Source organism: Blautia sp. MSK20_18 (genome assembly GCF_020553125.1).
Classification (GTDB): Bacteria; Bacillota; Clostridia; order Lachnospirales; family Lachnospiraceae; genus Blautia_A; species Blautia_A fusiformis.
Map to the genome: position 1 here is coordinate 1 of NZ_JAJCGR010000006.1, position 115,343 is coordinate 115,343.

Here is a 115,343-nt window from a genome sequence, read left to right on the forward strand (position 1 = left end):
GACGGAGAGTGCGGCTGTGGCCATGATCATGAAGAGCATGAGCATCACCATCACCACGACGGAGAGTGCGGCTGCGGCCATGATCATGAAGAGCATGAGCATCACCATCACCACGACGGAGAGTGTGGATGTGGACATGACCACCACCATCATCATGCAGATGAGGTCTTCACAAGCTGGGGCCGTGAGACTATTAAAAAATATACACGTGAGGGACTTGAGAAGATCCTTGAGGCACTTTCCGAGTCTGATAAATACGGTATCATCCTCCGTGCAAAGGGAATGCTTCCGGCAGAAGACGGAACATGGATCTATTTTGATATGGTTCCGGAAGAAACTGAGATTCGTGAGGGTGCACCGGAATATACAGGCCGTCTGTGCGTGATCGGTTCTAAGCTTGACGAGCATGCACTGGAGGAGCTTTTCGGGATCGCATAAAGCATATGATAAAATAAATGTCCGTTTTGACGCAAAGCCAAAGCGGAATACAGATATAGATTGTTACAGAAAGGAAACAGATACTGTACATTAAATCGTACAGTATCTGATAGGATGGATTTATGGAAGAGACCAGAGTACCCGTTTATCTGATCACAGGTTTTCTGGAAAGCGGCAAGACCTCTTTCCTGAGCTTTACCCTGCAGCAGGATTACTTTCAGATCGATGGAAAAACACTGCTGATCCTTTGCGAAGAGGGTGAGGAAGAATATGATGAGGAAGCACTGAAACAGTGCAATACCGTTGTGGAGAGCATTGACAGTGAGGAAGAGCTTACACCGGAACGACTTGCGGCAATGGAGATCCTGCATCAGCCGGAGCGGGTGATCATTGAGTATAATGGCATGTGGCTGGTAAGTAAATTCGAAGAAATGGAAAAAACGGAAGGCTGGGGCGTGGAGCAGCATATCACCTGTGTGGATGCAAGCACATTCCAGGTCTATATGGCGAATATGAAGTCCCTTTTTATGGACATGGTCCGCAATGCGGATATGGTTATCTTTAACCGCTGCCAGGAGAACGATCCGCTTCCTTCTTACAGAAGAAGCATCAAGGTGGTGAACCAGCGTGCAGAGATCATCTTTGAGGATGAAGAGGGCGAGCTTGGTGATCTTTTTGAGGATGAGATGCCATTTGATATTGATGCGCCGGTGATCGATATCCTTCCGGAGGATTATGGTATCTGGTTTGTGGATTCCATGGATCATCCGGACCGCTATGTCGGAAAAACCGTTCACTTTAAAGCACGTGCCCTGAAGCCGCGTGGAATGGGAAGCAAATTCTTTGTTCCCGGAAGAACAGCCATGACATGCTGTGCAGATGATACCACATTCCTTGGTTATATCTGCAAGAGCGCTTTTGCTCCGAAGATCGCAGAAGGCCAGTGGGTGGATGTTACTGCGAAGGTTGCGTTTGAGAAGAGAATGGAATATCAGGGAGAGGGAGTCGTACTTTACGCAGAGCATGTAGAAGTTTGTGAGCCACTTGCTGATGAGATGGTATATTTCAACTGATACGATCAGAGCATTTGTATGTCTTAAGGCATAAGAGGGCCTGGCGTTGAACCAGGTAAATTACAGCTGAGGAGTTTTTATGTATTTAATTGCAGGTTTGGGAAATCCGGGAAAGCAGTATGAGGCTACACGCCACAACATGGGCTTTGACACCGTTGACTGTCTTGTGGAGAAGCATAATATCCCGCAGGGCGGCGTAAAATTTAATGCCATGTATGGAAAAGGTATCATCGGCGGTGAAAAAGCTATTCTGATGAAACCGCTTTCCTATATGAATTTAAGCGGCGGTCCGATCCAGGAGATGTCCGGCTATTTCAAAATCGATCCAGAGACAGAGCTGATCGTGATCTACGATGATATCGATCTGGAGCCTGGGCAGCTTCGTATCCGCAAAAAGGGCAGTGCAGGCGGACATAACGGGATCAAGGATATCATCCGCCGCCTTGGAACTGAAAAATTTATCCGCATCCGTGTTGGTGTCGGTGCAAAACCGAAAGACTGGGATCTGGCAGATTTTGTGCTGGGTCATTTTTCGGACAGTGATCGCAAGCTTGTGGATGAAGGGATCAATGATGCGGCAGAGGCTGTGGAGATGATCCTGTCCGAGGGCGTAGATGCGGCGATGAATAAATATAACAGAAAAAAGCCTAAGAATTGAGGTTTGTATGGAAGCATTTTTGCATCCTCTGCAGGGTCTTGCAGAGTTTGGGGAAATAAAAAAGCGCTGTGGCGCAAACTGCGGAATTCTTAATGTTTCCGGATGCATGGAGTCCCAGAAGGTCCATCTGATGTATGGACTTTCCGGGCTTTTTCCATATCATCTGATCCTTGCGGATGATGAGCGCAACGCAAAGGAAATCTATGAGGATTACCGCTTCTATGACAAAAATGTATATTTTTATCCGGCAAAGGATCTTCTGTTTTTTCAGGCAGATATACACGGAAATCTTCTGATCCGGCAGCGGATGCGTGTGATCCGGGCACTTCTGGAACAGGAAGAAGTGACCGTTGTTACCAGCATTGACGGATGTATGGATTTCCTGATGCCGCTGGAAAAGATTAGAAGCAGACTTCTTCATTTTAAAAGTGACAGTGTGATCGATCTGGATCAGTTGAAGGAAGAGCTGGTAGAGCTGGGGTATGAACGCACCGGTCAGGTAGAGCTTCCGGGGCAGTTTTCTGTGCGTGGAGGAATCATTGATATCTATCCGCTGACAGAGGATAATCCTTGGCGTATCGAACTGTGGGATGATGAGGTGGATTCTATCCGGAGCTTTGATGCGGAAAGTCAGAGATCTCTGGAAAATGTAGATGAAATTACGATTTATCCGGCCGCAGAAAAGATGGACGGAGAAGATATGGTATCCTTTCTGGATTATTTTCCGGAAGAAAAAACACTGGTGTTTCTGGATGAACTGAACCACCTGGCAGAAAACGGCGAGGGTGTGGAGGAAGAGTACCGTCAGAGTCGTATGCACAGAGAGGAAAAAGGCGAGGCAAATCTTCCGGAGCAGTGGCTATGTGGCTTTCAGGAACTGCAGAAGAAGCTGAACAGACGGAATTGTGTGGCTGTATCCGCACTTTCTCCCAGACGTTCCGGATGGAAGATCAATGAGGAATTTGATCTTACGGTGAAGTCTGTAGATTCTTATAACAGCAGCTTTGAACTTCTGGTAAAGGATCTCCTTCAGTATAAGAGTCAGGGATACCGGATCGCATTGCTCTCCGGTTCCAGGACCAGGGCGGAGCGTCTGGCAAAGGATCTTTCAGAGGAAGGACTGAATGCTTTTTACAGCCAGGACATGGATCGTATCATCAGTCCCGGGGAGATCATGGTTGTCTATGGTCACGCAAGACGTGGCTTCCAGTATCCGCTAATCAAATTTGCAGTGATGACGGAAACCGATATTTTCGGCAAAGAGCAGAAAAAGCGTAAAAAAAAGAAAAAGTACAGCGGAAACAGGATCCAGGATTTTGCAGAGCTTTCCATTGGTGATCTTGTTGTTCATGAAAAGCACGGACTGGGTATTTACCGTGGAATCGAAAAGGTAGAGGTTGACCGTGTTGTGAAGGATTACATCAAGATCGAATACCGGGGCGGCAGTAATCTCTATATCCTGGCAACCCAGCTGGATGCTTTGCAGAAATATTCAGGATCCTCCGAAAATGCAAAAACGCCTAAGCTGAACAAGCTTGGCGGTCAGGAGTGGAATAAGACCAAGAGCCGTGTTAAGGGTGCGGTAAAAAATATCGCAAAAGAGCTGGTAGAGCTTTATGCAGTCCGCCAGGAGAAAGAGGGGTATGTCTGCGGACCGGATACCGTATGGCAGAAGGAATTTGAGGAGATGTTTCCCTATGAGGAGACAGAGGATCAGCTGGCAGCCATTGAGGATACCAAGAGAGATATGGAAAGCACTAGGATCATGGACCGTCTTGTGTGTGGTGACGTTGGTTACGGAAAGACGGAGGTGGCTTTAAGAGCTGCGTTTAAGGCAGTACAGGAAAGCCGGCAGGTGGTTTATCTGGTCCCTACTACCATTCTTGCCCAGCAGCATTACAATACCTTTGTACAGCGTATGAAAGAATTTCCGGTGAAGGTGGAGCTTCTCTGCCGTTTCCGGACATCTGCCCAGCAGAAAAAGACCATCGAAGGGATCAAAAAGGGGCAGGTAGATATTGTGATCGGCACCCACAGAGTTCTTTCAAAAGATGTGGAATTTAAAAATCTTGGACTTCTGATCATTGATGAGGAGCAGCGCTTTGGTGTTACTCACAAGGAGAAGATCAAGCAGATGAAAAAAGATGTGGATGTACTGACGCTGACGGCAACGCCGATTCCGAGAACTCTTCATATGAGTCTCATCGGTATCCGTGATATGAGCGTTCTGGAAGAGCCGCCGATGGATCGTGTGCCGATCCAGACATACGTTATGGAGTACGATGAGGAGACTGTTCGGGAAGCCATCCGCAGGGAGCTTCGCCGGGGGGGACAGGTGTATTACGTATATAATCGAGTCAATGACATTGCCGAAGTAGCCCTTCGGATATCCAGACTTGTGCCGGAGGCCAGAGTGGATTTTGCACATGGACAGATGAGTCAGAGGGAACTGGAGCAGGTAATGTATGATTTTATCAATGGAGATGTGGATGTACTGGTTTCCACCACTATTATTGAGACAGGACTGGATATTTCCAACGTAAACACTATGATCATCCATGATTCGGACAGATATGGCCTTTCCCAGCTTTATCAGCTCCGTGGGCGTGTAGGACGTTCCAACAGGACTGCTTATGCATTCCTGATGTATACCAAAAACAAGATGCTCCAGGAGACCGCGGAGAAACGGCTCAGCGCCATGCGGGAGTATTCAGACCTTGGAAGCGGTTTTAAGATAGCTATGAAGGATCTGGAGCTTCGTGGAGCAGGAAATCTTCTCGGTGCTCAGCAGCACGGGCATATGAACGCAGTTGGTTATGACCTTTACTGCAAGATGCTCAGTGAGGCTGTCAAGGAGGCAAAGGGAATCCGGACTATGGATGATTTTGAGACGACCATTGATCTCAATATTGATGCATTTATCCCGGATTCCTATATCGGCAACGAGTTCCAGAAGCTGGATATTTATAAGCGTATTGCCGGTATTGAAAGCCAGCAGGAATATGACGATATGCTGGAGGAGCTGATCGACCGTTTTGGCGAGCCGACAAAAGCTGTGCTGAATCTTCTTGCCATTGCAAGACTGAAGGCTCTTGCCCATCAGGGATATGTGACGGAGATCAAGCAGCTTGGAAAAGATGTCCGGATCACGCTCTATGAAAAGGCCAAGCTGGATCCCGCAGGTATCCCGGCTATTATGGCGCAGTACCGGAGAGGTTTGCAGTTTAAGGCTGATCATGAGCCGAAATTTATCCTGACACCACAGGGAAGGCTGATCGAAGAGCTGATGAAGTTTGCGGGGGAGCTGGCAAAACTGGCAGAGCCACTGGAGTAAAGGGAAGAATCAGCTAAGCTTAGGGTTATCCACGGGAAAAAACATCCGGTTTGTGGATACCGGATATTTTCCCGGAAAGACTTGTGGATAATTTGTGAAATGTCGTGTAAGTTCGTGAAATTCCTTGCTCTTAAAGGTGAAAACGTTTATAATCAAGTATTATGGAATAAGAGCCGGACCGTGATTCTTATGGACGGATAGATGGAGGATGAAATGAGAAATTCAGTAAAGAAAGCGGCAGTTACTGCTCTTGTCTGCGTTACAGCGGCAGGAATGATGGCAGGCTGCGGAAATAAAAAACTCGATGGTACAAAGATCGCAGTGACAGTCAATAAGCAGGAAATCCCGTTTGGCGTTGTAAGTCTGGCAGCACGTATGCAGCAGGCACAGGCTGAGGCAATGTACAAGATGTATCTTGGCGGTGGAAGCGATATGTCTATCTGGAGTACCAAAATGGATGATGATTCCGATGAGACTTACGGTGAAAATGCGGTAACAACTTCTGTTGAAACTGTTGAAAAGATGTGTCTGGAGAAAGAACACGCTTCCGAGTATGATGTTGAAATCACAGATGATGAGCAGAAGGCTCTTGAGGAAGCTGCCAAGAACTTTATGGCTGCCAATTCCGATGAGACAATTGCAGAGCTTGCGGTTGATGAAGATATGGTGAAGACTTTCCTCGAGCTTGAAACATACGATGTGAAGATGAAGGATGCCATTGAAGCCAAAGCGGACGTGAAGCTGGATGAGAAAGAATATCAGCAGATGTCTTTCAGCTATGCAAGTGCAAAGGTCAGCGGAGATGATCTTTCCGATGATGATATCAAGAAGAATAAAGAGAATCTTCAGAAGTTCTATGACAAGGTTAAAGAGGATCCGGCTGCAGATTTCAATACTCTTGGAGATGAGATCTCCAAGGATATGACCGCAACAACCGGAACATGCCCTACCTATGAGGAAGGTGATGACAGTGCTGCTAACGGAACTACTTATCCGGATGAGGTTCGTACCGCTTTAAGAAAGCTGGACGAGGGTGCACTGAACGAGGAGATCATAAAGACAGATTCCGTATGGTATGTTGTGAGACTGGATTCCAAGAATGATAAAACTGCAACGGAGAGTAAGAAAGAGTCTCTGACAAACACCAAGAAGGATGATTTTTATAATGATACAACAGATGGCTGGAAGAAGAAAGCTGATATCAAAGAAGAGAAAAAATTGATTAAGAAGATCAAGATCACAGATAATCATAGCTTTACGATCCAGACTCCAACTCCGACACCGGACCCGGATGTAACTGAGACACCGACAGCAGATTCTGCAAAGGCTGAGGCAACCGAGACACCGGCAGCTGAGGAGCAGACTGATGTGACCGAGACACCGGAGACAGAGGGAGATTCTGCAAAGGCTGATGAGGAGACTGCAGACAGTACAGAATCTGAGGCAGCTGCTACACCGGAAGCTGAGAAATAAGATACAATGTTTACAATGGAATGATAAGAGAAAAGACAACGAGCCGTGTACGGATTTATCGTACACGGCTCGTTTTTTGTAATACTCATGCCTGCTTTACGGATCATCAGATCAGATCGAGATGCTCCAGTGCGTGAAGAATCCCGTCCCTGTCGACTGCGCTTGTCTGGTATGTGCAGTGCTTTTCGATGCCTCCGTAAGCATTTCCCATAGCAACGCCGACTCCGGCAGCTTTCAGCATGGGAAGGTCGTTGGGACTGTCTCCGAATGCATAGCAGTTTTCCCTGGGGATGGAAAGGCGATCCAGGAGAAATTCCATGCCTGTGGCTTTGCTGGTACCCTTTTGTGTGACTTCCCAGATTCCGTCTCCGTGATCAAAATAGGTGTAATGATCATTACAGAAGCTGCGGAATTTTTCGACATCGGAATCCGGCAGCATATGTACCAGGAATTTGTCATAGGAGTAAGTGCAGGCATCCTCCCGATTGAATTTCGTGATGTCGACCATTGGAATTTCTTTTCGCATTTTGACTCCGAATTCGGACTGGGCCGGAGATGCGCCATCATACAGGATCTCAGTGTTGGATTCAAAAATTGCCTCGATCTTGCATTTGCGGAGAAGGTCTACGGTTTCCTTGCACAGAAGATTTGGGACTGTGCGGAAAAAAAGCAATTTGTTGTCCATGTAAATGTGGGTTCCACAGCCGTATATATAGCCATCGAAATGAAGCTCTGAGAGTGCAGAGGGCATCATTACTTTGGTGCGGCCGGTGTTGATGAAAAGAAGATGACCGTTTTCATGGGCTTTTGTGAGGGCGCGGCTGGTGCTCTCCGGAACCTTGAAGGGGTGAGGCGTAAGCAGTGTGCCGTCTATGTCGAAGAACAGGATTTTTTTATCGTTCATAAGGTCTCCTTTAAAATGGGATTTCTTCTTCGGTGTTACTGTTATCAATGTCAGTAATATCATTAACAGGAAGCGGTTCTGCGGATGTATCTTTAACAGAGTTCAGTGTGCTGACACGGATGCCGTTGAGTTCTATTTCACTTTCCATGGGGATCACAAGGCATTTTCGACCATCGATGATGCGGGTTTCTACCAGTTCTGCCCGGTCCGGTGCTACGTGGATCACCACGTCAGGGGTTTTGATCTCGAATTTCCGGGTGTTGGTGATGTTGGATGCTACCAGAGCTGATTTTTCTCCTGCGGCAAGCTCATACTGTTCATCGAAGTTCTGGAGCTTTTCGTCTTCTACGCCGCATTCTTCGAAGAGACGTTTGACTTCGGATTTGGTGAGGACAACAGGTTCCGGTTCGTCCTTCTGGGATTCGATGAGATCGTTGAGCTTTTCGTGGATCTCAAGGACTGTGTCGTAGGCACAGTCATCACCAAGGGTTTCTTCCACCAGAGCATTGAAGGAGTCACGCTGGGTTCCGGCAGATAGTGGTGTGGTGCAGCCGAAGACTTCTTCCATCATGGTGGAGCGGAGATTTTCGGCGTTTTTGGTGTAGTAGAGAAGTCCGTGGATATCGGTACTGCGGTCGTTGAACTGTGGGAAAAGGAAGCCCCAGTCAGGCATTTCTACCAGCCAGTCCCGGATACGGTCTTCAATATTGTTTGTCTCTGCATTGTAATGCAGGCCTGCTTTGGAGAGCTTGACCGGGCAGATACTGCAGAGGATGTGATCGTAGATCTCATCGGAAGCGTCGAACATTTCGGCACCGTCGGAGGATTTGCCGGGGATGTCGTAGACTGCGTGGATGAGGATGATGTAGTAGTTTTCACCGTAGTCGTAGTTTTCTATGATTCTGTCGTAGAAGGCTTCGGTGAGGGTGTCGTCGGTGAGTTTGCTTTTGCGGAGTTTCATGAGGAAGTTTTGGGTTCCGCCTTCGGTTTCCTGATCCAGAGGAAATTCCATGTTGATGAGGTTTTTTCCGATGGTGCCGGTGAGGGTTTTTCGGAAGATGTCGAAGTATTTGAAGGTTTCTTCCTCTGATAAGGATAAGAAGGCTTCTTTGAGTTCGGTTTTTTTGTTTTTTTCACCGTCTACGTAGCAGCCGCAGATGCGGGTGATGGAGCAGCGGTCAGGGGTGAATTGTTTTTTTATTTCTGCGATTTCTTTTTTGTTCATGTGTGGTTTACCTCGGTTTTTTAATTAGTTTGATTATAGCACAGGTGTTTGGTGTGGGCAAGATGACACGGACGGACGTGTGAGATTTGCAGCAGAAGTCCGGGTGCCGTCGTTTCGCCTGGTCATACTAAGCGTCTGAGGTGCCTCACGGAGCGGCCGGCCCATAACTCGCCATGTACGCTGATGCGTACCTGGCTCAGACAGATGGACCTTACCCTGCGGCTTGTGGCCGCCGGGTACCTCTCCGTGAACCACCTCAGACGCTAAGTATGGACCAAGGCTCACTCCAAAGCACCCGGACTTCTGCTGCAAACCTCACACTGTGCGGTCATGGTGGGAGGGGTAGAGTGGTCTGACGGGAGTTGGATGAGCCATCAGCGCTGCGCTGGATGGCTGGGAGGAAAGGCTGAGTTTCCATGTGGTTTGGAGGGAGGTTGTGAGCGTCGGCGCGTTGCTGGACGCTTGTAGTTTGGAAGGTTGAGATTCCATGTGGTTTGGAGGGAGGTTGTGAGCGTCGGCGCGTTGCTGGACGCTTGTAGTTTGGAAGGTTGAGATTCCATGTGGTTTGGAGGGAGGTTGTGAGCGTCGGCGCGTTGCTGGACGCCTGTAGTTTGGAAGGTTGAGATTCCATGTGGTTTGGAGGGAGGTTGTGAATGTCGGCGCGTTGCTGGACGCTGGAAGGTGGTGTCGAAATTTGGAGATGGGTTTTTGTGGTGTTGTGGTGGGATGTGTGGTATGATTTGTATATCTTATAAGATCTATCCATTTATTTGATTTCTTTTTTGCTTCAATGTCTGAAGCGTTTTTTCAAAAATATTTATAAAAACTGTATACAGGGTTTCTGAAGTGTTTGGTTGATGGTATAATTGTATATACCAGAAGGAGTATTGTTTGAGAGATAATACGATTTTTGATGATGTTTTTCGTACTATGATGGAGAAAATGACGTTTCTGGTCGTGCCTTTGATCAATGATGTTTTTCATACATCATACCCGGCTGATGTGGAGATTGTGCAACTGCGTAATGAGTATCAGCGGGTGGATGGTGAGATTATTACGGATTCGCGGCTGTTGATCGGAAACAGGATTTATCATATAGAATGTCAGAGTACGGATGACACGACAATGGCTGTACGGATGATAGAGTATGATTTTGCAACTGCTGTTGAGTTTGCCAGAAAGCAGGGACGGAGGTATCGGATGGAGTTTCCACGTTCTTGTGTGTTGTATCTGAGGAATAGTAGGAATACGCCGGATTTTCTGGAAGTGGATGTGGTTTTTCCGGATGGGGGATGTCATTTGTACAGAGTGCCTGCCATTAAAGTAGAGAATTATACAAAAGATAAGATATTTGAAAAGAGTCTTCTTATGTTGCTTCCTTTTTATATCATGCGATATGAAAAAAGAGGGCATGAGATGAGTGAGAATCCACAACTTTTTCAGGAATTACTGAATGAATATGAAGTGATCCGGAGTAAACTGGAGGTAGAGATCACTGAATCTGGAAGGTCTGAACTGTTCAGTGATCTGATTGGACTGATAACTCGGATATCTGATCATATTTTCAGAAATGAGGAGAAAGTCCGGAAAGGAATAGGTGAGATTATGGGTGGACATGTTCTGGAACTGGAATCTGAGAAAAGGGCAAGACTGATGGCGGAAGCTAAGGAACAGGCTGAAGCACTGGGGCGAGAACAGGGAATGGCTCAGGGAATGGCTCAGGGAATGGCCCAGGGAATGGCTCAGGGAATAGCTCAGGGAATGGCCCAGGGGGAAGAACGACTTAGTGTTCTGATCAACAGGCTTATACTTGATGATCGTGGTAATGAGATCCAGAAGGTTGTTACAGATAAAGAAACGCGTGAAGCCATGTACAGAGAATATCAATTATAATAAGAAAAGATAAAGAGAATCCCCCACTGGTTTTGCTATCCATGGGGGATTCGTTGATTGATCTGAATCTTATAATACAGAATATCCGTAACTGCTGACAATAGCATCGATCTTCTGGCGGTTTTTGCACAGTGGGCAGTTGTCAGAGCGGTAGGAGTGATAGTCCGGGATGTCTCTGGCCTGAAAGATAGAGTGGACAGGGAGTGTGGCTACACTGTCTACACTGCTGTAGATGGCTGCCACGCCGCGGATCTTACCGCCATAGTACAGAACGCTTTCGATAGCTCGGTTCAATGTGGATCCGGTGGTGATGGAACCATTTAGGATGAGGATGTTTTTTCCATTGATCATTGGTTCATAGTTGTCGCGGAAGATCATCTGCCCGGTGCTGTTGAACTCAGGGGTGATGACGTAGATGGTCTGGTGTGCGTTCATGGAAAGGACGCCGGCTTTGGTCAGTTCTTCGGCGAGATAAGCACCGATCACTTCAAGTCCGTCCATGCAGACGATGGTGTCTACCGGAATGGATGCTTCGTAATTTGCTGCGAGAGCGGATGCAATACGCTGTGCTTCAGCGCATCTGGATTTCATAGTAGTGAGATCCAGGTAGTGTGTGATATGGGACTGGGATGTTACGAAGTGTCCCGGAATCATTTTAAGCTGTATGCGGTTGTCATTGCGTGCATAAATTTTTATGATGTTGTCCTGATCCATAATAAAAACCTCCTGTCGTGATCGTGTTTTACGTGGTTGTTCAGGAGAATTATCCTGAAGGATTACGAAACAGATTTATTTAACCGAATGCGGATTGCAAATATCCGATTAGCTGTGCATATTATACCATTAATTTCAAAAAAATGAAATAATATAATGCAAAATATATAAAAAATATTCAAAAAATCAAGCATATTTGTTAAAAAATATCCAATATCATGAAAACTTTGACAAAAGGATCATTACTATAGAGTGAAAGTACTTGTGAGTACGTAGTAAATTGGAAAGAGAGTGTCATATGTATTATTGCGTATAAAAAAGAGGAGGAGAATCCCTATGGATCCTCCCCCTGTGAGAGTGAGTCAATGTCAGCCTTCAATAGATACATATTTATCAGCTTCAATCTCTTCAGCTGCTTTTTTCGGAATAGAAAGTCTCAGAACACCGTTCTCAAATTTTGCATGGACATCTTCGTTTTTTACACCATTACCAACATAGAAGCTTCTGCTTGTGCTGCCGGCATAACGTTCACGGCGGATATAATTGCCTTTCTTGTCTTCCTCGTCTTTGTCAAGACCCTTGGCAGCGGAGATGGTAAGATAACCATCCTTCAGCTGTACCTGTACTTCATCTTTCTTAAATCCTGGAAGATCTACATCCAGCTCATAGCCTTTATCTGTTTCACGTACATCAGTTTTCATGATATTTTTTGCATGTTTGCCATAAAGAGGGTTCTTTCCGCTAAAGAAATTATCTCTGAATCCAAAATCATCCATCCAGTCATCAAATAAGTTTTCTCCAAATACACTCGGGAACATCATAAGTCATTTCTCCTTTCAAATTGAAAAGCCGTTCCGGTGGATCAAGAAATCCAACTGTTGCCGGTATATAGTTACCACTTCGGGTTATTCCGCAGTGGTGATCGTTTGGTTTTATTCTGAACATCTGGAAGTTCTTTTTTATCTCCTTCCTTGTTCTATATGTAATATAACACCTGTTGCTAGCAAAGTCAAGAGGTGAGTGCTAAAAAATTGTGAAGAATTTGTGTTCCGTAAAATGAAAAACTAATTTCCACCTTTAGCCCTTTATGTTCTTATATTAAAAAGCGAATCGGACAAGGTCTGAAAAGCTTATGCAGATTGAACATTCTGCAATGTTATAATAACTTTAAAGCATAGAAAAAACCAAAAAAATCAATATAATAAGGCATATAGACAAAATGTATTAAAAAAATTTTTCGTACATTCTTCTGAGTTGAACAGACGATAGAAAGACAGTATTCATGAGTATGTAGGTAAAGCAAAATGTAAATGAAAAAGTACAGGAGGAGAGAATAATGCAGAAAAAATATGCAGATTTTAAGCTTGGGGTACCGGATTATGTAACAGTGGAAACAGAAGAGGAGAGACTTGTGTGCCAGGGAGGGCAGACGACAGTAGCTGCCGGTGCAACTACTGTGGAATTTCAGGACGCAGGTGAACATGAGGATATATTTGTCACATCCGAGGATGCAGTGAGATGTGTGAAGCTGAGATGGAACTACAAGATCCCGAAATCCGCCAGATTTCTGGGAGATGCCTGGGAACGTACCTATGGTGATGCGGAATGGCATGGAATGAGCGGAAACCGTTATCTGCCGTGGTATTTTCTGGCGAAGCTTTCTGAGAAGGTTCTCTGCTTTGGCGTAAAGGTCCGTCCTTCTGCTATGTGCTGCTGGCAGGTGGATACCAAAGGAATTACTTTGTTTCTGGATGTTCGCTGCGGAAATACAGGAGTACAGCTGAAAGGAAGAAAGCTGTGTGCCGCACAGATCGTCTGCATGGAAGCAGAAGGAGCAGATACTTTTGAAACTGCACAGAAATTCTGTGAAAAAATGTGTACAGATCCGATCTTCCCGGAGTTTCCGGTATATGGAAGCAATAACTGGTACTATGCTTACGGTGACAGCTCCGAAGAGGAGATCTTAAGTGATACCGATTATATCCTGAAACTGACCGAAGGTGTAAAAAATCCTCCGTTCATGGTCATTGATGACTGTTGGCAGGAACATCACCGCCTGGATGAATACAACGGTGGACCATGGACAAAAGGCAATGACAGATTTCCGGATATGAAAGGTCTTGCAGACAAGCTGGAGAAAAAAGGTGTCCGCCCGGGTATCTGGGTCCGTCTGCTTCTTAATGAAGATGAGAATATCCCGGATGAGTGGAGAATTTCCTATAATGACTGTCTCGATCCGTCCCACCCGGATGCACTGGAATATATCCGTAAAGATATCGAGAGAATCTGTGATTGGGGATACACGCTGATCAAGCATGATTTTTCTACCTTTGATCTCTTTGGAAAATGGGGATTTGAGGCGAATTTAAGAGACAATTCCATGGAGAAATGGCATTTTTATGATCAGACCAAAACCAGCGCAGAAATCGTAAAAATGCTTTATCAGGAGATTTATGATGCTTCCCGGAGCAACAACGCAGTGATCATCGGCTGCAATACCATCGGACATCTCGGCGCAGGCCTGATGCATCTGAACCGGACCGGTGACGATACCAGCGGACGTATCTGGGAGCGTACCAGACGAATGGGCGTAAATACGCTGGCATTCCGTCTTCCGCAGCACAATACGTTTTACCATATTGATGCAGACTGTGTCGGTATTTTCGGAATGATCCCATGGGAGAAAAATCGTCAGTGGGCAGACGTTCTTGCAAAGAGCGGTACACCACTGTTTGTATCCGCAAAACCTGGAGTTTTGAATCCGGAGGAATTTGAGGAGCTGCATCAGATCATGCTGCGTGCATCAGAACAGGAAGAGCATTTTGTTCCGCTTGACTGGGAAGAAATCGACTGCCCGGAGGTATGGGGAGAAAACGGCGAAACTATCACTTATGACTGGTTTGACAACGAAGGTCCGACCATGGATGCTACGGTGGAATACTATAATGCCAAGGTAGTTGTTCCGTAAATCAGGAAAAGTGGTTCAGCAATCCAGAAGATCCTCGGCATGATGATATTTTTCCCGGTATTCCCGTGGCGTCATGCCGGTTTCTTTTTTGAAGGCGCGGGAAAAGGCAAATGGATTTTGATATCCGCAGGAGAACGCCACGCTGGAGACAGGGATATCCGTGACGGTCAGAAGCTCCCGGGCGTTGATGATCTTGGCTGAAGTTAGGAATGCTTGGGGTGTGGTTCCAAGATGTTTTTTAAAAAGTCCGTAAAGGTGGCTGCGGCTGATATGGAGATAGTCAGCAACATCTGTCACAGTGATATTCTGTAGCGGACTTTTTTTGATGTAATCAACAGCCTGTGTGATGTAAAAATTATCGTTGGATTCCATGGTGGTGTAGGAAGCATGAAATTCTTCCTCCAGCAGGGCAATGATCCGGTAAAGACCACTCTGGATATAGGCTTCACTGGAGGGCGTCAGCTGCGGGTGAGTCATCATTTCAAGAATGGTTTCCTGATAGGGAAGAACCGAATTTAGCTGCTGGACCGGAGTTTCTTCAGTAAGATGACAGTGTTCACAAAGTATGGGAGCATTTTCTCCATTGAAACAGATCCAGATATAAGTCCAGGGATCAGAAGGCTCTGCTTTGTAGAGAGAGCTGGTCACAGGAGGAATGAAAAAGCACTGTCCGGCTTTCAAGGTATATTTCCGGTTGTTCATATAGAAATATCCCTGTCCGCTCAGCACAAAATGGATGGTGTAATATCGCCGGACACCAGGGCCGTAGGACTGTTCCGGTGTACATTTTTCCCAGCCGCAGGAAATAAGATGAAGTTCTTTTGATGAAGTCTGGCGGTTCATGACCTGCTTGTTTTTCATGAGAGTTTTCTGCCTTTCGATATATGGTTATTATAAGTAATATCAGTTTAAAATATTTGATCTGAGGTGTAAAGAACAAAGATGAACTGATAGGACAAAAGACAGTTGCCGTGCGATAAACGTGTGGCAGCTGTTTTTCTGTTTTCTGCAAAAATTCAGACGTAATGCAGGCATTGTCTTGACACTTGTAAAAGAAAAAGGTTTACCACCAGGAAAAATATCGTTATAATAGGAGAAACGCAGTTTCTCTGCGGCAAAAATATAACGGTCCGGGAGATATCTGTGTCAGAAATATTGCTTATCCGGTGATATATCAGATGATATGAGGAATTTTCCGGTATGTAATAAGAAGGGAGAAAGATATGGCATATTTAGGTGAAGAGATCAAAAAACTTGGTTTTGGCCTTATGAGACTTCCGCAGAAATCAGAAGGTGTGATCGATGTGGAGCAGACCAAAGTCATGGTGGACAAATTTATGGAAGCCGGATTTACATATTTTGATACAGCATGGGCTTATGCAGGAAGCGAAGATGCTATCCGCGAAGCGCTGGTAGAGCGTTATCCGAGAGAAAAATATCAGTTAGCCACCAAGATGGCAGCCTGGATCAACTGCAAGACAAGAGATGAAGCTCTTGCACAGTTTAAAACATCTCTGGAGAGAACAAAGGCAGGATATTTCGACTTTTATCTTCTCCACAATCTTGGAGAGCACAGAACAAAATATTTTGATGAGTACGGTTTATGGGACTGGATCCATGAACAGAAGGAAGCCGGTCTGATCAGACATGCAGGATTTTCGTTCCACTCCACACCGGAGGAGCTGGATGCACTTCTCACTGCACATCCGGAAATGGAATTTGTACAGCTGCAGATCAATTACGCAGACTGGGAAAATCCGGTGATCCAGTCAAGAGCCTGCTACGAGGTAGCCAGAAAACATGGAAAACCGGTCATTATCATGGAACCTGTAAAAGGCGGCATGCTTGCAACTCCGCCGGAAGCAGTGGAAAAGCTTCTGAAGGAAGCAGAGCCGGAAGCATCCACAGCATCCTGGGCGATCCGTTTTGCGGCAAATCTGGAAGGCGTGATCACCGTACTTTCCGGAATGAGCAATGTTGCACAGATGGAGGATAACCTTTCCTTTATGAAGGATTTCAATGGCCTTACTGACAGCGAGAAGGAGACTCTTGATAAGGCAAGAGAGGCTATGAGCAAAATTCCTCTGATCCCATGTACAACCTGTAACTACTGTGCAAAGGTCTGTCCGATGGAAATTGGAATTTCCGGTTCTTTTACAGCAATGAATTATCTGACATTGTACGGAAATAAAGCCGCCGCAGCGCATCAGGAAGACTGGCTGGTAGTCAGTCATGGCAGAAAGCGTGCAGATGAATGTGTAAAATGCGGACAGTGTGAGGAAGTATGTCCGCAGCATATTTCCATCCGCGAGGAACTTGAGAAAGTAAGCGAGGCTTTTTGCAAATAAAGGAACTGATCCGGCAGGAAGCGGATCAGGGTAAGGAGAGAGTTTAAAAATGGAAAAATTCAAAGCATTTCTAAAACGGAAGGATATCGAGATCTCTCTGAAGAGATATGGTATCGATGCACTGGGAGCTATGGCACAGGGACTTTTCTGTTCCCTGCTGATCGGTACGATCATCAACACCATTGGCACACAGTTTCACATTCCGTTTCTGACTATGGCAGTTGCCACAGTCAATGATACCCAGTATACAGTAGGTTCTCTGGCATCTGCCATGAGCGGCCCTGCCATGGCAGTAGCCATCGGTTACGCCTTGCATTGCCCGCCGCTGGTATTGTTTTCGCTGATCACCGTTGGATTTGCCTCCAACGCACTTGGCGGAGCAGGCGGTCCTCTGGCTGTACTGTTTGTTGCCATTGTTGCAGCTGAGATCGGTAAGGCAGTTTCAAAGGAAACAAAGATCGATATCCTTGTAACGCCTCTTGTAACCATCGGTGTGGGCGTAGGTCTTTCCGCATGGTGGGCACCGGCTCTTGGAAAAGCTGCCATGAAGGTAGGAAGCGTGATCATGTGGGCAACAGATCTGCAGCCATTCTTTATGGGAATCTTGGTTTCTGTATTTGTTGGAATCGCACTGACGCTGCCAATCTCTTCTGCTGCGATCTGCGCGGCTCTGGGACTTACCGGACTGGCAGGCGGCGCTGCAGTAGCGGGCTGTTGTGCGCAGATGGTCGGTTTTGCGGTCATGTCCTTCAGGGAAAACAAATGGGGTGGTCTTGTCTCTCAGGGAATTGGAACTTCCATGCTCCAGATGGGTAATATTGTCAGAAATCCAAGGATCTGGATCGCTCCGATCGTAACATCTGCTATCACAGGACCTATTGCAACTTGCTTGTTCAGGCTTCAGATGAACGGAACTGCTGTATCCTCAGGAATGGGTACCTGCGGTTTTGTAGGTCAGATCGGTGTGTATACAGGATGGATGAATGATATTGCAGAAGGAACCAAGACAGCTGTTACAGCTATGGATTGGGCAGGACTTTTCCTGATCTCTTTTATTCTCCCGGCAGTTCTCTGCCCGTTGATCAATATGTTTGTACGTAAGCTCGGATGGGTGAAAGATGGAGATATGACGCTGTCATAAGCTATATCAGATCTTACTTTAAAATCAAAAAAGAGTATCACAGGAACTCATTGATAGTGATGAGCTTTGTGATACTCTTTTATTTTAACTTTTATGCTACATGTGATCCGGTGGCATTACTCCGTTCCAGTCCACAGGCCTTTGCATATTCATGGAGTTTCTCTTTTGCGGAATAATTCAGATTCTGAGGAACTTGGATCTGAATGGTTACATACTGATCACCGCGGACGGAAGGGTTCTTCATGGAAACAATGCCTTTTCCTCTCAGGCGGATCTTGGAACCGGACTGCATACCTTCCCTGATCTTACAGATAACATTTCCGTAAAGGGTGGGAACGGTGGCTTCACCGCCGAAAACAGCGGTTGTGTAAGGAATAGAAATGGTGGTATAAACATCCGATCCCTTTCGTTCATAGCCAGGACGTGTTCCTACGGTAACCTTCAGAAGAAGGTCACCAGGCTCACCGCCGCCGGTTCCGGGCATGCCTTTTCCTTTCAGACGGATACTCTTGCCGGTATCAATACCTGCCGGAATATGAATCTGAAGTGTCTGCGGTGCACCGGAGCTTCCGTCCGGACCGGACAGAGAGATCCTTTTATCTGCACCAAAAGCTGCCTCATCAAAGGTAACGTTGATGCTGGCCTTCACATCAGAGCCTTTTTGCGGAAAATCCTGTTGATGGAATCCGCCGAAGCCGTTGCCACTGTGAAAGCCACTTCCGCCAAATCCACTGTGAAAGCCGCCACCGTTACCGGTGAAATGCTCATATGTGCCATTGCTGCCGAAACCGCGGCTTTCGCCGTGACTGCCGTGGAACATATTTCCGAAGATATCACCAAAAATATCGTCCATATTTTCACCGTTAAAATGAAATTCCTGATAGCTGCCATTGCCGCCACCCTGGAATCCGCCGAATCCACCGGCACCTGCGCCGGCTCCAGGATCAGCTCCTGCTTCAAATGCGGCATGACCAAACTGATCATACATTTTTTTCTTCTTTGGATCACTTAAGACATCGTAGGCTTCGTTTACTTCTTTAAATTTATCTGCGGCATCTGCATTACCGGCGTTTGTATCCGGATGATATTTTTTGGCCAGTTTACGATATGCTTTTTTTATTGTTTTTTCATCTGCGTTCCGGTCAATGCCCAGAACATCGTAATAATCTCTTTTTACTGCCATGGTATTCACCTTCCCTTATATTATAGTCTGCAGCGTCCCGGATGATTGATCTGTCCTCTCAGAGGACAGATCTCCCGGACTGTCATATATTGAACGTATGCGTATAAAATTCCCCGGGAAAAATCCCGGGGGCATTACTTTTATATTGTTCTATATGTAATATAACACTACTAATTAAAAGTGTCAATACCTGCATTGTGGAAAAGAACATTTTGGACTGCAATGAGAGATATGATTCTTACAGCTATCAGCTGAAAATATGATATAATACTACCATAAATTCCGGTGCGGTCTGCTCAGTAAATAAAAAACAGAGAGAGCCGCAGATCAGAGAAAGATCCAAAAAAGAAAAGGAGGCGTATAATATGAGAAAAAGAACTCTTCTGTCCCATATAAAGGCAGTAAAAAGGCTGGTACTTCTGACACTTATACTGGCAGCAGCTTTTCCGGCGACGATCCGGGAGACAAAGGCAGCAGCAGGAACCACTTTTAAAGTCAAAGTCACAGATGGATACCTGGCTCTCCGGAGTGAGAAGGCTTTTGACAAAGGCAATGAGATCGGACAGCTGAATACAGGAGATCTTGTGGAAGTTACAAATCGGAAGGACGCTACCTACTGGTATGCATACGTGCCAAGACTGGATAAATCCGGATATCTGGACAAAAACTATATCCAGATAGCAGAGAACGCCACAGCTTCCAACGATTCCTGGACAGTAAAGGTAAAAAAAGGCTATCTGGCTCTTCGAAGTACCGCAGCTTACAATGACAGTAACGAGATCGGACGTCTGAATACCGGAGATGTCGTTCTTGTAAAGGACAGCAGTGATTCTACTTACTGGTACGTATATGTTCCGGGGCTTGATAAATCCGGATATGTGGATAACCGTTATATTTACAACAGTGGTCTGTGGACAGTTAAAGTAGAAACTGGTTATCTTGCCCTTCGCAACAAGGCAGCCTATAATGAAAGCAATGAGATCGGACAGCTGAATACCGGTGACACGGTTCAGGTGAAGGACACCAGCAACGATCAGTACTGGTATGTATATGTTCCGCAGTTGGATAAGACCGGTTATGTTGACAGGAACTATCTTACCGGAGGCTCAGGTACGACAACTCCATCCATGACTGTTAAAGTGGAAAGCGGATATCTGGCTCTGCGCAGTACAAAGGCGTATGACAAGGACAATGAGATCGCCCAGCTGAATAACGGAGATACGGTAGAAGTCATTGAGAAGAAAGACAGTACTTACTGGTATGTATATGTTCCGAAGATTGGAAAAGAAGGATATGTAGATAAGAACTACCTTAAATAAAAAGATAAAGGATGCTTGTTGCCGGATCTGCCTGAAGAGGAACAGAAAGCCGGAACAAGAAACGGGGAGGCAGAAAGATGACTCTGGCACAGCTCAGATATACCATAGCAATTGCAAAAGCCGGATCTATGAACGAGGCAGCAAAAAGCCTTTATATTTCTCAGCCCAGTCTTTCCACGGCAATCCGGGAGCTGGAAGCAGAAACCGGTGTTGAGATCTTCCGAAGAACGAACCGAGGAATCGCCGTAACGCCTGCAGGCGAAGAATTTCTGGGGTATGCAAGGCAGGTGGTGGAACAGTACGAACTGATGGAAGCCAAATATATTTCTAAGGAACAGTCACGCAAAAAATTCAGTGTTTCCATGCAGCATTATACCTTTGCAGTTAATGCCTTTGTGGAGCTGGTAAAGCAATTCGGCATGGATGAGTACGAATTTGCGGTCCACGAGACCAAGACGCATCAGGTCATCGAGGATGTCCGTAATTTCAAGAGTGAGATCGGGATCCTCTACGTAAATGATTTTAACCGTAAGGTACTTACAAAAATGTTTCACGAGTATGGTCTGGAGTTTCACGAACTTCTCAACTGTCGGATCTACGTTTATATGTGGAAGGGGCATCCTCTGGCGAAGCGTGAGAAGATCACGCTGGAAGAACTGAAGGAATATCCGTGTCTGTCCTTTGAACAGGGAGGAAATAACTCTTTTTATTTTGCTGAGGAGGTTTTGAGCACCTATGAATACAAACGGCTGATCAAAGCCGATGACAGGGCTACTATGCTGAACCTGATGGTAGGACTGAATGGATATACCTTATGCTCCGGTATTATCTGTGAGGATCTTAATGGTTCCGATTACTGTGCTGTGAAGCTGGATTCCGATGAGATCATGACAATCGGTTATGTTGCCAGAAAGGGTGTTAACATCAGTGCCCTTGGGAAAAAATATCTGGAGGAGATTTCTAGATATAAGGATAAAGCACTGAAATAAGAGAAAATAAAATCTGACAGATCACTGCCGGAGAAGACGGGAAAAGCTTCTGGTATTTATGATACCGGAGGGTTGTTTCCCTGTGTATTCTCAGATACGTAGCGATGCGTATCATGCAGGAATCTGTCAGATCTTTATTTACATTAAAAGTTTTTGGCAGTGGAAATTTTATTCTGCAAGCCGATCACACACGGATCACAAAACCATCTTTACGCGGTTTGGCTGTTGGATACTCACAGTCACGGTATCCAAGAACACAGTGGCCCACGCCGATATATTCCTCCGGAACACCCCACTGCTTCTTCAGCTCTTTTCCTTCCTCGGAGTCAAAAACTTCTCTTGCACGGTGAATCCAGCAGGAGTCCACGCCGAGAGCATGTGCGGCATTCATGAGATTTCCCATCACAAGACTTCCGTTTTCCACACAGGTGCCCATTTTGCTGTCGGAAAAGACAATGATCACAGTTGGGGCGCCGTAGAACGGATCTGAGGTGCTGCCCATAACAGCTGCGTTCATTTTGGAAAGCCTTGCAACCAGCTCCGGATCCTGTGTCACTACCATAAGAGTGCTCTGCTGTCCCATGCCGCTGGGGGAATATTCTCCCGCCTCCAGGATCGTATCCAGAGTTTCTTTCGGAACAAGCTCTTTTTTGTAGGCGCGGATGCTTCTGCGTTCTAACAGGTTTTTGATGCTTTCATTCATGATCATTACCTCCTGATGTTAAATTTTGTTGAAAATATTTTCTGCAAAAGAAAGTAAATTTCTTTTTATTCTGATAAAAACCATTATAACGCAGATGATTATAGTTTCCAATAGATAGAAGGATATAACTTTACAATTTATAAAGAAATATTATATAATCTGGTTATGATATTCCTGCGGCGGATGCGGGAGAATTTCGGGTGGAGATACAGAGACAGAATAGTTAAGACAGAAAATATGAGGTGCCAGATGGAAAAGATTCGGAAACATTTTTATTTTTCAGGAAGAGTACAGGGAGTAGGCTTTCGTTACCGCTCCTATTATATTGCACAGTCCATGGGACTGACCGGCTGGGTACGGAATCTCTGGGATGATCGTGTGGAAATGGAAGTACAGGGAACCAGAGAAGAAATCCGGGAGATGGTAGAACGCCTTTCTCAGCAGAGCTTTGTGGAGATCGAGGGGATTGAAGCAAGGGAAATCCCACTGGAGGAGGAGTTTGGCTTTCATGTGAGAGAATAGTGAAATAGCCGGTTCATTCCAGCTCCAGTGCCAGATACAACAGAACAGCGTCCCGGAATTTTCGGGGATTGAGACCACATTTTTTATAAATGTGGTTTAATTTATATTGAAGAGTATTTTTGTGGAGAAAAAGCTTCTCTGCGGCATCAGCCAGAGACATTTCCAGGGAAAAATAAGTTCACAGAAGGTTCTTTTCATCCGGGGACAGCTGATAACCAAACAGCAGAACAGTTATTTGGCTGCAGAGCTGCGCAGAAAATATCCGCCTGACACGTAAATGAACATTTCACGTTTCCGGTACACGGAATGATAGAACGGAGAGTACGGATATCAGCTTTACATAAAAATCATACAGGAGGAAAATAAAATGAAGGTAGTAACAGCGATCGATTCTTTTAAGGGCAGTATGACATCCATGGAGGCAGGCTTTGCAGCTGCTGAAGGTATCCATCGTGTGGATGCGGACGCAGAAGTTCAGGTAAGACCACTGGCAGACGGTGGAGAGGGAACCGTGGAAGCCCTTGTCGCAGGAATGAACGGAAAAACAGAGCACGTAAAGGTTACGGGGCCTCTTGGCGAGCCGGTGATCTGTGAGTATGGCATCATCGAAAGCACAAAGACCGCAGTGATCGAAATGGCTGGTGCAGCAGGGATCACGCAGGTGCCGGACGAAAAAAGAAATCCTCTTTATACCACAACCTACGGTGTCGGTGAGGTGATCAAGGACGCCATCGAAAAAGGCTGCCGCAGATTTATTGTGGGTATCGGCGGAAGCGCCACCAATGACGGTGGTGTGGGAATGCTTCAGGCACTTGGCTATGCATTTCTGGATAAAGACGGAAAGCAGGTCCTTCCGGGAGCAAGAGGCCTGAAAGACATCACAGAGATCACAGATGCCTATGTGATCCCGGAGCTTGCAGAATGTAAATTCCGTGTTGCCTGTGATGTCACAAATCCTCTTTGCGGAGAGCTTGGATGCAGTTCCATCTACGGACCGCAGAAGGGTGCTACGCCGGAGATGATCCAGGACATGGATCAGTGGCTGGGTGCTTACGCAGAGCTTGCTAAGGAGCGTTTTCCGAAAGCAGATCCAAAGTATCCGGGAACAGGTGCTGCCGGCGGAATGGGATTTGCATTCCTGACCTTTACCGATGCAGTCCTGGAATCCGGGATCAACATCGTGCTGGATGAGACAAAACTTGAGGACTACATCAAAGACGCGGATCTTGTGATCACAGGTGAGGGACGTATGGATGGACAGACAGCCATGGGAAAAGCGCCGGTAGGTGTTGCAAAGCTTGCAAAGAAATATGGCAAAAAAGTGATCGCCTTTGCAGGTGCCGTACAGCGTGACGCAAGAGCCTGCAACGATGCAGGGATCGATGCCTTTTTCCCGATCCTCCGCGGAGTGGTAACTCTGGAGGAGGCCATGAAAAATGAGAATGCCAAGCAGAATCTGGCAGATACTGCAGAGCAGGTTATCAGACTGATGAAATAAATAAAAGGCATATGATCCGTAAATTTCAGGATTCCTGCAGAAATACAGAGCGTGAGTGTCTGATCTGTTGTAAGAATAAATTTGGTGAAAGACGCTGCGAAGACATTGGATGATAATACAAAAAAGACAGGCCACCTCAGAAACCTGTCTTTTTTGTGGTTTATAATTTGTAAAAATAAGGGAGCTGTAACCGGATTAAATCAATTTATGTTATGGGGATTTCAGTCTTATCCTTCGATCGGCTCAAAATCCACAGCGCCATGCTTGCACAGCGGGCAGATGATATCTTCCGGAAGTTCATCGCCTTCATAGATGTATCCGCAGACTTTGCATACCCAGCCTTTTTTGCCCTCGGTCTGTGGCTTTGGCTTTACATGTTTCTGGTAGTAGGTGTAAGTCATGGTATCCTGATCGCTCATGACACGGGCCTCTGTGACGCTGCAGATGAACATTCCGTGAGTGCCGAGATCCACATAGTTTTCTACCTTCAGGGACATGAAAGCATTGATATATTTGTCCAGGAATACCAGGCCGTTGTCGGAGTGGTTTACTTTCTGTCCGGCAAATTTATCGGTGCTTCTGCCGGACTGGAAGCCGAACTGCTCAAAAACAGAGAACGGAGCATCTGTGGACAGGCAGTTTACGTTCATGATACCGGTCTGCTGGATCACGTGGTGAGAGTAGTTTGCCTTGTTGATGTTGACAGCCACGCGATATGGGTTGTCGGTAAGCTGTGTAACGGTATTGACGATCAGACCGTTGTCCTTTTTGCCATCGTTGGAGGTTACCACATAGAGGCCGTAACCGATGCGGAACAGAGCAGTCATATCATTCTTGTTGGCAAGATCATCGCTTTTTGCAATGTATTCCTGGCAGAGCTCATCAGCCATAGCTTCCATCTGCCTGCGGTTTTCTTCATTTACTGCAGACATGATCTTAACTGTGGTATTCAGCCAGCTGATCTTTTTGCATTTGGAAAGCATTTCTTTCATAACCTTCGCTGCCAGCGGTGCCCAGGTTCCGTTTTCAATCAGTCCTACCGTGCGGTTCTGGAAGTTGTGCTCTGTCAGACGGGTAATAAAGTCGTTCATAAACGGATAGATGCCTGCATTATATGTGGTGGTTGCGAGAACCAGCTTGGAGTAACGGAAAGCATCGCTCAGTGCCTGGGACATATCGTCTCTTGCAAGATCATAGACAACAACGTTTGGACATCCTTTGCTGCGGAATTTATCGGCCAACTGCTGAACGGCCATTTTTGTATGACCGTATACAGAAGTGTAGGCGATCACGATTCCGTCATCCTCCGGTGTGTAGGAAGACCAGGTATCATAGAGGCTGATATAATGTCCAAGATCTTCAGTAAGAACCGGTCCGTGGAGCGGGCAGATGGTCTGGATATCCAGAGCTGCGGCTACTTTCAGAAGGTTCTGCACCTGCACACCATATTTTCCAACGATGCCGATATAGTATCTTCTTGCCTCATCGTCCCATGGTTCCTCTGCATCCAGGGCGCCGAATTTTCCGAAGCCGTCTGCGGAAAAAAGAACCTTTTCTGTGCTGTCATAAGTGACCATAACCTCCGGCCAGTGAACCATCGGTGCAAATACAAAAGTCAGATCGTGTTTTCCAAGGGAAAGGGTTCCGCCGTTATCTACGATGATCTGATGACCTTCCAGATCCAGGTCAAAGAAGTTCTGCATCATGGCGAAGGCTTTTTTGTTGGAAACAACGATGGTGTCCGGATAAGCCTTCAGGAAGTTTGCGATGTTGGCTGCGTGATCCGGTTCCATATGCTGTACGATCAGATAATCCGGTTTCCGGTCACCCAGAACTTTCTGGATATTATCAAGCCATTCGTGAGTAAAATTTGCATCTACCGTATCCATAACCGCAATTTTTTCGTCCAGGATCACATAGGAGTTGTAGGACATGCCGTTCGGAACTTTGTACTGGCCCTCAAAAAGGTCAACCTGATGATCATTAACGCCTACATATTTGATGGTATCTGTGATTTTCATGAGCGATTCCTCTTTTCTTTCTATGGTGGATTTATTTATATGCTTCAGTGATTTGTTTGTTTCTTAACTTTGATAAAAATATAACAGAAATTGATGGCAAAAACTGTTGCAAATACAACAAAACAGGAAAAATTTCCAGACTTTACATTTTTTTCGTGCTGGTATAAAATCAGAAACATGCAGCAAAATAAAATGCGGATAGTTGCTTTGAGAGTCCTCTTACATAGTCTTGTATACAAAGAGGAAAGTACAGATATGCGGAAGAGTATTTTGCCGGTGGGAGGAAAATTTATGGAGCATATCACTTTATTTACGGATATTTTGCCCGAAGAACAGGAAAGAATGCGTGTCTGCTTTAAAGTCCGGGAGAAAGTTTTTCAGAATGGAGAAACCATCATGGAATATTCCAGCTCCATGAAAAAGATCGGTCTGATCCAGGAGGGAAGAGCAGTTCTCTACTGCTGTGACGAGGATGGAAATGAGTATGTCATCGATGAACTGAATAGGGACAGTGTATTTGGCGAACCGTTTCTGCTTCCGTCAGATTCCCAGCATTATTATGTATGTGCTACTACCGTGACGAAGGTGCTGTTTATTGATTATGAGCATGTGATCAAGCGCTGTGAAAATGCCTGTCATCATCACAGCCAGATGGTCAGTAATCTTCTGCAGATGACAGCCCTACGTTCCAGGCAGCAGACGGATCGGATATACATGCTTTCACGATCCTCCACCAGGAAGAAGCTGATAGCTTATCTGCATTCTCTGGCTGCGGAAAAAAATGCCGGGAAATTCAAGCTGCCCATGTCCTATACCGCACTGGCCCAGTACTTAAGTGTGGACCGTAGTGCCATGATGCGGGAGATCAAAAATCTTTCGGATGAGGGTGTGATCCGAAGAAATGGACGGAATGTGGAGCTGCTTAAATAGAGGAGAAGATCATCATGAATGTTACAGTAAGAAAATACGAAGAAAAAGATCTTCCGGATCTGATCCGGATATGGAATGAGGTTGTAGAAGACGGTGTGGCTTTTCCACAGGAAGAATGCCTTAACGAAGAGACAGGAAAAGCTTTTTTTTCAGAACAGACCTATACAGCTGCAGCAGTAGATGCGGAAAGCGGAAAAGTTTACGGACTTTACATTCTTCATCCGAATAATATCGGAAGATGCGGTCATATCTGTAACGCCAGCTATGCGGTAAGCAGAGATTCCAGAGGACTTCACATTGGAGAAAAGCTGGTATCCGACTGTCTGACCCGGGGAAAAGAGCATGGTTTTGGTGTCCTGCAGTTTAATGCGGTTGTGTCCTGCAATGTTCCTGCAAGACATCTTTATGAGAGACTTGGATTTACTCAGCTTGGCGTGATCCCGAAGGGGTTCCGTATGAAGGATGGACATTATGAGGATATCTGTCCGTATTATCATGAACTGTAAGAGAATTTTGAAAGGATTTTTAAATGAAAAATCTTCAGATCACTGCATACATGCAGCATTTTATACGGCAGCAGGTCATGCCGGGAGACATCTGTATCGATGCAACAATGGGAAATGGCAATGACACGGCTCTGTTAAGCCAGCTTGCAGGAAAAAGGGGACGGGTTCTGGCTTTTGACATTCAGAAGCAGGCACTGGAACATACGAAGGAGCGACTGAAAAGAGATAACTGTCCGGAAAATTATCAGCTTCTTCTGGAGTCTCATGAGAATATGGATATTTATGCAGAAGAAGAAACCGTGTCCTGCATCACCTTTAATCTGGGATATCTTCCCGGCGGAGACCATTCGGTGGCGACCAGAGCAGACAGCAGCAAAAGAGCGGTAGAAAGCGGACTTAAGCTTCTGAAAAAAGGCGGACTTATGACACTTTGCATTTACAGTGGCGGGGATACGGGATATCAGGAACGGGATGAGATGCTTGCGTTTATCCGTCAGCTGGATCCTCATAAATATCTGGTGATCCTGTCGGAATATGCAAACCGGCCTAATGATCCGCCCATACCGGTGCTGATCATCAAACTGCAATGAATACATAAATCGGTTACTGTCCGAAATACAGGACACAGAGCCCGGAGGGAGCTATCATGAATGATTACATATATTATTATCTGCTTGCAGTCAATATCCTGGCCTTTGTGCTTTTCGGAGTTGACAAGCAGAAAGCCCGTCGTAATAAATGGCGGATCCCGGAGAAGACCTTGATCTTAAGTGCTGTCATCGGTGGCAGCGTCGGGGCGATCATTGGCATGAGATTTTTTCACCACAAAACCCGAAAAGCCAGATTTGCAATTGGTGTACCGGTGATACTGCTGGTGCAGATTGGTGTGGTGTGCCTGGTACAGTGGGCGATGAAGTAAAATTATGAAGGCAATAACTATAAATGCAATAACCATAAATACAATACCTGTCTGAAAAAAATAAGACAGCTGTCACAGGACAGAGGAGAGACCAATACTCCACGCCTGGGGCAGCTGTTATTTTTTTCATAAAAGGATGCTCAAAAATTCCTTCTTGACAAATACTTTTATGATGATATAATTTGATAATCAAAATATTTTAAGATAAAAGATAATTCAGAGAACAGCAGTACAGATTTATACAGACTGATTTAAGACAGATATCATGGAGAAAAATATGACAGGTAAAATATGTGGAACCGGTTCGTGGGCACCGGACAGAGTGTGGGATAACAACGATCTGGCAAAGATGGTGGAAACCAGTGATCAGTGGATTCGGGAAAGAACCGGTGTGGTACAGAGACATATTGCAAAAGAGGACGAAGATACTGTGACGATGGCAGCGGGGGCAGCATTAAAAGCTCTGGAAGACGCAGAAATGAAGGCAGAAGAAATCGATCTGATCCTTGTGGCAACCATTTCTCCAACAGAGATCATGCCCTGTGTGGCATGTGGGGTGCAGGAGCGGCTCGGAGCGGAAAAGGCTACCTGTTTTGATCTGAACGGCGCCTGCACAGGATCTCTTCTGGCACTGAACACTGCGCAGGCATACCTGGCCCAGGGAATATATAGGAATGCCCTTGTGATCGGAGCGGAAAAACTGTCCGGTTTAACGGACTGGACAGATCGTAGCACCTGCATTCTTTTCGGGGATGGTGCGGGAGCAGTCGTGCTGAGAGCAGAAGAGGGTGGAAGCTATGCACAGGTAACCCATTCCATTGGAAAAAAAGGCGGTGCACTTACCTTACAGAGCAGAAATCAGATCCGTTATGAAAATGATCCGAAGGCAAAGGAAACCTACATACAGATGAACGGAAAGGAAGTGTTCAGCTTTGCCGTGAGCAAGGTACCGGAGGCTGTGAAGGAGCTTCTTTCCCGAGAGCAGGTTTCCTGTGAAGATATCAGTTATTATCTTCTCCACCAGGCAAATGAGAGGATCATCCGTTCCGCAGCAAGGCGGCTGGGCGAAGACATTTCCAAGTTCCCTATGAATATGGACAGATACGGCAATACTTCTTCCGCAAGTCTTCTTATCCTCCTGGATGAGATGAAAAAAAGCGGAAAACTGCAGCGGGGTGACAGAATGGTCCTTGCAGGCTTCGGCGGCGGACTGACGTACGGAGCAAGCCTGATCGAGTATTAAAGCCCTTGTTAATGAATTGTTAAAATAAGGCTACGTAGTGAATGCGGATGTTTTTATCCGCTTGATCCAAATAAACCGCGGATGCTTTTATTCGCTTGATTTAATTTTCCGGAGGTAAAAGATGAAAACAAGAGTTACAGAATTACTTGGTATTGAATATCCCATCATCCAGGGCGGTATGGCCTGGGTGGCAGATCATCACATTGCGGCAGCAGTATCCGAGGCAGGCGGCTTGGGACTGATCGCGGCGGCAAATGCACCGGCAGAGTGGGTGCGTGAGCAGATCCGTGAGGCGAAAAAACTGACAGATAAGACTTTTGGTGTAAACATCATGCTGATGAGTCCAAGTGCCGATGAGGTTGCGAAGATCGTAGTAGAAGAAGGGATCAAGGTAGTAACAACCGGTGCCGGAAGCCCGGAAAAATACATGGAAGCATGGAAAGCTGCCGGAGTAAAGGTAATCCCGGTTGTTGCATCTGTAGCTCTTGCAAGAAGAATGGAGCGCTGTGGCGCAGATGCAGTGGTAGCAGAGGGAACTGAGTCCGGCGGACATATCGGTGAGACAACCACTATGGCGCTGGTACCGCAGGTTGTGGATGCAGTAAAGATCCCGGTAATTGCAGCAGGTGGAATTGCAGACGGTCGTGGGATCGCGGCAGCCTTTATGCTAGGTGCAGAAGCCGTACAGATGGGAACCCGATTTGTGGCAACAGAGGAATGTCACGTACATGAGAATTACAAACAATTCCTTCTGAAAGCCAGGGATATCGACACAAGAGTAACCGGCCGTACTACAGGTCATCCGGTCCGTACCTTAAGAAACCCTATGACAAAGGAATATCTGGAGAAAGAAGCTGCAGGTGCATCCTTTGAAGAACTGGAAATGCTGACACTTGGTGGCCTCAGGAAGGCTGTTGTTGACGGCGATGTAAAAACCGGAAGCGTTATGTCCGGACAGATCGCAGGTATGGTAAAGGATGTACCGACCTGTAAGGAGCTGATGGCAAGACTGATCAGAGAGACAAAAGAGACTGTAAAGAAAAACAGTTTTCTTGTGGAGGAATAATAAATGGGAAAAACAGCATTCATCTTTCCGGGCCAGGGTGCACAGAAGGCCGGAATGGGAAAAGATTTTTATGAGAAATACGATACAGCAAAGGATGTTTTCGACTCTGCCGGTGAGTGGCTGGATCTGGATATGAAAGCACTTTGCTTTGAAGAAAATGACAGGCTTGACCTGACTGAATATACACAGGCTGCACTGGTCACTACCTGTCTTGCCATGGAGAAGGTGGTAGAGGAGATGGGACTTCATCCAGATGTAACTGCAGGATTAAGCCTTGGCGAGTACTGCGCTATTGAAGCTGCCGGCGGCATGGAGCTGAAGGATGCTGTTACTACCGTGAGAAAAAGGGGAATCCTTATGGAGCAGGCAGTTCCGGCAGGTAAGGGAAGCATGGCAGCAGTTATGGGAATGGAGACAGAGAAGATCGAGGAAGTGCTTGCAGACATTGCAGATGTAAGCATTGCAAACTACAACTGTCCCGGCCAGATCGTGATCACAGGCCTTGCGGAGGCAGTTGCGGAAGCCTCTGAAAAGCTGAAGGCAGCCGGAGGAAGAAGAGTGATCCCGTTAAATGTCAGCGGACCGTTCCACTCCGCAATGCTTGCCACTGCAGGAAAAGAACTGGGAAAGGTTCTGGAGGGTGTCACACTTCATGAACTTAAAATCCCGTATGTGACAAACGTGACCGCAGAGTATGTGGAAGATCCGGCGGAAACAAAAGCACTTCTGGAAAAACAGATTTCTTCTTCCGTGCGCTGGCAGCAGAGTGTGGAAAATATGATCCGTCAGGGAGTAGATACATTTGTTGAGATCGGACCGGGAAGAACCCTTGCCGGATTTATGAGAAAGATCGACAGAAATGTAAAAGTATATAGCATCCAGACCATAGAAGACATGGAAAAAGTCTGCCGGGAATTGGTATAAATATTGGAAAAAAAGATAAAGAATCAAAAATAAAGCAGGCATAGTGCAGCAGACAGAAATGCCAGGTAACAAATGCGGATCACGGATGACCGCATAACATCAGAAAGGAATTCATATGTCAGAGAAAAAAATCGCAGTTGTAACAGGCGGTGCACGTGGGATCGGGAAAGCCATCGCCCTGGAGCTTGCAAAAGCAGGAAACCTTGTAGTGATCAATTATAACGGCTCAGAAGAAAAAGCCCGGGAAACAAAAGCAGAGATCGAGGCAGCCGGCGGCCAGGCAGATATCCTGCAGTGCAATGTGGCAGATTTTGATGCATGTGAAGCTTTTTTCAAAGCTGTTGCAGAAAAATACGGACGTGTTGATATCCTGGTAAATAATGCCGGAGTTACGAAGGACGGACTTCTCATGAAAATGAGTGAGGCAGATTTTTCCAGAGTTGTTGACATCAATCTGAAAGGAACCTTCAACTGCATCCGTCATGTGTCCAGAATGATGCTGAAGCAGAGAAGCGGCCGGATCATCAGCCTTTCATCGGTGGTAGGCCTTCGTGGAAATGCAGGACAGGCCAATTATGCGGCATCCAAAGCCGGGATCATCGGTCTTACAAAATCCGCTGCAAAGGAGCTGGCATCCAGAGGGATCACGGTCAACGCCATTGCACCGGGATTTATCAAAACAGACATGACGGACGTGCTTTCTGACAAAGTAAAAGAAAATATTGCGGCATCTATCCCCATGGGAAGCATGGGAACAACAGAAGACGTGGCAAAGGCAGCTGCATTTCTGGCATCAGACGGTGCACGTTACATCACAGGACAGGTACTTCGCGTAGACGGCGGAATGGCAATGTAAAGAAGGCTCCCCGGAGTCAGGAGGATAGATTGATGAAAAGACGAGTAGTAGTAACAGGACTTGGAGCAGTAACACCGATCGGAAATGATGTGGAAAGCTTCTGGAACGGAGTAAAAGAAGGAAAGGTGGGGATCGGACCGATCACCCGTTTTGATACGACCGGATACAAGGCAACACTGGCAGCAGAGCTTAAAGATTTTGTGGCAAAGGATCGCATGGATCCGAGAACTGCAAGAAGAATGGAGCCTTTTTCCCAGTATGCGGTAGCAGCTGCACTGGAAGCAGTGGAAAATTCCGGGCTTAAGATGGAAGAGGAAGATCCGTACATGGTAGGCGTTATCATCGGCTCCGGTGTGGGAAGTCTTCAGGCTACCGAGACCAATGAGAAGAAGCTTATGGAAAAAGGTCCTTCAAGAGTGGATCCGCTTCTTGTTCCGAAGATGATCACAAATATGGCAGCCGGAAATGTTTCTATCGCTACCGGCGCAAAAGGAAAATGCACCAACGTGGTAACGGCATGTGCGACAGGAACACATTGTATCGGAGATGCTTTCCGTGCCATTCAGTATGGTGATGCAGATGTAATGCTTGCCGGTGGTACAGAGGGAGCTGTCTGCCCTATCGGTATCGCAGGCTTTGCAAGCCTTACTGCACTGAGCACAAGTGAGGATCCGCTGCGTGCATCCATTCCGTTTGATAAAGACAGAGGCGGTTTTGTTATGGGCGAGGGTGCAGGTGTGGTTGTTCTGGAAGAGCTTGAGCATGCCAAAAAGAGAAATGCCAATATCCTGGCAGAGGTTGTGGGATACGGTGCAACTGCAGATGCTTTCCATATCACATCTCCGGCCGAGGACGGAAGCGGCGCCGCACGTGCTATGGAAAATGCCATGAAGGAAGCAGGTGTTGCACCGGCGCAGGTAGATTATATCAATGCACACGGAACCGGAACACATCACAATGACCTGTTTGAAACAAGAGCTATCAAGCTTGCGTTTAAGGACGCTGCCAAGGATGTAAAGATCAATTCCACAAAATCCATGGTGGGCCATCTTCTTGGCGCAGCAGGAGCTGTTGAGTTTATCGTATGCGTAAAATCCATTCTGGACGGATTTATCCATCAGACAGTGGGAACAACAGAAACAGAGGAGGAGCTTGATCTGAACTATATGATCGGCGCTCCGGCAAAACAGGAAGTTCGTTATGCAATGAGCAATTCCCTTGGATTTGGAGGACACAACGGAACATTGCTTGTAAAGAAGTATGAGGAGGACTGAAGCTATGGAATTTAACCAGATCCTTGAACTGATTGATCACGTATCTGCATCAGAGCTTACTGCCTTTACATATGAGACAGCAGATCTGACCTTAAGTATGGAGCATGGAAAGCCACAGATCATCCAGGGGGTTATAGGAGAAACTGTGGAAAACATTCCGGCAGTAGGAATGACCGGTGGAAAAGTCCGCAGGGCAGTGAATACAGCACCGGTGGCAGGCAAAGATCCTGTGGTACCGGCTTCAACAGATGAAATGGCAGTGACAGTGACAGGAAAAACTGTGGCAGAAGCACAGGGAGTGAAAGGTACTGAGCAGTCGGAAAACGTACCACAGAGCGGGGAAGATCAGACAGGCAGCCTGGTAACATCTCCGCTGGTAGGAACCTTCTATGCTGCACCGTCACAGGATCTTCCGCCTTACGTTCAGGTGGGAGACAAGGTAAAAAAAGGACAGGTTCTTGCAATCGTGGAAGCTATGAAGCTGATGAATGAGATCGAAAGTGATTTTGACGGCGAGATCGCAGAGATCTATGTGGAGAACGGACAGCCGGTAGAATACGGTCAGAAGCTTTTCCGTATCCGATAAGTACCTTCAGATCAGAATCAGAGAATAAGAAAAATTATTGTTTCAGGAGGATAGAGAATGAAGCATCTTGATGTAAAACAGATCGAGGAGATCATTCCACACAGACATCCGTTTCTGCTTGTGGACTATATTGAAGATTATGAGCCGGGTGAATTTGCTGTCGGATATAAATGTGTGACCTTCCGCGAGGATTTTTTTCGGGGACATTTTCCCCAGGAGCCGGTAATGCCGGGTGTTCTGATGGTAGAAGCGCTGGCACAGGTGGGTGCGGTAGCCATTCTTTCCCTGGAGGACATGAAGGGAAAAACCGCTTATTTCGGAGGCATCAACAAGTGTAAATTCCGCAGAAAGGTAGCTCCGGGAGACAAGCTCCGTCTTGAAACAAAGATCATCCGCAGAAAGGGTCCTGTAGGCATTGGTTCTGCAGTGGCATCTGTGGATGGCGAGGTTGCCGTAGAGGCTGAGCTTACATTTATGATCGGGTAAGGTGATTGTATGATTCGAAAGTTACTGATCGCCAACAGAGGCGAGATCGCGGTGCGTATTATCCGTGCCTGCAGAGAAATGGGAATTGCCACAGTGGCGGTTTATTCTGAGGCAGATGAGGAAAGCCTTCACACACAGCTGGCGGACGAAGCAATCTGTATCGGACCGGGGCCATCTGCACAGAGTTATCTGAATATGGAACAGATCATCAGTGCAACCATGGTTTCCGGTGCGGATGCCATTCATCCGGGATTTGGCTTTCTTTCTGAAAATGCCAGATTTGCGGAGCTCTGTGAAAAATGCGGGATCACATTTGTGGGTCCTCCATCAAAGGTCATCCGTATGCTGGGCAACAAAAAAATTGCAAGAAGCACCATGATCGCAGCTGGTGTTCCGGTAGTTCCGGGCAGCGAAGGGGATGTGGAGGATATTGAAACCGGTCTTAAGGAAGCTGAGAGGATCGGTTATCCGGTGATTATCAAGGCAGCTCTTGGCGGCGGCGGAAAAGGCATGCGTGTGGCAAACACACCGGAGGAATTTCCGGAAGCCTATGCAACCGCCAGAAAAGAGTCTGAGATCGCTTTTGGCGACGGTACCATGTATATTGAACATTTCGTGGTAAATCCGAGACATATTGAGTTTCAGATCCTTGCGGACAGCTTCGGAAATGTGATCCATCTGGGAGAGCGTGACTGCTCCATCCAGAGAAATCATCAGAAGATGATCGAGGAATCTCCAAGTGCTGCAGTTTCTCCGGAATTAAGAGAAAAAATGGGTCATGCGGCGGTGACGGCGGCGAAAGCAGCCGGTTATGTAAATGCGGGAACGATCGAATTTCTTCTGGAACCGGATGGAAAATTCTGGTTTATGGAAATGAATACAAGGATCCAGGTGGAGCATCCGGTGACAGAGTGGGTAACAGGTATCGATCTTGTAAAGGAGCAGCTGAAGATCGCTTCCGGAATGTCTCTTGAGATCGCTCAGGAGGATGTCCGGATCCAGGGACACGCCATTGAGTGCAGGATCAATGCTGAAAATCCCCAGAAAAATTTCCGCCCTTCGCCGGGAACTATCCAGGGAGCGCATTTTCCGGGAGGAAACGGGATCCGTGTGGATACCTGTGTGTATAACGGCTGTAAGATCCCGCCATATTATGATTCCATGCTTGCGAAGCTGATCGTTCATGCAGGTAACCGGAAAGAAGCCATTGCAAAAATGCAGAGTGCTCTTGGTGAGGTGATCATTGACGGAATCGATACAAATATTGACTATCAGTACGAAATCCTGAAAGATGAGGATTATCAGTCCGGAAACTTTGACACTGGCTTTCTTGCCAGCCATATCATTGCGGGAGTGAAGATCAATGAGAATTAAGCACATGTTCAAAAAAACAGTCAGGGATATCCGGGGTGAGGAACAGGAAAACACTCCGGAGGTGCCGGATAACCTGATGCGTAAATGCAACGTCTGCAAAGCGGCGGTTTTTGTAGACGAGGTAAAGCAGAATCAATACATCTGTCCCCACTGCGGAAATTATTTCCATGTACCCGCTTATCGTCGGATCAAAATGATCGCAGATAGAAAGAGCTTTGTGGAGTGGGATGCTCACATGGAAGAACAGAATCCCCTTCAGTACAGAGGCTACGAAGAAAAGCTTCAGGGGCTTCGTGAAAAGACAGGGCTTGATGAGGCTGTAGTTACCGGAAAGTGTACTATAAAAGGGACATCTGTGGCACTTGGTGTCTGTGACTGTCGTTTCATGATGTCCAGTATGGGAGAAGTCGTGGGGGAAAAGATCACGCGGGCTTTTGAACGTGCCACAGAGGAGAAGCTGCCGGTAATCCTCTATATCTGTTCCGGCGGTGCCAGAATGCAGGAGGGCCTGGTTTCCCTGATGCAGATGGCAAAAACCAGTATGGCCATCCGGAAGCACAGCGATGCCGGACTTCTTTATGTGCCGGTTCTCACAGACCCGACAACAGGCGGCGTGACGGCAAGCTTTGCTATGCTGGGAGATATTATCCTGGCAGAGCCGAAAGCGCTGATCGGTTTTGCAGGTCCCAGAGTGATCGAACAGACCATCGGGCAAAAGCTTCCCAAAGGCTTCCAGAGAGCGGAATTTCTTCTGGAACACGGCTTTGTGGACAAGATCGTAAAGCGTGAGGAGCAGAGGATCGTATTGGCGGATATTCTGAGATTACATCAGGATAAAGTCCTAAATAATGTACAGTCCGATAATACGGACCTTAAAAATGGGTTCAAGTCTGACAATCAGGAATCGATGAAAACTGTTGAGGAAGATAATAGGATCTGGCCGGACTTCGTTCCATCCGGAGATTTCACTCCCTGGGAACATGTTCAGCTTGCCAGAGCCAAAACACGTCCTACAGGAAAGGACTACATCGAAGCGCTTTTTGACGATTTCATGGAATTTCACGGAGACCGTCACTGCGGGGATGATCCGGCAGTGATCGGTGGTGTGGCATTTTTCCACGGACAGCCGGTAACTGTCCTTGTACAGGAAAAAGGAGAGGGTACAAAGGAAAACATTACCCGGAATTTCGGAATGGTATCTCCGGAGGGGTACTGGAAATCCCTGCGCCTGATGCAGCAGGCAGAGAAATTTCACCGTCCGGTGATTTGCCTTGTAGATACACCAGGCGCATTCTGCGGGCTGGAAGCTGAGGAACGTGGACAGGGTGAAGCCATTGCAAAAAATCTCTATACACTGGCAGGTCTCACAGTGCCGGTGCTTTCCGTTGTGATCGGTGAAGGCGGAAGCGGAGGTGCCCTTGCCTTGGCGGTGGCAGATGAGGTATGGATGCTGGAGCATTCCGTTTATTCCATCCTGTCCCCGGAGGGCTTTGCCTCCATTCTCTGGAAAGACAGCAAAAAGGCAAAGGAAGCAGCAGCAGTGATGAAGCTCACAGCTGCAGACCTTTACCAGATGGGGATGATCGAGCATGTGATTCCGGAAGCAGAGCCTGTAAGCCGTGAGAACATAAATGATATTGCGGGTTATCTGGAAAACGGAATTGCGGATTTTCTTGAGAAATATGGCGAAGAAGAGCCGGAGAAGCTTCTGGAACATCGCTATGAACGTTTCCGGAAAATGTAGAAGCAATAAGTGCAGTGATTTTGTAGCCCGCAAAGTAAAAATCCAGTGGAAAAAATGCCATATTTATGTTACGATGGCTTCATAAACAGAGAACCGGAGAAGCCTTTTTGCTCCGGAGAAACAGGAGCGGGTAGAGTGGACAATCGGGAAGTTATAAATGACGTGCTGGTGAATCTGTTCAATGAGATCCTCCGACTGGAGGAGGAAGCCATCATCACAGATAAATATAAAGATATTTCCAACAATGATATGCACATTATCGAGGCTGTAGGCCTTGGAGGGGGGAACATGTCCTCCATTGCAGCCAAGCTTAAGATCACCGTAGGCTCCCTCACAACATCTATGAACAGTCTTGTAAAAAAAGGCTATGTGAAGAGAGAGCGAAGTGAGAAGGACCGGCGTGTGGTATTTATCCAGCTTACAAATAAGGGACGTATGGCATATCATCATCATGCGGAGTTTCATAGGCAGATGACAGAAGCGGTGATCGCAGAGCTGAATGAGAATGAGACAGAAGTGCTGGTAAAAGCACTGGACGGACTGCGTAAATTTTTCAGACAGTATCATGAACAATGAAGAAATGTATAATAAAAGCATCCGGATCGGTAATAAAGGACAATTACCGATCCGGATGCTTTTTGCATAACAGGCATTTTCGACACGGACATTTATTGAAAATGATATTAAATGTCGCCTTTGTTTTTGTGATACGAGAGTTTATTCGTCCCAGCCATCCTGGAAACGGATATTTACAGAGATATTGCGGACAACGTCTCCCTCTTGAAGCTCCAGATCGCTCTCATCGGAAACCGGAGGAAGCTTTCCCTCAAATTCCATAAGCTCTGTGTAGATCCAGTCGTATGCAGCTGCATTGGCATTTTCGATGGCATCATCCAGCGTGTCACCGTTGGCTTCACAGCAGGCAAGATCCGGAAAAAAAGCATTGTATTTTTTGTCCTCTGTGGGACGGAAAACTGCGGGATATATAAATTTCATAGGTAAGATTCCTTTCTTTTTTAAAATGAAGTGATCCGTGTAATACCATGAATATGGATAGTTTTACCTGACCAAGGTAAGTATATACCAATTTCAGAATGAGGGCAAGCGAGTTCATGATCCAATGAAAGATCTAAATAAGAACAGCAGAGTTTTTGGGATGCTATAATCAGAAAATTGTCGTATATAAGTAAAAATGATAGATATATAAAACTTTTTATCCTTGTATGTAGGAAATATAGATGCTATACTGTGTAATACAGAGTATGAACGGGGGGTCGAAAGACCTGACGGGAGGCACAGCTATGATTTATACAGCTTTGACGAAAAAAGCTATGAAGGTGGCGTACGAGGCACATCATGGACAGACAGATCGAAGCGGGACACCTTATATCTTTCATCCATTTCACGTAGCGGAGCAGATGGATGATGAACTCAGTGTATGTACGGCACTTCTGCACGATGTGATAGAAGATACAGAGATCACATTTGAGGATCTTACCGGAGAATTTCCGGAAGAGGTTGTGGAGGCCTTACGTTGTCTTACAAGAGATAAGAATATGAATTATTTCGATTATATCCGGAAGCTCCGGAAGAATGCAATCGCAAAAAAAGTGAAGCAGGCTGATCTGCTCCACAATTCTGATGTAACACGTCTTTCTGACTGCGAAAATATGTCTGCTGAACAGATATCACGGCTGCATGGAAGATATAAACGGGCTTTGGAGATACTTCATGATGCCAGGTGATATTATTTTCGCACAAGTCATTTATTGACTTTTATTCAGTTTTTTCATGCGCATGATCCACACAAAATATCCGTGACCTCAGATATTATTGTGGATCTTCTTAGTGGAAGTATGGATTTCTTGCATTGATCTCTATGTAGCATTTGATCGCATATTTGATAAATTCTATGATTTTTTTCATTTTATTTTCCTCCTCTTTTCTTTAACTTACAAATGCATTATAATAAACTCTCGGAAACATTACGTGCCAAAAACACAGAAAAAGTAGTCAAATATTGCGGAGAGAAAAATCCATGTTTCCAGTATACGAAGAAAAAAAGAAGAATCTCCATATTCATCTGCGGACCTTAGCCCATGCTTCACCCCATCTTCATAACTCCATAGAGTTTATCGATATCACAGAGGGAACTCTGGAGCTTGGTATGGGACAGGAGCTTTATCATATGGAAGAGGGAGATCTTGCAGTGATCTTTCCGGATGTGATCCATCACTATCAGGTGTTCTCTCCGGGAGAAAACAAAGCAGTCTATCTCTGGGCAAAGCCGGTATTGATTGGTCAGTTTGCGGATATCATTCAGAACAGCTGTCCGGAAGACCCGGTTATAAAAAAGGAGCAGGTGCATCCGGATATTGTAAATGCGGTACGGTGTCTCAGGGCAAACCGCAAGGAGAAGGATGATAATCTTGCAGTGGAACAGGCGTATGTGCAGATCCCGGGATTTGAAAGTCAGAGGACTTTTAACCGGGTATTCCGGGAACGGTACCGGATGACACCAAGAGAATACAGAACATTATATAAGGAAAAATATTTACGAGAGGAACAGACATGATCACAGTAGAGCTGGAACATTTCAGCCTTGATAAAATATGCGATTCCGGACAGTGCTTCCGGATGAGAAAGCTTGGAGACGGACATTTTTCCATGGTGGCGGGAGACCAGTATCTGGAAATGTATCAGAAAGACGGAGTGGTGGATTTCTGCTGCTCTCAGGAGGAATTTATCTGTTACTGGGTGCTTTATTTTGATCTGGATACGGATTATGAAGCTTACATGAATGCTGCTAATCCACGGGATAAATATCTGGGTGCCGCAATAAAGGCAGGAGACGGGATACGGATATTAAGACAGGATCTCTGGGAAATGATCGTTACGTTTCTGATATCTCAGCAGAACAATATCAAGCGTATCCGCAAATGTATCGAAACCATCTGCCGGAAGTACGGAGAGCGAAAAAATTCATCTGCAGGTGTGGAATACTACGCTTTTCCGACTGTAGAGGCGCTGAGTCAGGCAACGGAAGAGGAGTTAAGAGGATGCGGCCTGGGATACCGGGCAAAATATATCGCAGTAACGGCCAGGACCATTGCATCCGGTCAGATCTCCCTGGAAAAAATCTATGATATGCGTTACCCTCAGGCAAAGAAGGAGCTGATGAAGCTCTGTGGTGTGGGAGAAAAGGTAGCTGAATGTATCTGCCTGTTTGCACTGCATCATATGGATGCTTTTCCCATAGATACCCACATCCGTCAGGTCATGGACGTGCATTACAAAAGAGGATTTCCCAACCGCAGATACAGAGGAATGCGTGGGATCATGCAACAGTATATTTTTTACTATGACTTGTACTCATAGACTGCGGATGCTATCATAGGTGAAAATAAAGGAAAAATCCACGGAGGAAAAAGTAATCAGAAAATATTTACTGCGATTGAGACAACCACGTATAAAAAAGAAAGAAAACAGATATTATATCCGGGGCTATAAGGGAACGGAAGTGATCATCCGTACAGATCATGAGATCCTGAAGAGGATTGCCTACAGGCGTACCTGCGTGAAACAAGTCTGCATTCCCGGAAGATACGAAACAGAAACAAAATATATCTATACAAGAAAAGAAAACAGAAGAAGCCGCCCAGTCATAGTTCCGGGCATTCCGACCGGGAGAGAAGCGGCTATGCCACGTGCCGTGCGGACAGTGCTCCATGCTCTTTCCTATGGCGGGATCGAAGTGGAGGCTTCCAGAAAGCTGGCAGATCTTAAGAAGATGGATCCTATGAGGATCTTTTACAGGACACTGGATGCGGAAGTTTATAACGGAGACTATAAAGTGCCGATCCGTCTGTTTTTTCCAACAGAAGAGGACATGGAAAACGGTGCCGCTTCCGGAAAAAAACCACCGGTGATCCTGTTTTTCCATGGCGGTGGCTGGGTTACGGAAAGTGTAGAGAATTATCAGCGGGTTTGTGCCAGAATGGCACAGTCTACCGGTCAGATCGTGGCGTCTGTTGAATACAGGCTGGCACCGGAATACCGTTTCCCGGTGGGACTAATGGATTGTTATGCAGCTGCGAAGACTTTTTACACCAATCGTTTTCTTCTGAATACGGATCCGGATCGTATCACCATTATGGGAGATAGTGCAGGCGGAAATCTGGCAGCGGCTGTATGTATGATGGCCAGAGACCGCGGAGATTTTTTTCCAAAAAAACAGATCCTTATTTATCCGGCACTGAACAACTGTTATACGGAAGACTCTCCTTTTGAATCCGTAAAAACAAATGGAACCGGTTATCTTCTCACAGCGGAGAAGATGGAAGATTATCTGAAATTCTATGAGAGTTGTCCGGAAGACAGGAGGAATCCCTATTTTGCGCCGATCCTGGAGAAGAATTTTCGAAATATGCCGGATACACTGATACTTACCGCTGAGTTCGATCCTCTTCGGGATGAAGGTGAGGCATTTGGTGAAAAACTGAAGGAAGCGGGAAATCGTGTGGAAGTGCACAGGATCGCAGGTGCGTTTCACGGGTATTTTGCACTGGGGATCAAATTTCTGCATGTGCAGGAGAGCTTTGCATATGTAAATCGTTTTCTGGAAACAGAGGAACAGGAAGAAGGAAAGCATCATGAAGAACGAATATGCACAGTGGAGAAAACTTGACAATGCGGCGCTGGCGTTCCCGGCGGTGACAGGAAAGAATGACACCAGGGTATTTCGTTTTTACTGTGAACTGAAAGAAGAGATAAAAGAAGAAAACCTGCAGGAAGCCCTGGAGAGGACATTGGAAAAATATCCTCTTTTCCGTGCAGTTTTAAGAAAGGGACTGTTCTGGTTTTATCTGGAGAGACGTGATATTCCGGCAGTGGTAAAGAAAGAAGCAGGTGCACCCTGCAGCGGACTTTATATTCCGGACAAAAAAACGCTTCTTTTTCGGGTGAGCTATTATAAGAACAGGATCAATTTCGAGGTATTTCATGCGCTGACGGATGGAACGGGAGCCATGCATTTTCTGATGGAGCTGGTGAAAAATTATCTTCAGGAGACGCACCCATCCGCAGAGCTTCCGGAGCTTTTTCCGGATGAAAACATTACGGGCAGGGATATGGAGGAGGACAGCTTTTCTCAGTATTATTCCTCCGATGCGCCAAGAAAGAGAGAGTCCAAGAAGCCTGCTTTCCAGTTAAAAGGCGAGAAGCTCAGGCAGGAGGATATGAATATCACGGAAGTCTGTGTTCCGGTAAAAGAGATCCACGCCCGTGCAAAAGCGGCCGGTGTATCGATCACGGTTTTCCTTACGGCAGCACTTATCTGGGCGATCCATGAAGAAGTGCCTCAGAATCAGGCGAAAAAGCCCATTGGTCTGATGATCCCGGTAAATTTGAGAAATTATTTTCCGTCCCGGTCTATGGCAAATTTTTTCGGATGGATCGAGATCAGCTGTTATTTTCAGCCTGATACAGCCTTTGAGGATATTCTGAGATCCGTAAAGGAGCAGTTTGCAAAGGAACTGAGTAAGGACGTGATCGAAGCAAAGCTGAATGATCTGGTAAGCCTGGAGAAAAATCCGATCCTGCGTCTGGTACCACTGGAGATCAAAACCCCGTTCCTTCTTGCCGGGACGACTCTCGGAGGGAGGTCTATCACGGCGATCTATTCCAATGTGGGGATTATCCGGATGCCGGAGGAATATCGGAAATATATTCAGAGATTCGGACTTTTTGCAAGCACGGACAGTCTGCAGCTGTGTTCCTGTTCTTTTGGAGATGAGATGGTTTTAAGCTTTACGTCCAAGATCCCCAATGGAAATATTGAGCGGAATTTTGTGGAGAGACTGAAAAATGAGCAGGTATCCTGTACAATTCGGGAGAATGATCTTCCGGGACAAAAAGAGGAGCAGAAACAGCAGATGAAGCTTTTTGAGAGCTTTACATTTCTGTGTATTGTGCTGGCTGTGGTATGTAATCTGATCGATTATCTGCTGGATGGTCATATAGGCTGGGCCTGGTTTGTGACTGCAGGGGCGTTCTGCACCTGGCTGATGGTTTCAGTGGCTTATGTGAAGCGGCGGAATCTTCTGAAGAATGAGATGTGGCAGCTGGTGATCGCAGCTGTTGCAGGAGTGCTTTGGGATGTGTTTACCGGCTGGCGTGGCTGGTCTGTGGATTATCTGCTTCCTCTGGCTGCGCTTGCTGTGATCTGCTCCATGTGGGTGATCACTGCGGTACAGAAGCTGGAGGTGGCGGAATATATGATCTATCTTCTGGAAGCAGGAGCTTTCGGAGGAGTGATCCCTGTGATCCTGTTGGCTGCCGGTGTGGTAACGGTGCTGTATCCGTCGCTGATCTGTATATGCGTCAGCTTTCTGATGCTGGTATGGCTGTTCCTGTTTAAGAGGAAAGATATGGTGCGGGAGATGCAGAAGAAATTCCGTGCATAGAAAATAAAAATAACCGTCGATCTGCAGAGGACTTTTTGAAAATCTGTCTGCAGACCGGCGGTTTTTTGATCAAATCAAGGGAGTCTCCTGCAGGGTTGCGAAAAGCAATAAGCAGTGGGGGAAACTTGTCCGATGTTCGGAGATTAGAATCCGAAGTCCTCATAGTCCTCCGGTGTGAACTTATGATAGATCATATGCTCACCCTCCAGAGACAGACAATACCGGTAGTCATCCGGGATCCCGTCTTCGAAATATACGAGATAATCAAATCCGGTTCCGGTTGTTTTTTCCACGTGTACATGTTCGGAATAAGCATGAAAAACGTCCATCACTTCATCCAGAGTACAGCCATGACGGGCAACCGTGCCTATAAAGCGTACCAGAAATTCACTCGGCTTCCGGTTTTCGTGAACGTAGTCCGAGGCCTGAGGCGGCAGGGTGATGCAGAAACGCCCGTTTTTGGAAGAAGCTGTTACTTTTCCAAGACGGTCACAGGTATGATCTGAGAATTCTTCCATTGCATGCTGCATTTCTTCTTCCGTAAGCTCTGTGCCAAGAAGGCGGTTCAGAGACTGCAGCGGATAATAAAAACGGGTAACTCCGCTCATGTATCCGATCTTTACCTGTTGTTCCTGGATCATATCCAGGAGATTATTTTCCAGTTTTTTGAAATTCATTATGTTTTTCCTTTCCGAGGTCTGAAGGTTTATTGAACTGCATACATTCAGATCCCATTTTTTTCGCAGATATCATTGAGACAGCAGCGGTCACAGTAAGGCTTTGTCCGCGCTGTACAGACTTCTCTTCCATGATTGACAAGACGGTGGCAGAGATCATTGCCTTCTTCCGGAGGTATGATCTTCCAGAGAGCCATTTCCACCTTTTTCGGATCCTTCATGTCATGGACAAGGCCGATGCGGTTGGAAAGGCGGATACAGTGAGTATCTGTTACAATGGCAGGCTTGCCGAATACGTCCCCCATGATCAGGTTTGCGCTTTTTCGGCCCACACCGGGAAGCTTCAGAAGTGCGTTAAAGTCTTCCGGCACCTTGTCGTGATACTGTTCGTGGAGAATGCGCATACAGGCGCTGATGTCCCGGGCTTTGCTTTTTCCAAGGCCGCAGGGACGTACAATGGCTTCGATCGCTTCCGGCTCTGCTGCTGCCAGGGCTGCCACATCCGGGTATTTTGCATAGAGATCCTGAACAACTACATTGACCCGGGCATCGGTGCACTGAGCTGCCAGACGGACACTTACAAGAAGCTTCCAGGCATCATCATAATCCAGTGTACAGTCTGCATCCGGATATTCCTTTTTTAAACGGCTGATAACTTCATAGGCCAGTTCCTGTGTTGTCATTTGTATATGAACCATCCTTTCAATTTCGGTTATATTACTGAATTGCTACAGCCAGGATGATACCACAGCATTCGGAGAATTACAAGGTGGACAGGAGTACAGAAGCAGTGTGTGGCATTTGGAATTTTATCAGCAGAGCAATTTTGGGAATCCCCCCCAGGGGCTTGTTAATACCCTGACAATTTGGTACATTAAACGTGACCTGTGAGGGACCTGATCTCCCTCACGTGAATAGAAAAGTGCGGAGGAATCAACGTGGAAAAACTTCTCGATGAAATCGAATCTTACTGGAGCACCCGTACAGAAGGGTACTCCGAAGTGAATCATAAAGAGCTTGCAGGAACGCAAAAAAACGCATGGCTTAAGGTGCTGACCAGTCAGTTTCCGGACAAACCCAAGGAAGAGATCCGTATCCTGGATATCGGAACAGGCCCCGGATTTTTTCCTGTGATCCTGGCAGAAGCCGGATATCATGTAGATGCAGTGGATTATACGGAAGGAATGCTGGAAAAGGCAAAGGAAAATGCAGGAGATCTTTGCCGGAATATCCGCTTTTTGAGGATGGATGCACAGAAGTTGGATTTTGAGGATAATACCTTTGACGTGGTCATTTCCCGAAATCTTACCTGGAATCTGGAGCATCCTGATGTTGCTTACAGAGAGTGGGTCCGTGTACTGAAGGTAGGAGGAAGACTTCTGAATTTTGATGCCAACTGGTACAGTTATCTTTATGAGGAAGAGCAGCGTAAGGCCTACGAAAACGACCGGAAAAATGTGGAAAACAACAGCCTGGATGATCACTATCTCTGTACGGATATTGAGCGCATGGAGCGGATCGCCCTCCAGGTACCGCTGTCAAAGATCCGTCGTCCCCAGTGGGATGTAAAAACTCTCAGAGAAGCAGGACTTCTTGGGATCCGCACAGACACAGAAATATGGAAAACGGTCTGGAGTGAGGAGGAGAGATTAAATTATCAGTCCACACCAATGTTTATGGTAACTGGTGTAAAGCCGGATCATTTCCTGAATCTTCCGGTTGCGGCAGGAGAAAAAACAGAAGGCTTTCTTGAGCTCGGAGATGGAGAATTTGTCCTTCCGGCAACCATCATCCGTGGAAAAGATCCGGGAAAAACCGTTCTCGTCACAGCAGGTCTTCATGCAGGAGAGTATGTGGGAATCCAGACTCTGATCGAGCTGTCGAAGCGGCTGAAGCCGGAAAAGGTAAAGGGCCAGCTGGTTCTGGTAAAGGTGCTGAACCGGGAAGACTTTGAGAAGCGTGCAGGCAGTATCAGCTGGGAGGACGGAAAAAATCTGAACCGTGTTTTCCCGGGCAAAAAGGACGGAACAAAGATGGAACGTCTGGCGGCAGCTATCACAGAATCCCTGATCCGGAAGGCGGATTATTATATCGATCTTCACGGCGGTGACGATTATGAGGAACTGACTCCGTATGTATATTTTGCAGGCGTGGCAAAGCCGGAGATCGTGGAAGCCTCCCGAAAGATGGCAGAGCAGGTTGATGTCCCATATATGGTACAGTCAAATGTAAGCACAGGCGGCGCCTACAATTATGCGGCAAGTACCTTCCACATTCCGGCGGTCCTTCTGGAACGCGGCTGTATGGGAACCTGGGAACGGGAGGAAGTGGATTCCATGCGAAGAGATGTAAGAAATATCCTCTGCAGCATCGGAGTCTATAACGGAATCCGTTCCCACAGTACGTACTATCCGCTGAAAATGGATGATGTGCGTTATCAGTGCGCCAGTGTCAACGGTCTCTGGTACCCGGTGAAGAAACCAGGCGATATCGTTCATCAGGATGAGTATCTTGGAGAGATCCGTGATTATGAGGGAAATGCACAGGAAATCTGTCGTGCAGACATGGATGGTGTGATCCTTTATCAGGTATCAAGCCTTCAGGTTGTGGAAGGCGGCCCTGTGATCACCTACGGAAATATCGTAAGAGAAAAAGATGAGCGTAAAACAAGGATTGCCCAGTACTGGACCAGGCGCAGCGACAGCTTTCTGGAACAGAGAAGAGCGGAACTTCACAGCGCCCTTGCAGGCAGATGGATGACCGAGCTTAAGAAGCACCTGCCGGAGAAAAAGAATCTCAGGATCCTGGATGTGGGATGCGGAACCGGGTTTTTCACCATTCTTCTTGCAAAAGAAGGCCATCAGGTAACCGGAATCGACCTGACACCGGATATGATCACCCATGCAAAAGAGCTGGCTGAGGAAGAAAAAGCAGACTGTCAGTTTGCAGTCATGGATGCGGAAAACCCGGATTTCCCGGATGAGGAATTTGACGTAATCGTATCCCGAAACCTTACCTGGACACTGCCGGATGCAGAACACGCTTATCAGGAATGGTTCCGCGTGCTGAAACCGGGCGGAGTGATGATAAATCTGGATGCAAACTACGGAGCAGCAGACTTTGCGGACACTGCGGATCTTCCGGAGAACCATGCCCATCATCAGATCCAGGATGAGCTGATGCAGGAATGCGAGGATATCAAGCGGCAGCTGCCCATCAGTTCTTTTCTGCGTCCGGCATGGGATCTGGAAACGCTGAGCCGTATAGGTGTGGAAGAATTTTCCTTTGACCTTGGTATCAGCAAACGTATTTATACAGAAAAAGACGAGTTTTACAATCCGACCCCGATGTTTTTGATCTTTGCAAAGAAACAGAGGTAGGATCATGCTCAATATAAAACAGATACAGTATTTTGCGGCCTGTGCCAAAACAGGCTCCTTCAGCCAGGCGGCAGAGCTGCTTTTTACTACGCAGTCAAATGTAAGCAAGGTGATCCGTTCCATGGAAGACGATATGCGTACCCAGCTGTTTGTCCGTCATGCAAAGGGCATAGAGCTGACACCGGAAGGAGAGCGTGCATATATCCATGTGCAGAGGATCCTGGAAAATATAGATGAACTGGAAATGCAGGCACAGCCACTTGCAAAAAGCAGCCTGTGTGTATGCTTTCATCCCAGCTCCTGGTTTGCGGATATCTTCGTAACGTATTATGAAGCACATAAGTGCGATGATCTTCATTATCAGGTTTACGCAGCAGATACCCATGAGATCATAAAACGTGTGAAAGGCAGACAGGATGATATGGGATTCGCCTATGTGATGCAGAATCAGCTGGCGGCGTTCCAGTATTTTCTTTCCCGGAATTACCTGGAATTTGAGCTGCTGACGGAAACCGAGGTAAATATTTATACCGGGAAAGGGAAAGCAGATACAGCAGATGAGGGAGATTTTAATATGTCCCAGCTCAGGCTGATCCAGAGATTTCCCGATGAATTTTCCCCGGATAATTACCGGAACCTTGTAGAGGAAAACGGTCATTCCGCAGTGGAGGCAGAGACCGTAGTCGTAACAAACAGTGATTATATCGTGGAACGTTTTCTTGGGTCCGGAGAGTTGTGTAATATCAGTGGTGCGGATCTTTCCGGCCGTGATCCGGGATATTCCTCCGTGAAATATACATTTCCGGGAGAAGGCCAGAAACTTGTTTACGGGTGCATTTGCCGGAGAGGTGAAGAGCTCAGTGAACGGGGAAAGGAGTTTCTGGGATTCGTGAAGGAAAGACTTCAGATTTCCGGGAAGTGATAAAAGAATAAAGCAAAAGACCAGACGGGATTTTTCTGCACGGGACACAGGTTCCTGATACAGAAAAGTCCCGTTTTTTATATGGAATACACATCCATGCTAAAACCGACTGTCCAATATCCCCGTACCGGGGTTGTCCGAAAGCTGTTAAATGATAAAATAATATCAGCAGCACACTCCGCGTGCTGAATATAAAAACACTGTGATGCACATAACCTCCGCGCACTCCTATTTGTGCATACAAATGTTTTGTCGAATAATAACACGACCCTTTCAAAAGCAGTTATGGTTTTGGATGCCATAACTGCTTTTGAAATATGAACACAAATCGCTCCACGATTTGTGTTCATGAGCATGCAGCAGAGCGGAATGCGAATGTCTGTCTGAACTGTAAAGGGCAGTGGGAAAGGAAAATTATGAACAAAGAAAATAAACTGGTCATCCGGATCCTGAAACGGATCCTTCTGCTTGCAGTGGTTATGTTTCTGCTGTCTGTGGTGGTGTTCTGGCTGGCGAGACTGGCACCGGGAGATCCCCTGCAGTCCTTTTACGGAGATTCCCTGGAAATGATGACCAGCGAGGAAGTGGCTGCGGCCAGAACGAGACTGGGACTGGATCAGGGAATCGGGGTACAGTATGTAAGGTGGTTTACCAATGTAGTCCATGGTGATTTCGGATTGTCGCTGAAATACAGGCAGCCGGTTATGAATGTGATCAAACCACTGATCGGAAATACTCTGGTGCTGGGAGGAATTGCTTATATTGTGATCTTTATACTGGCAGTTCTGATCGCCATATTCTGTACGCTCCATGAGGATCAGTGGATCGACCGGCTGATCTGTAAGATCGGAACAGCAGCCTATTATGTGCCGGCTTTCTGGCTTGGTGTGGTACTGATCCTGATCTTCAGTGTAAATCTTGGATGGTTCCCAAGCAGCGGTGCCTATGATGTGGGAATGGCAGATAGTATCGGCAATCGTATGAAGCATATGATCCTTCCGCTGGTAGTAATGATCTTCAGCCATCTTTGGTATTACGCATATATGATACGTAACAAATTCCTGGATGAGGTGCGGAAGGATTATGTACTTCTTGCCAGATCCAAGGGACTTTCCAAAAGAAAGATCCTGTGGAAGCATTGTCTTCGAAATGTAATGCCGACGATCGTGAGTATCATGGCAGTTTCGGTACCCCATGTAACTGGTGGGACTGTAACTGTGGAAGCTGTTTTCAATTATGCGGGAATTGGAAATCTTGCAGTGGAATCTGCAAAATATCATGATTATAACCTGCTGATGATCGATGTGCTGATCACGGGATTCATCGTATTTTTAAGCAGCTTTGTTGCACAGACTGTCAATGAAGAGATCGATCCAAGAATGAAGGATTCGGAGGTGAGGGTATGGTAGCTGACCGGAAGCTTTCAGAAGCTGAGCTTTTTCAGGTAGTTGGCGCCGGGTGGAAGCAGCATGAATCTGAAAAACGAAAAAAAACATTTCAGGAAAAGCTGAAGGGGAAACCGGTATTTTCCATGTTCCTGCTTTTTCTGATCGTTTTGGGCTGTGTATTTGCAAATGTTGTTGCAAGTCATGATCCCTCAGGTTTTTATCTCCAGAATCTGAATACACCGCCGGGAACGGAATTTATCTTTGGAACGGATTCGCTTGGAAGAGATATTTATTCACTGATCTGGTATGGCGGACGGGTTTCTCTGGTGATCGGACTTCTGGGTGCTGCGATCATTACTGTGATCGGTGTTACCTACGGATGCATCAGCGGAACAGCAGGTCCAAAGGTGGATTCAGTTCTGATGCGGTTTACGGAAATGTGCGGAAGTATTCCGACCCTTCTGCTGATCCTGATCCTGTCAGCAGTCCTTCAGGCCGATGATGTGATCAGCATATCTGTGATCATCGGTATTACCGGGTGGTTTGCACTGGCACGTATTGTAAGAAGTGAAGTGCGGCAGATAAGGAACAGTGATTATGTGATGTATGCAAGACTCTGCGGAGGAAGTTTTGGATATGTGATGTATCACCATCTGATCCCGAATTTTGTTTCGGCGATCATGTTTGTGGTGATCTCTTCGATAAGCAGCTGTATTACCATGGAATCTACATTAAGCTTTCTTGGCCTCGGGCTTCCGGCAGATGTAGTCTCCTGGGGAAGTATGCTCTCACTGGCAAATAAAGCACTGATCATGAATACCTGGTGGGTGATCGTGATCCCGGGAGTTTTTCTGGTCATTACTTTAATGTGCATTACCAGTATGGGAAGCTTTGTGAGAAGTGAGGTAAATAACCATTACAGCAATCTCTGATGCAGTCAAAAATATTTGAATACAAACCGTGATGAAGCATTCCGAAGTGTAGATAACCGGTTTGAAAATAAGGAAAGATGAGGAAAACAGAATGAAAAAGAGAACAGGAATCAACTATGGCAGAAAATATGCGGCGATAACACTGGCAGTAGTGACCGCAGCATGTACAGGAGCAGCTGCAGGCAGTGCGGTAACCGTAGCTGCGGCAGAAGAAAACAAAACTCTGGTATATGCAGGTGAGTCAGAAAGTACGATCAATCCCCTTCTGAATAACCATGATGAACTTCCGGATCTTATTTTTTCAGGACTGATGAAATATGATGCCAATGGAAAGCCGGTAGAGGATCTTGCAGAGAGTTATACCTTTGACAAGGATACCAATACCTATACTTTTAAACTTCGAGATGGTGTTAAGTGGCATGATGGAGAAGATTTCAATGCAGAGGATGTTGTATACACCTATAAGGAGCTTACAGAGGATGAAACCCTGGGAGCCAGCATCACCAGCAACTATCAGGACATTACAAGTATTGAGGCACCGGATGATCAGACTGTGATCTTTACACTGGATCAGTATGATGCTGCCATGCTGGATTACTTTACCATGGGAATCCTTCCAGAGCATCTTCTGGAAGGGGAGGACATAAATACTACATCCTTTAACCAGAATCCGGTGGGAACAGGCCGTTATAAATTTGAAGACTGGGATGCTACCGGCGGAATGATCACACTGAAACGAAATGAAGATTATTACGGAAAGGTTCCGAATATTGAAACCGTTGTATACCGTACAGTGTCGGATGAGACTACAAAGGCAACCATGCTCCAGTCTGGTGAGGCGGATCTTGCATGGCTGAATTCCAACTATGCTTCTCAGTTCAAGGATAAGGACGGATATAATTACTGGGAGTTTACCACAGCAGATTACCGTGGAGCTGCCATGGATATGAGTACAGATTTCTGGAAGGAAAACGGAGATTCCATCGGCGTTCTGAATTATGCGCTGGATAAGGAGTCCATTATTGCAGGTGTTCTTGCAGGACAGGGAGAGGCGGCATACAGCCCGATCCAGAGAAACCCTCTCGGAACAGATAAGGAAGCCAATATCTACTCCTATGATCTGGACACCTTTGCAAAGAAGATGGAAGAGCTGGGATGGAAAAAAGGTGATGATGGGATCTATGAGAGAAACGGACAGAAATTCCACTTTACCATCCAGGTACGTGATTACGAAGAAGAGCGTGTGGATATTGCCAATGTCATGTCTGATATGCTGAAGCAGGCTGGTGTGGAAATGGAAGTAAAGCTTGTTACCAAATTTGATTGGGATGCAGGATACAATGGATTTCTTGCCGGCTATGCAACACAGTTTGACCCGGATATGGCATATGTAAACTTTGTAACCGACGCAAGTGGAAACAACATGCATTATTCCAATGCAGATGTGGATAAATATCTTGAGGAAGGCCGTCACGGTGAGACTGAGGAATCCAGAAAAGAAGCATATAGTGAATTCGAAAAGGCATATGCCAAGGCACCTGGAATCCTTCTGGTTGCTTATCTTCAGGGAGATTATGTAGGCGTTTCCGGACTTGACGGACTGGATACCACACGTGTTCTGGGACATCATTCCGTAGGTGTTATGTGGAATATTGAAGACTGGACCATTACAAAATAAGGAAAAGATCATGCAGGAAACCGTTTTGGAATTAAAAAACTATTCGGTAAGCTTTGACACACCGGACGGCGAGGTACAGGCCGTCCGGAATGTTGATCTCACGGTAAAAAAAGGAGAGATACTTTGTATCGTAGGTGAGTCCGGATGTGGAAAAACCGTTATGTGCCGTAGCGTGATGAAGCTTCTGCCACCGAATGCACATGTAAAAAGCGGAGAGATCAGTCTCTGCGGAGAGAATATCACAGCCTATAAAAGAAAAAAAATGGAAAAGCTGTGCGGAAGTAAGGTAAGCATGGTGTTCCAGGATCCTATGCTGACGCTGAATCCGACGATCCCTGTTGGCAAACAGATCACAGAGGCTATTATCAAAAATCAGAAAGTATCCGGGGATGAGGCGAAAAAAAGAGCTGTGGAAATGCTGAAGCTGGTAGGGATTCCGGATGCAGAACAGCGCTATGGACTGCAGCCTCATTTTTTTTCCGGAGGAATGCGTCAGCGTTGTGTGCTGGCTATTGCACTGGCCTGTGATCCGGAAATATTATTTGCCGATGAGGCGACTACGGCACTGGATGCAACCGTGGAAGCAAAGATTCTGGATCTGCTTCTTGAGCTGAGAGAAAAAACAGGGATCAGTATTGTGTTCATATCTCATGATCTGGGAGCTGTTGCAAGGATCGCAGACAGAGTTGCAGTTATGTATGCAGGAAAGATCATTGAGATCGGGACAGCGGAAGATGTTTATTATGATCCCCGGCATCCTTATACCTGGGGACTTCTGTCTTCTCTGCCTGTATTTGCAGGTGAAAAAGGGAATCTGAATCCGATCCCCGGAATGCCGCCCTCTCTTTTGGATCCTCCGCCGGGAGATGCGTTTGCCGTTCGGAATTCTCAGGCGCTGGCAATCGATTATGAACAGACTCCTCCGATGTTTAAAGTCAGTGATACGCATTATGCCGCCACATGGCTTCTGGATGAAAGAGCTCCGAAAATAGAAAAGCCCTCCATTTTGAAGGACAGATTACAGGAAAATAGCGGCCGTAAACAGAAATCGGATAAAAAGGAAGCGTCATTTTTACAGAAAACAGAACAGAAACAGGCGCCTGTACTGATCGAAGCCAGAAATCTGAAGCAGCATTTCCGTATCCGTTCCGATTATACGATCCATGCAGTGGATGATGTTTCCTTCAGTATCCGGGAAGGTGAGATCATGGCACTGGTGGGAGAGACCGGCTGCGGAAAATCCACGACAGCCAGAACGCTTGCAGGAATCTACCGGCCTACAGGCGGGGAGATCTTTTATCAGGGAGCAAGAGTGCCGGATAAAAAGGATCCTTTCAGAATGCGGAAGAAAATGCAGACTAAGATCCAGATGATCTTTCAGGATTCGGGCGCTGCACTGAATCCCCGAATGAGCATACGGCAGATCATGCTGGAGCCTGTAAAGATCAGCCGCAGGATCCGTGACAGAGAAATGTTGGAGAACAGGCTTCGGGAAATCCTGAAGGAGACAGGACTGGATGAAAGCATTCTGTCGAAAAAGCCGGGAGAGCTTTCCGGCGGACAGAGACAGAGAGTTGCCATAGGAAGAAGCCTTCTCATGGAACCACGTCTTATCATTGCAGATGAACCCATCGCATCGTTGGACATTTCTATCCAGGCACAGATCGTCATGCTTTTTAAAAAGCTTCAGCAGGAAAAAAGATTTTCTTTTCTTTTTATTGCTCATGATCTGTCCATGGTACGTTTTTTAAGTGATACAACCGGTGTGATGAAAAACGGAAAGCTGGTAGAAATGGCACCTACAAAAGAGCTTTTTGAAAATCCGCAGCATCCTTATACACAGTCCCTGCTTTCTGCGATTCATATCCCGGATCCGCTGGAAGAGAGAAAACGGAGGCTGATCGAGTATGAAGAGCCACAGTCTCTTGGAGAGGGCTGGAAAGAATTATCCGCATGTCACTGTGTGAGAATATAAGAACATAATGGAATATATATGCATGACAAAATGGAATATGTAAAATCCCCCCGCCGGGGTTGTGGCAGAACAGCCGTGTTGTTAAACTTTTGTTATTCGAAATACTGAGAAACAAAGTGCGGAGAGGAAAATATGGGAAAATATATAATAAAACGGTTGCTGCAACTGATCCCGGTCCTGATCGGGATCACATTTCTTTCTTTTGCCATGATGCGGCTAGCCGGCGGAGATGCAGTAACTTATATGTATGAAAATGCAGGCTCTGCAGTATCTCAGGAGGTCATTGATAATGCGAAGGCAGAATATGGCCTTGATAAACCATTCCTTGTACAATATGCTGCCTGGTTTGCGGGAATGGTAACCGGAGATATGGGAGAGAGCTATGTGTCTCACAGAGATGTCTATGAAACCTTTATTTCAAAGCTTCCGGCAACGATGATGCTGACTCTGTCATCAATCCTTCTTACAATTGTTCTTGCGATCCCGTTGGGAATCCTGTCAGCAGTAAAGCACAACAAATGGGTAGATTATCTGATAAGATTTTTAAGCTTTATCGGCAATTCCATGCCGAATTTTTTTGCTGCCATGGTCCTGATGTATTTTCTGTCCATCAGGCTGGGCGTTTTACCGGTAGTCACAAATACAGATCTCGGACAGAGTATTATTCTGCCAACACTGACACTAGCAATCTCCATGGCTGCAAAATATACCAGACAGGTGCGTGCCACGGTTCTTGAAGAACTGAATAAGGATTATGTGACCGGAGCCCGGGCAAGAGGGATCCGCAGTCGTGTGATCATCTGGAAGAGTGTAATGAAGGCTTCCATGCTGACGATCATCACACTGCTGGCTCTGTCCATCGGCAATCTTCTGGGAGGAACTGCCATTGTGGAAAATATCTTTATGTGGGATGGTGTCGGAAAACTGGCGGTAGATGCGATCACCATGCGTGACTATCCGATCATCCAGGCTTATGTGGCCTGGATGGCGGTTATTTATGTTCTGGTAAATCTGGTGACAGATATTATTTACCACTATCTGGATCCGAGAGTACGACTTGGAGGTGACAGAGCATGAGTGGAAAAAATAATATCACAGTCCGGAAGCAGAAGATCCGGAAAAATCATACAAAAGCAAAGCTTGTCTTTTTTCTTGTGCTTACAGCATTGCTTCTGTTTGTAGCGGCATTTGCAAAATATCTCTGCCCTTATGATCCTTATGCCCAGGATCTGGCACTTGCCCAGAAACCGCCGGGACCGGAGCATCTGCTCGGGACAGACCGTTATGGAAGAGATATGCTTTCCCGTGTGATCATAGGAAGTACGACCAGTATTTATGCAACGCTGTTCTTGGTTGCGGTGATCACTGTGGCGGGAACGGCTATTGGTATTTTCTGTGGTTGGAAGGGCGGCAAAGCCGATACCGTTCTGATGCGTATCTCCGATCTGTTCCTGGCTTTTCCGGGACTGGTATTTGCCCTGGCAGTAGCAGGTGTTCTGGGAGGCGGTATCCAGAATGCGATCATTGCCCTGGCAGTGATCAGCTGGCCGAAGTTTGCGAGACTTGCCAGAGGGCTTACTCTGACTCAGAAGGACTCTGCATATCTTATGGCTGCGAAGCTTTCCGGAAGCAGTACAGGAAAGCTTCTGTTCAAACATATCCTTCCCAATATCGCAGGCCCCATCCTTGTTACCTCAGTTCTTGATATCGGAACCATGATGATGGAGCTGGCAGGACTTTCCTTTCTCGGGCTTGGGGTAAAGCCTCCAATGGCAGAATGGGGAAGTATGATCAACGATGGAAGAAGTATGCTGCAGATTTCACCATGGATGGTACTTGCGCCGGGAATGGCGATTTTTATTACAGTAATGATCTTTAATCTTCTGGGAGATACGATCCGGGATTATATGGATCCGAAGGAACGAAACAGGAGAAAAGGATAACAGGCACTTATAAATAAACATAATAGAGAAAGTGAGAGCGGAGATTATGAAGAAAAAGATTCTGGCAGCAGTGCTTGCAGCGGCAATGGTCATGAGCATGACAGGAGTTTCGGCAGCAGCAAAAAGCAAAGAAAAGAGTGAAGGAACTACCTTTGTTTACGGAACTACCGGATATAGTGAAGAAATGGGAGATGCAGGATTAAACCCTCACGACAATTATTCCGGATGGAGCTGTCTTCGTTATGGCGTAGGAGAAACACTGTTTAAGTACAATGACAACATGGAGGTAGAGCCATGGCTTGCTACAGACTATGAATTTACAGATGATAATACAGTAAAGATCACCCTTCGTGATGGTGTGAAATTTTCCAGCGGAAGAACCATGGACGGAGAAGCGGTAAAGGAATGCCTGGAGGATCTGATCGCAAACCATGACCGTGCACCTTACGATATGAAGATCGATAAGATCGAAGCAGATGGAATGACAGTAACGATCCATACTTCCGAACCATGTCCGGCACTGATCAATTATCTCGGTGATCCATATGGTGCTATCATTGATATGGATTATGGCGTACAGGGAGAGGGCGGCTCTGCAAATGTGGCAGGAACAGGCCCTTATGTTGCAACAGAGGTATCTCCAACAGAGATTAAGCTGGTAAAAAATGAGGATTACTGGGGCGGAGATGTAAAGGTAGACAACGTTATCGTAAAATCCTTCTCAGACGGAAGTGCTCTGACAGCGGCATTGCAGACAGGCGATATACAGGGAACCTATGGACTTCAGTATGATAACTATGCACTTTTTGACGGAAATCCGGACTATCAGATCAGCTCTGTAGCAACAAGCCGTTGTTTCTTCGGACAATTTAATATGGAATCCGAGCTGATGCAGGATCAGAATGTGAGAAAAGCCATTGAGATGGGAATCGATAAGGACGGCTTCTGCAGTGTGATCATGGAGGGACGAGGTGTTCCGGCAGTGGGAGCCTTCCCAAGCAGCTTTTCCTATGGAAACGATGCAGTAAAGGCACCGTCCTATGATCCGGAAGAGGCGAAAAAGCTTCTGGAAGAATCCGGATGGACAGATACGGATGGAGATGGCTATGCAGATAAGGACGGAAAGAAGCTGTCCATCACATGGCTGACCTATCCAACCCGTCTGGAACAGCCTAAGCTTGCAGAATATGCACAGTCCACTTTAAAGGACATCGGAATTGAGGTCAATGTTAACAATACAGCAGATCATGCGACGTATGCGAAGAACGGAGAATTTGATGTATATGTAAGCTCACTTACAACTGCACCTACCGGTGATCCGGAATATTTCTTCACAAGTACAGTTGTATCTGACGCTGCCAAAAATTATGGCAAATACAGCAATTCGGATGTTGATGATATCGTAGCGAAGCTGCATGAGACCTTTGATACAGATGAGAGAGGTAAGCTTGCTGTGGAAGCACAGCAGACCATTCTGGATGATGATGCGTATTTCTTTGTTTCTCATCTGAATATGGGACTTGTGTCAAAGTCAAATGTATCAGGGCTGACTGCTCATCCATGTGATTATTATGAGATCACGGCGGATCTGGAAGTGAAATAAGATGGAATCATTGTTGAAGCTTGAGCATGTGACGATCTGCTACAACGGAGAGCCGGTTGTACATGATGTGGATCTGGAACTAAATAAAAGGGAGATCCTGGGGGTGGTAGGCGAATCCGGAAGCGGAAAAAGTACCATCATCAAGGCAATCATGGGACTTCTGGGAAATGAAGGCACGGTGACAGAAGGAGATATCTGGTACAAAGGAAAAAATGTGGTGGATATGCCGGAAAAAGAATTACGCAGACTTCTGGGCCCTGAGATCGCCATGGTCTTTCAGGATTCAGGAGCCGCCCTTTGTCCCATCCGCACCGTGGGCGATCAGATTTATGAGAGTATGCGGGAGCATGAAAGGATCAGTCGTAAAGAGTGTGCGGAGCGTGCCGTCCGGATGATGGCTAAGATTGGCCTCAAGGATGGGGAACGTGTTTTGCAAAGCTATCCCTTTGAATTGTCCGGCGGCATGAATCAGCGTGTGGGAATCTGTATTTCCATGCTGCAGAATCCGTCGCTTCTTCTGGCAGATGAGCCTACCAGTGCCCTGGATGTAACCATACAGAAACAGGTAGTTGAGGAAATGCTGCTGATGCGTGAGGAATACGGAACAGCCATGATCGTTGTCACACACAACATTGGTGTGGTGGAAAAAATGGCAGATAAGGTTCTGGTACTGAAAAACGGAAAGGTGAGGGAATACGGAAAAACAGCTCAGATTCTGACAGCTCCGGAGGATCCTTATACAAAAGAGCTTATGAGTTCGGTACCTCGTCTGAAACGTACAGGCACCGGAAATGGAGGCAGATGATGACAGAAAACAAAAACATTCTGGAAGTACATCATTTGAAAAAAAGCTTCACCACCGGTAAAAAATCCTTCACGGCTGTAGAAGACGTAAGCTTTTCTCTGAAAACGGGGGAGGTATTAGGGATTGTAGGTGAATCCGGCTCAGGAAAAAGCACTGTGGCGAAGATGATCACACATCTGACAGAACTCACCGCCGGAGAGATTTTTCTCATGGAAAAGGATATTACACATGCAAGGGGAAAAAATCTCCGGGAAATCTACCGGGAAATGCAGATGGTTTTCCAGACACCGGCAGAATCCTTTGACCCCAGATGCACTCTTGGGGACGGCATCGGGGAAAGTCTCCGGAATATGGGGATAAGTAAGAAGGAAACTAGGAACCGTGTGGAAAAGCTTCTGCTTACCTGCGGACTGACTCCGGAATATGCAGATCGGTATCCCCATCAGGTCAGCGGAGGGGAGTGCCAGAGAGCGGCTATTGCCAGAGCCCTGGCTGTGGAACCCAGAGTGCTGATCTGTGATGAAGCAACCAGCGCCCTGGATGTGACTGTGCAGAAACAGATCATGGAGCTGCTTCAGAAGTTAAAAAAAGAAAACCAGCTATCCTTTCTTTTTATCTGCCATGACCTGGCCCTTGTCCAGCTGTTCTGCGACCGGGTGATCGTGATGCATGACGGACATGTGGAAGAGGAAGGGACACCGGAAGAGATCATTGAGCATCCGAAGACAGAGTATACGGAGCAGCTGATCCGGTCGGTGCTGTGATAATGACAGATAAAAACAAAAGAACGAACCCCTCAGTAGTGCGAATACTGAGGGCTTTTTTGTATGTTACACGTTGACGCATTTTCCCTCACCCGATATAATTAAAAAAGAACCAAAACCGAATGAAAACGGAATAAATAATATAGAGGAGACCACAAAAAATGGCAGAAAATTTACAGATCAGACTGGCAGATCCAAAGGAGGCAGACCGTCTGGCAGAAATCGAGGCAATCTGTTTCCCACCTGCGGAAGCAGCAAGCCATGAGGACGTTGTGAACCGTATGGGAGCATTCCCGGAGAACTTTGTAGTAGCGGTAAAGAACGATCAGATCGTAGGATTTATCAACGGAGGAACCACAGATAAACCGGTACTTCCGGACGAATTTTATCATGATATCACTCTTCATAAAAAAGACGGAGAGATCCAGACCGTATTCGGACTGAACGTGATCCCAGAATACCGTCATCAGGGAATCGCCGGAGAACTTGTGGAATACTTCAAGAACCTTGCGAAAGAGCGTGGAAAAAAAGCCCTGATCCTTACCTGTAAGGAGCATATGATTCCATTCTATGAGAGCCACGGACTGAAGAAACTGGGCGTTGCAGACTCCTGCCACGGCGGAGCAACCTGGTATGATATGCAGATCTGGTTCTGAGAGAGGAAAAACAAATGAGAATACGAATGTACAATGTAGGATTCGGGGACTGTTTCTGCATTCGTGACAGAAAAAGCAGCCTGCTTGTGGATTTCGGAGCAGCCAACAGCAAGATCGAAGGACGGCCGCGCAGAGAAGTTTTTGACGTGATCATCTCAGACCTTACCACCATCCGCAAAAAAAATCTTCTTCTGACACATTTTCATCCGGACCATGTTTCCGGATTGCTTTATATGATGCGTTACCGAAGAGATGCCTACGAATTTGAAAAGATCTATCTTCCGGATGTATTTTCCGGTCCGGAAATGAAATACACACTGGCGCTTCTGCTCCTTGCGGATGTGACAAAAAAGGCCAGCCTTCCCGGAAGACGTGTCAGCCTTTTTGCCCTTGCAGAAGCTCTTTGCGCCAGAAGGGTAAAGATCGACCTTTTATCCAGAGGCTCAGAGTTTGAGGGAAAATATACAGTGCTCTGGCCGGATCTCAGGGAAGTCAGCCGGGAAACGGAGGACGTATTTAATTCCCTGATCGAGAATCATGAAAACGCAATGACCGAGCTTGTGAACATTGCGGAGGAGGTACGTCAGCTGTTCCTGTCCATGACAGAGGAGATGCCGGAATCAGAGCAGAAATCTGCTCCACTGTCTGAGGCATCTTTGGTGGAAGAGGATACAGAGGAAACCGGGAACTCTTTGAAAGGACAGACAGAGTCTGGTGGGGAAAACGAAGGATATACGCAGGAGAAGCTGGAGCTTATAATGGAAGATACAGGCGCAGCAGCTGAGGTTACAGCAGAGGATCCGGAAGAAGCCGAAAAAGAGAGAGCACGTCGCCTTAAACCGGAAAAGCTGGAAAAGAAATTCCGTGAATTACAGGCAACCGAAGAATTTCAGGCACTTCTGGAAAGTGCGGAAAAACAGGGGCATTTTCTGCGTCAGTTCCGCCACAAGATCAGTCTGGCATTTCAGAATACCGGCGACGGAGAGCTGAATCTTCTGTTTACCGGAGATGTACAGCCACAGTACATGAGGATGATCGCAGAAAACTATGATGGGAGGATTCCGCTTCATGAGCATTACTGGTGTATCAAGGTACCACATCATGGTACGGAATCCCATTTCTTTGATTTCAGCAGCTTCTCCCCGGAGAATATGATGATCCCCAACGGAGCCTACTACGACAACAGCAAGAAGAAATCCAAGAATCAGCGCACTTCCATGCAGTACGGCGGTTTATTTTATATTAATGACGCGCATATGTATTGTTCCAACTGTGACTGCTGTGACAGCTATGAGAACGGATGCTCCTGCAGGGAGTATGATGTGATATCACCATCGTATTATAAAGATATCTGATCATGTTACAGATGGATTTCTGGTGAGTTATATACGATCCGGTCATTCAGGCAGACAAAGAAGACGGTAATTTCTTTGTCTGCGTTTTTGTTAAAAAGACAGGATGTACATGTGGACAGAGGAAAAGATGATACAGGAGGAAAAGTTTTGAAACAGATCGCAGACCTGCACATACATTCCAGATATTCCATGGCAACCAGCAAAGATGGCACGCCGGAGATGCTGGATCTCTGGGCGCGGAAAAAAGGGATCACACTCCTTGGAACCGGAGATATGACACATCCCATCTGGCGGCAGGAGTTGAAGGCGAAGCTGATCCCTGCGGAACAGGGACTGTTCCGGCTGAAAGATGAATATGTTTTGCCGGAGGCGTCACGCTATCCTGGAAAAGCACCCAGGTTCGTACTGTCCGGTGAGATCAGTTCCATCTATAAAAAAGGCGGAAAAACCAGGAAGGTGCACAGCCTGATCCTGCTTCCGGGATTCAATGAGGCAGATGCTTTTGCCGCAAGGCTGGAAAAGATCGGAAATATCCATTCAGACGGACGTCCTATTTTGGGGCTGCCCTGCCATGACCTTCTGGAAATGATGCTGGAGGTCAGTGAGGAGGGTATCTATATCCCCGCGCATATCTGGACCCCACATTTTTCTCTGTTCGGGGCGAAGTCCGGATTTGATACCATAGAAGAATGCTTTGAAGAACTGACACCTTACATCCATGCCCTGGAGACAGGACTTTCTTCAGATCCGGCGATGAACTGGCAGATTTCGGCGCTGGATGGCTATCAGCTGGTGTCCCATTCGGATGCACATTCACCGTCGAAGCTGGGAAGGGAAGCGGACCTTCTGGATATAGAGCTTTCCTATCAGGGATTGTGGGATGCAGTGCAGAACGGAAAAGGTCTTGAAGGGACGATTGAATTTTTTCCGGAAGAAGGAAAATATCATTTTGACGGGCACCGGAAGTGCGGCGTGTGCTTGAGCCCGAAAGAAGCAGAAATGTATAACGGTATCTGCCCGGTCTGCGGAAAGAAGCTGACCATGGGTGTGGATCACCGGATCCTGCAGTTATCTGATCGTGACGAGAGTTCAGCGGTCATGCCGGAAAGCGGCCGCCCTTATGAAAGCCTGATGCCGCTGCCGGAGGTGATCTCCGCCTGCATGGGATTTTCCACGGCAAGCAAAAAAGTTCAGGGACAGTACGAGGCGATGCTTGAAAGACTGGGTGCGGAATTTACCATATTGAGAGAGGTTCCGCCGGAAGATATCCGAAAAGCCGGCGGAGAAGTTCTGGCGGAAGGCATCCGGCGGCTCCGTGCAGGAGAAGTGGTGCGGAAACCGGGATCTGACGGAGAATATGGAAAAATAGAATTGTTTTAAGCGAAGCAGGTAAGTCCTCTGCGGGATTGCGAATATCGGCTTGATCCAATTAAGAAAATTTCTGAAATGGTGTGAAAAGAAGCAGCTGTTAAATATTTATGTATTGTGAAGAGTATTGCCGGTCATAGCGTGAGCTGCAAAAGGTAAAAGGCGATAATGATAAAGGATTGGAGCAGGATAGAGATCATGAAAGAAAAAATCGGCATTATATCAGACACTCACGGTCTTCTGCGGCCTGAGGTACTGGAAATCTTAAAAGACTGCAAATACATTCTTCATGCCGGAGATGTCAATAAAGATGAGATCCTGGATGTACTGCGTTCCATGGGAAATCTCTATGTGGTCCGTGGAAATAATGATAAAGACTGGGCGGAAAATCTCCGCACCAGTCTAAGCTTTACCATTGGCGGCGTGAAATTTTTTATGGTCCATAACAAAAAAGACGTTGCGTGGGAGCTGGGGGACACACAGGTGGTCATCTTCGGGCATACTCACAAATATTTTGAGAAGATGATCGATGGCAGACTGTGGCTGAATCCGGGAAGCTGTGGAAGAAGCCGCTTTGGCGGAGAGGTTACCATGGCGGTGATGACTGTGGAGGATGGCAAATATCAGATGGAAAAAATAATTTTGGCGGAAAATTCCAGGAAATGATCATAACCCTGTTTATAGATCCTTTTATGCAGATCTGTTTCTGTAGATTACTGGAATACGCTGATGCATAAAAGGATTTTTTGTATTTTATTGGATACAATCCTTGTAATTTTGGATTTGTAGCGTATAATAAAAAAACGTTTAAAACAAAAGTGGTCTTACCACTTTTGAAAAATTCGTTTGAGCGCAGACTGTGAACGCAGCTGCGTTCATGAGTATGCAGTAAAGCAAAATGTGAATATGCGCTTTACATGAATCAGGAGGGATGCAACATGAAGCATGTGCAGCAGTTCAGCATCATCCTGTTGATTTCCGTCATTGGAGAATTACTGAAAACCTTTCTTCCACTTCCGGTACCGGCCAGTGTCTATGGATTGATCATTATGCTGGTGGCTTTGCTCACAGGTATTCTGAAGCTGGATCAGGTCAAAGGTGCGGCAGATTTTCTGGTTGAGATCATGCCGGTGATGTTTGTGCCGGCTGGTGCGGGACTGATCACAGCCTGGAGTACTCTGAAACCGATCTGTGTACCGGTTCTCATCATGACGTTTATCAGCACGGTGATCGTAATGGTCGTAACAGGAAAAGTAACACAGGGAGTGATACGTATGGGAAAGAGAGGAACTGAAAAATGATGGAATTCATAAAAAACTCCGCATTTTTCGGAGCAATGATAAGTCTGATCGCCTATGAGATCGGTCTGATCCTGAAAAAGAAGTTTAAAATGGCGATCTTTAATCCGCTTTTGATCTCGATCATCTGTGTTATCGGTGTTCTTTTGATCTTCCATATTGATTATGATGATTATAATGAAGGTGGAAAATATATCAGCTATCTGCTGACCCCGGCAACAGTCTGTCTGGCAGTGCCCCTTTATGAGCAGATCCATCTGCTGAAAAAAAATCTCAAGGCAGTGGCTGCCGGGATCTTTTCCGGAACGCTGGCCGGGCTTTGCAGCATTCTGCTTATGGCGAAATTGTTTGGCTTTGATCATCAGGAATATGTCACCATGCTTCCGAAGTCTATCACAACTGCTATCGGAATGGGTGTTTCCGAGGAGCTTGGCGGTATCGTGACCATCACCGTTGCCGTGATCATCATCACAGGAGTTCTGGGAAATATGATTGCAGAGGTTGTCTACAAGATCGCAAAGATCGAGGAGCCGATCGCAAGAGGTCTTGGACTTGGAACATCTGCCCATGCTATCGGAACAGCCAAAGCCATGGAGCTTGGACCGGTAGAAGGAGCTATGAGTAGCCTTGCCATTGCCGTAGCCGGATTGCTTACGGTTGTAGGTGCGTCTGTGTTTGCGGGAATGATGTAAGAGGAGATATCATTGGGGATTTCAAATGCCCTTTCAAAGTGTTACATTTTACAAGTCTGTCGTTTACGGCAGGCTTTTTTTGTGGATCTTAAAGACGAACATATTTTTGTATAAAATAAACAAATGTTCGGAAAAACCATATTTATACCGTTTTATTGGACTAAAAATGAGATATAATGCAAACATACAGAAAATATGTTTGGAAAATATGTTCGATAAATCGTGAGACGAACATAGGACAGGGAGGATGGATCTTATGTGGAATACAGAGAGCAGCAGGAAGGCAGTATTGGCAGAAGGAAGATATGTGGAAGCTGAGAACGGACATTGCGGCAGACAGAAGCTTTCCTCAGGAATGGCAATGGTACTGGGCGCACTTCTTACAATGGAGATCATGCTTGGCGGGGCGATGCTGTTTAATTTTGATTTCCGCGGAGCAGATATCGTTGCTGTTGTATTGTCATTCATGGTATTATATTTTGCAGTGGTAGCATCACTGACAGACAAGTAATAGAACGGAGGTAGGGAGGATGCCAAGGGTCTTTAACCAGAAGATTAAAATTTTATATCTGATGCGCATTTTTCTGGAGCAGACGGACGAAGAGCATCCGATGTCCGTGAAGGAGCTGATCGCCTATCTGAATAGTCTGGGGATCAGTGCAGAGCGTAAAACTGTCTATGATGATATTGAAACCCTGCGGAATTTTGGAATGGATATCCTGAACCGGCGGGAGCACCCGGCCGGTTTTTATCTTGCCAGTCGGGAATTTGAGCTTCCGGAGCTGAGACTTTTGGTGGATGCAGTACAGTCCTCCAGATGTATCACCAATGGGAAATCCCGACAGCTGATCAGGAAGCTGGAGAGCCTTGCCAGTGTTTATGAGTCCAGACAGCTGCGGCGACAGGGATTTGCAGAGAACCGTATCCGGACTATAAACGAGAATGTGTATTACAGTATTGATATGATCCAGCGTGCATTAACTGAGGACAGGCAGATTTCTTTTCAATATTGTGAATGGACTGTGGAGAAGAAGCTTCGTCCGGAGAATGAGGGAGAACGATATTCGGTCAGTCCCTGGGGACTTGTATGGCAGAATGAGGAGTATTATCTGATCACTTACGACGAGAAGTGTGGAAGGGTTAAGCAGTATCAGGTAGATAAGCTCCAGCAGATCCGTATAGAGAAGGAGGTGCGACGCGGCAGAGAATTTTTTGAGAATTATGATATAGGGGAGCTGACATCCAGGACCTTCGGGATGTTTGGCGGCAGAGAAGTAACCATATGTCTGGAAGCACATAACCGCTTGGTCGGGGTGGTGCTGGATCGGTTTGGCAGAGATATTATGATACACAGGAAGGATCCTGAATATTTCAAAACACTGGTTCGTGTAAATATCAGTGACCAGTTCTTTGGCTGGATAGCCAGTCTTGGCCCGGATGCGGTGATCGCGTCACCGGATGAGGTTCGCGATAAGTACCGGGAATTTCTTGAGAAAAGTCTTTCTAATTACAAATGATAAATATATGATAAAGAAAATCTGTATATAATAAAGATTCAGGAAAATTCACTCCTGAGTCTGCAGGTTTTCAACAGAAATAATATATAAAAAAATAAATGAAAACAGACAAAAATGAGAAAAATCATATAATAGCTGCATCTGAAATATAAAAATAATATAGATAGCATATGTAAAAAAGATAATAGACATCGCGATGCTTAAGTGCTATAATGCTTTCGACTCTTAGGAGGGAATAAATTTTGCCATTTCAGGCAGATTACGGACGGTGAAGATATGACTGTAAAAGCAAGAATGCTGAAGCTTCTGGAGCAGCACGAGAATGAACTGATATCCGGAGAGGCGGCAGCAGCAGAACTAAACTGCACACGGGCAGCCATCTGGAAAGCTGTGAAATCCCTTCGTGAAGAGGGATATACCATAGAAGCTGGACCAAACAAAGGCTATGTGCTTCGAGGAGGCAGCCGTTTATCGGAAGAAGGAATACGGCTTTACCTCGATCATCCGGATGTCCCTGTAAAAATATACAGAGAACTGGATTCTACAAACCGGGCAGCCAAGGAGGCTGCATTTTCAGGAGAAGCAGGTCATGGTGCACTGATACTGGCGCGCAGACAGAAAAGCGGAAGAGGCCGAAGAGGCCGAAGTTTTTATTCTCCTGAAAATGCAGGACTTTATATGAGTATCGTTCTAAGACCTGACCGAACTCTGAAGGAAGGACTCCTGATCACTACAGCGGCGGCAACTGCAGTGTGCCGTGCAGTGAAGAAAATCTGCGGGATCGACCTTGGGATCAAATGGGTCAATGATCTGTATTTTCATAATAAGAAAGTGTGTGGGATACTGACAGAGGCTGTTACAGACTTTGAAAGCGGGAACATTGAGTTTGCAGTTGTAGGAATTGGTTTGAATCTGTATATGCCGGAAGATGGGTTTCCTGAAGATATACAGGAAACGGCTGGAGCATTATTTGAAAACAGGAATGACGCAGAGCATATAAACTGCAGTATTCTTGTGGCGGAGATCGTCAATCAGCTTCTCATGGAAGTGGAGACTCCGGGACTTTCCAGAGAATATACAGAAAATAATATCATTCCTGGAAACATGATCGTGATCACAGACGGACAGTGTACAAGGGAAGCTTATGCAGAATCCATAGCACCAGATGGAAGGCTTCTTGTGAGAGAACAGGATGGTTCAGAAACCCTGCTTTCTTATGGAGAAGTATCTGTACGCAGGAAGTCGGATCAAGGTTAATTGAAATGAATTGTATATTTTGTATAAAAAACAGATTCTTTTTTGTGCAAAACAGGCAAAAATAATATTGACATTCTGGAAATGCGGAGTAAAATAAAGTCAACTACAAGGCGTGGTCATACCAATTATAAAAAGATACGATCAGCGCCAAGAGAAAAGGAGGGAGAAAAACGGGAGATTTATCAAGTACACTGGCAGAAGAACTAAACAGTAAGACAGCCTTTACCATTCCGGCGTTTGGTGGAATACCAATTGCAGAATGCGTGGTAGTCACATGGGTCATCATGGCGGTTCTTGTGATTCTGTCTCTGATCTTAGTTCGGAATCTCAGTGTGGAAAATCCGGGTAAGAAGCAGCTGCTTCTGGAGACCGGGGTAAGTTTTCTTCAGGATTTCTTCATGGGTATCCTTGGAGAAGAAGGCAAACAGTATGTGCCTTATTTGATGTCAACCGTAATTTACATCGGAATAGCCAATATCGCAGGCGTATTTGGTTTTACACCACCAACGAAGGACATGAATGTTACCATTGCGCTGGCGCTGATGAGCATTATTCTGATCGAGTATGCAGGCTTTCATAAAAGGGGACTGAAGGGTTTCCTGAAAAGCTTTGCGGAGCCGGTTCCGATCATGCTTCCGATCAACATTCTGGAAATAGCGATCAGACCTACATCTCTCTGCATGCGGTTGTTCGGTAATGTTCTGGGAAGCTTCGTAGTTATGAAGCTGCTGGAGTTTGTTTGTCCGGCCATTCTTCCCATACCATTCAGCCTGTATTTTGATTTCTTCGACGGATTCATACAGGCGTATGTATTTGTATTCTTAACATCCTTGTTCATTAAGGAAGCAATTGAGTAGTGAAGCGGAAGATCCGCTTGATCTAAAAATGAAAAAAATTGTATTTTACAGGAGGAAAAAACTATGTTAATCGCAATTGGTGCAGCTATCGCAGTTCTTACAGGTATTGGAGCAGGTATTGGTATCGGTCTTGCAACATCTAAAGCAGTAGAAGCTATCGCAAGACAGCCGGAGGCAGAGAGCAAGATCAGTAAAGCACTTCTTCTTGGATGTGCTCTTGCAGAGGCAACAGCTATTTACGGTTTCGTAATCGGTCTTCTGATCATCATCATGCTTGGCTAATAGGTAAAGACGAGATACTAATTCAGGATTAAGAGAGGCAGGTGGACCAGGTGATTAAAATTGATATCAACCTTGTCTTTACTATTATAAACCTGATCGTTCTTTATCTTTTAATGAAGAAGTTCCTTTTCGGCCCGATCATTGGTGTTATGGAGAAGAGAAAAGCTATGATCGATGAGCAGTTTGCTTCAGCAGAGAAGACAACTACTGAAGCAAACCAGCTGAAAGGACAGTATGAGGATGCACTGAAATCTGCGAAGGAGGAATCCTTCAGTATTGTAGAGCAGGCTAAGGACGAGGCAAAAGTACAGGCAGACAGCATCGTGAAGAGAGCTAATGATCAGGCTGGTCAGATTCTTGAGAAAGCAAGAAGAGATATCAGCACTGAGCAGGAAGCTGCTATGAAAGCGATGGAAGGCAAAGTGGCTGAGCTGGCAATGGATGCAGCATCCAGAATCATGGGAAAAAAGAACGACGAAGCACAGGATATGTCCCTATATGACCAGTTTTTAGAAGGAGCAGGTGATCCTCATGACAGAGACGTCCATTAATTATGCAAAAGCATTATACGGTCTTTCTGTCCCGGGGGAGGCAATCTGCGAAACAGGAAGGATTTTTAAGAATACACCTGAGATAGGTAAGATGCTTGAAAATCCACTTGTTTCCCTCAAAGAAAAAGAACAGGTAATAGAGCGGGTTTTTCCGCAGGAAATGAAGAGTTTTCTTAAAGTAACGTGTAAGTATCAGAAGGTTGACAGAATCGGAGAGATCCTTGAAGCTTATGATGCTTACAGCCGGGAACAGAAAGGAATTCTCAAGGCAGAGCTTCTTTATGTAACACGTCCTGCCGAAGAGCAGGAAAATAAGATGAAGGAGTTTCTCCGTAGCCAGTTTTCTGCCAGAGAAGTGGAACTTACCCTTACAGAGGATAAAAGCCTTGTAGGTGGATTTGTTCTCAGGGCAGGAGATCGTGAGTACGACTGGAGCCTCATCGGACGTTATAAGAAACTGAAACAGAAATTAACCCGGAGGTGAAATTGAATTGGGTGCAATAAATCCAGATGAAATCATTTCGATTCTCAAGGAAGAAATAAAGAACTATGACGAAATCAGCAAGGACCAGGAAGTAGGCACTGTCATCTCCGTGGGAGATGGTATCGCAACTGTTTATGGCATCGATCATGCCATGTACGGTGAGGTCGTGACCTTCGAGAATGGTCTGAAAGGTATGGTACAGGATGTCCGTGCCAACAGCATGGGATGTATTCTTTTCGGAAAGGATACAGGAATCAAGGAAGGCACCAAGGTTGCCAGAACTGGCAAGCAGGCAGGTATTCCGGTAGGGGATAAATTTATCGGAAGAATCGTGAACGCACTTGGTGAGCCTATTGATGGAAAGGGAGAGATCCAGGCAGAGGAATATCGCCCGATCGAGAACCCGGCTCCTGGAATCATCGACCGTAAGTCTGTAACTGTACCTCTGGAAACAGGAATCCTTTCCATTGATTCCATGTTCCCGATCGGCCGTGGACAGCGAGAGCTGATCATCGGCGACAGACAGACAGGTAAAACATCCATCGCAACCGATACGATCATCAACCAGAAAGGTAAGGATGTGATCTGTATCTATGTTGCCATCGGACAGAAAGCTTCTACCGTTGCAAAGGTAGTTTCCAATCTTGAAAAATACGGTGCAATGGAGTATACAACCGTATTCTCCGCAACAGCCAGCGACTGTGCACCGCTTCAGTATATTGCTCCTTATGCTGGTACTGCTCTTGCAGAGTATTTCATGTATCAGGGTAAAGACGTACTGATCGTATATGATGATCTTTCCAAGCATGCAGTGGCATATCGTGCATTGTCACTTCTGCTTGAGCGTTCTCCGGGACGTGAGGCATATCCTGGTGACGTATTCTATCTTCATTCCAGACTTCTGGAGCGTTCCAGCCGTCTGAGTGAAGAGGCAGGCGGCGGATCCATTACGGCACTTCCGATCATCGAGACACAGGCCGGTGATGTATCTGCATACATTCCTACAAACGTAATTTCCATCACAGATGGTCAGATCTTCCTGGAAAGTGATCTGTTCTTCTCAGGTATGCGTCCGGCAGTCAATGTTGGTCTTTCCGTATCCCGTGTTGGTGGTGCTGCACAGACCAAGGCTATGAAGAAAGCTTCCGGTAGTGTACGTATCGACCTGGCACAGTACAGAGAGATGGAAGTGTTCACCCAGTTCAGTTCAGATCTGGATGAGGCTACAACTGCACAGCTGAAATACGGAAGCTGTCTGATGGAGCTTCTGAAACAGCCGCTCTGCAGCCCGTTAAGTCTTCATCAGCAGGTAATTACTCTCTGCGTTGCGACTCACAAGCTGATGGTAGATGTAGAAAAGAAAGAGATCAAGAAATATCAGAAGGATCTTCTGGAGTACTTTGATAATGTATATCCTGAGATCGGCAAAGAGATCGAGACTACAAAGCAGCTCTCTGATGAGCTTGTAGAGAAAATCGTAAAGGCGGCAGAAGAATTCAGAGATAAGAGCAGGTAGGTGTTGATATGGCAAATGCAAAAGAAATACAGACTCGTATGAAAAGCATTCAGGACACCATGAAGATCACCAATGCGATGTACATGATTTCTTCTTCCAAGATGCAGAAGGCCAAGAAGATCCTGCAGGACACGGAACCATATTTCTATAATATGCAGGCTGCCATTGCCAGGATCCTCCGTCATATGCCGGACATCCAGCATCCTTTCTTCAGTGAGCGTCATCTTGTTCCGAAGGATGAAAGAAAGGTAGGTACCATTGTCATTACAGGTGATAAAGGTATGGCTGGTGCATACAATCATAATGTACAGAAAATGACAGAAGATTTCATGGAAGAGGTACCGGGACATCACAAGCTGTATGTCCTTGGTATGGTAGGGCGTCAGTATTTCGGCAAGAGAGATGTGGATATGGACGGCGGTTTTCATTATACCGTGCAGAAGCCGACTATGCACAGAGCACGCCTTATCACGGAAGAGATCGTACGGGCATTTCTTGAAAGAGAGCTGGATGAAATTCACATTGTCTATACACAGATGCTGAATGCGATGGCAATGGAAAATGTGAATATGCAGCTTTTACCGCTGAAAAAGGCTGATTTTAAGGTGGGTCAGATCCCGGCAGATATTTATCAGGAGGAGATCGTGTTATCTCCGTCTGCAGATGTGCTTCTGGATACTATGATCCCCAACTACCTTACAGGTGTGATCTATGGATGTCTTGTAGAGGCATATGCCAGTGAGAACAGTGCGAGAATGACAGCAATGCAGTCCTCTACAGATAGTGCGAAGGCGATGCTGAAGGATCTTTCCATTCAGTATAATCGTGCACGTCAGGCTGCGATCACCCAGGAGATCACTGAGGTTATCAGCGGTGCTAAAGCACAAAAAAGGAAGTGATGACTATGAATAAAGGTAAGATCGTACAGGTTATGGGACCTGTTGTAGACGTTGTTTTTGAAGACGGACAGCTTCCGGATATCAAGGATGCCCTTGAAGTCGAGAACAACGGTAAGAGATGCGTTATGGAGGTGTCCCAGCACCTTGGAAATAATATCGTACGCTGCATCATGCTGGGAGCCAGCGAGGGCCTGCAGCGAGACAGAGAAGTAACAGCTACCGGAAGCGGTATCAAGGTTCCGGTTGGAGATAAAACACTTGGTCGTCTGTTCAACGTTCTTGGAGATACCGTAGATGGCGGTGATTCTCTGGACGGTGAAGAGCATTGGGTCATCCATCGTGATCCGCCTTCATTTGAGGAGCAGAAACCGGCAGTTGAGATCCTGGAAACAGGTATCAAGGTTATCGATCTTCTTGCTCCATATGCAAAAGGTGGTAAGATCGGTCTGTTCGGTGGTGCCGGTGTTGGTAAGACAGTCCTTATCCAGGAGCTGATCCAGAATATCGCTACCGAGCATGGTGGATATTCTATTTTCACCGGTGTCGGTGAGCGTTCCCGTGAGGGTAATGACCTTTGGACAGAGATGAAGGAATCCGGTGTTCTTGAAAAGACAGCCTTAGTGTTCGGACAGATGAACGAGCCGCCTGGAGCACGTATGCGTGTTGCTGAGACAGGACTTACCATGGCAGAGTATTTCCGTGATCAGGAGCACAGAGATGTACTTCTTTTCATTGATAATATCTTCCGTTTTGTACAGGCAGGATCTGAGGTTTCCGCTCTGCTTGGACGTATGCCGTCCGCAGTAGGATATCAGCCTACACTGGCAACTGAGATGGGTGAGCTTCAGGAGAGGATCGCATCTACCAAGGAAGGTTCTGTTACATCTGTACAGGCAGTATATGTACCGGCCGATGACTTAACTGACCCGGCTCCGGCAACAACATTTGCCCATCTGGATGCAACAACCGTTCTTTCCCGTAAGATCGTTGAGCAGGGTATTTATCCGGCCGTAGATCCGCTTGAGTCTACTTCCCGTATCCTGGAGGCAGATATTGTTGGTGAGGAACATTACGAGGTTGCACGTAGAGTACAGGAGATCCTTCAGAAATATAAAGAACTTCAGGACATCATTGCTATTCTTGGTATGGAGGAGCTCTCAGAGGAAGATAAGCAGACAGTATTCCGTGCAAGAAAGATCCAGAAGTTCCTTTCCCAGCCGTTCCATGTAGCTGAGAACTTCACCGGTATCAAAGGTAAATATGTACCTCTGAAAGAGACGATCCGCGGATTTAAGGCGATCATTGACGGCGAGATGGATGATTATCCGGAGAACGCATTCTTTAATGTTGGAACCATTGATGATGTAATTGCAAAAGCAAAAGCCGAGGAGAACCGGCAGTAAGGAGCAGCTATGAGTGAGACATTTGGCCTGGAAATATATGCCAGCAATAAACTGGCTTATGCAGGACGTGCTCAGAAGCTTATTATCCCGGCAGTGGATGGTGAGCAGGGATTTCTTGCCCATCATGCGAATGTTGTAGCTGCCATCATTCCCGGTGAGATGCGTTTTGAGGATGCTGACGGTAATGAGTATGTGTTTGCTGTGAGCAGCGGATTTGTTGAGATGATCAATAACCGTGCCAAGCTGTTCTGCCTCAGCGTAGAGAGTCCGGACGAGATTGATATCCGCCGTGCTCAGGAAGCAAAGGAACGTGCAGAAGAGCAGCTTCGTCAGAAACAGAGCATCCAGGAGTATCATATGAACCAGATGGCACTTGCGAGAGCGATGACACGTCTTAAGGTAACACATAAGCAGTAAATTTAAATCATATAAAAAGATCCATTGTCAGGAAACTGACAGTGGATCTTTTTTTCTCTGTTATTTTGTGGATGAATTAGAATCGGTATTTTCCGGATCAGAAATGGAAGAAGCTTCAGATGCTGTATCTTTGTCGGAGTTATCAGAAGTATGAACAGGCTTTTCTGTCAGCTGCTGATATGGACGATAGGGTTCCCAGTAATGCTCTTCTTTTGTTTCGGTTTCCTGTTTCAGTTTCTTTTTCTGCTGAGTAAGAAGATAAATACCTGCAGCAATGATACCTGCAGCAATGATGATCTGCGGAAGGCTGTTGCAGATATTGTATACATAGTCGACCATATTAGTCGGTACAATGAAGTACAAAAGACTTGTGAAACGACTCCACAGGATGCAGATACCAAACAGGATCAGGATCCATGCAGCTGCACTTTGATGCTTTTGTAAGAATTTTCCCATATCACCGGAAAGCTGATCCATGTGAAGAATGTAATTATCCTCTACAGAGTAGAATTCTTCTTCTGACAGGGATTTCAGATTATGGACATTAAAAAAACTATAGAACCATATCACCGGGAGAAACATGGCCAGCCATCCAAGACCGGTTATGGATGCCAGTGCGATCGATCCCCAGAACAGTAGCATAATGCTAAGTCCCTGTTTTTTAAATCCCATGTACATTTCCCCGGCACCGGGGATCAGGGAAAAGATAAATACCCAGAAACCATGTTTTTGTTTTTTCATAAATTTACTTGCCTCCGTTTATAATTTTATTCGTAAGATCGTTCAGATTATTACTGATCTTCTGAGAATGTTCACTGAGCTGGGAACCTACCTGCATGGAAAGCTGGTTTAGGCCGGAACCAATGTCAAGGGATGAAGAAATCTTAACTTTTGTTTCCGGTGAAGGATGAAGAGCCGTAAAATCTGTCTGAGATACAGAAAAAAGCATGATCAGCGCAACACCCATGCCTACGGCAGTCCGTAAGCCTGCACAGAGAAGCTTCATCCAATAAGCAGTTTCATGTATTTTTCTGGAAGCCTGAACTTCCGGAGAAGCTGCTTTTTTCAGAATTTCATCCTGCAGATAGGATGGAGCATACTCAGAAGCGGCATCCTCATTCTGAAGAAGTTCATCCAGACAGAAGTCACATTGCTCCATATGCTCCAGAAAATGGATCATTTCATCCGTATTCATGGTTCCGTCCTGGAATTTCTGTAATTCATCCTGTGGTATGTGCATCTAATCACTCCTTTCCAGCAGTGCTTTCAGCATAGATCTGGACCGGTAGATCTGCGTCTGGACTGTTTTGATATTTTTATTCTGCGCTTTTGCAATTTCTGCGGCGGTTTTTTCTTCGCAGAAATGCTCAAGGGCAACCTCCCTGTAGGGGCTTTTCAGCGCTACACATAAATGCCGGATCCGATCCTTGAAATCTTTGTCCAGAAATGCCTCCTCCGGGGAAAACTCTTTATCATGGAGCTGTTCAAAATAGGTGTCCTCTGTGGGAATGGTACGTCTGCCGGCTGCTTTCAGATGATCCAGACATTTTCTGACTGCGATCTTGCTGAGCCAGGCTTTTTCGTAGGTGCCATCAAAACGGGAGAGATTTTTGTAGGCGGAAAGAAAAACATCCTGTGTCAGATCCTCGGCGTCAAAGGGATTGCCCACCGATTTCAGACAAATGGAAAATATTAAGTTTTGGTATGTATGTATCAGATATTCCAGATATTCTTCCCGTGTAATGCAATCAGCTCCCTTCTCTTCCCGCTTCATTTATTATAACGCGGAACCTGAAGGAAAGCCTTCAGCTTTTATAGAAAAATATGTAAATCATTGGATAAATGCCGTTTTTATATAGCGGGGAGAGAAAATTTGGTCTATACTATAAGTCGTCAAAGCAGAGATGCAGAAAGGATGAGACAAATGACAGAGACGAAACGTTTATATTATGAAGATGTATATAAAAAAGAATTTACAGCCAAAGTCCTGGAGTGCAGAGAAGCAAAAAAAGGTTTTCATATCATTCTGGATGAGAGCGCTTTTTACCCGGAGGGCGGTGGACAGCCAAGCGATACCGGATATCTCAACGATGTGAAAGTAAAGGAAGTGCATGAAAAGGAGGGAGAACTTCTTCATTATACAGATCAGCCGATGGAAGTCGGAACAGAAGTACAGGGACGCATCGATTGGGAAAGAAGATTTGATCTGATGCAGCAGCATTCCGGTGAGCATATGGTGAGCGGACTGATCCACGAGGCTTACGGATACGATAATGTAGGCTTTCATATGGGAAGCGATACCATTACCATAGATCTGAATGGCCCGTTGGATGAGGCGCAGCTTGCTGAGATCGAGCGGAAAACAAACCAAAAGATATGGGAAGATACGCAGATAAAGATCATATATCCTACAGCGGAGGAACTGGAAAAAATCGACTACCGAAGCAAAAAAGAGCTCACCGGTCAGGTGCGGATCGTAGAATTTCCAGGGGTGGATATCTGTGCATGCTGCGGAACTCATGTGACACATACCGGAGAGATCGGAATGGTGAAACTTCTTTCCGTGGAAAAATTTCGTGAAGGTGTCCGTATTGAGATGATCTGCGGAAAACGTGTGCTGGATTATCTGAACATGGTCAATGACCAGAACCACCAGATTTCTGTAAAGCTTTCCGCAAAAATGGATAAGACTGCGCAGGCAGTGGAACGCCTTCAGGAAGAGAATTTCCGACTGAAAGGACAGGTTGGGCAGCTGGTAGACGACATGTGCCGGAAAGAGGCAGAGCGTTATGCAGGAAGCGGAAGCGTTCTCATCTTTATGGATGGAATGGATGCAGACAGTGTGCGGAAGCTTGCAGACGCCGTGACACAGACCTGCCAGGGCTGCTGTGCGGTATTTTCCGGAAATGCAGACGGAAGCTACAAGTATGCAATGGGCGAAAAAGACGGCGATCTCCGTCAGTTTACAAAAGAGATGAATGCGAAATTAAACGGACGCGGAGGCGGAAAGCCGTTCTTTGTACAGGGGTCGGTGCAGGCATCTGAGAAAGAGATCCGAAACTTTTTTGAACAGTGATGAAAATGTTTGGGGAATGTCATGCACATATATTTCTCAATGGCTATGATTACCGGAAAGCCGTTGAGACACAGAAAAACGGGCCCCGGGATGCACTGATCCGTGCTCATCTTGAGGAATACCGGAAAAGAGGAATCCGTTTTGTGAGAGACGGAGGAGATCATTACGGTGTGTCAAAACGGGCTGCCAGACTGGCCCCGGAATATGAAATTGACTATCGCACACCGGTTTTTGCCATTTATAAAGAGGGGCATTACGGGAAGATCGTTGGAAAAAGCTTTTCAGACATGAAGGAATATCACAGAAGAGTTCTGGAAGCTGCCGCTGAAGGTGCGGATTTTATCAAGATCATGACTACAGGGCTTCTGGATTTTGCAGATCACGGGAAAATTACGGGAACGCCGCTTTCAGCAACGGATGTGAAAGAAATGGTACATATTGCTCATGAAGAGGGATTTGCCGTGATGAGCCATACAAATGGATGCTATGGCGTACAGGCAGCAGTGGAGGCTGGTGTTGACAGTATTGAGCATGGGAACTATATGGATGATGAGACGATTTCCATGCTGGCAGACAGCGAAAGCGTGTGGGTTCCGACACTTGTAACTGTGCGGAATCTTAAAGGCTGCGGCAGATTTGAAGATACGATCCTTGCATCTATTATAAAGACGGGCGAGCAGAATCTGAAGAAAGCTTTTGAAAAGAAGGTTCATGTGGCAGTAGGAAGCGATGCCGGTGCATATCAGGTTCTTCACGGCCAGGGTGTACAGGATGAAAGCAGAGCTTTTTTTGATATACTGGGTGATACGCAGGCAGTACGAAGCTGGATGGAAGATGGAGAAAAAAGGATCCGTACCATCTTCTGTCACGGGTCTTCGAATTTAATACAGGTATAAATATTGGAGGTGCGTGATTTCGCAGGGTTGAAAGTAACCCGGAGATCGGCACCTTCTTCCATTCCGCTTGAGGAAAGGTCCGGAACGTTTTCACGGCTGCAGAGGATCTTTACGCCGTCGTATGTCTGGAGCAGCACGGTATTGGCGGTTGTGCCCAGGATCGTGCCGGTTACAGTAGAAGTAATGTTGCGTACTGAAAGTATGTCCGGATCCTCCCCGGTGATTCCACGGATCTTCATGCCGCTGGTGGATTCACCATTAAATTTACCGGTATAGATAATGTTTACATAAGATCCCGGAGCCATTCCTCCTTTGAAATATACAGGGGCGGAGGAAAGTGAAACTGTCAGTTCCGATCCTGTGGCCTGCGGGATGACAGTCATTGTGCTGGTGCTGACACTTACGATCTTTGCACGGAGATGCTGCTCTTTTTTCTTCGGTTCAGGGGAAGGAGTAGGAGTTGCAGCAGGTACCTTCAGTGGATCCGTATCGGAGACACTGATCACTTTTGTGAAACTGCCGTCATACTGCTTGTTACCCACGAGGGTTTCGTTGATGAATTTACCGCGAAAATGGACATAGACCCACTTGCCGGCCTTGATGCCTTTTTTGTAGTATTGTCTGACACCGGTGACAGGGAAGGTTACGGTATTTCCCTTTTCTGTAACTATCACAAGGGCATTGGATGTGAGTGATTTCACTTTGCCCTTTAAAGTGCGGTCCTCCAGAGGAGTTTCATTATGATATTTGTCGGTTATTTTGATGGGGGAAATGGTGCTGATATCCGTTCCGGAAAGCTGTCCCTGGTAGATCACACTGACCTGATCACTGGATACAACGCCGTATTTGCATTCAAGCCTTGTCTGGGAAACATCAAATACATAGGTTTCTCCATTGCTGGAAATCGTCAGGTGTGTACCGTCAAAATCCAGCAGTGTGCCGGTAAGCTCATCTATATAAACACGTTCTTCCGTGGAAGGCTCCTGATCTTCCTGTTCTGTGGAATCTGAAGCAGTAACGTCTGAAATTTTATCCTGAAGAGAAATAATATGATCATCGATCTGATCATTGCTGCAGCCTCCCGCAAAAAGGGAAAGGCCGAGAATCATACATGCAGCAGACAGTTTTTTCATTTGTGTCCTCCGACCCGGGATAACGGTCAGTCCTGTTTATCTGTAAGATCATGGGTTTCCGACGCCGGTATAAAGTCAAAGATCTGGCGGAAAGAATCCCATTGCTCACGGCTGTCGATTCCATGGTTGATCAGACCCGTGCATTCAGTACAGGCATTGGTATCCAGATAATTATCGTAATAAATATGATAGGGATTTTGGGTGTTTTTTTCCTGCGGATCGTTCATCGGATCAGTCTCCTTATTGATTGATAAGGATCAGTATATGAAGGCAGGAAAGATTTTATACATATTAAGGGTATTATAGCAAAAAGATTTTTTGATTTCTACAGGGATTTACGGAAAATCCATGCATTTACTGAAAACGTGTTCCTACAGGCTGAACACGGAACCAGTAGGTATAGGAATACTGAAATCCAAGAGAGCTGTAAAGCTTTTCTGCGGAAGTATTGTTTTTTACCACCTGAAGATAAGCGTGGCTGGCGCCTCTTTTTTTGCCCTCATTGAGAAGACCGGTACAGATCTGACGGGCATATCCTCTGCGGCGATAATCTTCACGCACATGAATGGCATAGATACCGATGTAGTCGCGATCCAGGATTCCAAGACCTGTGGCAATGATCTCGCCGTTTTTTGTTATGGAAGCGCAGACAGTTTCCTTAAGAATGGCACGGTACATGGAAGGAACGACGCTTCGATGAATCGGATTTGTAGTTCTTTTCAAGTCAAAAAGGCTGTGAATCCAGAAATCCGGAATTTCATTGGAAAAAAGCACATCGGTGACAGGAGCATCCAGAACGGCATTGTCCAGGTCTACAGTCATAACATTTGTTATGTGCTGAACGGAATAGCCCCTGTTTTCCAGCATATAGTCAAAATCCGGGGATACAAGGGGGCTGATCTTAAAGATCGCAGGAGTTCCCAGACGCTTATAGACCTGTTCGCAGTAGGGGATTTTTTCGCGCCATGGAAGTGTGGAGGTTCCGAACTGTTCCACACTGTTGGTCCTGTGCGTATAGAAATAAGAAAAACGTAAGATCCATCCGTCATAAAGTTCCATTTTATGGGAAGGCCATGCGTTCAGTGACATATCTTCGATTTTTTTGATCGTTGTTTCCATAGTATTACCTTTCTGATATGATCAATTTATAAAGTTTATCTGCCAGGACCTGATGCCCCTGTGGTGTGAGATGGATACCGTCAGAAGTTATTGATGCAGGCCCGGACCGTGCAGCTTCCTGATCCAGATCGTTCTGCAGCGGGAGAAAAACGGCGCCATGATCCTGACTGATCTTTTTAATATGCACGGACATCTGTGAAAGAAGGGGAGCCCAGGAAGCGTAGCTGCGTGGCCATGGAAAAACAATTCCTTCTTTCTGTTATACCGGGCGGATCATTATCCGCAGTCGATTATTTTCGTATTGGTGCTTTGATAGTAGCACTTACACCAGCAGTGGTCAAGCGTACGAAATACCGGAAAATGGGTAAAAAACGAATAAACGTGAAAAACATGAAAATTTTTTAAAAAAATTAAAAAAAGTACTTGCATTTTGAAAGAAAGTGTTATATACTAACGAAGTCGGTTGAGGGAAACAACAAAAAACGAAATCAAACGACAGAAACAAAAGAATATGGCCAGTTGGTCAAGGGGCTAAGACGCCGCCCTCTCACGGCGGAAACACGGGTTCGATTCCCGTACTGGCTATTAACTGAAAGCAATCAGAACATGTTTCTGGTTGCTTTTTTGTTTATGATCACAAATGGGGATTTTGGGAGGTTTTACTATGATCATTGATAATGTGTATGTTTTTACACCGGACAAAGCATTTGTAAAAGGCGGGATTATCCTGGATGGGGATAAGATCCGACAGGTTTATGAAGAAAAGGATGTGCCGCAGCTTAGCGGGGATGTTCTGGACGGAAAAGGCTGCTACGCCATTCCGGGACTGATCGATCTGCATTTTCATGGATGCAAGGGAGATGATTTCTGCGACGGAGACAAGGCTGCGATCGGAAGAATCGCGGAATATGAGGCATCGGTAGGAGTTACAGCGATTGCACCGGCTACTATGACTTTACCGGTAGAGGAACTGGAGCAGATCCTCCATACAGCAGCAGAATATAAAAAAGAAACAAAGGACTGCCGTAAGGCGGATTTTCTGGGGATCAATATGGAAGGGCCTTTTATCAGCCCGGCGAAAAAAGGGGCACAGGACGCGAGGAATATCCTGCCATGTAATGTGGAAATCTGTGACCGTTTTTTAAAGGCCTCGGAAGGTCTGGTAAAATTTATAGGGATTGCACCTGAAGAAAGTGAGCATGCAGCAGAATTTATCCGGGAAGTTCATGAAAGGGTCAATGTTTCTCTGGCACATACCAATGCAGATTACGATACAGCAATGGAAGCATGCAGAGCAGGAGCAAACCATGCAGTCCATCTGTATAACGCAATGCCTGCGTTTACGCATCGTGCACCAGGTGTCGTAGGTGCTGTTTTTGATAGTAAGGATGTTATGGCAGAGATCATCTGTGACGGGATCCATATCCATCCGTCTGTTGTTCGAGCTACCTTTCAGATGATGGGAGCTGACAGGATGATCCTGATCAGCGACAGTATGAGAGCTACCGGTATGCCGGACGGCCAGTATACACTGGGCGGACTGGATGTTAAGGTTGTGGGAAGACTTGCCACGCTGGTATCTGACGGTGCGATCGCAGGATCTGCCACAAATCTGATGGATTGTATGCGTACAGTTGTTAAAAAGATGGATCTTCCGCTGGAAACAGCCGTGGCCTGCGCGACCATAAATCCGGCCAGAAGCCTTGGTGTGGAAGAACAGTACGGATCTCTGGAAGCAGGTAAAAAAGCTCATGTGGTACTGCTGGATCAGGATCTGGAACTGAAAGCAGTGATCAAGGACGGAGTAAAGATCCGATAAGATCATAGAAGATAAAGCGATAAAAAATAAAAAGATAAAAAAATTTCAGGAGCAGATGACAGCAAAATTCGTGTCAGAATTTGTCGAACGAAAATGCTGGACAAAATGCTCCTGAAATTCTATAATTAATTTCACCAGAGATCTTCTGGTATCGATCACCGCCAGGTCAGGCGGGAAATCCCATTTTTATCATAACTGAATAAACATATATTTTAAGAAGGAAAGGGGGCGTGTATGTTTCTTTATGGAGAATTATCCGTGGTGATATCTGCGATGGCGGTCTGGATGGATCTTAAAGATGCATCTGTAGATAATGGATGGATCCTTTTTTCTTTTATGATCGGTTTCCTGATTCAGATCACAGAAAACGGGCTGAAAGGTGGAGTGATCTTTTTGGCAGGAGTGGCCGTGCCGGTGCTTCTTTTGGGAACCCTTTTTATATTCCATATGATCGGCGCCGGAGATATCAAGCTTCTGTGCGCACTTGGCGGGATCATGGGGCCGCGGACAGTTATGGAATGTATTGTTTATTCTCTGCTTGCAGGTGCAGGCATTTCTCTGGCAATTCTTATTTCTACAGGCGGTATCCGCCGACGATTCCTTTATTTATATCAGTATATGAATGAGTTTTACTGTACCGGTGAGATACGTCCTTATTACAGAAAGGGGATGAGCTTTCCGGAGAACTTTCATTTTACGGTACCCATATTTTTGAGTGTGGTGCTTTATGCAGGAGGTGTGTATTGAAGAAAAACATATTTGCAGTCTGTGATCTGGAGGTGGATTATGCTTTCAATTTTATGGATTATCTGAACCAGAAAAAGAATCTTCCGTTTGAGATCCAGGCATTTACCACGGCGGAAAGTCTCATTGCCTACGGAAAAGAAAATCATATTGAGTTGCTGCTGATTTCCGATAAAGCAATGCGAAAAGAAGTCCGTGACCTTGGTATCGGAAAGATCATCATTCTTTCAGAGGGTGTGCATCCTCCGGAACTGGATCAGTATTCAAGTGTGTATAAATATCAATCTTCCTCAGATGTGATAAGGGAGGTGATGGCCTGCTATGGAGAAGAGAAGTCTCTTGATCCGGTAACTTTTCCTGTGTTGAAAAAGACAATGGAGATCATCGGTGTTTTTTCTCCTCTTGGCAGGTGTCTGAAGACATCCTTTGCACTTGCGCTGGGACAGATACTGGCGAAAGAACGTGCCGTTCTTTATCTGAATCTGGAATCCTATTCTGGTTTTGAGGAACTTCTTGGGAAAAAATTTCCGGCTAATTTGAGTGATCTGTTTTATTATGTTCGCCAGGGAAATGAAAACCTGATCCATAGAATGAACGGAATGATCCAGACAGTAAACAATCTGGATTTTATACCGCCTGTAAGAACACCTTCAGATATCCGGACCGTGGACTGGGAAGACTGGGAGCGGCTGTTGCAGGAGATCGTACTTCACAGTTCCTATGAAGTGCTGATCCTGGATATGGGAGAAAATGGAGATGAGGATTTCCGGCTTCTGGAAATGTGCAGAAAAATCTATATGCCGGTTTTGAATGACACACTTTCTGTCTGTAAGGTGACACAATTCGAAAATCTTCTGCGTATCTGGAATAAAGAAAAGATCCTGGAAAAAACAGAAAAGGTGCATCTGCCCTTTCATATGGATAGGATCTCTTCTGACGCTTACGTAGAACAGCTGGTCTGGAGTGAACTGGGAGATTATATCCGTGAGCTTTTGAGAAAGGAGCGGTCATGAACAGAGAAAAATTCCGGGAAATGTATGATCTGCTCATGGAACAGCTGGATGTTTCCAGAGAGCTGTCCGATGATGAGATCCTGGGGGTGATCGATGAACTGATATTAACTCAGGCAAGGGAACTGTTTCTTTCACTGAAGGAGAAAGTAGAGCTCAGACAGGAGCTGTTCTGTTCTGTGCGCAAGCTGGATGTTCTGCAGGAACTGATCGATGATGAAAGTGTTACGGAGATCATGGTAAATGGTCCGGATCATATTTTTGTGGAACGTGGAGGAAAACTGACCAGATGGAATAAGGTCTTCACGTCAGAAGAGAAGCTGGAGGATGTGATCCAGCAGATCGTAGGGCGCTGTAACCGGGTTGTCAACGAGTCCATGCCCATTGTAGATGCAAGGCTGGAAAACGGAGCACGTGTGAATGCAGTGGTTTATCCGGTTGCTCTGAATGGTCCGATCCTGACGATCCGTCGTTTTCCGGATGATCCTATCACAATGGAAAAACTGATCGCTTTTGGAAGCATCACCGAAGAATGTGCACAGTTTTTAAAAAAACTTGTTCAGGCAAGATATTCTATTGTGATCGGTGGAGGTACAGGCAGTGGAAAAACAACATTCCTTGGAGCTGTTACAGAATATATTCCAAAAGATGAGCGCCTGATCACCATTGAAGATAATGCGGAGCTTAAGATCCGGGGAATTGATAACCTGGTATGTCTGGAGGCAAAAATGGCCAATATGGCGGGCGCGGTGTCAGTAACGATCCGAGATCTGATCCGGTCAGCCCTTCGAATGAGGCCGGACAGGATAATTGTAGGGGAAGTCCGTGGAGGAGAGGCAGTGGATATGCTGCAGAGCCTGAATACGGGACATGATGGAAGCCTTTCAACACTTCATGCAAACAGCAGTCAGGATATGCTTTCCCGAATTGAAACGATGACATTGATGGGAATCGATCTTCCCCTGGAAGCAATCCGAAGGCAGATCGCTTCCGGGGTAGACATTCTGGTACATCTCGGGCGTATGCGGGATAAAAGCAGAAAGCTGTTGGAAATCACAGAAGTATGTGGATTTGAAAACGGAGAGATCCAGACCAGGCCGCTGTATCGCTGGGAAGAAGGAAAGGGACTTGTAAAAACCGGAGAACTTTTGCATTGTGAAAAAATGAAACGGGCAGGAATCAGACTATGAAAGAGCGGAAAGGAAAGAATCAGAAATGGAGATCTACGAGGAAAGATTACAGGATGTATCATTTTACGGGGAAGGAGACCGCAAAGTATCTTCTGGAGGGAGCTGCCGTATGCGCTGCAGCCGACTATCTGTTTTATCAGAGCCTTCCTGTGTTGCTGTTTATGCTTCCAATACCAGTGCTTTTTCTGAAAATGCAGAGGAAAAAATGCACTGCACGGCAGCAGAGGGAGCTGAATTACCAGTTCCGGGATGCTCTGACGGCCATGAATGTGGCGGTACAGGCCGGCTATTCCGCGGAGAATGCGGTGCGTGCCAGTGTAAAGGATCTGGGGAGACTTTATGAAAAGGGAAGTGATATACTGGATGAATTTCGGTATATCGAAAGCCAGCTGCGTCTGAGTGTTCCGGTGGAAGAGCTGTTCCTGGATCTGGGAAAACGCAGCGGAGTGGAAGATATTGAAAATTTCGCAGCAGTATTTTATACAGCAAAAAGAACAGGCGGGGATATGACGCAGGTGATCCAGAAAGTAGCCAGAATGCTTAGTGATAAGATCGAGGTAAAAAAAGAGATCGAGGCAACGCTGGCCGCAAAGAAATCGGAACAGATGGTTATGAGTATCATGCCGGCCGGTATCATCTGCTATCTGAAACTGACTTCGCCGGGATTTTTGGATGTACTTTATGGGAATCCTTTCGGAATCTGTGCCATGACAGTTTGCATGGTGATCTATGGCTTGTCTTACTGGATGGGTGTGAAGATTGTAGACATAGAAGTGTAGGTGAGGATAATGTGGATACATATTTTGATATTTATGGTGATCCTTGGGGTGTTTCTGGCAGGAAAAATGGGGCGGCTGCCTCCGGAAGCCGGAAATCCGGAAGAAAAGAAACTGTTTATACGGATAGCGCTTACCGGAAATATCATCGGTATGCTCCTGACATTTCAAAGTGGCGGAGATAAGGTTTATTCATCCGGATACCGTATGGAAAAAGAGGAGACAGGTGCTTATGAAGAGAAATTCAAAGTATCTGTAGACGGAGAAGAAGCCGGTTCCCTGTATGTGCAGGTGCCGGAAAAAGAAACAGAAGGATCCGAAGAAGAACCGGAAACAGAACTTAGCGAAGAACAGCAGCGCGAGAAAGAGCTGCAGGACATGATCGTACAATATAATCAGAAAAAAAACGATCCGCAGTACTATTATCTTCCAGATGAATGGAATGGAAAACATCTTGAATGGGAGCAGCCAAAAGACAAAACAGGAAACCTGCTTTCAGCTCTTGGTCTGGCAGCAGCGGCAGCAGCTGTCATTGCAAAAAAACGGGAAGAACAGAATGCTCAGATAAAAAGAAGAGAACAGATGCTGATGGATTACCCAGGACTGATCATGAAATTTACCCTTCTGGTGCAGGCAGGCTTAACTGCCAGAAAAGCGTTCCAGAAAATAGCACTGGATTACGGAAAGAGAGAAGATGGTAAAAAACGTGAGGCTTACGAAGAAATCCGAGTAGCCTGTTATGAGATGGACAGTGGGATTTCCGAAGCAGAGGCTTACCGGAGATTTGGAGAACGGTGCGGACAGGTAAAGTATAAAACTCTGTCAACACTACTGATCCAGAACCTCCAGAAAGGAAGCAGGTATCTGGCCGATCTGCTGGAAAAGGAATCCGTGGAAGCCTGGGAGGAGCGAAAAAGAAAAGCAAGAGTGCTGGGAGATACAGCAGCAACAAAACTGCTTCTTCCGATGGTCTTGATGCTCCTGGTGGTGATGGCGGTGATCATGCTTCCGGCATGCCTTTCCTTTTACGGAGGGTAGGACTGGAGAACAGAGAAAGGAAATGTGAGGTGACAAATGAAAATATGTGGAAGTATGTAAAAGAATTTGCGATGGAAGAGGATGCGGTGGGTGTTGTGGAGATCATCCTGATTCTGGTGGTTCTGATCAGTCTGGTCATCATCTTTAAGGAACAGCTTACAGCACTTGTTAAAAAAATCCTTACAAAAATCACAAAACAAAGCAATACGATCTGAAAATAAGAAAAAACGGTGATATCTGCTGATATTTTCGTTTTGGAAAGGAGAGGTACCCCTTGGCAGGAAATGTGAAAAAAGGCAGCATTACGATCTTTCTGGCTCTGATCTTGAGCCTGGTTCTTTCTCTTGTGTGTGCCAGCATTGAATCTGTACGCATGGCAGCTGCCAGGACACAGATACTTAACAGTATGGATATTGGCTTATATTCCTTATTTGGACAGTATGACCGAACGCTTTTGGAAGATTATGAGCTGTTTGCACTGTATGCAGGTGGAAAAGAAGAACTGGATATGGCTTCTGTATATGATGATTTTCAGACTTATATGAAACCTGTATTGAAACAGAACAGTCAGAAACTGGAGCTTCTCCAGGGCGGATTCAATGGTTATCAGCTTCTGAGCGACGGAAAAGGCGAGATTTTTTACCAGCAGGCTGTTCAGTATATGCGTGAAACTCTGGGAAGCCAGGGGGTACAGACTCTTCTCGGAAAACTGAAGGATCAGGAAAAGAAGACAGAGGATGCAGAGAAAAAAGGAGAACAGGCAGAAAATAAAGGAACGTTGGATTCCTATGATTCTGCTATTACGGACGCCGCGCAGAAGAGCGAAGAAGCAAAAAAAGAACAGGAACAACAAAAAAACCAGGGAGATTTTTCGGATGCAGGAAATGGGGATGATTTTACCGGTGGTGTTGATGAAAGCGTGGAAAATCCTATTCCGATCATCAGAAGAGTCCGTAAAATGGGACTTCTTGATCTGGTAGTACCATCCGAACGGGGAATATCGGATGCGGTTACAGACAGAAAAAGCCTTACATCCGGAAGAAAACTACAGACAGGACTAATGTTGGATACGGATATACGATCCGATAATTCGTATACGTCCGGAATATTGTTTGGACAGTATCTGCTAAAGAAACTGGGAAATTATCGAAGACCGGCAGCGGCGGGGGTGAATTATCAGGTGGAATATATTCTTGGAGGGAAGAACAGTGATCGGGAAAATCTGAAGTCCGTGGCAGGAAAACTTCTGGTGATCCGTCAGGGGGTTAACATGGCGTATCTGCTTTCAGATGGTGGAAAACGGATACAGGTCGAAACACTGGCGCTGGCGATTGCATCAGGTTTTCTGATCCCACCGGCGGCAGCAGTGATCGAAGCGGCACTGATCTTTTGCTGGGCATTTGCGGAGAGTATTCTGGATGTCCGGGAACTTTTTGCAGGAGGACATGTACCTCTTATAAAAAACTCCTCAGACTGGCAGCTGTCTTTGAGTAATCTGCCCAATATCCTGGACAAACTGGATTCTTCAAGAAAGGATGCAGGGAATGGAATGTCTTATGAGGATTATCTTCAGGTTCTGCTTATGGCGAAAGGAAAACAGGATAAAGTTCTGAGAGGAATGGACATGATCGAGTGCTCTGTACGTGAAAAGGGAAAAAGACCAGGTTTTCAGATGGATCACTGCATCACTGCCATGGAAGCGTCTGCAGATGTAAAAGCAAACAGACGGAAAATATTTACAGTTACACGTCAGTATGCGTATGAATAGAAAGAGAGGTGTACAGGGATGCTTTTTCAGAAAGAAAAAGAAGATAAAAATCAGATAAACAGACTGGATCAAAAAAGAGAAAGGCGCTCTCGAAGAGCTTTTTTCCTGCTTTCCCCGATAAGCCGGAAAACGCTTTCTGGAAAAGTATCCCTGTGCACCTTTCTGAAAAAAGCAAGTCTCACTCTGGAGACTGCGATGGCTTTGCCGCTGTTTTTTTTCGGAGTGCTCACGCTGCTTTCTTTTATGGATATTTACAAGGTACAGACGGAGCATCTGACCGGCTTGTGCCAGAAAGCAAAGGAAGCAGGTATGTATGCGTATGGTGCCGGCGGTTCAGGTACAGAAACGATCACATTGCCGGACATATATTCCTACCAGCCCATAGGCGGTCTGATCCCGCTTCCTAAAATATGGTTTCACAATACGATAAAGGTCCATACGTGGAATGGTGTGGTATACGAAAATGGAAAGGATACAGTGGAGAGCCAGCCTATGGTGTATGTGACAGAATCAGGAAGTGTGTATCACAGAAAACTGGGGTGCAGTTATCTGAATCTGTCTGTTCAGCAGATATCAGGCTCTTCGGTTAAAGCTTTAAAAAATGCATATGGAGAAAAGTATCAGGCCTGTGAGCTGTGCAGTCGTGGGCAGGAACCGGCCGGAGTGGTATATATCACAAAAAAGAGTAACCGTTTTCATAACAGGGAAAGCTGCAGCGCATTGAAACGATCTGTACGGATGGTGAAAGAAACAGAGGTTTCCGGTGAAATGAGTGCCTGCGGGCGATGTGGCTGAAGGGAGAGATCATGAGCAGTGTAAAAATTTGCATGACTGTACTTCTTGTAATTAATACCTGGACAGATATCCGAAAAAAAGAAATCTGTTTACCGGTGCTTTTTATATTTCTGGCAGGCGGAATCCTGTGGCGGATCAGGCAGGGGCTTCTCTGGCCGGCAGGGATTATTTCCATGGGAATCGGAGTATTTATAATTTTGACCGCTTTGATCAGCGGAGGAATGGTCGGATTTGGAGACGGATTGCTGATACTGACAATGGGCTCTGTGCTGGGAGCCGGAGAACTGGCAGGGATCCTCTGTGGGGCATTATTGTTGTGCGGAATCTACTCAGGCATTGAGTATCTTATGCTAAAAAAGAGTCGAAGTGAGGAAATTCCTTTTGTACCGTTTCTGCTGATCGGATATTTGGGAGGGATATTTTTGTGAGAAAAATAAAAAAGGGGAGCTTTACAATAGAAGCTGCATTGCTCATGCCTCTGGTGCTTATGATACTGATCGGAGTGCTGTATCTGGATTTTTTTGTACATGACAGAGCATATCTCACTGCGGCAGCTTATGAGGCAGCAGTCAGCGGCAGTATGGAAGGATATAAAAAGAAAGGGAACATATATGAAAAGGCGGATATACAGGGTAGAATGCTGGGAGATATCGGGCTGCCGGGAGGAGAGAATCTGAGCATGCAGACAAATGCAGGAAAAACTGTGAAAGTAACTTACAGACTGGAAGTACCTGCCGGGTTCCTGGGGCAGAAATGGAAGCTGGAAGTCAGTGGTAAGGCAAAGCCTCTGCGGCCTGTGGGATGGATCCGCAAGGTAAAAGGAACTGTGGATATGCTGGGAGAGGTGACGCCATAAAATGAGAACGGAATATAAAAGAGATATGAATCATAATTACCTGATCCTGACAGGAGATGAGAGAATCGATACAGATTCTTACCAGGTAAGGATGATCGTGGCCAATGCTGTGCCTGATCTTCTTCAGTGTCGGATACAGGGAATCGACGGAAAATTCATGGTGTATTATGATATAACTTCCAGGCATTCCATGACTGCGCTTTTTGAGGAAAAAAAGATGGATCTGGAGTCGCTTCAGGTGATACTGGGAGGCTTTATACAGATCATGGAAGAAATGTCCGAGTATCTTTTGAATCCCTGTCAGCTGATCCTGGAACCGGAATATATCTATCTGGATGCGGAAAGAAAAAGTGTCCGATTTTGTTATCTTCCGGGATTTCATGGGGAAATACAGAAACAGTTTCAGAGTCTTGCGGAGTATATCCTTCCAAAGCTGGATCATGAAGACGGAAAAGCGGTCATGTTGGGATATAATGTATACAGACGTGCACTGGAGGACAGCTTTCATCTGGAATACATCAAGGAAGAGTTATATAAAATATGTAACAGCGACGAGGAAGATTTTTCTCCATATGAAAAAAAGAAAACAGTGCTCCAGGAAGAAAACAGGATGACAGAGGAGGAAAAAGCAGAGGGTCTGTGGCAGGTGGAAGGCTGGGAAAGAGCCAGTGTGTCCGGAAATGAAAAACAGAAAAAATCTTCAGCGGACTCACAGAAGCGGAAAACAAACAAAATATGGAAGCCAGTGGCTGGATTTGGTGCAGCATTGGTGCTTCTTCTGGGAATTACGGCAGGAATGGCCGGCGGATATATTCCAAGAATAAGCAAAGAAATTTTTCTTCTGGGAATTCTTGCAGCAATGATACTGGGGATGCTGAGCTATATTCTGATCAAAAAAGTCTGTGGAAAAAAGAAAAAACTGGATACGCCGGTGCCTGAGCAGAAATATGGTGCGGCGGAAAAAGAGGCAGCTGTATATTCTGAAGATCAGAAAGAATCTGGTACGCTGTCAGGGAGCAATGCCGGTGACAGCAGAAAAGAACTGGAAAAGATCAAAAAAAATATCCCGACAAAAGCGGAAGATTTTTTAGATGGATTTGGTGAAACAGTAGTTCTTTCGGCAGGTGCATCCAAAGGTCCTGCTACATTAGTGAGCCGGGAACCGGGGGAATTGGCTACCATTTATTTGGAAAAAGATATCACAGTGATCGGAAAACTGGAAACTGCGGCGGATGCAGTGATCAATATACCAACTGTCAGCAGGATTCATGCTAAGATCCGAAAAAGGGAGGGGGCATATTATCTGGCAGATCTGAACTCCAGAAATGGGACTTCTGTAAATGGACAGCTTCTGAAAACAGGAGAAGATTATTTGCTGGAGGATGAGGATGAAGTCGATTTTGCACAGGCCCGTTATATTTTTTTGAAATAACAGAGCGAAAAATCCGGTTTTGTATCGTATTAATACAGGGCCGTAGGTTGTCCGCCTGATGAAAATCTGTTAAAATAATGAAATAAATTCGAATTTTCAGATTATAACAGCGAGTTATGGGAAATATTTCCGGAACCGCTGTGGAAAGAGGCCGGAATTGGAAGAAATAAAAAAAGAACCTGTGACAGTTTTACTGATCCTCATAAATACGCTGATCTTTCTTGTGGTGGAATTTACCGGCGGCTCGGAGAACGGGCAGCATATGCTGGACTGCGGTGCTGCTTATGCACCACTGATCCTGGACCAGGGACAGTGGTATCGGCTGTTTAGCAGTATGTTTCTGCATTTTGGTGCGCCGCATCTGATCAATAATATGTTGGTTCTGTTTGTGCTTGGCCAGAGACTGGAACCGGTAACAGGAAAGATAAAATTTTTTCTGATCTATATATTTGGTGGTCTGGGCGGAAATATGCTCTCTTTGTTTTTTGATATGTATGCAGGAAACGCTTCTTTATCTGCAGGAGCTTCCGGAGCTGTTTTTGCAGTCATGGGCGGTATGATCTATGTGATCATACGGCACAGAGGAAGAGTGGCGGATCTGACTGTCAGACAGATGCTGATCATGGCCGCATTTTCACTGTATTTTGGATTTGCAAGTGAAGGCGTGGATAACGTAGCGCATATAGGCGGTTTGTTGAGTGGTTTCCTGATCGCTGTAATTCTTTATCATCCCAGAAAAATATGGAAAACAGTTCCCTGACCGGGAGCGCTCTCAAGCGTGATGTCTCCACTGTGTGCCTGAGCGATCTGTTTTGAAACAGCAAGGCCAAGGCCGGTCCCGGATTCTTTGGTTGTAAAAAATGGTTGAAATATCGTAGCCTGCTGTTCCTTTGAAATTCCACATCCGTTATCCCGAATATCAATGCGGATGCCGGAATTTTCCGGAATGACAGAAAAAGAAATCTTTCCTCCGGGAATGGGAACGGCTTCCCATGCGTTTTTCAGAAGATTCAGAAGCATCTGCCGGACACGGATCCGGTCAAGAGCCATCGATGGCAATGAATCCGGAATATCTGTTTCAAGTGTGATCTCCAGATAATCCAGAGTAGGTTTTATGGAGGAAAGGATCGTTCGGAGGTAGCTGCAGGTGTCAATGTTTTCTCTTTTGACATGGCCTGCATTATTAAATGCAGAAAGTTCATCAAGAAGTTCTTTTACATAATCAAGATTATCCATAACATCATCCCAGTGCTCATATTCTTTGACATCAGGATGTGCAGATGCGATCATCTGGAGTCCGCTGTTAATAAGAGTCAGAGGATTCCGGAGTTCATGTGAAAATTTTGAAAGTGTATAATGAAAATCGTTTTTCAATTTACTGACTGTAGTATCGTTGCACATATTATCACCTCGAAAAAATATTAACATCAGAAATTTCAAATATCAACAAGAACAGTATTGAAAAATTCGAGAAAATACGACAAAATAAGAATATAGATAAAATAATTTTGCAAACAAGGAGGACAAAATAATGGGAGATTGCATATTTTGTAAAATCGCAAATGGAGAGATTCCATCAGCAACACTTTATGAGGATGAGGAATTTCGCGTGATTCTGGATCTGGGACCGGCAAGCAAAGGACACTCATTGATCCTGCCGAAAAAGCATGCAGTGAATATTTATGAACTTCCGGATGAGACTGCCGGAAAAGCAATGATCCTGGCTAAAAAAATGGCAGGAAAGCTGAGAGATGCACTGAACTGTGATGGATTTAATGTTGTGCAGAACAATGGAGAGATCGCAGGACAGACTGTGTTTCATTTTCACATGCATCTGATTCCGAGATATGAGGGAGATGGTGTTGGTTTAACCTGGAAACCCGGAGAACTCAGCGATGAGGTGAGAGATGAAATCTTAAAGAAAATTAAAGAATGACAAATAGCCACTAAAGAGGAAAAATGAATAATCAGACATTTGAAGAGTTTTATCTTAAATACCGAAAAATATCCAGAGGGTATGCGTATGGAGTTCTCCATGACTGGAGTGCTGCTGATGATGTCAGTCAGGATGTACTTTACAAAATGTATACTATAAAGGATGGCCTGAATATTGATAATGAAAAGATGATGTTTTCTCTGATCAAGAGGGCATCTATGAATAAGGCTTTGGATTATATAAAGAAATCAAGCTCCAAGCATGAGTTTGTCTGTCAGGAAGAAGTTGCGGCATTTCTGGAAGAACAGAATTCGGTCGATGCGGAAGAGGTATTTCTGCGTAAAGAGAAGAAAGAATTTATGTATATGGTGCTGAGAAGATTTCGAAAGAAACAGCCGATAAATTATGAGATCTTAATTCAGGTCAAATATCTGGAGATTTCCGTTGAAACAGTTGCAGAAGAATATGGTCTGACGAAAAGTGGTGTCAATAACAGGATATATAAAGCGAAGCGCTGGCTGCAGGAAGAATTTCGCAAAGTATACGAATAAAAGAAAACCCTGCCAGCCCGGAAGGGAGTGGCAGAGTTTTCATATGGCTGTTGTGGAAATATAGTCAGGCTCTGGCGCATTCTTCAATAAGATCAGTGATCTTACTGATGGAATCTACCTGGCCGTTTCCTGCCATAGCATCTGTATATTTCTGACGATCGGTATAGAGCTGGCGGATGGTTTCCAGAAGCTTTTCTTCTGTAATCTCCTCTTCTTCCAGCACTTTACTGAAGCCCTGGCGTTCGAAGGATCGAGCGTTAAGGATCTGGTCACCACGACTGGCTTTTGCAGAAAGCGGGATCAGAAGATTTGGCTTATGAAGTTCGCGGATCTCACAGATTGCGTTAGCGCCTGCGCGGGAGATCACGATATCAGCCATGGCAAACAGATCCGGAAGCTCGTCCTGGATATATTCATACTGGACGTATCCGGCAGTACCGTTGAGAGATTTATCGGTTTTTCCCTTTCCGCAGAGATGGACAACCTGGAATTCTTTCAGAAGTTCAGGGAGGATCTTGCGGACATTATCATTGACAGAAGCAGCTCCCAGACTACCACCGATAACCATAAGTACCGGTTTGTCAGCAGTGAAACCACAGAATTTACGACCGTTTTCCGCATTTCCGGAAAGAAGTTCCTGGCGGATCGGAGTTCCTGTAAGAACTGCTTTGTCAGCTGGAAGATTGGCGACTGTCTCAGGAAAATTACAGCAGATTCTGGATGCAGAAGAGAGACAGAGTTTATTGGCAAGACCTGGAGTCATGTCGGACTCGTGGATCAATGCGGGGATTTTTAAACGTTTGGCCGCGATCACAACGGGAACCGTAACGAAACCGCCTTTAGAAAAAACAACGTCCGGTTTCAGCTCTTTCAGAATCTTTCTGGCCTGGCTGAATCCCTTCAGTACACGAAACGGGTCAGAGAAGTTTTTGAGATCGAAGTAACGTCTCAGCTTTCCGGATGAGATTCCATAATATGGGATTCCAAGTTCTTCGATCAGTTTTTTTTCGATTCCTTCGTAGGAACCGATGTAGGAAATCTTATAACCAAGCTCCCTGAGCTTTGGAATCAGGGCAATATTTGGAGTTACATGTCCGGCAGTACCACCGCCGGTAAGTACGATGTGTTTCATTTGGATTCCTCCTGAATAGTCATATACTATCATTAAATATGAACTCTAACGGAGGAATTGTCAAGGAAAGATAGGATTACAGGAGAAAAATAATGGAAAATTTCAGGGATGCCGAACTGAAAAAATGGTTGGCAGAAGAATATGAAAAAGAAACCGAAGAGATGGAAAAAATCCTGTTTCCAGATGGAGTGATTCCTGATGATGGAGAAACAGAAGAGGAGGCAAAGGCTGCTTATCAGAGGCTTGTAGAAAAACTGAAAGCAGATGGTGTTTACAAAGAAGACGAAACTGACAGTATTAAAACTGATGATCATAAAGAGAATGTAAAAATCGTTTATCTGCCCGAAAAGAAAAGTCATAAAACAGCTCGCGTAGCGGCAGCAGTACTTGTATGCTCAGCCGGTATCTTCGCCGCAAGCATGACCAGCCAGGCGAACAGGAGTTATTTTATTGATTCTGTGAGGTATTGGGCTGGGGATGATACGAGTATTTCAATTGAAAATGATGAAGAAAATGAGAGAGCGCAGAAGGATGAGCAGATGGCGTTAGATGAAGTGAAAAATAAATTAAATTTAAATACAATTCCCCAATTTATGTACAGACCAGTTGGACTTAAATTTAAAAGCTATGAAATTAACACGGATATTGGCAATGCTTTGATAGAGTATGATTATAAAAATGTAATTATAACATTATATATTAATGATCATAGTGATAGCAGTAAAAATAGTGATTATAATTTAGATGGAGAAACATTAGAAACACTTAAGTGGAAAGATGAAAATATTGTAATTGAAATAAAAAAAATAAAAGATAATCAGGATAAAAAAGAAAATTATGTTGCTTATTGGAAGGATAATACCGCTTTTTATGAGATAAGTGGAAAGATGGAAAAAGAAGAATTTTTAAAAATGATAAAAAACATAAGATTTTGACGAGATAATTTATTTCTTAACTCGTATATATATTGTAATGGAAGTTTAAAGGTGGAAAGGCACTATATGAAAGAGAAAATGAAAAGAATTGTGCGAAATTTATTATTAGTATGCTGTTGCAGCATATTGTTTGCGTCACCTGTAATGGCAGAGAATTTATCAGATGATTTTTCAGTGGATACGGATACAGATGCGGATTATGCTGAAGATACTACATACAGTATGTTAAGAGGCAACAATTTAAATTTTGGAACAACTTCTGTGAAAAAAATGGCTAGCAATAAGGTGGCTGTTTCAGGAATAACACAGTGTCATCATGTTTGTGATAAAGTATATTTGGAGATATATTTGGAACGGAAAGTAAAAGGTACATATTCTACTTATAAAAGTTGGAGTTATACAGCAAACAATGTAGATCATTTAAATAAGGGACTGACAGTTATCGTTCCGAGCGGTTATTATTATCGCGTACGAGGATATCATGCAGCAAAAGATGGAAGCAAGGAATCAACTACAACATTAACCAGCGGTGTTTTAGTAAAATAACAAATCAACTCTCACATCCCCAGCGATGTCACACCCCAAAAAATAAAAAAATCCAGTAAACTTTACATTACCTTCGCTGGGGAATGTCTAAAAATTCTGAATAATATCAAAAAACCTAAAAAAATCCCCTTAAAAAAAGAAACATATTTCACAAAAAGACTGTCAAAAAACATATATTTCGTGTATAATAAATACAATAACAAACCGTTAATAAACAAAAAGTCGATTATTTCTTCTTGGAATTGTATATCACAGCGTTTCTGGACGATCGGATATCACAGAGAGATCCTTCAGGCTTTTTTTGATATGGAAATTTCAGAACGTGGGACGGAAAAGGGGGCTTGTGCATGAAGATAACATTTATCGGTGCTACGCATGAGGTGACTGGAAGCTGTTATTATCTGGAAGCGGCAGGACGGAAGTTTCTGGTGGATTATGGAATGGAGCAGGGACCGGATTATTATGAGAATAAGGAGCTTCCGGTGGCTCCGGGTGATCTGGATTTTGTGCTTCTGACACATGCACACATGGATCATTCCGGAAATCTTCCGGCCTTGTATGCAAAAGGCTATCAGGGGCCGATCTATGCGACAGAGGCAACTTGTAATCTCTGCGATATCATGCTTCGTGACAGCGCACATATCCAGATGTTCGAGGCTGAGTGGAGAAACCGAAAGGGGCGGAGAGAAGGAAAACCGGAATTTATTCCTGCGTACACTATGGAAGATGCCATGGGTGTGCTCCGGAACTTCGTCAGATGCCCATATGATAAGATCATCAAACCGGCAGAGGGAATCGAAGTAAGATTTGTGGATGCAGGACATCTTCTTGGCTCCAGCAGTATTGAAGTCTGGATGACGGAAGAGGACAAAACAGAAAAGATCGTTTTTTCCGGCGATATCGGAAATATCAATCAGCCGCTGATCAGAGATCCGGTATATATCCGAGAGGCAGATTATGTTGTGATGGAATCTACCTACGGAGACCGCAGTCATGGAGAACGTCCGGATTATCCGGCAATACTGGCAGAGATCATCCAGAGGACCTTTGACAGAGGCGGCAGTTTGGTGATTCCGTCCTTTGCAGTAGGCCGTACTCAGGAAATGCTGTATTTTATCCGACAGATCAAAGAACAGGGACTGGTTCACGGCCATGATGGTTTTACGGTATATGTAGACAGTCCCCTTGCCAATGAGGCAACTACGATCTTCAGTGAGAATGCATATACCTGCTATGATGAGGAAGCAATGGATCTTTTGAATAAAGGTATCAATCCGTTATCCTTCCCGGGATTGAAGACCTCCGTTACTACCGATGATTCCAGAGCTATCAATTTTGATGAGGACTGCAAGGTGATCATTTCCGCCAGTGGTATGTGTGATGCTGGTCGTATCAAACATCATCTGAAACACAATCTGTGGAATCCCAGAAATACCATTCTTTTTGTTGGATACCAGGCTATCGGAACTCCGGGACGGGCATTATTGGAAGGTGCTGTGGAGCTGAAGTTGTTTGGTGAGACTGTGCAGGTAGCTGCTGAAATATGCAAAATGCCGGGAATCAGCGGTCATGCTGATGTAAACGGACTTATAGAATGGGCGAAAGCCTTTGACACGAGACCAAAACACGTATTTGTTACGCATGGTGATGATACGGTGACGGAGATTTTTGCCCAGAGGCTTAAAGAAGAGCTTGGGTATGATGCAACAGCACCCTTTAGTGGAACTGAATATGATCTTCTGGAGAACCGGTGTATCCATGAGGCTGTTGGTGTTCGGATCGTAAAGGCAACTGCTTCGCCGAAAACAACCAAGGCTGCCCGTGCATATGAGAAGCTGTTGGCTATGGGACGTCGCCTGATGTCCGTGATCCGGAAGAATGAAGGCTGCCCCAATAAAGATCTGGATCGTTTTGCAAGAGATATCCAGTCACTGTGTGACAAGTGGGACAGAACAGATATTTAACCGGATAACAAAGATAACATTGAAACAATTAGTTTGTCAAATCATCATAAAATCACCCTGCGGAAATTTTTCGCAGGGTGATGATAAATCCGATATACAAAATAAGATTATGTGAGATCAGCCTTCGTTCAATGCCTGGCGGATGGCTTTTGCAAGCTGATCCGGACATGAAGTTGGTTTGAATCCGCAGCGGATGCCTTCCAGACGGGAGATCACTTCATTTGCATCCATTCCCTCTGCAAGCTGTGCAACACCCTGTGTGTTTCCGGAACATCCGCCTGTAAACTTGATATTGTGAACTTTTTTATTATCGTCGATCTCGAACTCAATTCCCTGAGCACAGACGCCTTTTGTCTTATAAACCATTCTGGTTACCTCCTGTTCTGTTTATTTATCGATTATAGCATCTCTCAAAAAAAGTTTCCATAAAAAATAAAATTTGTTATAATGAACAATGTAGAAAAAGAAAAAGATACTGCTGAACGGAAAAAACTGTGAAATTCAGCGGGATATCATATTGAAAGAGAGGATTTACAGATCATGAAATGTGTTGGAATCATAGGAGCAATGGAACAGGAAGTAGCAAGACTGAAAGAGGTTATGGAGAATGTATCCATTACTACCAGAGCCGGAATGGATTTTTATGAGGGTGTTCTGGAAGGAAAGAAGGTAGTTGTGGTACAGTCCGGGATTGGTAAGGTAAATGCCGGCATGTGCACCCAGATCCTGGCAGATCTCTTTCAGGTGGAAGCGGTGATCAATACCGGTATCGCAGGAAGCCTTAACAATGATATCAATATTGGAGATATCGTACTTTCCACAGATGTTCTTCATCATGATATGGATGCAACCGGATTCGGATATCCGAAGGGACAGATCCCGCAGATGAAAGAGTTTTCCTTCCAGGCAGATGAGTGCCTTCGTAAGATCGCACATGATGTATGCGAGGAAGTAAATCCGGAGATCAGGGTTTTTGAAGGAAGAATTGCTTCCGGAGATCAGTTTGTATGTGATCAGGGTGTAAAAGATAATATTGTAAAGGAATTCAGCGCCTATGCTGTTGAGATGGAGGGCGCAGCGATCGGACAGGCAGCAGCTCTTAACGGGATTCCATTCCTGATCATCCGTGCTATCTCAGATAAAGCAGATAATAGTGCAAACATGGATTATCCGGCTTTTGAAAAGCTTGCAATTGAGCACAGCGTACGTCTGACCCAGGGAATGCTGAAACGGATGGCCTGATCGGAACTTTGGAGGGAACCGTCATTTTTCTTCTGCATATACTGTAAGAGATAGCAGAGAGAGGACAGCAGAAGAGTTATGATCTATCCAGATTTTTATCCGTTTTATGCTACACAGGGAAGTCCTGGTTTTTATAATGAAGAGAGAGAACAGGAAAAGGAATTTGATCTGATGAGATCATACTATCCGGATACAGCCCGAAGGATCCAGGAAAAAGCGGAAGCACAGTGTCAGCTTTTGGATTATGAGGGAAGCCGGCTGTATGATGAATATCCGGATCGTTTCATGCTCTATCACATCTGTCACCAGGTGAAAGGACAGATGGAAGGAGATACCAGTGTACAGGAGATTCCAGGAGGGTTCCTGGATGATCTGATCGAAGTGCTGGTGTATCAGGAGATTTCCAGACGAAGATGCAGGAGGAAAAGGTGCAGAAAATGTTTCCGCACTGAGTATTAAAATGGCGGTTTACCCATGAACGATACAGTGATACTGGCAGAAGCGACCAAAACTGGTTCGCACAACATCTGTCCATATACAATAAAACAAAAAGTGAATATAATGGAAGTATGATGAAAACAATAAGGGAATTTTTAGAAGAACAGATTAATGAACAGCTGATACAGGCTGTTGTCAGTGGCCGCAGGACTGGCGAGGGACCTTCCAAGGTGAAGCTTCGTCCTGTGGAGCTGAAGGGTCAGATTTTTTACCAGGCGTCCATGACAGAAGGGACGAAGGTTTATCATAAGAATTTTACCAGGGAAGAGATGATCGCTTATCTGGAGCATGCCATGGAGGAATTTCGTCAGCTTCAGGCAACCGGACGCAGTCAGGATGGAAGTATCCTTATCAGCAAGAAAGGGAAAGCAACCATCAAAACAAAACAACACGGGCCTGCACAGAATGAGAAGATAAAGATCGCTCCTCATAACCGGGTGAAACAGTACATTCTCAGAGAGGGAACGGCAGCTCCGTTTCTGGTGGATCTGGGAGTTATGACAAAGGATGGAAAGATCGTTGCTTCCAGATATGACAAGTTCAGACAGATCAATCGCTTTCTGGAGTTTATCAGGGATATCCTTCCGAAGCTTCCTAAAGACAGAGAGATCACGATCCTGGATTTTGGCTGCGGAAAATCCTATCTTACTTTTGCTATGTATTATTATCTCAGAGAACTGGAGGGTTTTGATGTAAACATCATAGGGCTGGATCTTAAGGAAGATGTGATACGGCATTGCAGTGAATTGGCCAGATCTTATGGTTATGACAAGCTGCATTTTTACCAGGGAGATATTGCAGGGTACGAAGGCGTTTCTTCTGTGGACATGGTGGTGACACTTCATGCCTGCGATACAGCAACAGATTTCGCTCTGGCCAAGGCAGTGGAATGGGGGGCTCAGGTGATCCTGTCTGTTCCATGCTGTCAGCATGAACTGAATCGTCAGATCCGAAACGAAATGCTCCAGCCTGTTATGCGTTATGGGATCCTGAAGGAAAGAATGGCAGCTCTGATCACAGATGGTCTTCGTGCTGAGCTTCTGGAAAGCAAAGGATATGAAACCCAGCTTCTTGAATTTATCGATATGGAACATACACCAAAGAATATTCTGATCCGCGCAGTAAAAACCGGAAAGAAAAAGAGCAGGGACAGTTTTTCGGATACCATGAAGGCTCTTCATGTGGCTCCTACCCTGGATAGGCTTCTTTATCCGGAAGAGTCAGCCTCACAGAAGGGAGAATGACATGATGAAGATCCTACGTAAGGGAGCGATACTGCTGGTGATCTTTGTGGCAGTAGTAGCCGGGACCTCATTTCTGATGAACAGTCAGTCTACAGATAACCGCTCAGATATGAACGATGCCACACTTCCAGAGGTTATGGTAAAGATCGGAAGTACCCAGGCAAATAAGATGTATGGATACAGACAGCAGATGCAGACCGATTTCATGAGAGGAAGTATTACTCCGCTGGATACGACCAAAAAAGTGTCTTTTGAGATCAACCCATATGCTGATACAGTAACAGGGCTTGCTTATGAGGTACGGACTTCAGACGGAAGCAAGGTTATGGAGAACCGTAAGATCAAGAATCTCACGAAAGAGGACAACGGCTGTTTAAGTACAGAGATTGAGATCGGCAGTGACCTTCGCATGAACCAGGAGTATTCCATGCAGATCACGCTGGATACCAGTGAGGGGGAAGTCTACTACTATACAAGAGTGGTTTCCAGAACCCAGTTGAATACAGAAGCGTATCTTCAGTTTGTCAAGGATTTTTCCACAAAGTGTCTGGACAAGGAACAGGCAGATACGCTGACCGGATATCTGGAAGCGGAGGATATTTCCGGCGGAACGAATTACAATAATATTTCCATCAGTTCTGGACTTTCCAATATCAGCTGGGGATCCCTTTCTCCGAAGCTCTACATGGAAGGAGTTCCGCTGATCGATGATATCAATGAAACGACTGCAAGTATCACGCTGGATTATCAGGTTTCCGCACAGGATGATGAGGGTAAAACCGAAATTTATGATGTTACGGAATTTTACCGTATGCGTTATACAGAAACAAGGATCATGCTGCTGGATTTTAAACGTTCTGCAACGAAGGTATTTGATCCGTCTCAGAAGGTAGTTTCCGATGCAGGCCTGCTTCTGGGTGTCCGTGACAAGAATGTCACCTATGCTTCAGACAGCAGTGGAAAGATCGTTGCTTTTGAGCAGGATGGGGATCTCTGGTCTTATGCACCGTCCAGCGGAAAGATCACAAGGATCTTCAGCTTCCGCAAAGAGGAAGATAACGATTCCAGATATGTGCGCAACGAACATGATATCAAGATCATCCGAGTGGCAGATAACGGGGATGTGGACTTTGTATTGTACGGTTACATGAACCGTGGTGTTCACGAGGGATACAGCGGTGTCTGTGTTTATCACTACAACAGCGACCGTAATGTGGTGGAAGAAAAAGTATTCATACCAAGTACAGAATCCTACGAGTTCCTGAAGGAAGATCTTGGAACACTCACTTATGTAAACAAAAACAATCAGCTGTTTCTGCTGTTTGCACAGAAGCTGTATCAGGTAGATATTGAGACAGGAACCTCACAGGTTCTGGAAGAAGGAATCAAACAGAACCATTTTGTTGTGTCAGATACCAAGGCACATGCAGCATGGCTGATCGAATCCGGAGATGATGCAGGGAAGATCCGGGAAATTGAATTTGATTCTCTGAAAACAAGAGATATTTCGCCGGAAAGCGGAAAAAATCTGAGAGCTCTGGGATTTATGAATGAAGATCTGGTATATGGGATCCTTTCCGATGAAGATATTCTTACGGATGCCAACGGACATGAAACAGAGGGAATCAGTACATTACGCATTGAAAGCTTTAAAGGAAAGGTGAAAAAAGAGTATCGTCAGGATGGCCTTTATATCACCAACGTAACGGTTGGCAGTACCATGATGGAGTTTGAACTTTCTGCAAAATCGGGGAATGCTTATACAGTCCAGAAAAAGGACAATATCATGAATAACAAAAAAGCATCCGGAAGCCAGATAGATGTAGCATTGATCACTACAAACCGTGCAGGAACGCTGATCCGCCTGACCATGACTCAGAAACCGGAGACAGACAGTCCGCTGCTTGTTTGTTCCAAGATCGAGAGTACTGAAGACTCATCGGTAACATTGGATACTACCGTTCCACAGGGAGAACTTTATTATGTTTATGCATATGGTTCTCTTGACCGTATCTATACCGATCCGGCTGCAGCTGTGAAACGCGCGGATGCGCAGACTGGAGTGGTACTTAACCGTGCGCAGCAGTATGTCTGGGAACGTGGAAACAAAAAAACAAAGCTCCAGATGAATATAGAGGATGTACCGGAAAGTATACGTACAGCCAACTGGAAGAAAAAAGAACTTCAGGATAGCCTTGGTGATATGGGAACGGTGATCGATCTGACCGGCTGCACTCTTGACAATGTTCTTTATGAGGTCAGTGCCCAGAGACCGGTGATCGCCAAGACAGGAGAAAATTCCAGTGTGGTGATCGTAGGCTATGATGAATATAATACCTATCTTTATGATCCGGCAACAGGGCAGATCAGCCCGTATGGAATGAATGACAGTACAGCGCTGTTTGAGAGTGCCGGAAATGTATTTCTCACCTATATAGAAAACGTCATAGAGTGATGCTTACAGAGCAGGCCGGATGAAGGCCATGGGGTTACAGCAGGATGGCAAGACGGGAGTTCCCGTTTGGCATAAATCGGAAAACAGGAAAAAAGTTCCTGTTTTCCGGGAAAAGCGCGACAGGAAAGGGGAAAAATCAATGTTAAGTGAAAGTATTAAAAAACTGGTACAGTATGGGGTGGAGAGTGGTATTACTCCAGAATGCGAAAGAATTTATGCAACCAATCTTCTTCTGGATGCCTTTGGGGAAAGCGAATATACAGAACCGGAGACAGAGTATGCTAAAATCAATCTTGAGGAGACTTTGAACGAACTTCTTGATGAGGCTGTAAAGAGGGGCATCATCGAGGACAGTATTGTGTACAGAGATCTCTTTGATACAAAACTGATGAACTGTCTGATGCCGCGTCCTGCCCAGGTGCAGAGAGAATTCTGGGATGCTTATAAAGAAGATCCGGAAAAAGCCACAGATTATTTTTATAAGCTGAGTCAGGACAGTAACTATATCAGACGTTATCGCGTAAAAAAAGATCAGAAATGGACAGTAGACAGCGAATATGGCAAGATCGATATCACGATCAACCTGTCCAAGCCGGAAAAAGACCCAAAGGCTATCGCAGCTGCCAAGCTGGTAAAATCCAGCAGCTATCCAAAATGTCTGCTTTGTCCGGAAAATGAAGGCTATGCAGGAAGAGTCAATCATCCGGCAAGGGAGAACCACAGGATCATCCCGATTACCATCAATGACAGTCCATGGGGCTTCCAGTACTCTCCATATGTTTACTACAATGAACATTGTATCGTATTTAACAGTCAGCATACTCCGATGAAGATCGAGAGAAATACATTTATCAAGCTGTTTGATTTTGTAAAGCTGTTCCCACATTATTTCCTTGGCTCCAATGCGGATCTTCCAATCGTAGGAGGTTCTATCCTCAGCCACGATCATTTCCAGGGCGGGCATTATACCTTTGCCATGGCGAAGGCAGAGATTGAAAAGCATGTGACGATCCCGGGATACGAAGATGTGGAAGCCGGCATTGTAAAATGGCCTCTTTCCGTACTGCGTATCCGCAGTAAAGACGAGACGAGACTGATCGATCTGGCAACACATGTACTGGCAGGCTGGAGAGGATATACGGATGAGGCTGCATTTATCTTTGCAGAAACAGACGGAGAGCCGCATAACACCATCACACCGATCGCACGTAAAGTGGGAGATACCTTTGAACTGGATCTGACATTACGTAACAATATCACAACAGAGGAGCATCCGCTGGGGGTTTATCATCCGCATGCATGCTATCATCATATCAAGAAAGAGAATATCGGTCTTATCGAAGTTATGGGACTCGCTGTTCTTCCGGCACGTCTGAAAGAAGAGCTGGAGCTTCTTGAAGAATACATTTTAAGCGGCAGGGACATCGCTTCCAATGAGAAAATCGAGAAACATGCTGCATGGGTTGCAGAATTTCTGCCAAAATATGAGAAACTTGATAAAGATAATATCCAGGAAGTCCTTCGCAGGGAAGTGGGCAATGTATTTGTTCATGTACTGGAGGATGCCGGTGTTTATAAATGCACACCAGAGGGCAGGGATGCATTTATGAGATTTATCAATACTCTGTAAAAAAGTACGGAGGCACCCGGGGATGGATATGTATTTCAGGAGGAGTTTGTTTATATGAAAAACAGGGAAAAAACCGGAAAGGCCTTTCGGATAAAATGGCTTTTGCTGGCACTTGTGGCAGCTGCACTGATCTTTGTGCCGGCTGCATCGCATAAGGTGTCGGCGGCGAAGCTTGTTTATACCGTTAAGTTCAATAATAATTCAGGTACCAGCAAAAGTAAGACGTATACCGCACTGACACGGAACGTGACATTAAATACTACGATCAAGCTTCCGGCAGTACCCAAGGCTGTGGGATATCAGAATCTCGGATGGACCACACGGAAGGGGAGCAGTAAGGTGGTATATAAAGCAGGTGCCAGCGTAAAGGTCAGAAAAGATATGACTCTGTATGCGGTCCGCAGAAAGAGTAAGTATTATACCGTAAACTTCTATCTTGGAAATGGAAGCACCAATTCCGCATATAAGAAGCTGCAGAAAAAAGTAGAAGAGGGTACATATTACACATTGCCTGCAGTTCCATCCAGATCGGGATATGTAAATCTTGGCTGGTCAACAGCAAAGAACGGCAAGGCATCTACTGCAAAAAAAGTAGGAACGAAGATTAAAATCTCCGGTAATATCAGATACTATTCTGTACAGATGCAGTCAGTAAAAGTAAATCTCCGCAAGGCAAACGGAACCGTATGGAAGACAGTAACACTTGGAAAGGGCGGTTACCTTAAGCTCCCATCTGTATCCAATGCGACAGGTTATACATTTATGGGCTGGTCTAAGACCAGACGGACCGGTTCTTCCACAGATCCGGATTATGAAGCCGGTGAACTTCTGCGGATCAACAAAAATACCAATCTGTATGCGACGGTATTTAACCGTGCACTGGAGAAGGACATCAGTTCCGATGAGATGGCTCATCCGGCTATCGGTATGATGTACAGTAAGGTCATTTTTGTGGGAGATTCCCGTACTGCAGGAATACAGGCGACACTGAAAAAACAGATGAGCAGTTCTGTAACAAATGGGGTTTCTTTTGTTGCAAACCCAGGAAAGGGCTTGAGCTGGTTCCGGGATACAGGATATGCACAGCTTATAGAAGAGATCGACAAAACAGAAGGTTCCAAACCGATCGCCGTTATCTTTAATCTGGGTGTCAATGACCTGGGAAATGCAGGCAATTATGTCAGCTATATGACCAGTATCGCATCCACATTGAAAAGTAAGAACTGTAAGCTCTTTTACATGTCTGTAAATCCCGTCAACAGTACCATGATCACAAAAACGGGAAGAGGCGCCCGTACAGAAGCACAGGTAAGAGAATTCAACAGCAAGATCCGTTCCGGTCTTTCTCTGTATTACAAATATATTGATATGTACAGCGTACTTATGAAAAAAGGCTACGGGACCAATGCCCGCTATGATGGTGTGGATGATGGCGATGACGGACTTCATTACACAACAAAGACATTCAAGAGGATCTACTATTACTGCATTACTTATCTCAACACAGGAAGTATCAACGCATCTTATTATTAATGGTATAACAGACAGAAAAATCCCGTCTGCCGGAGACATTCCGCCAGGCGGGATTTTTCTGTCCGGCGGCCCGCTATTTTTCTGTCCGACAGGGCAATTACTCCTTGCACGAACCATGAGAATAGTCTATACTTAATTCGATACGGACGTTTGGAGGTCCGCAGGGACGTGTGATCCTGAATATGAGGAATGAGGTATAGATTATGAAACTGACAACAGTGAAAGAGATTTACAGAAACCGTGAACAGTATCTCGACAAAGAGATCACCGTAGGTGGATGGGTACGAAGTGTTCGTGATTCCAAGGCGTTTGGATTCATCGTACTTCATGATGGAAGCTTTTTTGAAACTCTTCAGATCGTATATCACGATAACATGGAGAATTTCGCAGAGGTTTCCAAGCTGAACGTTGGAGCGGCCATCATTGTTAAGGGAACGCTGGTAGCTACCCCTCAGGCGAAGCAGCCATTTGAGATCCAGGCAACAGAGATATCTGTAGAGGGAGCTTCCGCACCGGATTATCCACTTCAGAAGAAGAGACACAGTCTTGAATACTTAAGGACCATGACACATTTAAGACCGAGAACAAATACTTTTCAGGCTGTATTTCGTGTACGTTCTCTCTGTGCATATGCGATCCATAAATTTTTCCAGGAGAGAGGCTTTGTCTATGTGCATACACCGCTGATCACAGGAAGTGACTGTGAAGGTGCAGGAGAGATGTTCCAGGTAACAACACTGGATCCGAAGAATATTCCGCTGACAGAGGATGGAAGTGTTGATTATTCACAGGATTTCTTCGGAAAGGAGACAAACCTTACCGTAAGCGGACAGCTGAACGGAGAGACTTATGCACAGGCATTCCGCAATATCTACACATTCGGACCGACCTTCCGTGCTGAGAATTCCAACACTACCCGTCATGCAGCTGAGTTCTGGATGATCGAGCCTGAGTGTGCGTTTGCAGACCTTCAGGATGCTATGGAGCTTGCAGAGGCTATGCTGAAATACGTGATCCGTTATGTCTTTGAGAATGCACCGGAGGAAATGAACTTCTTCAATTCCTTCATTGACAAGGGGCTTCTTGACAGACTGAACCATGTGCTTAATTCTGAATTTGCGCATGTGACCTATACAGAGGCTGTTGAGATCCTTGAGAAGAACAATGACAAATTTGATTACAAGGTATTCTGGGGATGTGATCTTCAGACAGAGCATGAGCGCTATCTGACAGAGCAGGTCTACAAGAGACCGGTATTTGTTACAGATTATCCGAAGGAGATCAAGGCATTCTACATGAAACTCAACGAGGATGGAAAGACAGTTGCGGCTATGGACTGTCTGGTGCCGGGAATCGGAGAGATCATCGGAGGAAGTCAGAGAGAGGATGACTACGACAAGCTGAAAACACGTATGGATGAGCTGGGTCTGAAACCGGAGGATTACGATTTCTATCTGGATCTTCGTAAATATGGTTCCACACGTCATTCCGGCTTTGGTCTTGGATTTGAGAGATGTGTCATGTACCTTACAGGTATGGGCAACATCCGTGACGTGATCCCATTCCCGAGAACTGTAAAGAACTGCGATCTTTGATCAGAACACTTTTGCACAGCAGGACGTTCTGTGCTCCTGAGATCAGAGAACAGCAGGGAGAAATTGGCAACAGGTATTGATATGTGTGACTGACACACAAGGGAGAACATTATGAGATTTATTCATCTTGCAGACGTGCATCTGGGCGCGGTTCCCGACAGGGGCTGCCCGTGGAGCAAAGAGCGGGAGGAAGAAATCTGGAGCACTTTCCGCCGGGTTATTGCGGGCATCCGCGAAGATCCGGTGGATTTGCTATTTATATCCGGAGATTTGTTCCACCGCCAGCCTCTTATGAGAGAGCTTAAGGAAGTAAATTATCTGTTTTCCACCATCCCGGATACCAGAGTGTATCTGATGGCAGGAAATCATGATTTTATAAGCAGAGATTCTTTTTATAATACGTTTGAGTGGAATTCCAATGTTATATTTTTCAGGAGCAGGGAACTGACCTGCGTTAAAGATCCCAGGCTTGATGTCTATGTATATGGACTGAGTTACTATGACCGGGAAATAAAAGACGGACTTTATGATCAGGCTGTCCCTGTCCAGAAAGAAGGAATCCATATTCTGCTGGCCCATGGCGGCGATGAGAAGCATATTCCTCTCAGTGCAGCAGCTCTGGCGGCATCAGGCTTCGATTATGTGGCGTTAGGGCATATCCACAAGCCGCAGATCCTGATCCGTGACCAGGCGGCCTTTTCCGGGGCTCTGGAGCCCATTGACAGGAATGATACAGGGGAACATGGATATATGGAGGGACGACTGATCAACGGAAGGATCCGTACAGAGTTCGTTCCCTTTGCCTGTCGTTCCTATCAGCAGCTGGTAATGACACTTCACGAGGAAACTACACAGATATCTCTGGAAGAAGCGGTAAAATCCCAGATTTTCCGCAGAGGAGGAAGGAATATCTACAGGATCGTTCTTCAGGGAATGCGTTCGCCGGATCTTCTTCTGATCCCTGAGAAACTGAAAAGTCTCGGAAATGTTACCGATGTTGTGGATGAATCCTGGCCGGCGTATGATCTTGGTGAGCTCTACAAACGCTACAGCGGTACTCTGATCGGTGATTATATCGGCTATTTTCTGGCCAAAAAGGGTATGGATACCGTGGAAAAAAAGGCGCTGTATTATGGGCTTCAGGCATTGCTTGAGACAGGCAGCCGGCGATAAAGGGGCAGCACAGGAGGATAGCATAAGATGGTTATCAGACGTTTAAAAATAAAAAATTTCGGGAAGATCCGGGACAAGGATATGGAGCTTTCGCCTGGGATCAACGTACTTTACGGTGAAAATGAGAGTGGAAAAACTACCACACATACATTTATCCGCTCCATGTTTTACGGCGTTCGCAGACTGCGGGGAAAGGCTGCTCTGAACGATACATATACAAAATATGAACCGTGGAAAAATCCGGCAGAATATGGTGGGATCATGTGGTTCACAAGCAAGGGGAAGAAGTATCGTCTTACCAGGAATTTTTATAAAGAAAAGAAGCTGGGAGAGCTTCTCTGTGAAGATGATGGCAGTCTTGTGGATGCGGAACAGGGAGCTCTTGGGACTATTCTGGGAAATGTAAGTGAGGCAGTTTATGATAATACGGTGTCTGTGGCACAGCTGAAAAGCGTTACAGGAAAAGATCTCGTACGTGAACTGCAGAATTACATGGCCAGTTATCAGGGAACCGGTGACAGTTCCATTGACATGGGACGAGCCATGCAGATGCTGAAAATGTCCAGAAAAGGATATCTGACAGAAGCGGCCCGGCGAAAAAAAGATCTGGAAAAGGAAAAAGAAAAGATTTCCGCAAACATGGAATATATCCGTAGAGAGATCCGTGAACTGGATGAGAAGCGTGACCGGATCATGCAGCAGCAGGACGGGATGAACATAGGGACCAGAGAACGGAGTACAGAGGATCTTCTTGAGCTTCGGATCGATCGTGTAAAAAGAAGGCGGGAGCTGACAGATGCAGTTCTGGCAGTTGTGCTGCTTGGTGGGATTGCCGGTACCGGCTGCCTGGCAGCTTTTTCCGGGCAGGTCATTTTCAGTGTTCTGGCAGGCGTGGCAACTGCGGCGATTTCTGTAGCGGCATTGTTTTTTCGCATACGGCTCAGCAGGGAGCTGAATAAGAGAGAACGTCAGAGAGAGCGCTGGCATTCCAGACATGAAGAGCTGACCTGGAACCGGAACAGTCTGGACAGTGACTACGAAGAGAAGCATACAGCGCTGGAGAACCTGCAGGCAGAGTTGGCGGAATGTGAAGAAAATACAGAAGTGATCACTCCGGAGGAAACAGAGATCCAGGCGCTGAATATGGCCATGGAGACGATTGAGGCACTTTCCGGAAACATTACGGATCAGGTAGGGGTCCGTCTGAAAAAACGTACATCTGAGATATTAAGTGAGATCACCGGTGGCAGATACCAGGAGGTTTTGATGGATGAGGCACTGCATATGTCTGTGAACACAGGGGAGCGTATCGTATCCATTGAGAGACTGAGCCGCGGGACACTGGAGCAGATTTATTTTGCCCTTCGTATGGCAGCAGGAGAGCTTTTCTGCAAAGAGGAACCGTTCCCTGTGATCCTGGATGATGTATTTGGCATGTATGATGAAGAACGTCTTGCAGCGGCTCTCAGGTGGCTGCATAAAGAAAACAGACAGGTGATCATAAGTACCTGCCATAAAAGAGAAATGGAGATCCTGGATAAAGAGAGGATTCCCTATCAGAAGCTTCCTATGTGAGCTTTTGCAGGAAGATTTCAGCATAAAGATCAAAAGCAAAGCAGACAGCAGATGCGGATCATGGATATCCGTCTGTTACAGAAATATAAAGCGGCTGCGCTTTCTGAGAGACTGTTATATCGTTCTCAGAAGGTGCAGCCGCTTTGCGTGCGTTATGATTTATTTATTTCTCATGCTGGCTCATGTAATTTGTTACGCAGCGTTTGATTCTGTCTACCGGATTCAGAAGGTGGCTGACAGAGGTATCATGGTTCAGCGTATCAATGATCAGAGCAATATATTTGCTCATATCGCAGCTGATGTAGTATGGCTTCTCAAGAAGCTCCGGTGACTGATAAACCAGGTTAGTAGTAAGGAGCTTGTCGAAGTAGCCCTTCTTGTAAGCATCGTCAAATTTATCAAGACCATCGGTAAAGAATCCGAAGGTAGAGCAGATGTAAACTCTGCCTGCTCCTTTCTCTTTCAGGAGAGACGCGATCTTAATGATCGTATCACCGGAGGAGATCATATCATCGATCAGGATCATATCCTTGCCCTCGATCTTTGGTCCGAGGAATTCATATGCTGCGATCGGATGACGGCCGTTTACATATCTTGAGTAATCCAGACGTTTATAGTACATACCCATATCAACACCGAGGACATTGGCGAGATAGATCGCACGGTTCATGCTTCCTTCGTCCGGGCTGATCGTCATGAAATGATCCTTGTCGATATGAAGTCCCTTTTCATTATTAAGAAGAGCCTTGATGAACTGGTAGGATGGCTGTACAGTCTCAAAACCATGAAGAGGAGTCGCATTCTGTACACGGGAATCATGTGCATCAAAGGTGATGATATTCTCAACACCCATATCGATCAGCTCATGAAGTGCATTGGCACAGTCAAGAGACTCTCTTCCGACACGTTTGTCCTGGCGACTCTCATAGAGATATGGCATGATCACGTTGACTCTGCGGGCTTTTCCGCCTACAGCGGCGATAACACGCTTCATATCCTGAAAATGATCATCCGGGGACATAAGATTCGTGTAAGGTCCGATTGGATAGGATAAGCTGTAATTTGTCACATCTACCATTACGTAGATATCATCACCGCGGACAGATTCGTTGATGGTGCATTTACCCTCACCGGAGCCGAAACGTGGAGTCTTGGCGTCAATAATGTAAGAATCGCGCTTGTATCCCTCGAATGCAAAGGAGTCCATTCCAGGATACTGTCTTTCGGCACGCCATTTGACCAGCCAGTCATTCACCTTCGCGCCTAATGAGCTGCAGCTCTGAAGGGGAATCAGTCCAAGTCTTCCTACCGGGAGTGTGGAAAAATCTTTTGTATTTACCTGTGCCATTTTAATTTCCTCCTAAAAATATTTTCTGTATACGGATGTCCTTCCCGATCAACGATATCATCTGATAGTTGCTGGCAATTCGGGAAAATGTTCTCTCGGAATAGGTATCCGAGAAATTTTTGAGCGTCAGATTCGTGGAAATGATCGTGGATTTCCTGCGCATGATCCGCTCATTGAGACAGAGAAAAAGCTGTGAAGATACGAAACTGTTGGTAAGCTCCGTTCCCAGGTCATCAATGATCAGAAGATCACAGTCATAGATCAGTTCCTCGTCTGTGCCGGTATCTTTTCGGGAAAAAGAATTCGCAGCCATCATATCAAAAAGATCGTAGGCGGAAAAGTACAGGACACAGTGGGTGGATCTGAGAAGCTCTCGGGCGATGCAGTGTGAAAGAAAGGTTTTTCCCACACCGGTATCACCATATAGAAACAGGTTTTCAAATTTATGGTCGAAGTTCTGCACAAAGCGCTGTGCAGTGTCATAGGCCCGTCTGGCTGTTTCCAGGGCAGACAGTCCCGTGGCTTCGTTTTTTATTGTAGCAGAATAATAGTCAAATGAAAAGCTGTCAAAATTCTCTTTTTCGAGAATTTCATTCAGATTGGACTGTGCATAAAGCAGTTCGATCTCAGCTTTTTTAAAACAGGTGCATTTTCGGCTGCCGATATAGCCGGTATCCTGACAGTCAGGGCAGGTATAAGGCATCTCAAGATAGTCTCCGGGAAAGCCGTTTGCAACAAGAAGGGTGATCCGTTCATCGGAAAGCTCCTGGATGGCTGCCTTCAGATCCGAAGTTCCCTTTTCTTCGCCGTTTAAAAGGCGACGGACTTTGTCAGCACTTAAAGTTGCCACCTCGTCATCGATCTCTTTCAGACGGGGGATCTTTCCGTAGGCTTCGGCTGTGTGCTCCTCCAGAATACGGTGGTTCTGTGCCTGCCGGC

The 115,343-nt window shown here is 45.7% G+C and carries 112 protein-coding genes, 1 tRNA gene and 1 pseudogene (1 of these 114 running past the window's edge); 91 read left to right on the forward strand and 23 right to left on the reverse strand.

What is annotated here, in order from left to right; genetic code table 11:
* The 5 genes from LI091_RS05200 to LI091_RS05220 all read left to right on the forward strand — a co-directional run.
* A partial coding sequence (locus tag LI091_RS05200) for a GTP-binding protein (protein ID WP_265190907.1) occupies positions 1–438 on the forward strand: 438 nt, incomplete at its 5' end.
* A gap of 122 nt (positions 439–560) precedes the next feature.
* On the forward strand, positions 561–1,511 hold the full coding sequence (locus LI091_RS05205; RefSeq protein WP_265190908.1) for a TIGR03943 family putative permease subunit: 951 nt from the start codon (positions 561–563) through the stop codon (positions 1,509–1,511).
* A gap of 79 nt (positions 1,512–1,590) precedes the next feature.
* Positions 1,591–2,169 carry an aminoacyl-tRNA hydrolase gene (gene pth / locus LI091_RS05210; protein ID WP_015525511.1) on the forward strand — a complete coding sequence of 193 codons (579 nt, stop codon included), beginning with the start codon at positions 1,591–1,593 and terminating at the stop codon, positions 2,167–2,169.
* A 7-nt stretch (positions 2,170–2,176) separates the two neighbouring features.
* Positions 2,177–5,503 carry a transcription-repair coupling factor gene (gene mfd / locus LI091_RS05215; RefSeq protein WP_129975133.1) on the forward strand — a complete coding sequence of 1,109 codons (3,327 nt, stop codon included), beginning with the start codon at positions 2,177–2,179 and terminating at the stop codon, positions 5,501–5,503.
* A gap of 213 nt (positions 5,504–5,716) precedes the next feature.
* Complete coding sequence (locus LI091_RS05220) at positions 5,717–6,976, forward strand: FKBP-type peptidylprolyl isomerase (RefSeq protein WP_265190910.1); 1,260 nt, start codon at positions 5,717–5,719, stop codon at positions 6,974–6,976.
* A 106-nt stretch (positions 6,977–7,082) separates the two neighbouring features.
* Here LI091_RS05220 and LI091_RS05225 read toward each other — a convergent pair whose 3' ends face one another.
* Together LI091_RS05225 and LI091_RS05230 are read right to left on the reverse strand one after the other, a co-directional pair.
* Positions 7,083–7,880 carry an HAD family hydrolase gene (locus LI091_RS05225; protein ID WP_244095939.1) on the reverse strand — a complete coding sequence of 266 codons (798 nt, stop codon included), beginning with the start codon at positions 7,878–7,880 and terminating at the stop codon, positions 7,083–7,085.
* Between the two features lie 10 nt (positions 7,881–7,890).
* Entirely contained in the window at positions 7,891–9,105 is a 1,215-nt protein-coding gene (locus tag LI091_RS05230) for a DUF4317 domain-containing protein (protein ID WP_173740365.1), read from the reverse strand.
* 891 nt (positions 9,106–9,996) lie between these two features.
* Here LI091_RS05230 and LI091_RS05235 point away from each other — a divergent pair.
* Positions 9,997–10,998, forward strand: coding sequence for a hypothetical protein (locus tag LI091_RS05235; protein ID WP_265190911.1), 1,002 nt, complete (start codon positions 9,997–9,999; stop codon positions 10,996–10,998).
* A 69-nt stretch (positions 10,999–11,067) separates the two neighbouring features.
* On the opposite strand, the gene LI091_RS05240 is transcribed toward LI091_RS05235, so the two are convergent.
* On the reverse strand, positions 11,068–11,712 hold the full coding sequence (locus tag LI091_RS05240; protein WP_147603191.1) for an orotate phosphoribosyltransferase: 645 nt from the start codon (positions 11,710–11,712) through the stop codon (positions 11,068–11,070).
* 368 nt (positions 11,713–12,080) lie between these two features.
* Positions 12,081–12,533 carry an Hsp20/alpha crystallin family protein gene (locus tag LI091_RS05245; protein WP_015525518.1) on the reverse strand — a complete coding sequence of 151 codons (453 nt, stop codon included), beginning with the start codon at positions 12,531–12,533 and terminating at the stop codon, positions 12,081–12,083.
* Between the two features lie 515 nt (positions 12,534–13,048).
* Between LI091_RS05245 and LI091_RS05250 the strand changes: the two genes are divergently transcribed.
* Entirely contained in the window at positions 13,049–14,680 is a 1,632-nt protein-coding gene (locus LI091_RS05250) for a glycoside hydrolase family 36 protein (protein ID WP_265190913.1), read from the forward strand.
* 15 nt (positions 14,681–14,695) lie between these two features.
* Here LI091_RS05250 and LI091_RS05255 read toward each other — a convergent pair whose 3' ends face one another.
* On the reverse strand, positions 14,696–15,541 hold the full coding sequence (locus LI091_RS05255) for an AraC family transcriptional regulator (RefSeq protein ID WP_173732694.1): 846 nt from the start codon (positions 15,539–15,541) through the stop codon (positions 14,696–14,698).
* A 362-nt stretch (positions 15,542–15,903) separates the two neighbouring features.
* On the opposite strand from LI091_RS05255, the gene LI091_RS05260 reads away from it, so the two are divergent.
* Together LI091_RS05260 and LI091_RS05265 are read left to right on the forward strand one after the other, a co-directional pair.
* Positions 15,904–17,028: an aldo/keto reductase gene (locus tag LI091_RS05260; RefSeq protein WP_173732693.1), complete on the forward strand. Its 1,125-nt coding sequence runs from the start codon at positions 15,904–15,906 to the stop codon at positions 17,026–17,028.
* A gap of 49 nt (positions 17,029–17,077) precedes the next feature.
* Positions 17,078–18,169, forward strand: a complete 1,092-nt coding sequence (locus LI091_RS05265; protein ID WP_015525523.1) for a PTS transporter subunit IIC — start codon at positions 17,078–17,080, stop codon at positions 18,167–18,169.
* Positions 18,170–18,260: 91 nt separating this feature from the next.
* Here the strand turns inward: LI091_RS05265 and LI091_RS05270 are convergent, their stop codons facing one another.
* On the reverse strand, positions 18,261–19,352 hold the full coding sequence (locus LI091_RS05270; protein ID WP_059086226.1) for a DnaJ C-terminal domain-containing protein: 1,092 nt from the start codon (positions 19,350–19,352) through the stop codon (positions 18,261–18,263).
* Positions 19,353–19,717: 365 nt separating this feature from the next.
* Between LI091_RS05270 and LI091_RS05275 the strand changes: the two genes are divergently transcribed.
* Positions 19,718–20,671 (forward strand): hypothetical protein, encoded by a 954-nt coding sequence (locus LI091_RS05275; RefSeq protein ID WP_265190914.1) that lies wholly within the window; start codon positions 19,718–19,720, stop codon positions 20,669–20,671.
* A 77-nt stretch (positions 20,672–20,748) separates the two neighbouring features.
* Complete coding sequence (locus tag LI091_RS05280) at positions 20,749–21,660, forward strand: LysR family transcriptional regulator (protein WP_015525527.1); 912 nt, start codon at positions 20,749–20,751, stop codon at positions 21,658–21,660.
* 184 nt (positions 21,661–21,844) lie between these two features.
* Here the strand turns inward: LI091_RS05280 and LI091_RS05285 are convergent, their stop codons facing one another.
* Entirely contained in the window at positions 21,845–22,363 is a 519-nt protein-coding gene (locus tag LI091_RS05285; RefSeq protein WP_015525528.1) for a nitroreductase family protein, read from the reverse strand.
* Positions 22,364–22,612: 249 nt separating this feature from the next.
* Here LI091_RS05285 and LI091_RS05290 point away from each other — a divergent pair, with 249 nt between their 5' ends.
* Positions 22,613–22,885 carry an acylphosphatase gene (locus LI091_RS05290; protein WP_015525529.1) on the forward strand — a complete coding sequence of 91 codons (273 nt, stop codon included), beginning with the start codon at positions 22,613–22,615 and terminating at the stop codon, positions 22,883–22,885.
* A gap of 13 nt (positions 22,886–22,898) precedes the next feature.
* Here LI091_RS05290 and LI091_RS18610 read toward each other — a convergent pair whose 3' ends face one another.
* Positions 22,899–23,051 carry a helix-turn-helix domain-containing protein gene (locus tag LI091_RS18610; RefSeq protein WP_255363779.1) on the reverse strand — a complete coding sequence of 51 codons (153 nt, stop codon included), beginning with the start codon at positions 23,049–23,051 and terminating at the stop codon, positions 22,899–22,901.
* Positions 23,052–23,252: 201 nt separating this feature from the next.
* On the opposite strand from LI091_RS18610, the gene LI091_RS05300 reads away from it, so the two are divergent.
* Positions 23,253–24,383: a glycerate kinase family protein gene (locus LI091_RS05300; protein WP_265190916.1), complete on the forward strand. Its 1,131-nt coding sequence runs from the start codon at positions 23,253–23,255 to the stop codon at positions 24,381–24,383.
* A gap of 227 nt (positions 24,384–24,610) precedes the next feature.
* Here the strand turns inward: LI091_RS05300 and LI091_RS05305 are convergent, their stop codons facing one another.
* On the reverse strand, positions 24,611–26,404 hold the full coding sequence (locus LI091_RS05305) for a flavin reductase (RefSeq protein ID WP_021652771.1): 1,794 nt from the start codon (positions 26,402–26,404) through the stop codon (positions 24,611–24,613).
* A gap of 291 nt (positions 26,405–26,695) precedes the next feature.
* On the opposite strand from LI091_RS05305, the gene LI091_RS05310 reads away from it, so the two are divergent.
* From LI091_RS05310 to LI091_RS05375, 14 genes are all read left to right on the forward strand, one after another.
* The gene (locus tag LI091_RS05310; protein ID WP_022427177.1) at positions 26,696–27,334 is read left to right on the forward strand and encodes a Crp/Fnr family transcriptional regulator; all 639 of its coding nucleotides are present in this window, start codon (positions 26,696–26,698) and stop codon (positions 27,332–27,334) included.
* A gap of 14 nt (positions 27,335–27,348) precedes the next feature.
* Complete coding sequence (locus LI091_RS05315) at positions 27,349–27,840, forward strand: GNAT family N-acetyltransferase (RefSeq protein WP_118368503.1); 492 nt, start codon at positions 27,349–27,351, stop codon at positions 27,838–27,840.
* A 23-nt stretch (positions 27,841–27,863) separates the two neighbouring features.
* Entirely contained in the window at positions 27,864–28,430 is a 567-nt protein-coding gene (locus LI091_RS05320; protein ID WP_265190917.1) for a class I SAM-dependent methyltransferase, read from the forward strand.
* Positions 28,431–28,486: 56 nt separating this feature from the next.
* Positions 28,487–28,759, forward strand: a complete 273-nt coding sequence (locus LI091_RS05325) for a DUF1294 domain-containing protein (protein WP_265190919.1) — start codon at positions 28,487–28,489, stop codon at positions 28,757–28,759.
* Between the two features lie 277 nt (positions 28,760–29,036).
* Positions 29,037–30,002: a beta-ketoacyl-ACP synthase III gene (locus LI091_RS05330; RefSeq protein WP_265190920.1), complete on the forward strand. Its 966-nt coding sequence runs from the start codon at positions 29,037–29,039 to the stop codon at positions 30,000–30,002.
* 121 nt (positions 30,003–30,123) lie between these two features.
* Positions 30,124–31,068 carry an enoyl-[acyl-carrier-protein] reductase FabK gene (fabK, locus tag LI091_RS05335; RefSeq protein WP_015525538.1) on the forward strand — a complete coding sequence of 315 codons (945 nt, stop codon included), beginning with the start codon at positions 30,124–30,126 and terminating at the stop codon, positions 31,066–31,068.
* A gap of 3 nt (positions 31,069–31,071) precedes the next feature.
* Positions 31,072–31,992, forward strand: coding sequence for an ACP S-malonyltransferase (gene fabD / locus LI091_RS05340; protein WP_147603199.1), 921 nt, complete (start codon positions 31,072–31,074; stop codon positions 31,990–31,992).
* A gap of 115 nt (positions 31,993–32,107) precedes the next feature.
* Entirely contained in the window at positions 32,108–32,848 is a 741-nt protein-coding gene (gene fabG, locus LI091_RS05345; protein ID WP_147603200.1) for a 3-oxoacyl-[acyl-carrier-protein] reductase, read from the forward strand.
* A 32-nt stretch (positions 32,849–32,880) separates the two neighbouring features.
* A complete protein-coding gene (fabF, locus tag LI091_RS05350; protein ID WP_015525541.1) occupies positions 32,881–34,122 on the forward strand; it encodes a beta-ketoacyl-ACP synthase II in 1,242 nt (413 codons plus the stop codon).
* Between the two features lie 4 nt (positions 34,123–34,126).
* Positions 34,127–34,708 (forward strand): acetyl-CoA carboxylase biotin carboxyl carrier protein, encoded by a 582-nt coding sequence (accB, locus tag LI091_RS05355; RefSeq protein WP_173732691.1) that lies wholly within the window; start codon positions 34,127–34,129, stop codon positions 34,706–34,708.
* Positions 34,709–34,765: 57 nt separating this feature from the next.
* Positions 34,766–35,194, forward strand: a complete 429-nt coding sequence (gene fabZ, locus LI091_RS05360; protein ID WP_015525544.1) for a 3-hydroxyacyl-ACP dehydratase FabZ — start codon at positions 34,766–34,768, stop codon at positions 35,192–35,194.
* Positions 35,195–35,203: 9 nt separating this feature from the next.
* Positions 35,204–36,568 carry an acetyl-CoA carboxylase biotin carboxylase subunit gene (locus tag LI091_RS05365; protein ID WP_173732690.1) on the forward strand — a complete coding sequence of 455 codons (1,365 nt, stop codon included), beginning with the start codon at positions 35,204–35,206 and terminating at the stop codon, positions 36,566–36,568.
* A complete protein-coding gene (locus tag LI091_RS05370; RefSeq protein ID WP_173732689.1) occupies positions 36,558–38,312 on the forward strand; it encodes an acetyl-CoA carboxylase carboxyltransferase subunit alpha in 1,755 nt (584 codons plus the stop codon). Before LI091_RS05365 ends, LI091_RS05370 begins: the two co-directional genes overlap by 11 nt.
* 135 nt (positions 38,313–38,447) lie before the next feature.
* Complete coding sequence (locus LI091_RS05375; protein ID WP_022427168.1) at positions 38,448–38,888, forward strand: MarR family winged helix-turn-helix transcriptional regulator; 441 nt, start codon at positions 38,448–38,450, stop codon at positions 38,886–38,888.
* A gap of 141 nt (positions 38,889–39,029) precedes the next feature.
* On the opposite strand, the gene LI091_RS05380 is transcribed toward LI091_RS05375, so the two are convergent.
* Entirely contained in the window at positions 39,030–39,308 is a 279-nt protein-coding gene (locus LI091_RS05380; protein WP_015525547.1) for a type II toxin-antitoxin system HicB family antitoxin, read from the reverse strand.
* A gap of 305 nt (positions 39,309–39,613) precedes the next feature.
* Between LI091_RS05380 and LI091_RS05385 the strand changes: the two genes are divergently transcribed.
* From LI091_RS05385 to LI091_RS05405, 5 genes are all read left to right on the forward strand, one after another.
* Complete coding sequence (locus LI091_RS05385) at positions 39,614–40,057, forward strand: HD domain-containing protein (RefSeq protein ID WP_059086223.1); 444 nt, start codon at positions 39,614–39,616, stop codon at positions 40,055–40,057.
* Positions 40,058–40,350: 293 nt separating this feature from the next.
* Positions 40,351–40,887, forward strand: a complete 537-nt coding sequence (locus LI091_RS05390) for an AraC family transcriptional regulator (RefSeq protein ID WP_173732688.1) — start codon at positions 40,351–40,353, stop codon at positions 40,885–40,887.
* Positions 40,884–41,690: a DNA-3-methyladenine glycosylase family protein gene (locus LI091_RS05395; RefSeq protein ID WP_021652785.1), complete on the forward strand. Its 807-nt coding sequence runs from the start codon at positions 40,884–40,886 to the stop codon at positions 41,688–41,690. Before LI091_RS05390 ends, LI091_RS05395 begins: the two co-directional genes overlap by 4 nt.
* A 19-nt stretch (positions 41,691–41,709) precedes the next feature.
* The gene (locus LI091_RS05400; RefSeq protein ID WP_331463609.1) at positions 41,710–42,999 is read left to right on the forward strand and encodes an alpha/beta hydrolase; all 1,290 of its coding nucleotides are present in this window, start codon (positions 41,710–41,712) and stop codon (positions 42,997–42,999) included.
* On the forward strand, positions 42,965–44,776 hold the full coding sequence (locus LI091_RS05405; RefSeq protein ID WP_118752387.1) for a DUF6320 domain-containing protein: 1,812 nt from the start codon (positions 42,965–42,967) through the stop codon (positions 44,774–44,776). Before LI091_RS05400 ends, LI091_RS05405 begins: the two co-directional genes overlap by 35 nt.
* 143 nt (positions 44,777–44,919) lie before the next feature.
* Here LI091_RS05405 and LI091_RS05410 read toward each other — a convergent pair whose 3' ends face one another.
* Positions 44,920–45,453: a DUF3877 family protein gene (locus LI091_RS05410; RefSeq protein ID WP_118752388.1), complete on the reverse strand. Its 534-nt coding sequence runs from the start codon at positions 45,451–45,453 to the stop codon at positions 44,920–44,922.
* A 47-nt stretch (positions 45,454–45,500) separates the two neighbouring features.
* A complete protein-coding gene (locus LI091_RS05415) occupies positions 45,501–46,136 on the reverse strand; it encodes an endonuclease III domain-containing protein (protein WP_022427162.1) in 636 nt (211 codons plus the stop codon).
* A gap of 255 nt (positions 46,137–46,391) precedes the next feature.
* Between LI091_RS05415 and LI091_RS05420 the strand changes: the two genes are divergently transcribed.
* From LI091_RS05420 to atpC, 28 genes and pseudogenes are all read left to right on the forward strand, one after another.
* Positions 46,392–48,833: a methyltransferase domain-containing protein gene (locus LI091_RS05420; RefSeq protein ID WP_173732686.1), complete on the forward strand. Its 2,442-nt coding sequence runs from the start codon at positions 46,392–46,394 to the stop codon at positions 48,831–48,833.
* 4 nt (positions 48,834–48,837) lie between these two features.
* A complete protein-coding gene (locus LI091_RS05425) occupies positions 48,838–49,755 on the forward strand; it encodes a LysR family transcriptional regulator (protein WP_173732685.1) in 918 nt (305 codons plus the stop codon).
* A gap of 416 nt (positions 49,756–50,171) precedes the next feature.
* A complete protein-coding gene (locus tag LI091_RS05430; RefSeq protein ID WP_022427159.1) occupies positions 50,172–51,164 on the forward strand; it encodes an ABC transporter permease in 993 nt (330 codons plus the stop codon).
* Entirely contained in the window at positions 51,158–52,075 is a 918-nt protein-coding gene (locus LI091_RS05435; protein ID WP_173732684.1) for an ABC transporter permease, read from the forward strand. Before LI091_RS05430 ends, LI091_RS05435 begins: the two co-directional genes overlap by 7 nt.
* Positions 52,076–52,166: 91 nt before the next feature.
* A complete protein-coding gene (locus LI091_RS05440; RefSeq protein ID WP_265190921.1) occupies positions 52,167–53,753 on the forward strand; it encodes an ABC transporter substrate-binding protein in 1,587 nt (528 codons plus the stop codon).
* A gap of 25 nt (positions 53,754–53,778) precedes the next feature.
* On the forward strand, positions 53,779–55,728 hold the full coding sequence (locus LI091_RS18445; RefSeq protein WP_320442567.1) for an ABC transporter ATP-binding protein: 1,950 nt from the start codon (positions 53,779–53,781) through the stop codon (positions 55,726–55,728).
* 132 nt (positions 55,729–55,860) lie between these two features.
* The gene (nikB, locus tag LI091_RS05455) at positions 55,861–56,805 is read left to right on the forward strand and encodes a nickel ABC transporter permease (protein WP_021977177.1); all 945 of its coding nucleotides are present in this window, start codon (positions 55,861–55,863) and stop codon (positions 56,803–56,805) included.
* Positions 56,802–57,671: a nickel transporter permease gene (nikC, locus tag LI091_RS05460; protein ID WP_173722334.1), complete on the forward strand. Its 870-nt coding sequence runs from the start codon at positions 56,802–56,804 to the stop codon at positions 57,669–57,671. Before nikB ends, nikC begins: the two co-directional genes overlap by 4 nt.
* Before the next feature lie 46 nt (positions 57,672–57,717).
* Positions 57,718–59,274 (forward strand): ABC transporter substrate-binding protein, encoded by a 1,557-nt coding sequence (locus tag LI091_RS05465; protein ID WP_173722333.1) that lies wholly within the window; start codon positions 57,718–57,720, stop codon positions 59,272–59,274.
* Between the two features lies 1 nt (position 59,275).
* Entirely contained in the window at positions 59,276–60,079 is an 804-nt protein-coding gene (locus LI091_RS05470; protein WP_173722332.1) for an ABC transporter ATP-binding protein, read from the forward strand.
* Positions 60,079–60,843 carry an ABC transporter ATP-binding protein gene (locus LI091_RS05475; RefSeq protein WP_173722331.1) on the forward strand — a complete coding sequence of 255 codons (765 nt, stop codon included), beginning with the start codon at positions 60,079–60,081 and terminating at the stop codon, positions 60,841–60,843. The genes LI091_RS05470 and LI091_RS05475 overlap by 1 nt, the downstream gene beginning before the upstream one ends.
* 161 nt (positions 60,844–61,004) lie before the next feature.
* Entirely contained in the window at positions 61,005–61,499 is a 495-nt protein-coding gene (locus LI091_RS05480) for a GNAT family N-acetyltransferase (protein WP_173722330.1), read from the forward strand.
* Positions 61,500–61,513: 14 nt separating this feature from the next.
* Positions 61,514–62,854, forward strand: coding sequence for an MBL fold metallo-hydrolase (locus LI091_RS05485; protein WP_227588445.1), 1,341 nt, complete (start codon positions 61,514–61,516; stop codon positions 62,852–62,854).
* A 189-nt stretch (positions 62,855–63,043) separates the two neighbouring features.
* Positions 63,044–64,231: pseudogene (locus tag LI091_RS05490) on the forward strand (endonuclease Q family protein); the annotation flags it as partial.
* Between the two features lie 189 nt (positions 64,232–64,420).
* Positions 64,421–64,888: a metallophosphoesterase family protein gene (locus LI091_RS05495; protein ID WP_161209144.1), complete on the forward strand. Its 468-nt coding sequence runs from the start codon at positions 64,421–64,423 to the stop codon at positions 64,886–64,888.
* Between the two features lie 272 nt (positions 64,889–65,160).
* Entirely contained in the window at positions 65,161–65,523 is a 363-nt protein-coding gene (locus tag LI091_RS05500; RefSeq protein ID WP_015525571.1) for a CidA/LrgA family protein, read from the forward strand.
* Entirely contained in the window at positions 65,520–66,212 is a 693-nt protein-coding gene (locus tag LI091_RS05505; RefSeq protein ID WP_161209142.1) for an LrgB family protein, read from the forward strand. The genes LI091_RS05500 and LI091_RS05505 overlap by 4 nt, the downstream gene beginning before the upstream one ends.
* Positions 66,213–66,468: 256 nt before the next feature.
* A complete protein-coding gene (locus LI091_RS05510; protein WP_059086214.1) occupies positions 66,469–66,723 on the forward strand; it encodes a hypothetical protein in 255 nt (84 codons plus the stop codon).
* A gap of 19 nt (positions 66,724–66,742) precedes the next feature.
* On the forward strand, positions 66,743–67,729 hold the full coding sequence (locus LI091_RS05515; protein WP_161209140.1) for a helix-turn-helix transcriptional regulator: 987 nt from the start codon (positions 66,743–66,745) through the stop codon (positions 67,727–67,729).
* Positions 67,730–68,005: 276 nt separating this feature from the next.
* Complete coding sequence (locus LI091_RS05520; RefSeq protein ID WP_015525577.1) at positions 68,006–68,986, forward strand: biotin--[acetyl-CoA-carboxylase] ligase; 981 nt, start codon at positions 68,006–68,008, stop codon at positions 68,984–68,986.
* A gap of 191 nt (positions 68,987–69,177) precedes the next feature.
* A complete protein-coding gene (locus LI091_RS05525) occupies positions 69,178–69,843 on the forward strand; it encodes a F0F1 ATP synthase subunit A (protein WP_084449196.1) in 666 nt (221 codons plus the stop codon).
* A gap of 63 nt (positions 69,844–69,906) precedes the next feature.
* The gene (gene atpE / locus LI091_RS05530) at positions 69,907–70,125 is read left to right on the forward strand and encodes an ATP synthase F0 subunit C (protein ID WP_021652814.1); all 219 of its coding nucleotides are present in this window, start codon (positions 69,907–69,909) and stop codon (positions 70,123–70,125) included.
* A gap of 50 nt (positions 70,126–70,175) precedes the next feature.
* Positions 70,176–70,676 (forward strand): F0F1 ATP synthase subunit B, encoded by a 501-nt coding sequence (atpF, locus tag LI091_RS05535; RefSeq protein WP_022427145.1) that lies wholly within the window; start codon positions 70,176–70,178, stop codon positions 70,674–70,676.
* A complete protein-coding gene (gene atpH, locus LI091_RS05540; protein ID WP_265190922.1) occupies positions 70,657–71,160 on the forward strand; it encodes an ATP synthase F1 subunit delta in 504 nt (167 codons plus the stop codon). The genes atpF and atpH overlap by 20 nt, the downstream gene beginning before the upstream one ends.
* 7 nt (positions 71,161–71,167) lie before the next feature.
* Positions 71,168–72,676 (forward strand): F0F1 ATP synthase subunit alpha, encoded by a 1,509-nt coding sequence (gene atpA, locus LI091_RS05545; RefSeq protein WP_021652816.1) that lies wholly within the window; start codon positions 71,168–71,170, stop codon positions 72,674–72,676.
* Between the two features lie 8 nt (positions 72,677–72,684).
* Complete coding sequence (gene atpG, locus LI091_RS05550; RefSeq protein ID WP_022427144.1) at positions 72,685–73,575, forward strand: ATP synthase F1 subunit gamma; 891 nt, start codon at positions 72,685–72,687, stop codon at positions 73,573–73,575.
* Between the two features lie 5 nt (positions 73,576–73,580).
* Entirely contained in the window at positions 73,581–74,978 is a 1,398-nt protein-coding gene (gene atpD / locus LI091_RS05555; RefSeq protein WP_015525581.1) for a F0F1 ATP synthase subunit beta, read from the forward strand.
* 9 nt (positions 74,979–74,987) lie between these two features.
* Complete coding sequence (gene atpC / locus LI091_RS05560) at positions 74,988–75,395, forward strand: ATP synthase F1 subunit epsilon (RefSeq protein WP_015525582.1); 408 nt, start codon at positions 74,988–74,990, stop codon at positions 75,393–75,395.
* A gap of 60 nt (positions 75,396–75,455) precedes the next feature.
* Here the strand turns inward: atpC and LI091_RS05565 are convergent, their stop codons facing one another.
* From LI091_RS05565 to LI091_RS05575, 3 genes are read right to left on the reverse strand one after another with little or no spacing between them, the layout of a single operon-like run.
* Positions 75,456–76,136, reverse strand: coding sequence for a hypothetical protein (locus tag LI091_RS05565; RefSeq protein ID WP_015525583.1), 681 nt, complete (start codon positions 76,134–76,136; stop codon positions 75,456–75,458).
* A gap of 4 nt (positions 76,137–76,140) precedes the next feature.
* Complete coding sequence (locus LI091_RS05570) at positions 76,141–76,635, reverse strand: hypothetical protein (RefSeq protein WP_022427141.1); 495 nt, start codon at positions 76,633–76,635, stop codon at positions 76,141–76,143.
* Positions 76,636–77,169 carry an RNA polymerase sigma factor gene (locus LI091_RS05575; RefSeq protein WP_059086212.1) on the reverse strand — a complete coding sequence of 178 codons (534 nt, stop codon included), beginning with the start codon at positions 77,167–77,169 and terminating at the stop codon, positions 76,636–76,638.
* A 141-nt stretch (positions 77,170–77,310) separates the two neighbouring features.
* Between LI091_RS05575 and LI091_RS05580 the strand changes: the two genes are divergently transcribed.
* Both LI091_RS05580 and LI091_RS05585 read left to right on the forward strand, forming a co-directional pair.
* Positions 77,311–78,471: an alanyl-tRNA editing protein gene (locus tag LI091_RS05580; protein WP_161209133.1), complete on the forward strand. Its 1,161-nt coding sequence runs from the start codon at positions 77,311–77,313 to the stop codon at positions 78,469–78,471.
* Positions 78,472–78,476: 5 nt separating this feature from the next.
* On the forward strand, positions 78,477–79,367 hold the full coding sequence (locus LI091_RS05585; RefSeq protein ID WP_161209131.1) for an amidohydrolase family protein: 891 nt from the start codon (positions 78,477–78,479) through the stop codon (positions 79,365–79,367).
* On the opposite strand, the gene LI091_RS05590 is transcribed toward LI091_RS05585, so the two are convergent.
* From LI091_RS05590 to LI091_RS05600, 3 genes are all read right to left on the reverse strand, one after another.
* A complete protein-coding gene (locus tag LI091_RS05590; RefSeq protein WP_161209128.1) occupies positions 79,337–80,500 on the reverse strand; it encodes a hypothetical protein in 1,164 nt (387 codons plus the stop codon). The two genes, LI091_RS05585 and LI091_RS05590, sit on opposite strands and share 31 nt — an antisense overlap.
* 26 nt (positions 80,501–80,526) lie before the next feature.
* On the reverse strand, positions 80,527–80,727 hold the full coding sequence (locus LI091_RS05595) for a hypothetical protein (protein WP_021652824.1): 201 nt from the start codon (positions 80,725–80,727) through the stop codon (positions 80,527–80,529).
* 127 nt (positions 80,728–80,854) lie between these two features.
* The gene (locus LI091_RS05600) at positions 80,855–81,619 is read right to left on the reverse strand and encodes a GNAT family N-acetyltransferase (protein ID WP_022427138.1); all 765 of its coding nucleotides are present in this window, start codon (positions 81,617–81,619) and stop codon (positions 80,855–80,857) included.
* Between the two features lie 228 nt (positions 81,620–81,847).
* On the opposite strand from LI091_RS05600, the gene LI091_RS05605 reads away from it, so the two are divergent.
* From LI091_RS05605 to LI091_RS05675, 15 genes are all read left to right on the forward strand, one after another.
* Positions 81,848–82,024: a hypothetical protein gene (locus LI091_RS05605; RefSeq protein ID WP_173732680.1), complete on the forward strand. Its 177-nt coding sequence runs from the start codon at positions 81,848–81,850 to the stop codon at positions 82,022–82,024.
* A gap of 108 nt (positions 82,025–82,132) precedes the next feature.
* Positions 82,133–82,204, forward strand: a tRNA-Glu gene (locus LI091_RS05610).
* Between the two features lie 79 nt (positions 82,205–82,283).
* Complete coding sequence (nagA, locus tag LI091_RS05615) at positions 82,284–83,438, forward strand: N-acetylglucosamine-6-phosphate deacetylase (protein WP_173732679.1); 1,155 nt, start codon at positions 82,284–82,286, stop codon at positions 83,436–83,438.
* A 234-nt stretch (positions 83,439–83,672) separates the two neighbouring features.
* Positions 83,673–84,185 (forward strand): prepilin peptidase, encoded by a 513-nt coding sequence (locus tag LI091_RS05620; RefSeq protein WP_173732678.1) that lies wholly within the window; start codon positions 83,673–83,675, stop codon positions 84,183–84,185.
* Positions 84,182–85,195 carry a hypothetical protein gene (locus LI091_RS05625; RefSeq protein WP_021652830.1) on the forward strand — a complete coding sequence of 338 codons (1,014 nt, stop codon included), beginning with the start codon at positions 84,182–84,184 and terminating at the stop codon, positions 85,193–85,195. The genes LI091_RS05620 and LI091_RS05625 overlap by 4 nt, the downstream gene beginning before the upstream one ends.
* A complete protein-coding gene (locus LI091_RS05630) occupies positions 85,192–86,382 on the forward strand; it encodes a CpaF family protein (RefSeq protein ID WP_092071684.1) in 1,191 nt (396 codons plus the stop codon). The genes LI091_RS05625 and LI091_RS05630 overlap by 4 nt, the downstream gene beginning before the upstream one ends.
* Positions 86,379–87,161 carry a type II secretion system F family protein gene (locus tag LI091_RS05635; protein ID WP_173732676.1) on the forward strand — a complete coding sequence of 261 codons (783 nt, stop codon included), beginning with the start codon at positions 86,379–86,381 and terminating at the stop codon, positions 87,159–87,161. The genes LI091_RS05630 and LI091_RS05635 overlap by 4 nt, the downstream gene beginning before the upstream one ends.
* Positions 87,162–87,170: 9 nt before the next feature.
* Complete coding sequence (locus tag LI091_RS05640; RefSeq protein ID WP_021652833.1) at positions 87,171–88,196, forward strand: type II secretion system F family protein; 1,026 nt, start codon at positions 87,171–87,173, stop codon at positions 88,194–88,196.
* A 44-nt stretch (positions 88,197–88,240) separates the two neighbouring features.
* Entirely contained in the window at positions 88,241–88,411 is a 171-nt protein-coding gene (locus LI091_RS05645) for a Flp1 family type IVb pilin (RefSeq protein WP_044962312.1), read from the forward strand.
* 59 nt (positions 88,412–88,470) lie between these two features.
* Positions 88,471–89,964, forward strand: coding sequence for a DUF5702 domain-containing protein (locus LI091_RS05650; protein ID WP_202885275.1), 1,494 nt, complete (start codon positions 88,471–88,473; stop codon positions 89,962–89,964).
* Between the two features lie 195 nt (positions 89,965–90,159).
* Positions 90,160–90,759 carry a hypothetical protein gene (locus LI091_RS05655; RefSeq protein ID WP_227588442.1) on the forward strand — a complete coding sequence of 200 codons (600 nt, stop codon included), beginning with the start codon at positions 90,160–90,162 and terminating at the stop codon, positions 90,757–90,759.
* A gap of 11 nt (positions 90,760–90,770) precedes the next feature.
* Positions 90,771–91,187 carry a prepilin peptidase gene (locus LI091_RS05660; RefSeq protein WP_173732626.1) on the forward strand — a complete coding sequence of 139 codons (417 nt, stop codon included), beginning with the start codon at positions 90,771–90,773 and terminating at the stop codon, positions 91,185–91,187.
* Positions 91,184–91,615, forward strand: a complete 432-nt coding sequence (locus tag LI091_RS05665) for a TadE family protein (RefSeq protein ID WP_021652838.1) — start codon at positions 91,184–91,186, stop codon at positions 91,613–91,615. The genes LI091_RS05660 and LI091_RS05665 overlap by 4 nt, the downstream gene beginning before the upstream one ends.
* Position 91,616: 1 nt before the next feature.
* Positions 91,617–93,047 (forward strand): FHA domain-containing protein, encoded by a 1,431-nt coding sequence (locus LI091_RS05670; RefSeq protein ID WP_265190923.1) that lies wholly within the window; start codon positions 91,617–91,619, stop codon positions 93,045–93,047.
* A gap of 157 nt (positions 93,048–93,204) precedes the next feature.
* Positions 93,205–93,807: a rhomboid family intramembrane serine protease gene (locus tag LI091_RS05675; protein ID WP_118752405.1), complete on the forward strand. Its 603-nt coding sequence runs from the start codon at positions 93,205–93,207 to the stop codon at positions 93,805–93,807.
* On the opposite strand, the gene LI091_RS05680 is transcribed toward LI091_RS05675, so the two are convergent.
* Positions 93,774–94,448 (reverse strand): two-component system sensor histidine kinase NtrB, encoded by a 675-nt coding sequence (locus LI091_RS05680; RefSeq protein WP_161209126.1) that lies wholly within the window; start codon positions 94,446–94,448, stop codon positions 93,774–93,776. The genes LI091_RS05675 and LI091_RS05680 overlap by 34 nt on opposite strands.
* Before the next feature lie 130 nt (positions 94,449–94,578).
* On the opposite strand from LI091_RS05680, the gene LI091_RS05685 reads away from it, so the two are divergent.
* A complete protein-coding gene (locus LI091_RS05685; protein ID WP_161209124.1) occupies positions 94,579–94,983 on the forward strand; it encodes an HIT family protein in 405 nt (134 codons plus the stop codon).
* 23 nt (positions 94,984–95,006) lie between these two features.
* Positions 95,007–95,534 (forward strand): RNA polymerase sigma factor, encoded by a 528-nt coding sequence (locus LI091_RS05690; protein ID WP_118368464.1) that lies wholly within the window; start codon positions 95,007–95,009, stop codon positions 95,532–95,534.
* A 64-nt stretch (positions 95,535–95,598) separates the two neighbouring features.
* Here LI091_RS05690 and LI091_RS05695 read toward each other — a convergent pair whose 3' ends face one another.
* The gene (locus LI091_RS05695; RefSeq protein ID WP_044962288.1) at positions 95,599–96,666 is read right to left on the reverse strand and encodes an undecaprenyldiphospho-muramoylpentapeptide beta-N-acetylglucosaminyltransferase; all 1,068 of its coding nucleotides are present in this window, start codon (positions 96,664–96,666) and stop codon (positions 95,599–95,601) included.
* A 92-nt stretch (positions 96,667–96,758) separates the two neighbouring features.
* Between LI091_RS05695 and LI091_RS05700 the strand changes: the two genes are divergently transcribed.
* The 3 genes from LI091_RS05700 (at position 96,759) to LI091_RS05710 (ending at position 100,111) form a co-directional block, all read left to right on the forward strand.
* Complete coding sequence (locus tag LI091_RS05700; protein WP_021652844.1) at positions 96,759–97,601, forward strand: DUF4367 domain-containing protein; 843 nt, start codon at positions 96,759–96,761, stop codon at positions 97,599–97,601.
* 66 nt (positions 97,602–97,667) lie between these two features.
* Complete coding sequence (locus LI091_RS05705) at positions 97,668–98,147, forward strand: DUF6147 family protein (protein ID WP_049947028.1); 480 nt, start codon at positions 97,668–97,670, stop codon at positions 98,145–98,147.
* Between the two features lie 347 nt (positions 98,148–98,494).
* Positions 98,495–100,111 (forward strand): MBL fold metallo-hydrolase RNA specificity domain-containing protein, encoded by a 1,617-nt coding sequence (locus LI091_RS05710; RefSeq protein ID WP_173732618.1) that lies wholly within the window; start codon positions 98,495–98,497, stop codon positions 100,109–100,111.
* Positions 100,112–100,228: 117 nt separating this feature from the next.
* On the opposite strand, the gene LI091_RS05715 is transcribed toward LI091_RS05710, so the two are convergent.
* Positions 100,229–100,477 carry a TIGR03905 family TSCPD domain-containing protein gene (locus LI091_RS05715; RefSeq protein WP_110102758.1) on the reverse strand — a complete coding sequence of 83 codons (249 nt, stop codon included), beginning with the start codon at positions 100,475–100,477 and terminating at the stop codon, positions 100,229–100,231.
* 174 nt (positions 100,478–100,651) lie between these two features.
* On the opposite strand from LI091_RS05715, the gene LI091_RS05720 reads away from it, so the two are divergent.
* The 9 genes from LI091_RS05720 (at position 100,652) to LI091_RS05760 (ending at position 113,056) form a co-directional block, all read left to right on the forward strand.
* Positions 100,652–101,353, forward strand: a complete 702-nt coding sequence (locus tag LI091_RS05720; protein WP_015525635.1) for a 5'-methylthioadenosine/adenosylhomocysteine nucleosidase — start codon at positions 100,652–100,654, stop codon at positions 101,351–101,353.
* 78 nt (positions 101,354–101,431) lie between these two features.
* On the forward strand, positions 101,432–101,812 hold the full coding sequence (locus LI091_RS05725) for a hypothetical protein (RefSeq protein WP_015525636.1): 381 nt from the start codon (positions 101,432–101,434) through the stop codon (positions 101,810–101,812).
* 113 nt (positions 101,813–101,925) lie between these two features.
* Positions 101,926–103,095, forward strand: coding sequence for a class I SAM-dependent methyltransferase (locus LI091_RS05730; protein WP_015525637.1), 1,170 nt, complete (start codon positions 101,926–101,928; stop codon positions 103,093–103,095).
* A 1-nt stretch (position 103,096) separates the two neighbouring features.
* Positions 103,097–105,550, forward strand: coding sequence for a hypothetical protein (locus tag LI091_RS05735; RefSeq protein ID WP_173732616.1), 2,454 nt, complete (start codon positions 103,097–103,099; stop codon positions 105,548–105,550).
* A 139-nt stretch (positions 105,551–105,689) separates the two neighbouring features.
* On the forward strand, positions 105,690–107,180 hold the full coding sequence (gene galT / locus LI091_RS05740; RefSeq protein ID WP_044962316.1) for a UDP-glucose--hexose-1-phosphate uridylyltransferase: 1,491 nt from the start codon (positions 105,690–105,692) through the stop codon (positions 107,178–107,180).
* A 54-nt stretch (positions 107,181–107,234) separates the two neighbouring features.
* The gene (locus tag LI091_RS05745; RefSeq protein ID WP_021652853.1) at positions 107,235–108,713 is read left to right on the forward strand and encodes an InlB B-repeat-containing protein; all 1,479 of its coding nucleotides are present in this window, start codon (positions 107,235–107,237) and stop codon (positions 108,711–108,713) included.
* Between the two features lie 203 nt (positions 108,714–108,916).
* Positions 108,917–110,308, forward strand: a complete 1,392-nt coding sequence (gene asnS, locus LI091_RS05750; protein ID WP_015525643.1) for an asparagine--tRNA ligase — start codon at positions 108,917–108,919, stop codon at positions 110,306–110,308.
* A 111-nt stretch (positions 110,309–110,419) separates the two neighbouring features.
* Complete coding sequence (locus LI091_RS05755) at positions 110,420–111,481, forward strand: metallophosphoesterase family protein (RefSeq protein ID WP_015525644.1); 1,062 nt, start codon at positions 110,420–110,422, stop codon at positions 111,479–111,481.
* A 27-nt stretch (positions 111,482–111,508) separates the two neighbouring features.
* On the forward strand, positions 111,509–113,056 hold the full coding sequence (locus LI091_RS05760; RefSeq protein ID WP_021652854.1) for an ATP-binding protein: 1,548 nt from the start codon (positions 111,509–111,511) through the stop codon (positions 113,054–113,056).
* 163 nt (positions 113,057–113,219) lie between these two features.
* Here LI091_RS05760 and LI091_RS05765 read toward each other — a convergent pair whose 3' ends face one another.
* Together LI091_RS05765 and LI091_RS05770 are read right to left on the reverse strand one after the other, a co-directional pair.
* A complete protein-coding gene (locus tag LI091_RS05765) occupies positions 113,220–114,404 on the reverse strand; it encodes a ribose-phosphate pyrophosphokinase (protein WP_015525646.1) in 1,185 nt (394 codons plus the stop codon).
* 1 nt (position 114,405) lies between these two features.
* Positions 114,406–115,343, reverse strand: partial view of an ATP-binding protein gene (locus LI091_RS05770; RefSeq protein WP_015525647.1) — the 3' portion only. It continues 49 nt past the right edge of the window; only the last 938 of its 987 coding nucleotides appear in the window; the start codon falls outside the window, past its right edge; the stop codon is at positions 114,406–114,408.

Bases quoted from the DNA above. Each gene is read 5' to 3' on its own strand.
- LI091_RS05205 (WP_265190908.1), top strand. From the start codon at position 561: ATGGAAGAGACCAGAGTACCCGTTTATCTGATCACAGGTTTTCTGGAA.
- pth (WP_015525511.1), top strand. From the start codon at position 1,591: ATGTATTTAATTGCAGGTTTGGGAAATCCGGGAAAGCAGTATGAGGCT.
- mfd (WP_129975133.1), top strand. From the start codon at position 2,177: ATGGAAGCATTTTTGCATCCTCTGCAGGGTCTTGCAGAGTTTGGGGAA.
- LI091_RS05220 (WP_265190910.1), top strand. From the start codon at position 5,717: ATGAGAAATTCAGTAAAGAAAGCGGCAGTTACTGCTCTTGTCTGCGTT.
- LI091_RS05225 (WP_244095939.1), bottom strand. From the start codon at position 7,880: ATGAACGATAAAAAAATCCTGTTCTTCGACATAGACGGCACACTGCTT.
- LI091_RS05230 (WP_173740365.1), bottom strand. From the start codon at position 9,105: ATGAACAAAAAAGAAATCGCAGAAATAAAAAAACAATTCACCCCTGAC.
- LI091_RS05240 (WP_147603191.1), bottom strand. From the start codon at position 11,712: ATGGATCAGGACAACATCATAAAAATTTATGCACGCAATGACAACCGC.
- LI091_RS05245 (WP_015525518.1), bottom strand. From the start codon at position 12,533: ATGATGTTCCCGAGTGTATTTGGAGAAAACTTATTTGATGACTGGATG.
- LI091_RS05250 (WP_265190913.1), top strand. From the start codon at position 13,049: ATGCAGAAAAAATATGCAGATTTTAAGCTTGGGGTACCGGATTATGTA.
- LI091_RS05255 (WP_173732694.1), bottom strand. From the start codon at position 15,541: ATGAAAAACAAGCAGGTCATGAACCGCCAGACTTCATCAAAAGAACTT.
- LI091_RS05260 (WP_173732693.1), top strand. From the start codon at position 15,904: ATGGCATATTTAGGTGAAGAGATCAAAAAACTTGGTTTTGGCCTTATG.
- LI091_RS05265 (WP_015525523.1), top strand. From the start codon at position 17,078: ATGGAAAAATTCAAAGCATTTCTAAAACGGAAGGATATCGAGATCTCT.
- LI091_RS05270 (WP_059086226.1), bottom strand. From the start codon at position 19,352: ATGGCAGTAAAAAGAGATTATTACGATGTTCTGGGCATTGACCGGAAC.
- LI091_RS05275 (WP_265190914.1), top strand. From the start codon at position 19,718: ATGAGAAAAAGAACTCTTCTGTCCCATATAAAGGCAGTAAAAAGGCTG.
- LI091_RS05280 (WP_015525527.1), top strand. From the start codon at position 20,749: ATGACTCTGGCACAGCTCAGATATACCATAGCAATTGCAAAAGCCGGA.
- LI091_RS05285 (WP_015525528.1), bottom strand. From the start codon at position 22,363: ATGAATGAAAGCATCAAAAACCTGTTAGAACGCAGAAGCATCCGCGCC.
- LI091_RS05290 (WP_015525529.1), top strand. From the start codon at position 22,613: ATGGAAAAGATTCGGAAACATTTTTATTTTTCAGGAAGAGTACAGGGA.
- LI091_RS05300 (WP_265190916.1), top strand. From the start codon at position 23,253: ATGAAGGTAGTAACAGCGATCGATTCTTTTAAGGGCAGTATGACATCC.
- LI091_RS05305 (WP_021652771.1), bottom strand. From the start codon at position 26,404: ATGAAAATCACAGATACCATCAAATATGTAGGCGTTAATGATCATCAG.
- LI091_RS05310 (WP_022427177.1), top strand. From the start codon at position 26,696: ATGGAGCATATCACTTTATTTACGGATATTTTGCCCGAAGAACAGGAA.
- LI091_RS05315 (WP_118368503.1), top strand. From the start codon at position 27,349: ATGAATGTTACAGTAAGAAAATACGAAGAAAAAGATCTTCCGGATCTG.
- LI091_RS05320 (WP_265190917.1), top strand. From the start codon at position 27,864: ATGAAAAATCTTCAGATCACTGCATACATGCAGCATTTTATACGGCAG.
- LI091_RS05325 (WP_265190919.1), top strand. From the start codon at position 28,487: ATGAATGATTACATATATTATTATCTGCTTGCAGTCAATATCCTGGCC.
- LI091_RS05330 (WP_265190920.1), top strand. From the start codon at position 29,037: ATGACAGGTAAAATATGTGGAACCGGTTCGTGGGCACCGGACAGAGTG.
- fabK (WP_015525538.1), top strand. From the start codon at position 30,124: ATGAAAACAAGAGTTACAGAATTACTTGGTATTGAATATCCCATCATC.
- fabD (WP_147603199.1), top strand. From the start codon at position 31,072: ATGGGAAAAACAGCATTCATCTTTCCGGGCCAGGGTGCACAGAAGGCC.
- fabG (WP_147603200.1), top strand. From the start codon at position 32,108: ATGTCAGAGAAAAAAATCGCAGTTGTAACAGGCGGTGCACGTGGGATC.
- fabF (WP_015525541.1), top strand. From the start codon at position 32,881: ATGAAAAGACGAGTAGTAGTAACAGGACTTGGAGCAGTAACACCGATC.
- accB (WP_173732691.1), top strand. From the start codon at position 34,127: ATGGAATTTAACCAGATCCTTGAACTGATTGATCACGTATCTGCATCA.
- fabZ (WP_015525544.1), top strand. From the start codon at position 34,766: ATGAAGCATCTTGATGTAAAACAGATCGAGGAGATCATTCCACACAGA.
- LI091_RS05365 (WP_173732690.1), top strand. From the start codon at position 35,204: ATGATTCGAAAGTTACTGATCGCCAACAGAGGCGAGATCGCGGTGCGT.
- LI091_RS05370 (WP_173732689.1), top strand. From the start codon at position 36,558: ATGAGAATTAAGCACATGTTCAAAAAAACAGTCAGGGATATCCGGGGT.
- LI091_RS05380 (WP_015525547.1), bottom strand. From the start codon at position 39,308: ATGAAATTTATATATCCCGCAGTTTTCCGTCCCACAGAGGACAAAAAA.
- LI091_RS05385 (WP_059086223.1), top strand. From the start codon at position 39,614: ATGATTTATACAGCTTTGACGAAAAAAGCTATGAAGGTGGCGTACGAG.
- LI091_RS05390 (WP_173732688.1), top strand. From the start codon at position 40,351: ATGTTTCCAGTATACGAAGAAAAAAAGAAGAATCTCCATATTCATCTG.
- LI091_RS05395 (WP_021652785.1), top strand. From the start codon at position 40,884: ATGATCACAGTAGAGCTGGAACATTTCAGCCTTGATAAAATATGCGAT.
- LI091_RS05405 (WP_118752387.1), top strand. From the start codon at position 42,965: ATGAAGAACGAATATGCACAGTGGAGAAAACTTGACAATGCGGCGCTG.
- LI091_RS05410 (WP_118752388.1), bottom strand. From the start codon at position 45,453: ATGAATTTCAAAAAACTGGAAAATAATCTCCTGGATATGATCCAGGAA.
- LI091_RS05415 (WP_022427162.1), bottom strand. From the start codon at position 46,136: ATGACAACACAGGAACTGGCCTATGAAGTTATCAGCCGTTTAAAAAAG.
- LI091_RS05425 (WP_173732685.1), top strand. From the start codon at position 48,838: ATGCTCAATATAAAACAGATACAGTATTTTGCGGCCTGTGCCAAAACA.
- LI091_RS05430 (WP_022427159.1), top strand. From the start codon at position 50,172: ATGAACAAAGAAAATAAACTGGTCATCCGGATCCTGAAACGGATCCTT.
- LI091_RS05435 (WP_173732684.1), top strand. From the start codon at position 51,158: ATGGTAGCTGACCGGAAGCTTTCAGAAGCTGAGCTTTTTCAGGTAGTT.
- LI091_RS05440 (WP_265190921.1), top strand. From the start codon at position 52,167: ATGAAAAAGAGAACAGGAATCAACTATGGCAGAAAATATGCGGCGATA.
- nikB (WP_021977177.1), top strand. From the start codon at position 55,861: ATGGGAAAATATATAATAAAACGGTTGCTGCAACTGATCCCGGTCCTG.
- nikC (WP_173722334.1), top strand. From the start codon at position 56,802: ATGAGTGGAAAAAATAATATCACAGTCCGGAAGCAGAAGATCCGGAAA.
- LI091_RS05465 (WP_173722333.1), top strand. From the start codon at position 57,718: ATGAAGAAAAAGATTCTGGCAGCAGTGCTTGCAGCGGCAATGGTCATG.
- LI091_RS05470 (WP_173722332.1), top strand. From the start codon at position 59,276: ATGGAATCATTGTTGAAGCTTGAGCATGTGACGATCTGCTACAACGGA.
- LI091_RS05475 (WP_173722331.1), top strand. From the start codon at position 60,079: ATGACAGAAAACAAAAACATTCTGGAAGTACATCATTTGAAAAAAAGC.
- LI091_RS05480 (WP_173722330.1), top strand. From the start codon at position 61,005: ATGGCAGAAAATTTACAGATCAGACTGGCAGATCCAAAGGAGGCAGAC.
- LI091_RS05485 (WP_227588445.1), top strand. From the start codon at position 61,514: ATGAGAATACGAATGTACAATGTAGGATTCGGGGACTGTTTCTGCATT.
- LI091_RS05495 (WP_161209144.1), top strand. From the start codon at position 64,421: ATGAAAGAAAAAATCGGCATTATATCAGACACTCACGGTCTTCTGCGG.
- LI091_RS05500 (WP_015525571.1), top strand. From the start codon at position 65,161: ATGAAGCATGTGCAGCAGTTCAGCATCATCCTGTTGATTTCCGTCATT.
- LI091_RS05505 (WP_161209142.1), top strand. From the start codon at position 65,520: ATGATGGAATTCATAAAAAACTCCGCATTTTTCGGAGCAATGATAAGT.
- LI091_RS05510 (WP_059086214.1), top strand. From the start codon at position 66,469: ATGTGGAATACAGAGAGCAGCAGGAAGGCAGTATTGGCAGAAGGAAGA.
- LI091_RS05515 (WP_161209140.1), top strand. From the start codon at position 66,743: ATGCCAAGGGTCTTTAACCAGAAGATTAAAATTTTATATCTGATGCGC.
- LI091_RS05520 (WP_015525577.1), top strand. From the start codon at position 68,006: ATGACTGTAAAAGCAAGAATGCTGAAGCTTCTGGAGCAGCACGAGAAT.
- atpE (WP_021652814.1), top strand. From the start codon at position 69,907: ATGTTAATCGCAATTGGTGCAGCTATCGCAGTTCTTACAGGTATTGGA.
- atpH (WP_265190922.1), top strand. From the start codon at position 70,657: ATGACAGAGACGTCCATTAATTATGCAAAAGCATTATACGGTCTTTCT.
- atpG (WP_022427144.1), top strand. From the start codon at position 72,685: ATGGCAAATGCAAAAGAAATACAGACTCGTATGAAAAGCATTCAGGAC.
- atpD (WP_015525581.1), top strand. From the start codon at position 73,581: ATGAATAAAGGTAAGATCGTACAGGTTATGGGACCTGTTGTAGACGTT.
- atpC (WP_015525582.1), top strand. From the start codon at position 74,988: ATGAGTGAGACATTTGGCCTGGAAATATATGCCAGCAATAAACTGGCT.
- LI091_RS05565 (WP_015525583.1), bottom strand. From the start codon at position 76,136: ATGAAAAAACAAAAACATGGTTTCTGGGTATTTATCTTTTCCCTGATC.
- LI091_RS05570 (WP_022427141.1), bottom strand. From the start codon at position 76,635: ATGCACATACCACAGGATGAATTACAGAAATTCCAGGACGGAACCATG.
- LI091_RS05575 (WP_059086212.1), bottom strand. From the start codon at position 77,169: ATGAAGCGGGAAGAGAAGGGAGCTGATTGCATTACACGGGAAGAATAT.
- LI091_RS05580 (WP_161209133.1), top strand. From the start codon at position 77,311: ATGAGACAAATGACAGAGACGAAACGTTTATATTATGAAGATGTATAT.
- LI091_RS05585 (WP_161209131.1), top strand. From the start codon at position 78,477: ATGTTTGGGGAATGTCATGCACATATATTTCTCAATGGCTATGATTAC.
- LI091_RS05590 (WP_161209128.1), bottom strand. From the start codon at position 80,500: ATGAAAAAACTGTCTGCTGCATGTATGATTCTCGGCCTTTCCCTTTTT.
- LI091_RS05595 (WP_021652824.1), bottom strand. From the start codon at position 80,727: ATGAACGATCCGCAGGAAAAAAACACCCAAAATCCCTATCATATTTAT.
- LI091_RS05600 (WP_022427138.1), bottom strand. From the start codon at position 81,619: ATGGAAACAACGATCAAAAAAATCGAAGATATGTCACTGAACGCATGG.
- nagA (WP_173732679.1), top strand. From the start codon at position 82,284: ATGATCATTGATAATGTGTATGTTTTTACACCGGACAAAGCATTTGTA.
- LI091_RS05620 (WP_173732678.1), top strand. From the start codon at position 83,673: ATGTTTCTTTATGGAGAATTATCCGTGGTGATATCTGCGATGGCGGTC.
- LI091_RS05630 (WP_092071684.1), top strand. From the start codon at position 85,192: ATGAACAGAGAAAAATTCCGGGAAATGTATGATCTGCTCATGGAACAG.
- LI091_RS05635 (WP_173732676.1), top strand. From the start codon at position 86,379: ATGAAAGAGCGGAAAGGAAAGAATCAGAAATGGAGATCTACGAGGAAA.
- LI091_RS05640 (WP_021652833.1), top strand. From the start codon at position 87,171: ATGTGGATACATATTTTGATATTTATGGTGATCCTTGGGGTGTTTCTG.
- LI091_RS05645 (WP_044962312.1), top strand. From the start codon at position 88,241: ATGTGGAAGTATGTAAAAGAATTTGCGATGGAAGAGGATGCGGTGGGT.
- LI091_RS05655 (WP_227588442.1), top strand. From the start codon at position 90,160: ATGGCTTTGCCGCTGTTTTTTTTCGGAGTGCTCACGCTGCTTTCTTTT.
- LI091_RS05660 (WP_173732626.1), top strand. From the start codon at position 90,771: ATGAGCAGTGTAAAAATTTGCATGACTGTACTTCTTGTAATTAATACC.
- LI091_RS05670 (WP_265190923.1), top strand. From the start codon at position 91,617: ATGAGAACGGAATATAAAAGAGATATGAATCATAATTACCTGATCCTG.
- LI091_RS05680 (WP_161209126.1), bottom strand. From the start codon at position 94,448: ATGTGCAACGATACTACAGTCAGTAAATTGAAAAACGATTTTCATTAT.
- LI091_RS05685 (WP_161209124.1), top strand. From the start codon at position 94,579: ATGGGAGATTGCATATTTTGTAAAATCGCAAATGGAGAGATTCCATCA.
- LI091_RS05690 (WP_118368464.1), top strand. From the start codon at position 95,007: ATGAATAATCAGACATTTGAAGAGTTTTATCTTAAATACCGAAAAATA.
- LI091_RS05695 (WP_044962288.1), bottom strand. From the start codon at position 96,666: ATGAAACACATCGTACTTACCGGCGGTGGTACTGCCGGACATGTAACT.
- LI091_RS05700 (WP_021652844.1), top strand. From the start codon at position 96,759: ATGGAAAATTTCAGGGATGCCGAACTGAAAAAATGGTTGGCAGAAGAA.
- LI091_RS05705 (WP_049947028.1), top strand. From the start codon at position 97,668: ATGAAAGAGAAAATGAAAAGAATTGTGCGAAATTTATTATTAGTATGC.
- LI091_RS05710 (WP_173732618.1), top strand. From the start codon at position 98,495: ATGAAGATAACATTTATCGGTGCTACGCATGAGGTGACTGGAAGCTGT.
- LI091_RS05715 (WP_110102758.1), bottom strand. From the start codon at position 100,477: ATGGTTTATAAGACAAAAGGCGTCTGTGCTCAGGGAATTGAGTTCGAG.
- LI091_RS05720 (WP_015525635.1), top strand. From the start codon at position 100,652: ATGAAATGTGTTGGAATCATAGGAGCAATGGAACAGGAAGTAGCAAGA.
- LI091_RS05725 (WP_015525636.1), top strand. From the start codon at position 101,432: ATGATCTATCCAGATTTTTATCCGTTTTATGCTACACAGGGAAGTCCT.
- LI091_RS05730 (WP_015525637.1), top strand. From the start codon at position 101,926: ATGAAAACAATAAGGGAATTTTTAGAAGAACAGATTAATGAACAGCTG.
- LI091_RS05735 (WP_173732616.1), top strand. From the start codon at position 103,097: ATGATGAAGATCCTACGTAAGGGAGCGATACTGCTGGTGATCTTTGTG.
- galT (WP_044962316.1), top strand. From the start codon at position 105,690: ATGTTAAGTGAAAGTATTAAAAAACTGGTACAGTATGGGGTGGAGAGT.
- LI091_RS05745 (WP_021652853.1), top strand. From the start codon at position 107,235: ATGAAAAACAGGGAAAAAACCGGAAAGGCCTTTCGGATAAAATGGCTT.
- asnS (WP_015525643.1), top strand. From the start codon at position 108,917: ATGAAACTGACAACAGTGAAAGAGATTTACAGAAACCGTGAACAGTAT.
- LI091_RS05755 (WP_015525644.1), top strand. From the start codon at position 110,420: ATGAGATTTATTCATCTTGCAGACGTGCATCTGGGCGCGGTTCCCGAC.
- LI091_RS05760 (WP_021652854.1), top strand. From the start codon at position 111,509: ATGGTTATCAGACGTTTAAAAATAAAAAATTTCGGGAAGATCCGGGAC.
- LI091_RS05765 (WP_015525646.1), bottom strand. From the start codon at position 114,404: ATGGCACAGGTAAATACAAAAGATTTTTCCACACTCCCGGTAGGAAGA.